Annotated in this window: 88 protein-coding genes (1 of these 88 running past the window's edge); 27 read left to right on the top strand and 61 right to left on the bottom strand. The window is 46.2% G+C overall.

Going from position 1 to position 115,343, the window contains the following annotated elements:
- The 3 genes from BLR32_RS20650 to BLR32_RS20640 form a co-directional block, all read right to left on the bottom strand.
- Positions 1–1,413, bottom strand: the 5' portion of a protein-coding gene (locus BLR32_RS20650) for a SusC/RagA family TonB-linked outer membrane protein (RefSeq protein WP_089835069.1). 2,007 nt of this gene lie to the left of the window's left edge; only the first 1,413 of its 3,420 coding nucleotides appear in the window; the start codon lies at positions 1,411–1,413; its stop codon lies off the left edge, out of view.
- A 12-nt stretch (positions 1,414–1,425) separates the two neighbouring features.
- Positions 1,426–2,433 (bottom strand): FecR family protein, encoded by a 1,008-nt coding sequence (locus BLR32_RS20645; protein WP_089834759.1) that lies wholly within the window; start codon positions 2,431–2,433, stop codon positions 1,426–1,428.
- 64 nt (positions 2,434–2,497) lie between these two features.
- Positions 2,498–3,061, bottom strand: a complete 564-nt coding sequence (locus BLR32_RS20640) for an RNA polymerase sigma-70 factor (protein WP_089834758.1) — start codon at positions 3,059–3,061, stop codon at positions 2,498–2,500.
- A gap of 204 nt (positions 3,062–3,265) precedes the next feature.
- Between BLR32_RS20640 and BLR32_RS20635 the strand changes: the two genes are divergently transcribed.
- Entirely contained in the window at positions 3,266–4,207 is a 942-nt protein-coding gene (locus BLR32_RS20635) for a hypothetical protein (RefSeq protein ID WP_143011532.1), read from the top strand.
- A gap of 4 nt (positions 4,208–4,211) precedes the next feature.
- On the opposite strand, the gene BLR32_RS20630 is transcribed toward BLR32_RS20635, so the two are convergent.
- The 18 genes from BLR32_RS20630 to BLR32_RS20545 form a co-directional block, all read right to left on the bottom strand.
- Positions 4,212–5,213, bottom strand: coding sequence for an IPT/TIG domain-containing protein (locus BLR32_RS20630; protein WP_089834756.1), 1,002 nt, complete (start codon positions 5,211–5,213; stop codon positions 4,212–4,214).
- Between the two features lie 36 nt (positions 5,214–5,249).
- On the bottom strand, positions 5,250–6,140 hold the full coding sequence (locus BLR32_RS20625) for a hypothetical protein (protein ID WP_089834755.1): 891 nt from the start codon (positions 6,138–6,140) through the stop codon (positions 5,250–5,252).
- Positions 6,141–6,249: 109 nt separating this feature from the next.
- Positions 6,250–7,116, bottom strand: coding sequence for a hypothetical protein (locus BLR32_RS20620; protein ID WP_089834754.1), 867 nt, complete (start codon positions 7,114–7,116; stop codon positions 6,250–6,252).
- A gap of 499 nt (positions 7,117–7,615) precedes the next feature.
- Positions 7,616–10,600 (bottom strand): DUF5060 domain-containing protein, encoded by a 2,985-nt coding sequence (locus BLR32_RS20615; RefSeq protein ID WP_089834753.1) that lies wholly within the window; start codon positions 10,598–10,600, stop codon positions 7,616–7,618.
- Positions 10,601–10,965: 365 nt separating this feature from the next.
- Positions 10,966–12,477 (bottom strand): RagB/SusD family nutrient uptake outer membrane protein, encoded by a 1,512-nt coding sequence (locus tag BLR32_RS20610; RefSeq protein WP_089834752.1) that lies wholly within the window; start codon positions 12,475–12,477, stop codon positions 10,966–10,968.
- Between the two features lie 17 nt (positions 12,478–12,494).
- A complete protein-coding gene (locus BLR32_RS20605) occupies positions 12,495–15,521 on the bottom strand; it encodes a SusC/RagA family TonB-linked outer membrane protein (RefSeq protein ID WP_089834751.1) in 3,027 nt (1,008 codons plus the stop codon).
- Positions 15,522–15,860: 339 nt separating this feature from the next.
- Entirely contained in the window at positions 15,861–16,253 is a 393-nt protein-coding gene (locus tag BLR32_RS20600) for a hypothetical protein (protein WP_143011531.1), read from the bottom strand.
- A gap of 43 nt (positions 16,254–16,296) precedes the next feature.
- Positions 16,297–16,737 carry a hypothetical protein gene (locus tag BLR32_RS20595; protein ID WP_089834749.1) on the bottom strand — a complete coding sequence of 147 codons (441 nt, stop codon included), beginning with the start codon at positions 16,735–16,737 and terminating at the stop codon, positions 16,297–16,299.
- 786 nt (positions 16,738–17,523) lie between these two features.
- Entirely contained in the window at positions 17,524–17,844 is a 321-nt protein-coding gene (locus tag BLR32_RS20590; RefSeq protein ID WP_089834748.1) for a hypothetical protein, read from the bottom strand.
- A 103-nt stretch (positions 17,845–17,947) separates the two neighbouring features.
- A complete protein-coding gene (locus tag BLR32_RS20585) occupies positions 17,948–18,415 on the bottom strand; it encodes a c-type cytochrome (RefSeq protein WP_089834747.1) in 468 nt (155 codons plus the stop codon).
- Positions 18,416–18,487: 72 nt separating this feature from the next.
- On the bottom strand, positions 18,488–19,510 hold the full coding sequence (locus BLR32_RS20580; protein WP_089834746.1) for a DUF4421 domain-containing protein: 1,023 nt from the start codon (positions 19,508–19,510) through the stop codon (positions 18,488–18,490).
- Positions 19,507–20,865 carry an alpha-L-fucosidase gene (locus BLR32_RS20575; RefSeq protein ID WP_089834745.1) on the bottom strand — a complete coding sequence of 453 codons (1,359 nt, stop codon included), beginning with the start codon at positions 20,863–20,865 and terminating at the stop codon, positions 19,507–19,509. Before BLR32_RS20575 ends, BLR32_RS20580 begins: the two co-directional genes overlap by 4 nt.
- A gap of 175 nt (positions 20,866–21,040) precedes the next feature.
- Positions 21,041–22,330, bottom strand: coding sequence for a RagB/SusD family nutrient uptake outer membrane protein (locus tag BLR32_RS20570; RefSeq protein ID WP_089834744.1), 1,290 nt, complete (start codon positions 22,328–22,330; stop codon positions 21,041–21,043).
- A gap of 18 nt (positions 22,331–22,348) precedes the next feature.
- Positions 22,349–25,465 (bottom strand): SusC/RagA family TonB-linked outer membrane protein, encoded by a 3,117-nt coding sequence (locus BLR32_RS20565; protein WP_089834743.1) that lies wholly within the window; start codon positions 25,463–25,465, stop codon positions 22,349–22,351.
- Positions 25,466–25,790: 325 nt separating this feature from the next.
- Positions 25,791–26,537 carry a DeoR/GlpR family DNA-binding transcription regulator gene (locus tag BLR32_RS20560; protein ID WP_089834742.1) on the bottom strand — a complete coding sequence of 249 codons (747 nt, stop codon included), beginning with the start codon at positions 26,535–26,537 and terminating at the stop codon, positions 25,791–25,793.
- A 117-nt stretch (positions 26,538–26,654) separates the two neighbouring features.
- Positions 26,655–27,848, bottom strand: coding sequence for an anhydro-N-acetylmuramic acid kinase (locus BLR32_RS20555; RefSeq protein ID WP_089834741.1), 1,194 nt, complete (start codon positions 27,846–27,848; stop codon positions 26,655–26,657).
- On the bottom strand, positions 27,845–28,648 hold the full coding sequence (murQ, locus tag BLR32_RS20550; RefSeq protein WP_089834740.1) for an N-acetylmuramic acid 6-phosphate etherase: 804 nt from the start codon (positions 28,646–28,648) through the stop codon (positions 27,845–27,847). The genes BLR32_RS20555 and murQ overlap by 4 nt, the downstream gene beginning before the upstream one ends.
- 24 nt (positions 28,649–28,672) lie before the next feature.
- Entirely contained in the window at positions 28,673–30,154 is a 1,482-nt protein-coding gene (locus BLR32_RS20545) for a sodium:solute symporter (RefSeq protein ID WP_089834739.1), read from the bottom strand.
- 145 nt (positions 30,155–30,299) lie between these two features.
- Between BLR32_RS20545 and BLR32_RS20540 the strand changes: the two genes are divergently transcribed.
- Positions 30,300–32,747 carry a bifunctional glycoside hydrolase family 9 protein/polysaccharide deacetylase gene (locus BLR32_RS20540; protein ID WP_089834738.1) on the top strand — a complete coding sequence of 816 codons (2,448 nt, stop codon included), beginning with the start codon at positions 30,300–30,302 and terminating at the stop codon, positions 32,745–32,747.
- Here the strand turns inward: BLR32_RS20540 and BLR32_RS20535 are convergent.
- On the bottom strand, positions 32,740–33,987 hold the full coding sequence (locus BLR32_RS20535; RefSeq protein ID WP_089834737.1) for a glutamate-5-semialdehyde dehydrogenase: 1,248 nt from the start codon (positions 33,985–33,987) through the stop codon (positions 32,740–32,742). The genes BLR32_RS20540 and BLR32_RS20535 overlap by 8 nt on opposite strands.
- 23 nt (positions 33,988–34,010) lie before the next feature.
- Positions 34,011–35,045 carry a glutamate 5-kinase gene (proB, locus tag BLR32_RS20530; RefSeq protein ID WP_089834736.1) on the bottom strand — a complete coding sequence of 345 codons (1,035 nt, stop codon included), beginning with the start codon at positions 35,043–35,045 and terminating at the stop codon, positions 34,011–34,013.
- Positions 35,046–35,196: 151 nt separating this feature from the next.
- Between proB and BLR32_RS20525 the strand changes: the two genes are divergently transcribed.
- From BLR32_RS20525 to BLR32_RS20500, 6 genes are all read left to right on the top strand, one after another.
- Positions 35,197–37,506 (top strand): GH92 family glycosyl hydrolase, encoded by a 2,310-nt coding sequence (locus BLR32_RS20525; protein WP_089834735.1) that lies wholly within the window; start codon positions 35,197–35,199, stop codon positions 37,504–37,506.
- A 98-nt stretch (positions 37,507–37,604) separates the two neighbouring features.
- The gene (locus BLR32_RS20520) at positions 37,605–38,108 is read left to right on the top strand and encodes a hypothetical protein (protein WP_089834734.1); all 504 of its coding nucleotides are present in this window, start codon (positions 37,605–37,607) and stop codon (positions 38,106–38,108) included.
- 757 nt (positions 38,109–38,865) lie between these two features.
- Positions 38,866–39,327, top strand: coding sequence for a hypothetical protein (locus tag BLR32_RS20515; RefSeq protein ID WP_089834733.1), 462 nt, complete (start codon positions 38,866–38,868; stop codon positions 39,325–39,327).
- 216 nt (positions 39,328–39,543) lie between these two features.
- Entirely contained in the window at positions 39,544–40,176 is a 633-nt protein-coding gene (locus BLR32_RS20510; protein ID WP_089834732.1) for a hypothetical protein, read from the top strand.
- Between the two features lie 53 nt (positions 40,177–40,229).
- Positions 40,230–40,982, top strand: a complete 753-nt coding sequence (locus BLR32_RS20505) for a sensor histidine kinase (RefSeq protein ID WP_176842369.1) — start codon at positions 40,230–40,232, stop codon at positions 40,980–40,982.
- Entirely contained in the window at positions 40,954–41,631 is a 678-nt protein-coding gene (locus BLR32_RS20500; protein ID WP_089834730.1) for a response regulator transcription factor, read from the top strand. The genes BLR32_RS20505 and BLR32_RS20500 overlap by 29 nt, the downstream gene beginning before the upstream one ends.
- Here the strand turns inward: BLR32_RS20500 and BLR32_RS20495 are convergent.
- From BLR32_RS20495 to kduI, 6 genes are all read right to left on the bottom strand, one after another.
- Positions 41,628–42,884, bottom strand: coding sequence for a DUF2264 domain-containing protein (locus tag BLR32_RS20495; protein ID WP_089834729.1), 1,257 nt, complete (start codon positions 42,882–42,884; stop codon positions 41,628–41,630). The two genes, BLR32_RS20500 and BLR32_RS20495, sit on opposite strands and share 4 nt — an antisense overlap.
- Positions 42,884–44,083, bottom strand: coding sequence for an AGE family epimerase/isomerase (locus tag BLR32_RS20490; RefSeq protein ID WP_089834728.1), 1,200 nt, complete (start codon positions 44,081–44,083; stop codon positions 42,884–42,886). The genes BLR32_RS20495 and BLR32_RS20490 overlap by 1 nt, the downstream gene beginning before the upstream one ends.
- Before the next feature lie 119 nt (positions 44,084–44,202).
- Positions 44,203–45,270 carry a LacI family DNA-binding transcriptional regulator gene (locus BLR32_RS20485; RefSeq protein ID WP_089834727.1) on the bottom strand — a complete coding sequence of 356 codons (1,068 nt, stop codon included), beginning with the start codon at positions 45,268–45,270 and terminating at the stop codon, positions 44,203–44,205.
- A gap of 21 nt (positions 45,271–45,291) precedes the next feature.
- Positions 45,292–46,056: an SDR family oxidoreductase gene (locus tag BLR32_RS20480; protein WP_176842390.1), complete on the bottom strand. Its 765-nt coding sequence runs from the start codon at positions 46,054–46,056 to the stop codon at positions 45,292–45,294.
- A 21-nt stretch (positions 46,057–46,077) separates the two neighbouring features.
- A complete protein-coding gene (locus BLR32_RS20475) occupies positions 46,078–47,220 on the bottom strand; it encodes a DUF4861 family protein (RefSeq protein ID WP_089834725.1) in 1,143 nt (380 codons plus the stop codon).
- Positions 47,221–47,225: 5 nt separating this feature from the next.
- A complete protein-coding gene (gene kduI, locus BLR32_RS20470) occupies positions 47,226–48,062 on the bottom strand; it encodes a 5-dehydro-4-deoxy-D-glucuronate isomerase (protein ID WP_089834724.1) in 837 nt (278 codons plus the stop codon).
- A 277-nt stretch (positions 48,063–48,339) separates the two neighbouring features.
- Here kduI and BLR32_RS20465 point away from each other — a divergent pair, with 277 nt between their 5' ends.
- Complete coding sequence (locus BLR32_RS20465) at positions 48,340–49,986, top strand: UxaA family hydrolase (protein ID WP_089834723.1); 1,647 nt, start codon at positions 48,340–48,342, stop codon at positions 49,984–49,986.
- Between the two features lie 76 nt (positions 49,987–50,062).
- On the opposite strand, the gene BLR32_RS20460 is transcribed toward BLR32_RS20465, so the two are convergent.
- The 5 genes from BLR32_RS20460 to BLR32_RS20440 form a co-directional block, all read right to left on the bottom strand.
- The gene (locus BLR32_RS20460; protein WP_176842368.1) at positions 50,063–51,418 is read right to left on the bottom strand and encodes an MFS transporter; all 1,356 of its coding nucleotides are present in this window, start codon (positions 51,416–51,418) and stop codon (positions 50,063–50,065) included.
- A gap of 176 nt (positions 51,419–51,594) precedes the next feature.
- Positions 51,595–52,260, bottom strand: a complete 666-nt coding sequence (locus BLR32_RS20455; RefSeq protein WP_089834721.1) for a bifunctional 4-hydroxy-2-oxoglutarate aldolase/2-dehydro-3-deoxy-phosphogluconate aldolase — start codon at positions 52,258–52,260, stop codon at positions 51,595–51,597.
- A gap of 2 nt (positions 52,261–52,262) precedes the next feature.
- Positions 52,263–53,261: a sugar kinase gene (locus BLR32_RS20450; RefSeq protein ID WP_089834720.1), complete on the bottom strand. Its 999-nt coding sequence runs from the start codon at positions 53,259–53,261 to the stop codon at positions 52,263–52,265.
- A 17-nt stretch (positions 53,262–53,278) separates the two neighbouring features.
- Entirely contained in the window at positions 53,279–54,673 is a 1,395-nt protein-coding gene (gene uxaC / locus BLR32_RS20445) for a glucuronate isomerase (RefSeq protein WP_089834719.1), read from the bottom strand.
- A gap of 15 nt (positions 54,674–54,688) precedes the next feature.
- Positions 54,689–56,194 carry a tagaturonate reductase gene (locus tag BLR32_RS20440; protein WP_089834718.1) on the bottom strand — a complete coding sequence of 502 codons (1,506 nt, stop codon included), beginning with the start codon at positions 56,192–56,194 and terminating at the stop codon, positions 54,689–54,691.
- Positions 56,195–56,374: 180 nt separating this feature from the next.
- Here BLR32_RS20440 and mnmA point away from each other — a divergent pair, with 180 nt between their 5' ends.
- The gene (mnmA, locus tag BLR32_RS20435) at positions 56,375–57,475 is read left to right on the top strand and encodes a tRNA 2-thiouridine(34) synthase MnmA (protein ID WP_089834717.1); all 1,101 of its coding nucleotides are present in this window, start codon (positions 56,375–56,377) and stop codon (positions 57,473–57,475) included.
- A gap of 99 nt (positions 57,476–57,574) precedes the next feature.
- Here mnmA and BLR32_RS20430 read toward each other — a convergent pair whose 3' ends face one another.
- The 4 genes from BLR32_RS20430 to BLR32_RS20415 form a co-directional block, all read right to left on the bottom strand.
- Positions 57,575–58,456: a hypothetical protein gene (locus BLR32_RS20430; RefSeq protein WP_089834716.1), complete on the bottom strand. Its 882-nt coding sequence runs from the start codon at positions 58,454–58,456 to the stop codon at positions 57,575–57,577.
- A 15-nt stretch (positions 58,457–58,471) separates the two neighbouring features.
- Positions 58,472–59,632, bottom strand: coding sequence for an RsmB/NOP family class I SAM-dependent RNA methyltransferase (locus BLR32_RS20425; protein ID WP_143011530.1), 1,161 nt, complete (start codon positions 59,630–59,632; stop codon positions 58,472–58,474).
- A gap of 111 nt (positions 59,633–59,743) precedes the next feature.
- Entirely contained in the window at positions 59,744–61,312 is a 1,569-nt protein-coding gene (odhB, locus tag BLR32_RS20420; protein WP_089834714.1) for a 2-oxoglutarate dehydrogenase complex dihydrolipoyllysine-residue succinyltransferase, read from the bottom strand.
- A 67-nt stretch (positions 61,313–61,379) separates the two neighbouring features.
- The gene (locus tag BLR32_RS20415) at positions 61,380–64,130 is read right to left on the bottom strand and encodes a 2-oxoglutarate dehydrogenase E1 component (RefSeq protein ID WP_089834713.1); all 2,751 of its coding nucleotides are present in this window, start codon (positions 64,128–64,130) and stop codon (positions 61,380–61,382) included.
- 315 nt (positions 64,131–64,445) lie between these two features.
- Here BLR32_RS20415 and rpsT point away from each other — a divergent pair, with 315 nt between their 5' ends.
- The gene (gene rpsT, locus BLR32_RS20410) at positions 64,446–64,700 is read left to right on the top strand and encodes a 30S ribosomal protein S20 (protein WP_089834712.1); all 255 of its coding nucleotides are present in this window, start codon (positions 64,446–64,448) and stop codon (positions 64,698–64,700) included.
- A 527-nt stretch (positions 64,701–65,227) separates the two neighbouring features.
- Entirely contained in the window at positions 65,228–66,967 is a 1,740-nt protein-coding gene (locus BLR32_RS20405; RefSeq protein WP_089834711.1) for a M14 family metallopeptidase, read from the top strand.
- Between the two features lie 66 nt (positions 66,968–67,033).
- Here BLR32_RS20405 and BLR32_RS20400 read toward each other — a convergent pair whose 3' ends face one another.
- The 11 genes from BLR32_RS20400 to BLR32_RS20350 all read right to left on the bottom strand — a co-directional run bounded on the left by BLR32_RS20400 (position 67,034) and on the right by BLR32_RS20350 (position 78,086).
- Positions 67,034–68,065 (bottom strand): beta-ketoacyl synthase chain length factor, encoded by a 1,032-nt coding sequence (locus BLR32_RS20400; protein ID WP_218124228.1) that lies wholly within the window; start codon positions 68,063–68,065, stop codon positions 67,034–67,036.
- A gap of 16 nt (positions 68,066–68,081) precedes the next feature.
- The gene (locus BLR32_RS20395) at positions 68,082–69,296 is read right to left on the bottom strand and encodes a beta-ketoacyl-[acyl-carrier-protein] synthase family protein (RefSeq protein WP_089834709.1); all 1,215 of its coding nucleotides are present in this window, start codon (positions 69,294–69,296) and stop codon (positions 68,082–68,084) included.
- A gap of 14 nt (positions 69,297–69,310) precedes the next feature.
- The gene (locus BLR32_RS20390) at positions 69,311–69,571 is read right to left on the bottom strand and encodes a phosphopantetheine-binding protein (protein ID WP_089834708.1); all 261 of its coding nucleotides are present in this window, start codon (positions 69,569–69,571) and stop codon (positions 69,311–69,313) included.
- A gap of 137 nt (positions 69,572–69,708) precedes the next feature.
- Positions 69,709–70,995: an ABC transporter permease gene (locus tag BLR32_RS20385; protein WP_089834707.1), complete on the bottom strand. Its 1,287-nt coding sequence runs from the start codon at positions 70,993–70,995 to the stop codon at positions 69,709–69,711.
- Positions 70,996–71,005: 10 nt separating this feature from the next.
- Positions 71,006–71,752 carry an ABC transporter ATP-binding protein gene (locus BLR32_RS20380; RefSeq protein WP_176842367.1) on the bottom strand — a complete coding sequence of 249 codons (747 nt, stop codon included), beginning with the start codon at positions 71,750–71,752 and terminating at the stop codon, positions 71,006–71,008.
- Positions 71,752–72,777, bottom strand: coding sequence for a BtrH-related acyltransferase DarH (locus BLR32_RS20375; protein WP_089834706.1), 1,026 nt, complete (start codon positions 72,775–72,777; stop codon positions 71,752–71,754). Before BLR32_RS20375 ends, BLR32_RS20380 begins: the two co-directional genes overlap by 1 nt.
- A 62-nt stretch (positions 72,778–72,839) precedes the next feature.
- Complete coding sequence (locus BLR32_RS20370; protein ID WP_089834705.1) at positions 72,840–73,238, bottom strand: flexirubin biosynthesis protein DarG; 399 nt, start codon at positions 73,236–73,238, stop codon at positions 72,840–72,842.
- A gap of 146 nt (positions 73,239–73,384) precedes the next feature.
- Positions 73,385–74,521 (bottom strand): dialkylresorcinol biosynthesis protein DarB, encoded by a 1,137-nt coding sequence (locus tag BLR32_RS20365; RefSeq protein WP_089834704.1) that lies wholly within the window; start codon positions 74,519–74,521, stop codon positions 73,385–73,387.
- A gap of 355 nt (positions 74,522–74,876) precedes the next feature.
- Entirely contained in the window at positions 74,877–75,803 is a 927-nt protein-coding gene (locus tag BLR32_RS20360) for a hypothetical protein (protein WP_089834703.1), read from the bottom strand.
- 829 nt (positions 75,804–76,632) lie between these two features.
- Positions 76,633–77,301 (bottom strand): class I SAM-dependent methyltransferase, encoded by a 669-nt coding sequence (locus BLR32_RS20355; protein ID WP_089834702.1) that lies wholly within the window; start codon positions 77,299–77,301, stop codon positions 76,633–76,635.
- 68 nt (positions 77,302–77,369) lie between these two features.
- The gene (locus BLR32_RS20350; RefSeq protein WP_089834701.1) at positions 77,370–78,086 is read right to left on the bottom strand and encodes a head GIN domain-containing protein; all 717 of its coding nucleotides are present in this window, start codon (positions 78,084–78,086) and stop codon (positions 77,370–77,372) included.
- 133 nt (positions 78,087–78,219) lie between these two features.
- On the opposite strand from BLR32_RS20350, the gene guaA reads away from it, so the two are divergent.
- From guaA to BLR32_RS20325, 5 genes are all read left to right on the top strand, one after another.
- The gene (gene guaA, locus BLR32_RS20345; protein ID WP_089834700.1) at positions 78,220–79,758 is read left to right on the top strand and encodes a glutamine-hydrolyzing GMP synthase; all 1,539 of its coding nucleotides are present in this window, start codon (positions 78,220–78,222) and stop codon (positions 79,756–79,758) included.
- 114 nt (positions 79,759–79,872) lie between these two features.
- Complete coding sequence (locus BLR32_RS20340; protein WP_089834699.1) at positions 79,873–81,198, top strand: ABC transporter substrate-binding protein; 1,326 nt, start codon at positions 79,873–79,875, stop codon at positions 81,196–81,198.
- Between the two features lie 633 nt (positions 81,199–81,831).
- A complete protein-coding gene (locus tag BLR32_RS20335; protein WP_089834698.1) occupies positions 81,832–82,857 on the top strand; it encodes a ligase-associated DNA damage response exonuclease in 1,026 nt (341 codons plus the stop codon).
- A gap of 9 nt (positions 82,858–82,866) precedes the next feature.
- Positions 82,867–84,456 (top strand): ATP-dependent DNA ligase, encoded by a 1,590-nt coding sequence (locus BLR32_RS20330; RefSeq protein ID WP_089834697.1) that lies wholly within the window; start codon positions 82,867–82,869, stop codon positions 84,454–84,456.
- 84 nt (positions 84,457–84,540) lie between these two features.
- Positions 84,541–85,044 (top strand): Lrp/AsnC family transcriptional regulator, encoded by a 504-nt coding sequence (locus tag BLR32_RS20325; protein WP_089834696.1) that lies wholly within the window; start codon positions 84,541–84,543, stop codon positions 85,042–85,044.
- 4 nt (positions 85,045–85,048) lie between these two features.
- On the opposite strand, the gene BLR32_RS20320 is transcribed toward BLR32_RS20325, so the two are convergent.
- Positions 85,049–85,636, bottom strand: coding sequence for a hypothetical protein (locus BLR32_RS20320; RefSeq protein ID WP_089834695.1), 588 nt, complete (start codon positions 85,634–85,636; stop codon positions 85,049–85,051).
- Positions 85,637–85,707: 71 nt separating this feature from the next.
- Between BLR32_RS20320 and BLR32_RS20315 the strand changes: the two genes are divergently transcribed.
- The 3 genes from BLR32_RS20315 to BLR32_RS20305 all read left to right on the top strand — a co-directional run bounded on the left by BLR32_RS20315 (position 85,708) and on the right by BLR32_RS20305 (position 88,716).
- Positions 85,708–86,754, top strand: coding sequence for a S66 peptidase family protein (locus BLR32_RS20315; protein WP_089834694.1), 1,047 nt, complete (start codon positions 85,708–85,710; stop codon positions 86,752–86,754).
- Positions 86,755–87,292: 538 nt separating this feature from the next.
- Complete coding sequence (locus BLR32_RS20310; RefSeq protein WP_089834693.1) at positions 87,293–88,003, top strand: hypothetical protein; 711 nt, start codon at positions 87,293–87,295, stop codon at positions 88,001–88,003.
- Positions 88,004–88,014: 11 nt separating this feature from the next.
- Positions 88,015–88,716: a hypothetical protein gene (locus tag BLR32_RS20305; protein ID WP_089834692.1), complete on the top strand. Its 702-nt coding sequence runs from the start codon at positions 88,015–88,017 to the stop codon at positions 88,714–88,716.
- Positions 88,717–88,723: 7 nt separating this feature from the next.
- Here BLR32_RS20305 and BLR32_RS34110 read toward each other — a convergent pair whose 3' ends face one another.
- Positions 88,724–88,879, bottom strand: coding sequence for a hypothetical protein (locus BLR32_RS34110; RefSeq protein ID WP_176842366.1), 156 nt, complete (start codon positions 88,877–88,879; stop codon positions 88,724–88,726).
- Positions 88,880–88,954: 75 nt separating this feature from the next.
- On the opposite strand from BLR32_RS34110, the gene BLR32_RS20300 reads away from it, so the two are divergent.
- Genes BLR32_RS20300 through BLR32_RS20290 form a run of 3 tightly spaced genes read left to right on the top strand, consistent with a single transcriptional unit; the run spans position 88,955 to position 92,997 of the window.
- Complete coding sequence (locus BLR32_RS20300; protein WP_089834691.1) at positions 88,955–91,417, top strand: ligase-associated DNA damage response DEXH box helicase; 2,463 nt, start codon at positions 88,955–88,957, stop codon at positions 91,415–91,417.
- Between the two features lie 33 nt (positions 91,418–91,450).
- Positions 91,451–92,098: a ligase-associated DNA damage response endonuclease PdeM gene (gene pdeM, locus BLR32_RS20295; RefSeq protein WP_089834690.1), complete on the top strand. Its 648-nt coding sequence runs from the start codon at positions 91,451–91,453 to the stop codon at positions 92,096–92,098.
- Positions 92,098–92,997 carry a histone deacetylase family protein gene (locus tag BLR32_RS20290; protein ID WP_089834689.1) on the top strand — a complete coding sequence of 300 codons (900 nt, stop codon included), beginning with the start codon at positions 92,098–92,100 and terminating at the stop codon, positions 92,995–92,997. Before pdeM ends, BLR32_RS20290 begins: the two co-directional genes overlap by 1 nt.
- 559 nt (positions 92,998–93,556) lie before the next feature.
- Here BLR32_RS20290 and BLR32_RS20285 read toward each other — a convergent pair.
- Positions 93,557–94,309, bottom strand: a complete 753-nt coding sequence (locus BLR32_RS20285) for an XRE family transcriptional regulator (protein WP_089834688.1) — start codon at positions 94,307–94,309, stop codon at positions 93,557–93,559.
- 111 nt (positions 94,310–94,420) lie between these two features.
- On the opposite strand from BLR32_RS20285, the gene BLR32_RS20280 reads away from it, so the two are divergent.
- On the top strand, positions 94,421–94,870 hold the full coding sequence (locus BLR32_RS20280) for a hypothetical protein (RefSeq protein WP_089834687.1): 450 nt from the start codon (positions 94,421–94,423) through the stop codon (positions 94,868–94,870).
- An 88-nt stretch (positions 94,871–94,958) separates the two neighbouring features.
- Here the strand turns inward: BLR32_RS20280 and BLR32_RS20275 are convergent, their stop codons facing one another.
- Positions 94,959–95,633, bottom strand: coding sequence for an SdpI family protein (locus BLR32_RS20275; RefSeq protein ID WP_089834686.1), 675 nt, complete (start codon positions 95,631–95,633; stop codon positions 94,959–94,961).
- 280 nt (positions 95,634–95,913) lie between these two features.
- On the opposite strand from BLR32_RS20275, the gene dinB reads away from it, so the two are divergent.
- Together dinB and BLR32_RS20265 are read left to right on the top strand one after the other, a co-directional pair.
- A complete protein-coding gene (gene dinB, locus BLR32_RS20270; protein ID WP_089834685.1) occupies positions 95,914–97,128 on the top strand; it encodes a DNA polymerase IV in 1,215 nt (404 codons plus the stop codon).
- Positions 97,129–97,142: 14 nt separating this feature from the next.
- Positions 97,143–100,088, top strand: a complete 2,946-nt coding sequence (locus tag BLR32_RS20265; protein ID WP_089834684.1) for a DNA polymerase III subunit alpha — start codon at positions 97,143–97,145, stop codon at positions 100,086–100,088.
- 117 nt (positions 100,089–100,205) lie between these two features.
- On the opposite strand, the gene BLR32_RS20260 is transcribed toward BLR32_RS20265, so the two are convergent.
- The 7 genes from BLR32_RS20260 to BLR32_RS20230 all read right to left on the bottom strand — a co-directional run bounded on the left by BLR32_RS20260 (position 100,206) and on the right by BLR32_RS20230 (position 112,690).
- The gene (locus BLR32_RS20260) at positions 100,206–101,528 is read right to left on the bottom strand and encodes an aspartate kinase (RefSeq protein WP_089834683.1); all 1,323 of its coding nucleotides are present in this window, start codon (positions 101,526–101,528) and stop codon (positions 100,206–100,208) included.
- Positions 101,529–101,606: 78 nt separating this feature from the next.
- On the bottom strand, positions 101,607–102,680 hold the full coding sequence (locus BLR32_RS20255) for an Ldh family oxidoreductase (protein WP_089835067.1): 1,074 nt from the start codon (positions 102,678–102,680) through the stop codon (positions 101,607–101,609).
- Between the two features lie 59 nt (positions 102,681–102,739).
- On the bottom strand, positions 102,740–103,054 hold the full coding sequence (locus BLR32_RS20250; protein ID WP_089834682.1) for a DUF3467 domain-containing protein: 315 nt from the start codon (positions 103,052–103,054) through the stop codon (positions 102,740–102,742).
- Between the two features lie 90 nt (positions 103,055–103,144).
- Positions 103,145–104,485 (bottom strand): SusD/RagB family nutrient-binding outer membrane lipoprotein, encoded by a 1,341-nt coding sequence (locus BLR32_RS20245; protein ID WP_176842365.1) that lies wholly within the window; start codon positions 104,483–104,485, stop codon positions 103,145–103,147.
- Between the two features lie 19 nt (positions 104,486–104,504).
- On the bottom strand, positions 104,505–107,699 hold the full coding sequence (locus tag BLR32_RS20240; protein WP_176842364.1) for a SusC/RagA family TonB-linked outer membrane protein: 3,195 nt from the start codon (positions 107,697–107,699) through the stop codon (positions 104,505–104,507).
- A 327-nt stretch (positions 107,700–108,026) separates the two neighbouring features.
- The gene (locus tag BLR32_RS20235) at positions 108,027–109,463 is read right to left on the bottom strand and encodes a SusD/RagB family nutrient-binding outer membrane lipoprotein (protein WP_089834679.1); all 1,437 of its coding nucleotides are present in this window, start codon (positions 109,461–109,463) and stop codon (positions 108,027–108,029) included.
- Between the two features lie 35 nt (positions 109,464–109,498).
- Positions 109,499–112,690 carry a SusC/RagA family TonB-linked outer membrane protein gene (locus BLR32_RS20230; RefSeq protein ID WP_089834678.1) on the bottom strand — a complete coding sequence of 1,064 codons (3,192 nt, stop codon included), beginning with the start codon at positions 112,688–112,690 and terminating at the stop codon, positions 109,499–109,501.
- A 107-nt stretch (positions 112,691–112,797) separates the two neighbouring features.
- Here BLR32_RS20230 and BLR32_RS34495 point away from each other — a divergent pair, with 107 nt between their 5' ends.
- Positions 112,798–112,932: a hypothetical protein gene (locus BLR32_RS34495; protein WP_262487426.1), complete on the top strand. Its 135-nt coding sequence runs from the start codon at positions 112,798–112,800 to the stop codon at positions 112,930–112,932.
- A gap of 213 nt (positions 112,933–113,145) precedes the next feature.
- Here BLR32_RS34495 and BLR32_RS20225 read toward each other — a convergent pair whose 3' ends face one another.
- Positions 113,146–115,269 carry a ComEA family DNA-binding protein gene (locus BLR32_RS20225; protein ID WP_176842363.1) on the bottom strand — a complete coding sequence of 708 codons (2,124 nt, stop codon included), beginning with the start codon at positions 115,267–115,269 and terminating at the stop codon, positions 113,146–113,148.
- Positions 115,270–115,343 lie beyond the last annotated feature (74 nt).

Genomic DNA, 115,343 nt, shown 5'->3' with positions numbered 1-115,343 from the left:
CAGGTCTGTATTAGGTACGATACCCTGCTGATAGATATGTGATGCAGAAGCCCTGAAGCTACCGTTCTCACCCGATTTGGTGAAGCTTATATTATTGCTGGTGATGACACCTGTACGGAAGAAGTTCTTTACGTTATCCTTACCGCGCGACAGGAACGGCAATGGCACCAGTTTACCTGTATTAGGATCAACAGGACTGTTGAACTGTGGCGTTTCCCAATACCCACTCGGTGTAGACGGATCACGTTGATCCAGCTTAGGTCCCCAGATCCAGCCGAAGCCTTCAGGACCGCTACCGGAACCGTCTATATATTCATATTCACCTTTGAAACCATTACCATAAGTAGTCTGTATTTTAGGAATGCGGATAAAGCTGGTTTGGAACTGTGTAGAAGAGTTGAAGTCAACACTCAGATCTTTGGAGCCACCTCTTTTTGTGGTGATCATGATGGCACCGTTTGTACCGATAGAACCATACAATGCAGATGCGGAAGAACCTTTCAGCACGGTCATGCTCTCGATATCATCGGCATTGATCTTATACAGATCGGCTGTCTGGTCAGGAATACCATCAATTACGATCAATGGCTTAGCACCGCGCAACGAGATACCCGGGTCCTGGAACAGGTCTGTTGTATTCCTGATAGTCAGACCAGCTACACGACCTGTTAGAGAGCTGATCACGTTTGATTCACGGGCTTTTACCAGGTCAGCACCCTTTACTTCCTGGGCGGCATAGCCTACCTTTGCTTTTTCCTTTTTGATACCCAAAGCGGTTACCAGTACCTCTGATAATTTCTTTTCATCGTCCTGCAGTGTTACCTGATAACTTGTACTCTTATCTACAGTCAACAAGAATGGCTGGTAGCCTGTAAAGAAGAACTGTAATACTTCTCCTTCATTCGCTTTGATCTGAAAGTCGCCGTTCTCATTTGATATTGTACCGCGCTTTGTACCTTTCACCATGATAGATACACCAGGCAGTGGCTGTTTCTTTACATCAGTCACTTTACCGGAGATGGTCCTTTCCACCGGATCTTCAACTGCTACAGGCGCTGCTCCTGCTTTTACAATAATATTGTTGTCCAGGCATTTATAGTTAAACACTGCCTGACTAGCCAGTTGCTGTAATACATTTTCCAATGTGGTATTACGTGCATTCAGATTCACTTTCCTGGACATCAGTCCGGATTGATCCATACAGATAATAGCATAATGTGTTTGCTGTTCGATCATCTCGAACACTTCTTCTAATGACTTATTCTGTACGGTCAGCGAACAGGGCACCTTATGCAGGTCTACCCTTGCTCCTGCCTGTACGGAAGCGAATGGAAAGGATAATACACAGCAAAGCAACATACATAGGATTGCTTTACTGCGTGAGATACTCAGATGTTGGTAAAAACGAAACATAATTTCAGGCATTTAGCGTGAGTGATAGGCGTTGTGTGTGGTGAAACGGATCTGTCTTCCGTTGATGGTATAATCAAGATTATCTGTTGCTTTGACTACATCCAGTATATACTTCAGCGGTTTATCATTGAACCGGGCGAAGAGTTTATAACCGGCCATAGACGGGTCAGCGAAGGTGATCTCGACATCGTATAATTGCTCCAGTTTTTGTGCTACAACCGACAGCGGTTCATTGCGGAATACCAGCAGGCGGGAAGTCCATCCTGTAATAGCTTCCACATCATAATTCCGGGTATAAGCATGTTGTTCATGGCTATCATAATATAATTCCTGTCCTGGCTGCAGTTCATACTGCTTTTGCTGTGCAGGCACATTTACCTGTACCTTTCCATCCACCAATGATACGGCAGCACTGTCCACTCCTTTATAATATGTTACATTGAACCGGGTACCCAATACCTGCACAGACAGATCTCCTGCCTGCACTGTAAAAGGCTGATGTGCATCTTTGGTCACTTCAAAGAAAGCCTGTCCTTCCAGGATGATGTTCCTGTCATGTTTTCCAAACTCCTGTGTATACCGGATAACACTCTTCGGCGCCAGATGTACAATCGTACCATCCGGCATCGTGTCTTTCAGCAGCTGCCCTGGCAGTGTCTTTTTCTCTATATAAGCGAGTGCCTGCCGGTGTGATGACTGTCTTAAAAAGAGAATGCTACTTATAATAATACCTGCAACAGCAGCGGCAACACCCGTCTGCCAGCGGTATCTGCTTATAATAGTCAGTAATCCCTTATGCTGACGGCCATGGATGCGTTGTTTTACATCCTGTAAAGCGGTAGCAACCAATGCTTCATCATGCGGTTGCTGGCTGGCCAGCCATATATCCTTCAGGACGCGATAGATTTGTCTGTTTTCTTCCGCACTTTCCAGCCATTCAGCCAGGAAATCTTCTTCCCATGGAACGGTCTGTTCATTAAAATGTCGGGTGATCAGTAAGTAAAGTTCCTTTTGTTCCAATCCTTTTTCTGTTTACAAGAGAAGGACGAAAAGAATGACTAGGCTCGTGACAGGAAAAACGGAGTTAACATATTGGTAATATTGGGTAGGCTGTCTTGAGGATTTTCAACGCGCGGAACATATGTGTCTTTACGGAGTTAACAGATATATTTAACAGATCTGCAATTTCATCATAACTAAATCCTTCATAACGGTGCATCTTAAATACCAGCTGCATCTGAGGAGGTAACTGGGTGATCAGCTGCTGTATCTGTGAGGTAACGTCTTTATACATCAGCTGACGGTCAGGCTGCTGATGGTCTTCACCAGGTGTTTCCACCAATACATCTTCGGAGAGATTAAAAATAGTTTTCCGCTTGCGGTAATAGTCAAACACCCTGTTCCTGACAGAGACATATAAATAGGCACTTAAAGTAGTAGAAATAGCTATCTGGCGGCGGCTATGCCACAGCGTACAGAACATCTCCGCGACGATGTCTTCAGCTTCGTCGGTGGGGTAAGGCAGGAGCACTTTTGCAAACTGCAACAATCCTTCATAGTAACGTTTAAAGATAGCGTCAAACGCATCTTCGCTACCAGAGATGAAGAGTTGCAGGTATTTTTCGTCGTCAAAGGAATGGCGTGCCATTAGCACAAATCTAAGGGGTGGGAATGGGTTTCAATGTTAGGTTTTTATTAAGTCTGCCAACCAGCAGGTAAAGATCTGAATTGCAGGAATAAAAAATATCAGCAGAATTACTATCCAAAAAATTAAGTAAATTTACTCACAATTCCCCACTCCCAGCATCTCTATCCCCCAATCAGATTGTCACATCATTTAACTCCAATGATTATGAAAACGTGTATACTCATCATTTTCATGTTATATATTACTCATTCCATACTCGCCCAGGAAAAGGACACTACCAGTCACTACCAGCAACTGGAAGAAAAGTACCAGCGGCTAAAAGACTCTACATCCCGCTTGTCTCCTTTCATTCCTGCTGTATCATCTGTACTCATCAATTACAAACAGGTAGAATTAAACTTCTTTGCTTCGATGATATCTGCCAATAATTACAGAGATGACGACGGACACCTCGGCGATCTTAATGCCCGTCAAACATACCTCTACCGCACCATACAGGCAACATACGGCGTATCAAAACATGCGCGGTTCAATGCAGGAATAGATGTGAATATTGTGATGGGAAGAATAGACCAGGACAGAACCAGTTCTATGTTTAAGGTATTTGACTCCGGTGTGGAAGGCAACAGCAGATTTGCAAGAGCTATTACATCTATAGCAGCAAGGATAAGATGGAGGCCTTTAAGAAGGAATTATAATTTTACTATACAAAGCAGTGTCATCTTCCCGACTGGTATCGATCGTGAGAAGCAGTATGTGTTAGGGTACAACCAGATCTTTCTCATGTCTCAGTTCCTGTACAACCAGCCATTGAGTGAACGTCTCTTCCTCTTTTCCCAACTTGGTTTGCAATATGGATTTGAAAGAGAGAATGTGCCGGCAGCATTCTACTCTCCCTTATCCCTGTACTTAAGTTATTTAATCCCCAGGAAAACGATCCCTTTTATATTGTTTAATTATATTCCTATGTTCAGCAAGAATAACAGCTGGTCTTACAGCCGCTATACGATGCAGGTTGGCGGCGGAGTACAATACCAGATCACCCGCCGCTTACTCATCAATGGCTATTACGCCAATGACATAAAAGGAAAGAACTATCCCGACTTTAACACCTACAGTCTCAGCTTACGGTATGTATTACACTAATGATTCACTGATCACACTGCAGGTTAGAATCATTTGACCTCCTGTCAAACGTACATGTTGAAATCGTCCCTGTCTTCGAAGATATCAGCACCATCTTCAACACACACGGATTAGCTGATGAAGAGGAGAATTGTCCTGCGAAAGTTTCTCCTGTCTTCTTGTTGGTAAACTCAATGTAGTTAAGGTCGTTATAATCTTTCACTGTATTGAAATGATATTCATAAGTGCCGGTCACATCATAATTGAATGTGCCGTCATCTGTATTAAGATCAACGAAGTTGTTGCCATCTTGTTGCGAGAATAGGCCGCAACTCCAGTTGTTGGAAATAGTAGGTACATAGGCGGGAGGAGGAATAGCAATGATAGAGAAGTTCACACTGGCAGGACCTGCAGGTGGCGCTCCTGATACCTGGAAGTTGATCGTAGATGTTCCCTTGACAGTCGTCACCTTTACAGTCACCGCACCGGCAGACAGATCTTTCGGCACTGTTGCGGTGATCACCTTTTTATTGTTTGTATAAACAACCGCCTCTTTATCATTGAAGGTAACATGAATAGCACCGGAGAGATTATCCCCATAGATCAGCACCGGATATTCTGTAAAGTTGGCCGCAGGAATGATCTTACTGAGTGTCGGCGGCTGGGGATCTACATTATCCGGTTCTTTTACTACTTCAAATGACAGCTCATTTGATTTACCTCCGCTGGTGGTCACAGCTACCTTATTGGCACCTACAGTAGCACCCGCAGGCACCACCGTGGTGATGGTTGTACTGGTATTCGACACAATGGTAGAAGCAATACTATTGAACGTTACCTTGTCGGCATTGCCAATATTCTGACCACTCACCGTTACAGGTTCTCCTACAATACCTTTTACCGGAGACACCGAACTAAGCGAGGGAACCGGTATTACCTCCTTCTTTGACTTGCCGCACTGCGGACCGGTAAACAGTATGATCAGCAACAGCAGGTATAGCTGGTTGATCCTTAGCAACTGTTTCATAAGCGTTATTTTGTAGTACTGTTAATAAGCTGTCTGTTACATCGCCAGTCTGCTTAAGAGGATCTGCGCCCTGTTGTCCAGTTCCTGCAACCTTCTTTCCAGCTGCAGTTGCGAGGCTTCTATCTCCCGCATAACGGTATCTTTAAAGTCCTTTTTCCGCCCACCTTTGATCTCTCCCCTGTTATATTCATTGATGTCTCTTATCTTTAAATTCAATGTGAAGATATTGGCGCTATGCAGCTCACCCAATGCATAATTGAACCATTCCCTTACTTCAGTGGCCTTCGCTTCACTCTCCCATAAGTCTGCCACCATTTTCTCATATCCGCTGTGTTTCCTGTTGATATCTTCGAATGCTTCATTATAACTGTTCACCGCATCTATCAATACCTGCATGGCCTGTGGATCCTCAAATGCATGCCGTGCGGTGAACTTAAAAGCATCCTTCAGGTCTTTTGCCTCGTTCGTATAATTATTGATAGCAGCCGCCAGCTGAGGATAAAATTCTTTTCTTCTTCTGTCGAGGTCTATCTGGTCTTTCAGATCTTCCAGTTTGATATTGGTCATCTTCTGGATCTCCTCCCTGAAGGCAACCAGCGACTGCTCTATACCGTCCTGCTTCACACCCAGTTGCAGCAATCCGTTTTTAATCTCGTTATTACTTCTGGCAACTGCACGGGTAAGGATATCCTTGGGTGAATCTCCGACAATGAATACAATAGCAACACTACTATCTTTGGGTACTGCTACATTGCCTCCCGGCGGATACAGGATGCTCTGATCACTATCTACCAGTTCCAGTGTAACCGTACTGACATTGTTGTTAATAGGGATGATGAACTGCCCGTCTGTACCGGTAGTTCCCCTTCCCTGGTCCACCAGCCTCACAGATATATTGTTCAGTGCTTTGCTTCCATCGAAAAGCATTATTCTTCCTTTAAACCGTCTGACGTTCTGGCTGAAACAAACATGAGTAAGCAATAGCAGGCATATTGCAAGGCAGCATATCAAACATCCTTTTGGCATATATATCAGATTAAGGGGTCTTATCTATTCTCAGATCAATTGGTATTGTTGATGAAATAGTTACTACTTCGTTGAACCTTGTGATCCCATCCGTGACAATCTTCAGCTGTGTCTTCTCTCCTGAGGGCAATGGTACTGTGAGGGAGAAGTTGCCATTAGGATCTGTATAACAGGTGGCCAGTCCGCTGGAGAAATCAAGCAATGCATGTGCCACAGCCATATTCTTCTGATCAAGCACAGAGCCTCTGACCAATGTGGACGTTGATTCCCGGGTCCTGGTAACATGAATATCCACATAGTCTTCATTTTTAGAGATCAGCACTTCGTTGGAATCTGCCAGCTGATAGTTCATAATGGAAGGCACTATCCTGACTTTCCTGTTGTGATACTTTTCAGGTATGTTATAAAACGCCACCTCTCCTTCATGGATATTCACTGTCTTAGGTTCTTTTCCTATATACAACGTCACCGTGCCTTCATTCAAGGTATTCATGGGCTGACCATTGCTGATAATACGCATCTTCAGGTCAAAGGCTTCCTTCTTATTGTAATTGGGCATAATAAATCCACCGCCTACAACAAGGGCAAATATCACGATAGGCCCTGTCAACTGTAACTTCCCGTAGGTAACGCTTTCATTTGATGTAAAGGAAGCATACGACTTCATAGCGCCTGCGAGAAAAGCTGCACTGCTGAATCCAAGGGGAATAAGAATGATGTAATAAATATTTCCCGTGATCCCAAGGTCTGCTAACTGTTTGCCAAAGAAGATCATTATACCTGCGGCCAGTAAGGACAGCAGGAAAGCCACTCCACTGATCCATATCCAGTTCATACGGCGCCTTGGGGCTGGACGTCCGTTTCCAACATTCTTCATGATATCATTCACATGAACTTATAAACAAGCTTTAAGAAATAACTCTATTAGTGATCAGGCATACTCTATCGCCCGGCTATATACTGGATTATTACTTTTAATGACGAATGAAATATTGTAGCCTCACATGTATTTCATCTTCGTGTTACGCGTTTTAACCATCATCTTATTCGCGTAGAGGAAATTGGGGTGAGGGATCTTATACAACGTATTTGCTTATGTTAAGTTATAAATATTTTTTCAAATTGCTATCAGTATTTTTTGCTACTGTATGAATTTGGTTAATAGGTGAAACGCAATACAGGTAATGATTATAGGAGATTATTATAATTTATTTATTTTAATTATCGATCGCCAGTAATGATATTGGTAAAGAGTAAATAGGCCGTCAAAATTAATTAACGGCCTACTTACATCATACCAGAAAAGAGAATGTACAACACGCCTTGGTCAGAGCTTTGTATCATTCTTTACACGAAACAAGTCCGTGCAGCTATAACTACAAAACATCAAATACTAATGTGCCAGACAAATACCAGTCGCCACCAAGATTATCGACAGTGATGTTGTGCGTGCCGGCTTTAAGGGCTACCACATAGGAAAGATTGGCGATTGCCACCTGGTCGGTCACCAGCACAGCATCTGCATAAATACTTACCCGCGCGCCGTTCTGTGAAACAGAAGCGACTGTCAGCTTAAAATATCCATCCTGGGAAAGATTTACATTGATGCTGGCAGGATTATAGTACTCCGGATGAGCAGGTTCGCCATATACGTACATGGCCAGGTTGGAAGCATCCGGCGTTAATGAGCCATCTTCGAGAAGAGTAAACGTGTTTACCGGAGGTTTGCTTCCCCACGGATACCCTGGCACAAGCGTTCTGGCGCCCACTGTCTGGCCAGGCGCGGGAAGGCCTGAAGCAAGCGATGGCACAAAGGAATAATGATCCACCTGTGTCCAGTCGCCACCAAGATTATCTACCTTGATCCGGTGCAGTCCCGGCGTGATAACGACAACATAAGAAGTGTTAACAACAGCATCCTGGTCAAGTACTTTAACGTCGTCCACATATATCGTTAAACGAGGGGAACCAACTGATATGGTGGCAGCAGTACGCACTTCAAAATATCCCGCCTGTGCGTAGTTAACAACAAACGTAGCTGGATTGCGGTATTGCGTATTGGCCTGGCTACCATAAACAAACATGCCCAGGCTGGCAGCACCTGGCGTTATGCCGTTATTGTCTACTGTAAAGACGGATGCGGTCGTTGCCCCCCAACCTAGTGTAGGTGTTACTGATACAGGTGTGCTAAGCGCAGCCGAGGTGCTAAGGGTAGCGGTAAATGCAATATCCCAGGACACTTCTGGTAGGTCGAAGGTTAACACACCATTGGTCACAGTGGCAGTACGGGTGCCAATGGGTTGTGCAGGAGCTGTAGTGCCAGCAGGTGCACAACTGTAAAAATTGACAGTATACGTACCGTTGTTCATACCAGGTACATTTACAATTGCACCTGCAGGTACTGGCGGTGGAGGCGTGGTAGTGTTGTTATCGATAAAATACTGATGGTTGTACAACCTGTATTGTATGTAACCTGCCGCCTGGCTGTTATCAGCGCTCTTCAGGGCATATAGATTGTAAGGCCCTACTGCGTTGATAAACCTGAATTGAGACACCAGTATCCAGTCAGTCCCGAGATTATCAACTTTAATAGAATGTTGCCCTGCGCTGACAGGCACCGTATAGGTAAAGCCATTCTGCGCTACCTGGTCAAGCAGCAGCACACCGTCTACATAAATGTTGACGTTACCACCCCATTGACTGACTTCTGCAACCACTACTGAAAAGGTTCCTGCCTGCAGGTAATTGACGAGGAAGGTGGGCGGTCTGCGCAAAGTGCTGTTATTTGTAGCGCCCCAGACAAACTGAGGAAGCTCGCTTAGCCCGGGCGTCAGTTCGCCTTCATTGTCCAGTGTAAAGTCCACCACAGGTGGAGGAGGATTACTGGGATCTACAGGCCACATCCCTTCAGGGATAATGGTCAGGTCGGCCGGATTCGTATTAGAATAAGTCGGGAACGCCTTCTGATAATTGCCACTCACAAAGGGCACTATGTCTTTAAAAGCCGCCAGCCGTGAAAAGTGCGGATACAGGTGCTGTTCGTGCACCCAATGTTCCCACCAGGGAATGGCGGCGCCCATGGAGCCGCTCAGCAGCGTTGCCCACATTACATTGTGCATGCTGACGCCATTGGGATCAACATCTTTCTCCTGGGTAGCAGTGACAATCATGCCAAACTCACCGTCCAACACAGGTTTGGAATAGGTACTGAGGCGTTGCTGATTCAGGTTAGCGAGCAGACGTGGCATGCGCGGATCATTCTTGTACTTGTGTACCTGTGTAAAATCGATGCTGGCACTATCCCAGGTGCCGTCTCCATATTTCTCATCACCAAAGGAAGTTGTCACCAGGTGATTAGGATCGATTGATTTCAGATAGGCTGCCATTTCATTGTGCCATTGATCGATCACAGCCGAGTTGTCAAACTGTGGCGTGTCGCCAGGCTTGCTCTTATAATACGGCGTGTTGTCCACTTCATTGAACAATTCCCAGCTTTGCAGGGTACCTGCATATCCCCATCGTGCTACCAGATAGCGTAGCCGGTTTTTGAAGATATCTTTTGCGGTACTGTTGCTGAAAAAGTCAAGCGGTGTACTACACGGGCCTCCCTTTTCGGTGTTGTAGGGATTGTTTTGCCACTCGTCACCTACTACAAACTGGTTGTGATAGTTGATGCAAAGCATGATGGCATAACCGTTGGTTTGTCCGCGACCGAGCAGGTAATCAATTTGTTTCGCTGCTGTTTGCTTGTATCGCTTCAGGTTATCAAATCCGTTGACGCCTCCTTCAACGTTGGACCATTCCAGCGCCACTCCCCAGGTAGCCATCCAAATGCGGACAAAGTTGACACCTGTGGGCTCCAGCTGACCGAGCAGACCATTATAATAAACAATAACATCGCCATCGGGGAAGGCTATATTTTCCCCTACAGGAATGTATTGCGCACCGTCATCCCATTTGAGATAATTGGTGTTAGTTTTCCGGATATACCCCTTGCCTGTTGCAGAGACGCCGGAGCAGGTAAAGGAATACGTAGCACTCGTCGCAGGAGCTCCACCCTGCAGGCTGCCCGACAGTATATACGACCACTGGCCCTCCTCATCGGGCGTAAATCTGAAACGAAAACCTGACCCGCTAGGTGTCATGCCGCCGGTAGATGTATTGAGGTTGTAATCATCCATCCAGAAAGCATCCACCGTTCGTTGCACACCTGTCGGGGAAGTAAGGATAGCCTGCACGGCGACGTCTGAATAATCGTACTGGTTCGTGTAAGTAGCAGTGAGGTCAATAGTGACTTCATACAAATCCCATTTGGCCACGGTGGCCTGGGCGGGGTTAACGCCATTGAATGTAATTGGCAACGTGTGAAATTAAAATGTGATCAATAATAAATATGGTACCTGGTTAATGCAGGAGGTCTCGTCATGACGGGTTACACTTAGTGAGATCCTGAATTGTTTTGTAAATGTGAACGTTCAACAATGGCTTAATAATGGTGTGGTATATATAGCATTTCGATCATCTCTGTTTCAGGGTTATGAGATTCGAACTGCATAAAAATACTAACTTTTTTAGTACCAAAAAATTTTCTGACAGAAAATATAACGAAGCTGCCTCAACTTTGTTGAGACAGCTTCGTTCTGTTCAACTTTTATATTACGTTCATGCGTAATGCCTAACGCGTCAGCGCTTTTGACGCTCGTTATTCTTGCATAATCAGCGTGTGTCAATAATCATCATTCTGTTCGAGCGACAAATAACTATCCACTTCTGTTTGTGGAAAAGGAAATACATAATTCTTCGGAAAGAATTTCCTGTTCACACCACCGGGATTTACAACAGCAGGCAACACCGTTTCTGCCGTCTTCCATCTCAACAGATCAAAGTATCGCAATCCTTCCAATGCAAACTCTACTCTCCGCTCCTGCCTGATACGCAGCCGCATTTCATCTGCAGATAAACCGGCTGGCAAGGGAGGCTGTTGTACACTCTTACGGCCACGCACTGCATTCACGGCATCATATATACTCTGATCAGGTCCGCTCACTTCATTCTTTGCCTCAGCATACATCAGTAGTATATCTGCATAACGGATCAATACAAAGTCCTGATCACTACGTGTGGAATAATCTGTCGGAGCCCTTGTAGTATCAAGATATTTCTTCACCAGAAATCCTGTTCTGTTATTCCCGTCTTTCGCCGGATTGAAGATACCTTCTGCACTGTACTTCCAGGGATCACCCGGTACATAGATCGTTTTACGCAAACGCGCATCACGGTTTTCATAAGGACGCACAGGATCATACAAGGGAGATTCAGTGATCTTCTTTCCATCCTTACATTCGAAAGCATCCGCCAGTCCTTTCAGTGGTTGTATACGTTCCCACTGGTCCCATCCCATCTGGTAATCTATCGTATTGATCAGGTTAGGCAATTGATAACGCGCCGAGAAGATGATCTCAGGATTATTGTTCTGTCCTGGCTTTACGAACAAACCATAGAATTCATCTGCAATACGGAACTTTCCACCATCTATGATCTGCTTTGCAGCAGCTGCCGCTTCTGCCCAACGCTCATTATACAGCAATACTCTTGCTTTGAGGCCAAGCGCAGTTGCCTTCACGATCTTACCACTATACACTTCATCCGGCAATGAAAGCAATGCAGTGTCAATATCTTTCAATACCTGTTCCACCACCTGCGCTTTCGTACTCTTCTTCATATCCTTTGCGTAGTTCAGGTCCTCAGGCTTTAAGGTGATGATCACACCGCCATACGTCTTACATAACTGCGAATAATAGTAAGCCCGCAGAAAATATACCTGCGCTTTATACTGTGCTGTTGTAGCAGCATTCATATTGGCTTTATCTACATTCGCCAGAAAATAATTACAGGTGGCGATCGCCTTGTAATTCATGGAATACATATCATTCACAATACCGCCTGTAGTTGGTTCCAGTTGTGAGGTAGCAATACTATTGAAAGATCCGGTACGTGGCCATGCATCATCAGAAATACCATCCCAGTACATGGTGAATGCACCAAAGCCTTCTGCTATCGTGTTATTGTCTGACTGTGCAGACAAGAGCGCATAACAGCCGGTGAGCGCCAGTTTCACATCTTCTTCCGATCGCCAGAAATTATCGACGGATACTTTATCAAGAGGATATTTATCGAGGAAATTGCTGCTGCAGGCCATCATGCCCGACAACAGTAAAAAGTATATAATGTTTTTCATGACGCGTTTTTTAATGATCAGAAAGTAACCCTTGCCCCGAAGGAATAAACTTTATTCTGTGGATAGTTCACAAAATTGCCACCGCCGCTCCGCTCAGGATCAAGCCCTGGGTAATGAGTGAATGTAAGCAGGTTGTCGCCCGCAAAGTATACTCTCAACGCAGAGATGCCCGCTCTTTTCAACAATGCCGCTTTCACATTATATCCCAGCTGTACATTCTTCAAACGGAAGAAGGACGCATCTTTTAGGAAGAAATCAGAGGAAGAGGAAGAGATAGGACCATAACCCTGTACATAGATATGTGGCAATGTAGCGCCTTTATTTTCAGGCGTCCATGCATCCCTCCATTCAGTGGTCGGTGGTGTGGACTGCCTGAAAGGTTCCAGTCCCCAGCCAGTCACATAAAACTTCTGCCCCTGTACGCCATAGAAGAATGCACTGAAGTCAAAATTCTTCCAGGCTGCATTGAGATTAAAGGAGTAGTTGAAATCGGGGAACGCACCGTCTATATAAGTTCTGTCGGATGCATTGATCTTCCCATCGTTGTTCACATCCCTGTATTTCAGGTCACCGGGTTTGGGAGTGTATTGCTGTTGCGGAGAATTTTTGATGTCATCATCCGACTGAAAAATGCCGGTTACCTGGTACACGTAAAAAGTCTCCCAGGGCAATCCTTCTTCCCTGATGGCGGTATTGGTTATCTCGCGTGCACCAAATTTCACCAGTTCGTTTTTATAGGTCTGGAAGTTTACGCCTATACCATATGAGAACTCTCCTATCCTGTTGTTGTAGTTAACCCCAAACTCCCAGCCGATATTCTGCATGGTACCCTGGTTCACGGTAGGAGCGCTTAATCCCAGCCATCCCGGCACCTGTGCAGCACGCAGGATGTTGAAAGTGCGTTTGTTGTACCAGTCGGCAGTTATACTGAGTTTATTATCCAACACAGCGAAGTCTACTCCTACATCAAACACCTGCGTCGTTTCCCAGCGAATGTTCTCATCTACAAGCGTATTACGCAATACACCCGCTGACAACACCGTATTATCCAGCGGATAGTTATAGCCTACTGTCAGGATATTCTGGTAAGGATAGTTGCCTATATTCTGATTGCCTAATCGTCCCCATGATGCACGTAGTTTCAGATCAGTGAGCCAGGATGATCCTTTCAGAAAAGGCTCCTGTCCTATGCGCCAGCCTGCAGAGAAAGAAGGGAATAATCCCCAGCGGGTATCTTTCTTAAAACGCGAAGAGCCGTCATAACGCAGGTTGGCTTCGAATAGATATTTATCCCGGTAATCATAATTCAGACGACCATAGTAAGAACGCAATGACCATTCGTAGGCCGTGCCTCCGGTAGTTTGTCCGTCAGCACCAGCGGCATTCAATTCAGGCAGATCATTACCCGGGAAATCCCGTCTGTAGCCATTCAGGCTTTCCTGTTTAAAATACTCTTCCTGTGCGCCTCCCAATACTTTGAAAGTATGATCACCGACCTTTTTGTTGTAGGTCAGCTGTGTGTAGACGATCGGATAAATGTTGTTATTGTCTGTAACGATCAGTCCTTTGGTACCAACATCCAGGTTAGTAGCGAATTGGCCGGTGAACCAATCATATTGCGGAATTACCGGACGGAAGTCTTTTACTTTATTGAAGCTGAAATTAAATCCACCTCTTGTTTCCCAGGTCAATCCATCCAGCACTTTTACATTCATAAAAAGATTGCTTTGCAGATAGTAGGCACGATCTGAGGCCTGTACATTTTCAGCAATGGCGACAGGGTTCTTGTTGTGATATACATAAGGATCTCCTCGGTAGGTGTAATGCCCGGTACCATCAGGAACAACAGGCCCGTACATGGGCGCTTGTGATAAAGCAGCGAGAAACTGATCCTGCGCACCCTGGCGGGGATATTTGCGATCGTTGTAATTGAAGTTTGTGTTGATCCCGAATGTGACTCTTTTATTCACTTCGGATGTCAGGTTGAATTGCAGCGTATATTTCTTATTTGCAAATCCCAGCATGGTGCCCGGTTCGTCTGTAAGGCCCATTCCCACTGTATAATTTGTACCTGCTCTGCCACCACTTACATTCAGGTAGTGGTTCTGTACATAAGTTGTACGAAAAAGCACATCCAGCCAGTTTACATCAGGATAGTGTGTTTTATCCGTAGCATTGCGGTACTGATCAATGAAGCTATCAGGATATGCAGCAGCCTGACCGGAGTGTACGAGTGCTTTATTATACAGCTCCATGTATTCAACAGAATTGGTGATCAGCTTCAACATACGCGTAGGTGAAGTGATGCCCATATTGTAGCTGTATTCAAGTTGCAGGCCGCTTTTAGTGCCTTGTTTTGTGGTGACCAGTATCACACCATTGGCGGCACGGGTACCATATATCGAAGCAGATGCGGCATCTTTCAGTACCGTGACGGATTCAATATCATTAGGGTTGAGCGTTGTAAGGCTACCGGGTATGCCATTCACGATCACCAGCGGATCATTACCGGCGCCACTGTAGGTGCCTTGTCCGCGTACACGCAGACTGACGCCTTGGTTACCCGGTTCACCGGAGTTCTCTACCACCGTCAGACCGGGTAGTTTTCCCTGTAACATAGTGGCGGGGTTAGTTACAACGCGTTTGTTCAGTTCAGCAGAATTTACCGTTACGACAGCGCCTGTCAGGTTTACTTTCTTCTGGGTGCCATATCCAACCACAATCACGTCGCTGAGGGCTGTAGCGGCTTCTGTGAGGCTGACGGTTAATTCTTTCTGTCCGGCAACAGGAACACTTTCTTCCTTATAACCGATAAAGCTGAACTTCAATATTCCCGAGGCAGCAACGCTAATCCTGAACCGGCCTGTGTTGTCGGTCTGCGTACCGGTTTTGTCATTGCCGGCAACGGTGATTGTTACACCGGGTAGTGGGTTTCCATGACTGTCTTTTACAGTACCGGTAACGAGGGTTGGAGGGCTTGATTGACCCCAGAGCATAAGGGGGACGATCAATAGGAGTGTTAACAGGTTCTTGATCTTTTTCATACGTGAATTTTTGGTTGAGGGTTGATTGACTACAGTAGTGGAGATGAGGGTTTTTCGTGGAATTTAGCTGTACTGAAATTAAGTATTATGCAAACGTTTTCATAAGTCAATGCGCGAAACAGGAATATTATATCATAGATTGTTAAAAAACAATCACAGACATGAAGAGGCCGGTAATGCGGAGTTATTGGGGACGAAGGTGATAAGGTATGAAGTAATGATGCGGCGCGCTATGAAGAGACAGTTAGTCGTCCGCAATTCATGCTAATTCTTTGATGAGATATTCCAGGTAGTTGAATGGTCCGAAGGGTTCCCATTTCCCTCTCTTGATAAATTCTTTTAGTAAAGAAATAAACTCATTCCGTTTGTCCCATTTGTATTATTATTCCTGTTCAGGATGATAAAGTTGAACTCAACCAAAGGTTCATGCAGATCGGATGTCAACATACCAGTGGTCAGATAGTCGTCAGGGTAAGTAATCAATTTTCCATCTACAATACATACGGCATTAGCTGCGTCCCTTGTCTCATCACTCTGTTGCATTTGATAGAGCAGGCTTTCTTTCTGAGGATGCCCATTCAGGCAGGTAACATGTATACCGGCATCACTGAATATAAACAGCGCATCCTTTGTATTACTTGTTAATGGCGGCGTCATTATAAACTCATTACTCCTGTCAAGCACTTGTCCGCATAGTGGACATTGGCTTAATCCTTCCAATACGATTGCCATTGGGAAACTGTATTAAAGACTTTGGAATTTCTCCGAAGCCTTACTAGTTAAAATAAATATCAATGTAATCTGTCACATTATTCCCTTCACAATTTTCCATCTCCTGCAGTCGCCAGTATTTTCTCGCACCTTTCGCAAGGAAATGATAGGTACCGGTCCTTTCACAAACATTCCCTTCGTTAATACTTTCATACAGGCTCTTAATAGTACCGGTAAATACCAGTTCACTGCTTGAAACAACCTTCAAGGTTCCGTCAATAGTAACAAAGCTCTTGCTTTGCGCATCACGTTGTTCCCCTTTGATGGTATAAGTACTCTTGTTCTTTTTGCGGATCTGTACCTTACCAGGTTTGTCCCAGCTAATCCATTGAAGGGTGAAATTATGAGTGCCTTCTCGGAAAGTCGGGGTAGTCTTCTTCTGGGCATAGGCGCTGTAAGTACAGGTCAGGATAAAAACCAGCAACAGGGAGGATATTCTTTTCATGTTCAAATGAGTGATTTGCAGGGCTAAATTTAGACAAATTAATGAATGGAATAATATTTGCTTAATTTCCGTCAAACAATTCCCCGCTCCCTATGCATACATAACGGAGTATTTTGTTCGCTTCGAATATACCCGATGTACTATCTCCACCGAACCTCAACCGGATCAAAAGTGCATTTGCTTGTCTCAATTAACCCCATAAGGATGGTGTTCCGCCAATTATTTTCCTTTAGACAAAACAGGTTTTATCTTGGGCCAAGTACCGCTTTTAATCCGTCTTGATACCGCTTTGATACCGCTAATCCTGCGTTGATCTTACGTTCATGAACGTAAGATCAACGCAGGATTAGCGGTATCAAAGCGGTATCAAAGCGGACTAAAACAAGCATAATGCCTTATCGGAAATATGAGATCCGGATGCGCTCCGTTATCCGAGTCAAAAATGGAATTCGCTCGAAACAGCTTTATCGGCTTTTTAGCCCAAACAACTTTCAATATCATGAAAATCAATTCATTAAATCACATCAAGAAGTAATGAAAATGCGTATTTTCCGCATCAATTTTCTACTTAGCTTTGTGATGTAATCATAACCATTCCCGCTAATCTTCCCGAGTTAGTTTCGCATCGTTTATAAAAATCCGCGTTATCAACGTGTCCAGATAAATATGCATTTCCTTCGTAAGGAGGAGCCAGTAGCTGCTGTATCAAGCAAAGTTCTTTGACATAAAAAAGTAAAAAGCCGCCTCAATGTGAGACGGCCTTTCCAAAAAATTTCCTAACGTGTGTTACTTCTTATCCAGCTGAAATTTCGGTATCACCAGGAAACGTACGATCGTGTGAGCTGTTAAAGACAGCACTACCACAATGGCCGGGATCAGCAATTGCTTGCCCGCCGTATCAAATACATCCAATACGGCTGATTCATTTTTACCGGCATACAACACGGCCAGTAAGAACAATAGCCCGCCGCAGATCCATAAGGTGAGATGGGAATAAAAATATCTCAGCTTCTGATAGCCGCTCTTTCCAAATGAGGTGAACAGCAGAAAAACGTGGGCAATAAAGAACAACAGTGCCAGGGCAAGGAGGGAGTTAAAAGCAGTCATAAGCGTCTTTTGAAAGTTGTGAGGTTTGTAATAGTTAATACGACAAATAGGTAGATGTATCTATCTAAAGATATCATTTTTAACTATCTCTTCCAAACACTAATTAATGCTGCTGAGGCGCTTCCTGCGGTACTGGCGGAGCTGGTGGTGGTGGAGGCGTTGCCGATGCTGGTGGCTTAGACGCTGGCTCCTTTTGCCCGTTATGACAGGTATAACAGGTTACTGTCATCATTTGCTGGCCTTGCTCATCTTTACCGGATTTGAAATATTTCTTATTGATGCGCATAGTCATTCGCATCATATCACGGGCTGTTTCTTTTTCTTCTTTGTCGTCACTGGCAAAATCCAGTTTCTTCGGATTGTCCGTTTGTCTGGCATGACAAAAGTCGCATTTTACGCCCAGCGCCTTATTGAAACTACGCATCTCTTTCTCAAGTTCTTCATGGCTGATGTTTTTAGGCAATACTTTCAGATTTTTTGCTCTTTCTTCCTGCTGCGGCAATGATAGTGAGCAGAGTGTAGCCGCCAGCAAGAGGGACAGTGGTACCAGGTAAGACCTTTTCAATTTCATAACAATTATAATATTAAGCTCCTTAAATCAGGCTAGGAACTTACAAAAAAGTATTTATACTGTCACAAATTATTATATGACTCCCAGGATTTTATGTTTAAGAGCCGAAAAACGATATCCGAACGTGATGGAGAAGTCGCTGTTCTGCAGGTGAAGATGAGCCGCTGGCAGGTGATTGCGGGTATAGTCATGGCTGGCACTGAGATAACTGAAAAAGTGCTCACCATTGTATCCACAGTTTACACGTCCCAACGCACTGTATACAAGCGTGATCTGTTTAGGATTGAAACGGCTGTCGTACAGCGGGTATTGGCCGCCTGCGCCGAGCAGTAAAGTAGGACTGATACTCCAGTGTCCGTCATCCATGACGAGGTTATAGGAATAACCTACGTAGCCGATCGTGGAAACCCAGGTAGGCTGGGGTTTTACGAGCTCATATACCATAGAGTCCTTGGCCTGATCACCTATCAGGTTGGCCTGGCTAAAACTGAATTGCTGGTATTCAGGACTGACCATAAACATCCAGCTGCCGGCCGACTGCTGCTGCAACTTGCTGTAATAATTAGCAGCGGTATAAGAGAAATGCCTGGGGTTAGCGAAGAGATAGAGATTTAATGCATATTTCCGGTAACGGATATCTTCAAATGTAACAGGCGGTTCAGTCCGTCGGCGGCGCACTTCAAACAACATCCCGTTGACATGCTGATAACTGGCTTCTATACCGAACCGGCTACCGAACTGCGATAACTCCAGGTTACGGCTGCGCAGGCCCGTCTTACGGTCTGCCAGGCTTGTATAAGGCAATGTAAATTCGTAAAAGAGCGAGAGAAATTTGTAGTTGACATTTATCCCGGTATAGCCACTGTTATTGGCCAGCAAGTGCAGATAATCCCGGGGTGTTTTCTTCGTCTGGAAAATGAAGCTGCTGCCGGCATAGCCACCGTAAATCTGTATGTTATTGTCTTTCTGAAAAGGCTTTACCCATGCTGAATCACTTGCGTGCTGGGCGTACAAACAGCCTGCTCCCGAAAATTGTAAAAGAAGGAACAGGCTGATGTTCAGTTGTAGGTTTAAAAGAAAATATTTCAATCTCATCTCAAAGTCAACTCTATCACAGGTATTTCTACCAAAGGCTTTTTAACAGGCAGTGTAAGCACAAGATCGTTACTTCCCTGATTTTCCCTTCCAAGATACTTTATTTCTGAATTATCGTGCAGGAATTGAACATATTTAACTTTTTGATTAAACCCTGGAAGCACCAGTTTACCAAATGGCCATACCAGTACATGCACATACAGCTTCCTGGTTGCAGGGTTGTAAGTCAGCATGGTGCCGGGAGGCGCTTTGAACTCATCCGGCGCCTGTGTACAGCCATAAATAGACCTGCTGTTCAGCTGCATCCATTCGCCCATCGCACCTAATGCATCCTTTGCACGGTAGTCAAACAGACCGCGGGCAGTGGGTCCCACATTAAGCAGCAGATTACCGCCCTTGCTGACCGACCCTATTAACAGCTGTAATAGCTGATTGGGGCTTTTCCAGCTATCTTCGTCCCGGTGATAACCCCAGGAGCCGGAAAAGGTCTGACAGGTCTCCCAGGCTACCTTTTTGCCATTTACAGTGGGCCAGTCTGATACCACCACCTGTTCCGGCGTTACAAAGTCAAATCCGTCTTCATAATCGTCCAGATCTAAACGATTATCCACAATGATGCCTGGCTGCAGTTTATGCATCATTTTCATCAGTTCTTCAGAACCCCAGTCATCATGGCCCTTACCATTCTTACCGGGATAGGAGAAGTCCAGCCACATAATATCGATCTTGCCGTAGTTAGTCAGCAGCTCCCTCACCTGGTTGTGCAGGTATTCACGGTATTTGCTCATATCCTTGCCCTGATTCAATCGCGCATAGGCAGTATCGCTGTTATTTGCCGGCTGCTGCGGATGATGTTTATCCACAGTGAAATCAGGATGGTGCCAGTCCAGCAGGGAATAATAGAAGCCGACCTTCAGGCCCTCGGCACGGAAAGCTTCCACCCATTCCTTGATCAGGTCCCGCTTTGCAGGTGTATTGGTCGCTTTATAGTCAGTGAATTTCGAATCGAACATGCAGAAGCCTTCGTGATGCTTGGTAGTGATCACTGCATACTTCATACCGGCTGCTTTCGCAGCTTTGGCCCATTCCTTCGGATTATACAGGTCAGGATTGAATTGCTCAAAATATTTCTGATAATCCTCATTAGTCAATTTCTCGTACTTCTTCACCCATTCATGACGGGCAGGTAGGGCGTATAATCCCCAGTGAATGAACATTCCAAAGCGGTCATTCGTCCACCAGGCAAGCCTTTTTTCCTGGTCACCCGGCTTTTCATATCCGATTCGTTTCTGTGAAAATGCAAAAGAAGTACAGCATAGGATTGCTATCGACAGCAATAGGTAGCGCTTTATCATAACGGAATCCGATGGTTTTAAGAGTAATCCTGTAATATATCCCAGAGGTTAAAATAAAAATCCGGGATTCCTAAAATAACAAACTATTCCTGAATACACAAAAGCTACTTAAAAAGAGAAGGCCGGTCGCTGTATAAACAGGACCGGCCCAGGTTGAAGTGTTCAATAGTTAAAGTTAAAATGTGGGGTCATCCGGTATGTTGGTATTATCATTTCTTTCCACGAATGGGAATGGCAGCCAGCTACGTTTACGCTCAGCCACTGGTCTGTCAAACCTCCGCTGGTCTTCCAGTTCAAGTCCGCTCATGAACAGTTCTATATGGCGATGCTTGTAGATCAATTGCAGCAGTCTGTCTTTTGTGGCAGCCACTTCAGCAGTCAATCCAGCGCCTACACCAAACGGATCCTGAGACGATTGTTTGGTCACTACCTTGTTCAATTCTATCAAACCGTCTACCAGGTTATCTTTACGGGCATAACATTCTGCTTTGATCAAGGTGATCTCACCAGGCAGATACACAGGAATGCTCTGTGTTGTAGCAGTAAAGAACCCTTTCACACGAAAACGCGGATTAGCGCCGATGCCTACATAAAAGGGTACACGCTTATCTGCCAGATCAGGTTGTAGTCCTACCGGCAAGCCCATAGCAGAATCCACCACCTGGTAGATGTTGTTGGTAGCGGTTACCAGTGTGAAGATCGGGTTTGTGATCAGTGAATTATAGTTGAAAGTAGAATAAGCAGTTACCTGGTTGGCAGCCGCCAATGCAATATCATAATCGCCTGCGAATAAAGAATAACGGGCCTTCAGCGCATACAGGGTATTCACAATATCTACGCCGGCAGGTATATTCGCTTTAAAGCTTGCACTTATATCATTGGCTCTCACGACAGCCAATGCATTATCAATCACACGCACGGCCTTCCTGTATCCCTCCTGGCTGGTGATGAAAGGCACATTGACCCCAGTAGTGTCAGGAACATGCGTCCAGAACATCGCAAGATTACCGAGCGCCAGCGCCTTATACATGGAAGCATAAGCGATTACGCCGCCTGCATAGCCAGGCTCCGTGATCACGCTATTCGCCGCATTCAGCACACGGTTGGCATCAAAAATGATTTTGTTGGATACCGCCCACATGCCAGTAACAACAGCATTGGTATTCTGCACAGCAGCTGCACCGGCATATAACTGGCCTTCATCCGCATTACCTGCGTTGACAACATAGGTGCCGCGAGTCAGCAAACTGGCGGTAGCAATAGAAGTATATAAGGTACTTGTCCTGTTGGCAGTATACCAGTTCTGCAGCCCCACAGCTACGTCTGTCAACGCATTCGGCGTACTAATAGCAGCATCCGAAGCTGGGCCTGAGGGATCTGTATATTCTTTTTTACAGGATGCCACCACTAACAGCAGCATGCCAGCCAGAAAAGAACGACTGTATTTATTGAGATACATTTTCATAAACTACTTTTTGATGATTTAGAATCTTGCGCGAAGCGCTACATTATATGTCCTGGGAGCAGGCACACTACCAAAATCAATACCACGCAATACAGTGCTCTGCCCTGCCGCATTTACCTCAGGATCATATCCTTTGTAGTTGTCCCATGAATACAGGTTTCGGCCGCCTACGCTGAGCGTCAGGTCACTCAGTCCTTTAATCTTACCAAAGTTGTAACTCAAAGACACTTCTCTCAGTTTCACAAAAGAGCCATCATCTATTCTCCATTCCTGGATATTGTAGTTACCTGCAATGAAGCCACGGGGCAGCTGGCCGAGATCTTCCTGTTCTGCTATCTTACCGTTGTCCACACCCTGTCTTGTTCTGAAATCAGCGTTGAATACATCTACACCCTGTACGATATCCAGCTGTGTATGCAGACTCAGTCTCTTGTAGCTGAAATCGTTGGTGAGGGTACCTGTCCAATCAGGATTAGGATCGCCGATTTTCTTCTGTAAGGCAGTCACACCGGTAGTTGGCGGCAAACCAGTATTCGGATCTCTTGCAGGCGTGTAGGAGAATGGTGAATTTTGCACACCGGCTTCTGTAACAGGAACACCGTTAGGTTTTGTCAGCTTGTTGCCACTGGCATCCCGGGCAAAGAAAGTACCATAGAAGAAGCCAATAGGCTCTCCGTTTGCAATAGCAACAGGTGCACCACTCACTGTTGAATACAGAAGAATGGACTGTCCGATGTCAAGTGCTTTGTTCCTATTACGGTTGAAGATCGCAGTCATGTCCCAGTTAAAGCTTTTGCTCTTCACAGGCGCTACATTCAGTACTACTTCAAAACCTTTGTTCTGCAATGAACCAATGTTGTCCAGGCGTGTGCTGTAACCCTGTGTTGGTGCAATAGCGCGGGCTATCAGCAGGTCTTCCACTTTCTTGCTGTAGTAGTTAACAGAGAGATTAATGCGGTTATCCCAAAAAGCCAGATCCGTACCAAACTCCAGTTCCTGCTGTCTTTCAGGCTTGATATCAGGATTGGTGTAAGTGGTCGGTGATGTGAAAGAGGCGGCGCCGATAAAGGCAACTGCCCTGTAGGTATTGAAACGGCCATAGGCAGGAATACCAGTCAGGTTACCCGACTGACCATAAGCAGCTCTGAGCTTGAAGAGGTTCCACCAGGACACATTCAGGTCCTTCCAGTAATCTGTACCTGATAATACATAACTACCACTCAGCTTTGTATACAGCTGATTACGTTCATCGTCACCAAATACAGAAGAGCCATCCATTCTCAATGCACCGGTGATGAACAGTTGATCACGGTATTTAAAGTTCTGTTGTATATACTGACCGGAAATAGATAAACGTGTACGCTCATCTGCACCGGTAATAGGCGTAGCAGCACCGCTTACTGTCTGCACAAAAGGAGGTAAGCCCCTGCCCTGTTGCAGGGAATAATGACCACGCTGGTATTGCAGGGAATATCCTATCTGTGTTACAGATGCAAGATTGGATGTAATCTGCGCATCATAGGTCACATTCACATCATGATTGATCAGGAAGGAATTGTTGATACCTGCACTTGCATAACCATTCTGCGTAGGATCAAGCGAAGCGCCACCACCAAAGAAACCAAGGCTTACATTGTATGCAAAAGGAGGAATGAAAGTGGTACCATCCTGGCTATAGTTGTCAATACCCATATGATAATCTATCGTCAGGTTCTTGAAAGGTGTGAGCTTAACACCAGCGCCTGCAATCAACCTGTTGGTCTGCTGTTGCTGCTGAAAATCCTCGATAACAGAAACAGGATTGACACGACCGCGTTCACCAACAGCCAGCAGGTTACCCAGTGAATTTCGTTGATGAATATCATAATAGTTACCAATGATGGTTACTGAGTTGGTTGGAGAAAAGAAAGAGTTACCGTCGGGCTTTTCATTCGTCTTACTATAGATGTAGTTCATGGTCGCATTAAAGCTGATCCATTTATTGAGCTCCTGGTCCAGGTTCAGGCGGAAACTATAGCGGTTGAAATCCGTATTTCTTACGATACCCTGGTTATACAGATAGCTGGCAGATGCATAGTACCTTGTTTTGTTCTGACCGCCTGTTACAGATACGTTGTTATCAGTACCTATACCTGTACGGAAGATATAATCCTGGTAGTCGTAACGTTTCACCGGAGTAGTACGCACGATGGTATCTGTCAGGATCGTTTGTGTAGACACATCAGGTGTGCCACCAAACTTAACGGGTGCCTGGTTTACGTCTAGTTTCTTCCGCAGTTCATTTACGTTAAAGCTGGTTGAGAAACTCACTACGGGAGCACCGCCTTTACCTTTCTTTGTAAAGATCTGCACGACGCCTGCATTGGCACGTGAGCCGTAGATAGCAGCTGCAGCAGCGCCGTTCAGTACTTCTATGCTTTCAATATCAGCAGGGTTGATATCCACCATACGGTTCTGACCAACGTTACCCGCGAAGTTGCCACCAGCATAGGAAGCATCTGCATTCGTTACACGGGTAGTAGAGTTATCAATGATCACTCCGTCGATGATATACAGTGGTTCGGTGGAACCGCTGATCGTACTGATACCACGCAGCTTTACAGACATACCTCCTGCAGGATCGCCGGAGTTCTGTGTGATCTGTGCACCGGCAGTTTTACCCTGTAGTGCTGTCAATACGTTGCCGGTAGCGCCTTTGGAGAGCTCGTCCGATTTAACTGTACTGATATATGTACCTAACTGTTTACGTGTAGTTCCGAGGGACGCACCTGTTACCACTACTTCATCCAGTTTAGACACAGAAGTGGTTAACTGCTGATTGAGTGTATAAGAGGCAGCATTGCCAACTGTTACTACGTCTTCTTTCGGCGTGAAGCCGATCCCTGTAAATACCAGTGTGTAAGTACCGGGCTTCAGATCGGCATTGATAGTATAGATGCCATCTATTGATGTAGTAGCGCCCAGTTTGGTTCCTTTGATAGTCACGGTGATACCAGGCAGGGTAGCGCCCGTTTCATCCGTTACCTTGCCGGACAGCTTTACCTGAGCAAAAGCGAAGGCGGTAAAGCATTGCATGACCAGCAAAAGTAGCAGATACCTGCACCTGGCAAGCCGGAATAATTGATAGATTCTCATAACTAATTTTTAATAGTAAGCGATAAGTAATGGCATGGATATTTCACGTCATCCAGGAGCATTTGCCCTGAATAACTGATTGACCACACATGGTTGATAAACGCGTTTACATGTACAATGAATTCCCGGATATTACCGGGATGGTTAATAAGTTCTCATAACTGATTTTTAATAGTTAAAGCCATCAATATTAGCGATGGATATTCCTCCTCATCGGGGAATATCCGCAGTAAATAGCTGATTGATTACAGGCTGGTTGATAAGCATGCTTAGATATCACACTAGGTTCCCGTAATGTAGCGGGAATAAGTAATAGCTGTTTTATTTATAAAATCTGAATACCCTTTTTCTTATATGGCTGCAATTTTTTAGCATCAGGTGGCAGCTCAGTAATTAATATATCTATTTCGTCGACATCACAGATCTTCAACTGTTCGGATGTGTTCATTTTTTCTGAAATGGTCAATACCACTACTTTCTTAGCGGTGCTGATCATGGCTCTTTTTACCTGTACTACATCCCAGTCATTATCGGTTAACCCATCTTCCACATCAATAGCATTGTTTCCAAGGAAACACAGGTCAGCTTTGATCATTTTTATCTTTGAAATAGCCTCTCCACCTACTGTGATCTTTGATCCTTTGGATAGTTTGTCGCCGATTACGATCACTTCTATATTCGGGTGATTGGCATATTCAAAAGCAGCAGGGAGGCTTACGGTAATAAACGTGGCCTGCAGGTCTCGTGGCAGCACGCGGGCCAGTTCTGCAATCGTAGTCCCCCCTGTAGTTAATACAAACATACCGTCGTGTATTAGTTCGACGGCTTTTAAAGCTATGGTCTTTTTATCTTTTACCGCGTATACATCCTGTGATGTTATACCCTGATGAAATGAATTGGAAAGTGCGCCGCCGTGCACTTTTATGATCTTTCCCTCCTGCGCCAACTCTGCAAGGTCACGGCGGATAGTATCTTCCGATACCTGTATTTGTTCACTCAGATGGGAAGACAACACTTTGTTATGCAAGTTTACCTGATGAAGTATGTATGCGTGGCGTTCTTCCTTTAACATCTGACGATGATTAGCTTGGTTGAATATAAGGTCAATTTCTGCAAAAAAACGCAGAAAACAAAATATAACCCGCACTTTTTTGCTGCTTTTAGCAGGATTGAAGGTAAGAATGCGGGTTTATGCCGGAAATGATAGTTTTCCCATGGTAATAGCAGGCATACCGGGCTTACCGAAGTCAATGCCTTCTCCACAAAGTGCTTCATTGGCGAGTATGGCAAACAATACAGCTTCTTTTGCATCTCCCGCTATGCCTAATTCATCGGTAGTATGCAGTTCCAAACGTGGTAGCCTTTCCCTGATCAGACCTGTCAGCAAAGGATTATGTGCTCCTCCCCCACTTACGTATACTGCGTAGTCTTTATCTTCCTGCAAGACGCTTTTCAGCGCATCTGTGATGGTATCTGCACTGAAACGGGTCAGCGTAGCCATTATATCATAAGGGGAAAGATCAGTTGTATTACTATGCTCCTGCGCTGCTTTTACATATGCTTTACTGAACAGTTCAGGGCCCGTTGTACGGGGAAAAGGTGCATTGAAAAATGGATCATTCTTCAATGCAGCTAATAAACTTTCATTCATAGTTCCCTGCTTTGCAAACAAGGCATCTTTGTCATATTCCGCCTGGAAGAACTCTCTTGCAAAAGCATCGAGGAGTGTATTACCCGGGCCTGTATCTGTTACAAACACACCGGAAGCATTTAGATGACCGGGCAGGAAAGTGAAGTTGGCAATACCGCCCATATTCAGCATGATCCTATCCTCACCCCTTTTTGAAAAGAGGCAATAGTCTCCGTATAATGCCAGTGGTGCGCCTTCCCCTCCGGCTGCAATATGTTTCTGTCTGAAATCGCTCAGCGTGATGATGCTTGTTTTAACCGCAATATGATCACCATCTATGATCTGTAAAGTAGCATTGGGGAAATCAGGGAGGCGGTGTAATATCTTCGGACTGTGATAGACTGTTTGTCCGTGAGAAGCAATGATATCCACATCTTCCGCAGATATATCCCATTTTTGCAGGCAGTCCAGTATCCATTGTGCATGCAGGTTTGCCAGCCAGGGATTCAGCAGACAAAGCTGCTGAAAGGAGATCGTGTCTTTTGCGAACACCTTTCTTATCTCGTCCTTTACCGCTACAGGATAAGGGACGGTATCAAAATGTTCCAGTGTAACACGGGTATCCATTCCATTACCGCTAATAGCACATAGTGCTACGTCCAGTCCGTCTAGTGATGTACCCGACATCAGTCCGACAATACGCCTTACAGGCTTTTGTGCGATTGTAATTAAACGTTGGAGATTCCTGTTCATGATTTCCTGCTTTCAATAGCGGCCCTTACACTTCCTTTTTCTGCTACCAGCTGACGGGCAGTGTCTTCATCTACATTTAGTTCACTCATCACCATTCGTGTAGCACGATCCACCAGCTTATGATTACTCAACTGCATATCTACCATCTTATTCCCTTTCACTCTGCCCAATTGTATCATGATAGAAGTAGAGATCATATTCAGGATCAACTTCTGTGCTGTGCCTGATTTCATGCGTGTACTGCCGGTGAGGAACTCTGCGCCCACTTCCGCTTCTACAGGATATTCCACAGCAGCGGCCAGCGGACTACCTGTATTACAGGTCACACAGCCGGTTACGATACCCCGTTGCCGCATGGTTGTCACTCCACCGATCACATAAGGTGTAGTGCCTGATGCAGCGATACCTATTACCACATCTTTATCATTGATATTAAAACTATCGAGGTCTTTTGCGGCCTGCTGTTTGTCGTCTTCTGCAAACTCCACTGCTTTGCGGATGGCTTTGTCGCCTCCGGCGATAATACCCACTACCAATTCATGCGGTACACCAAATGTAGGCGGGCATTCTGATGCATCTACGATACCAAGTCTGCCGCTGGTACCCGCGCCGATATAGAACAGGCGGCCTCCTTCTTTCATTTTCTCTACTGCCGCCATCACCAGCTTTTCAATCTGGGGAATAGCTTTGGCTACTGCCTGGGGCACGGTAGCATCTTCGCTGTTGATCCCTTCCAGCAGGGCACGGACACTCATCTTCTCCAGGTCGTTAAAACGGGAAGACATTTCAGTTGTAAGCATAGTCTACACATTAAGTTTTACAGATCAGGATAGCATTCCTTTCTTCTGAAAGTTGCCGGAACTCAGCCATAAACCGATGAACATAAACAGTCCGTTGATGACAAGTAATTCCAGGCCTATTTTATAGTCTTTGAAAAGATATGTCTGCGTCATTTCCAGCACGTAACAGAGAATGGGCGCTGCTATGGCGATAAAGGGCACTGCATCGTCATTTACCGTACGTTTGGTCAGAATACCGAAGGCAAATAAACCCAGTAAAGGTCCGTATGTGTATGAGGCTACCTTGAGTATTACGGAGATCATACTCTGGCTATCGATATGTTTAAATACCAGTACTATCAGCAGGAATACCACCGTGAAGCCAAGATGTACAAATCGCCTGGTCTTCTTTTTCTCCTTCTCTGACAGATCACCTCTTCGCTGAATATTCAGGATATCGATACAGAAGGAGGAGGTCAGCGCTGTGATAGCACCATCGGCACTGGGGAATAATGCAGAGATCAGGGCGATGATAAAGATCACTGAAATAGCTGCCGGCATGCGTTGTGCATCAAGGGCCAGCGTAGGGAACAGTTTATCCGAAGCAGCTGTTACACCGATGGTATCAGCATACAGGTATAATAATCCACCGAGGAACAGGAACAATAGTATCACCACACCAAAGATCAGGCTTAGTGTCATCACGTTCTTCTGTGCATCTACAAGACGCTTAACAGAAATATTCTTCTGCATCATCTCCTGATCCATACCCGTCATGGTAATCGTAATAAAAGCTCCTCCCAGGATCTGTTTTAAGAAGAAGAGAGGACTGTTCGGATCTGTGAAGAAGATCTTCGACATGCCCTTGTCGCCCATTGCCTGCAGACTGCTGCCGATGTTCAGGTCAAGGCGGTTCAGGATATACACGATACAAATGACGAGGCCCGCCAGCATACAAGTGGTCTGCAGGGTGTCTGTATATACGATCGTCTTCACACCACCTTCAAAAGTATACAGGAGGATCATCAGCAGTATAATCAGTGTAGTCAGCCAGAAGGGCACCTGGAACTGGTCTTTAAATGCTTCCTCCAGCAAATTCTGCAGGATGTTTACCACGAGATAGAGTCTCGCAGTGGCGCCCAGTGTTCTTGATAATATAAAGAACGATGCGCCTGTTTTATACGATTTGACACCAAAGCGGGTGCTGAAATAATTATAGATAGAAGTCAGTTGCAGCCGGTAATATAAGGGCAGCAGCACAAATGCGATGACCACATACCCCATCATATTTCCCAAGGCTACCTGGAAGTAACCGAAAGCAGTCTTGCCGACATCACCGGGCACACTCACAAAAGTGACGCCACTGAGAGAGGTACCGATCATACCGAAGGCTACGAGCATCCAGTTACTGTTACGGTTGCCTATAAAGAAAGAGTCGTTGTTTGAATTACGGCCGGTATACCAGGCTACGATCAACAGGATAACGAAATACGCAATGACAATAGAAAACAAAAGGCCTGGTGTCATAAAGTAGAATTTCTTTGATTAAAGCCGCATAAAAACGCATATTCACATTTCAATATAAACACAAAAACGCAAAAAACGCAAAATTGTATGCAGAAAAACGAATAAATTTATAATTTCACCCTACTTCCACCAAAATCGCGCGTTTATGAAAAAGCTGCTCCTGCTGGTATTATCCGCATTTATCAGCCTTCCCCTTCTTGCAGACTGGATTCGCATTAACCAGCTTGGTTATGCGCCGCACAGCAGCAAGGTAGCAGTATGGTGCAGTAAAGAACAAGATACATTAAAATATTTTGAACTGGTCAATGCCTGCACAGGCAAGGTAGTGTTCAAACATGCCGCGGGCAAGGCTGCAGGGGCTTATGGGCCATTCCGGCAAACCAGCAGACTGGATTTCTCTTCGTTTACCACCGCGGGACAATATTATTTACAGGCAGGCGAGGCGAAGTCGCCTGTATTTTCTATCAGCGATACAGTATATAAAGGCGCTGCCGATTTCTGTTTGCGGTATATGCGCCAGCAAAGGAATGGCTTCAATCCTTTCCTGAAAGATTCCTGCCACACGCATGACGGCTTTCCCGTATACGGACCTGATAGCGTGTTTGTGCCGGTTTCCGGTGGCTGGCATGACGCCTCCGACTATCTGCAATATGTGACCACTTCTGCCAATGCTACCTGGCATCTGCTGGCAGCGTACCGCGACTTCCCAAAAGTATTTACAGACTCATTACAGGCCAATGGACTGTCAGGCAATAATGGTATCGCCGATGTACTGGATGAGGCAAAATGGGGCCTGGATTGGCTCATTAAAATGAATCCACAGGATGACAGAATGTACAACCAGGTGGGTGATGACCGCGACCACCAGGGCATGCGTATTCCCCGGCAGGACACCAATTTTTATGGCCGCGGACTGGAACGCCCTGTATACTTCTGTACGGGCGAGCCGCAGGGATTACTAAAGTATAAGAACCGCAGCACGGGTGTAGCCTCTACTGCAGGAAAATTCAGTAGTTGTTTTGCATTGGGCACAAAATTGTTTGACCGTTTGCAGCCGTCTTATGCAGACATCCTGCAACATAAAGCAACAGCTGCTTACGAACTGGGTATGCAAAAACCGGGTGTTTGTCAGACTGCTCCGGGACGCTCTCCTTATTTCTATGAAGAAGATAACTGGACAGATGATATGGAACTGGCGGCGGCCTCACTGGGTGGTTCCTATCTCAGTAATGCATGGAGTTTCGCACGACAGGAGCCTGTCACTCCCTGGCTGGGCCAGGATACTGCCCGCCACTATCAATGGTATCCATTCGTTAATCCCGGTCACGCGGAACTGGCCAGGTTATCAACAGGTGCTAAACGGGATACCTTGATCCGCTACTATAAGGAAGGTATTGGACGCGTATGGCGTAAGGCTTCACAGAATGCATTCTATAGAGGTATTCCTTTTATCTGGTGCAGTAATAATCTCACAGTAGCCTTTGCCATTCAATGTTACTGGTACAGGCAACTGAGTGGAGATGATACTTACATACAATTGGAACAGGCCTGCTTTGACTGGATATTCGGCTGCAATCCCTGGGGTACAGCAATGGTATATGGCTTGCCGCAACATGGTGATACCCCCATTGATCCTCACTCCTCCTTCACGCACCTGAAACAATATCCAATAGATGGCGGACTGGTAGACGGACCTGTATACACTAATATCTTCAAAAACCTGATCGGTATCCAATTGCAGGATACCGACGAATATGCAGCATTCCAGAGCGACCTCGCAGTATATCACGACGACTATGGCGATTACAGTACCAACGAGCCTACCATGGATGGTACAGCAGTATTGATATACCTGCTGGCTGCACAGGAAAACGCCGCCAGGCAAAAGGGATATACTGTTACACAAGGCGGCATCACAAGAATGGACAGCACCAAAAAGGAAATTGCGCTGGTGTTTACAGGGGATGAATTTGGTGAAGGTTTAGCGCATATCACGACTGTATTGGGACAACAGCAGGTAAAGGGTTCTTTTTTCTTTACGGGAAATTTCTACGGCAATACCCGCTTCCAACTGCATATTAAGAAGCTATCTACCAATGGACATTACTTAGGTCCGCACTCCGACAAGCATCTGTTATACTGTGACTGGCAGCAACGTGATAGTCTGCTCGTTTCACAACAGCAGTTTACCACTGATATGCAGGCCAATCTTTCGAAAATGCAGCAGCTGGGTATCGATACAGCAAATGTGCATACCTATATTCCACCTTATGAATGGTGGAATAATGCTATTGCTGAATGGTCTGAAAAAATAGGATTACAGATCGTTTGTTTTACACCAGGTACCGGCAGCAATGCTGATTATACTTATCCGGCGATGGGTGCTTCCTATAAAAGCAGCGAGACAATTCTCAAATCTATCAAAGCATTTGAAAAGAACAGACCGGGTAAACTGAATGGTGTTATACTATTGATACATGCAGGTACAGATGCCAGGAGAAAAGATAAGCTATACCTGCACTTAGATGCATTGATAAAGTATCTGAAACAACAGGGGTATCATTTTAAAAAGGTAGATGAGCTGGTTATCTAACCTGCCCATCTCCTCTTACAAACCATTTCTCAGTGACCAGTTTCTCTAATGCAAAAGGCCCTCTCGCATGTAATTTCTGCGTAGAGATGCCTATCTCGGCACCTAACCCGAATACGCCTCCATCAGTAAAGCGGGTGGAAGCATTCACATATACGGCGGCAGCATCCACTTCATTGAGGAAACGTTCACTGATTGCAGTATCTTTTGATATAATAGCTTCAGAATGTTTGGAAGAATACTCCTGGATATGTTGCAGTGCTTCATCTACTCCCTTCACTACTTTCACAGAGCATTTATAGTCCAGGAACTCACGTCCGAAATCGGCAGGAGTTGCACGTATCAGGTAAGGATATTCCAGCGCCTGCAGTAAGTTGTACGATAATTCATCTGCAAAGATCTCTACATCATAATCCTGCAGAGAATCCGCCAGCAGTCGCAGTAAACCGGGTGCAGCCTGTTCATCTACCAGTACTGTATCCAGTGCATTACATACAGATGGACGGGATACTTTTGCATTGGTGATCACTTTACCAGCCATTTCGAGATCCGCTGTCTTTTCCACATAAGTATGACAAACACCCGCGCCTGTTTCTATCACAGGCACTTTGGAATTGGCACGTACATAGTCGATCAGCTGCTGTGAACCACGGGGGATGATGATATCAATGTACTTTACTGCTGTGAGCATTTCGCCGATCAGTGCCCTGTCTACCGGCAATAACTGCACTGCATTTACATCAACCTTAAACGCTGCCAGTACTTCCTGGATCAGCTTCACAAGAATGATGTTTGTGTGGAAAGCATCTGTGCCACCACGCAGTACGGCTACATTACCAGACTTGATACAGAGGGCAGCAACATCCAGTGTCACATTCGGGCGTGATTCGTAAATCACACCTACCACTCCAAGGGGAGCAGTACGTTTCTGCACCTGTAAACCATTGTCCAGCGTTCTTTCCAGCAAGAGCTGATTTGCCGGGTCGGGTAACAGTGCTATATCTTTCAGACTGTCAGCCAGTTGCTGTATACGGCTGGCATTCAGTAATAACCTGTCTTTTTTCGGATCCTGGTCAGACATCTTATCCAGGTCCTTTTTGTTTTCCGCTACAATATCAGCGGTATGCTCTACTATCCGGTCGGCCAGTTGCAGCAGCAATTGTTGCTTCTGCTCATCAGGCAGCGTCTTCACAGAACGTGTGGCGGCCTGCGCCTGTACCAGTAAAGGTTGTATAGATTCCATTTTCCGCTTGTTTTATTGTTTGTTTATAACAACACAATGTCATCTGCGTGCGCAATCTCCAGGTTCTGCACCTTACTGTCCTCGGACAGCAGATCAGAAGATACCTTGGCGCGTGCTACCGCGATGACATTATGCTCTTCGTCCACGATCTCGAACACCTCACCTCCCTCAAATCTTTCCAGCACGGTCAACACACCCACCGCCAGCAAGCTACGTCTTTTCTGCAGAGCTGTCAGCGCACCCTCATCTACCAATACCCTGCCTGTTACCAGGCTACCGCTGGCCAGCCATTTCTTACGGGCCGGCATACTGCATGGCTGCGGCAGGCACAAGGTACCTGTTTCTCCGGCAATGGCATTCAGAATACCATCGGGAGTATGGATACCAAAGATAACTACTTTAATACCCATGCGGGTGGCCAGACGGGCGAAAGTCAGCTTGGACACCATTCCACCCAATCCCAGACTGGATTTTTTGGTATCTGCCAGCGATAGTATTGATTCATCGATCGCATCTATCTTGGGTACTACCTTGCCTTCTCTATCCAATACTCCGCCTACGGAAGTGCTGAACAGCAGCATGGAAGCGCCGAAGCCTACGGCTATCAGGGTGGCCAGTTCATCGTTGTCGGAGAATTTCAGCTCCAGGTCGCTCACCACATCATTCTCATTGGCTACGGGTATTACACCGCTGGCCCAGAGCTCTTCATATGTTTTCTTCAGTTGCAGGAACTGCGCCCTGTTGCTGAAATGCCTGCGTTCACAAAGGCTTTGCGCGATGGCAATGTCGTACGGGGAAAAATACCGGGCATATTTGCTGAGCAGCAAAGGATTCCCTATAGCCGCTGCTGCCTTACGTTCGCTCATGGTGCCACCGTATTGTTTCAGGTACTTCTTTCCTGCGGCAACCGCTCCTGATGATACCAATACTATATTATATTCTTCCTTAAGGTCTGCTACCTGCCTGGCTATGGAAGCTACTATCGTCTCATCCAGCTCTCCGTTTTCATGTGTGATGGAGGCTGTCCCAAATTTTATTACTAATATCGGTTTTGTCACTGCTCGCTGAATTTGCCGACAAAATATTGAAAATGCCTCATTTTTTCATTATTTACATTTCATTTAAAGTCTTTTACCCGTCTGTGACATCCCGTTTAGAGCGGGACTATTATTTTGCAAGGTTCTCTAATCGTTAAAACACTTATTGACAATGGGCTCACGCTTGGCTACCCGTCTTTCTTTATTCACCGCATTTTCTTTATGCACCCAGCTTTCCCTGCAGGCGCAGGACAAAAACCTGGTACAGTACGTAAAACCCATTATCGGTACGGAAAAAATGGGGCATACCTATCCCGGTGCTACCGTACCTTTTGGGATGGTGCAACTCAGCCCGGAAACAGATACGCTTCCTTATGAGATGAATGGACGTTACAATCCGGATGTCTACAAATACTGCGCAGGGTATCAATACGTTGATAAAACCATTACAGGTTTCAGTCATACGCATTTCAGCGGTACCGGTCACTCTGACCTTGGCGATTTCCTGATCATGCCTACTACCGGTAAACTGTACCTGAATCCCGGCACTGCCACCAATCCGGAAAGCGGGTACCGCTCCACTTTTTCGCACGATAACGAAGTAGCCGAAGCGGATTACTATAAAGTAAAACTCGATAAATACAACATCACTGCTGAACTAACCACTACTACCCGGGTGGGCTTTCATCAATATACTTTTGCAGAAGCGACAGACCAGGCACATATCATACTCGATCTGATGGCTGGCATTTATAACTATGGCAATAAGAATGTGTGGACATTCGTAAGAGTAGAGAATGATACACTGGTAACAGGTTATCGTCAGACTAACGGATGGGCGCGTACGAGGACAGAATATTTCGCGATGTCCTTTTCCAAACCTATTTCACACTACGGTCATCAGAACTATGCTAATGATGTGTACAAAGGCTTCTGGCGTAAATTTGATGTAGCACACGATTTCCCTGAAATGGCAGGCCGTAATATCAGGGCCTGGTTTGACTTCAAAGTACAGGCAGGCGAAAAGGTGAAGATCAAGTTTGCGCTGTCTTCTGTGAGTACAGATGGTGCACTGGCCAATCTGCGTGCTGAAGCACCGGGATGGGATTTCGACAAGGTAAAACAGGACGGACAGGCGCAGTGGAACAAAGAACTGCATAAGATCACTGCACAGCTGAACAGCAATGACGAGATGATCAACTTCTATACCGCTATGTACCATGCTTTCCTGAGCCCGACTACTTACATGGATGTTGATGGCAGCTACCGTGGCCTTGATCAGAACAATCACAAAGCAGCAGGTTTCACCAATTATACTACTTTCTCCCTGTGGGATACTTACAGGGCTTTGCATCCTTTATTCAACGTGATACAGCCTAAACGTAATGCGGATATGATCCAGTCAATGCTGGCGCACTACGATCAGAGCGTGCAGCACATGCTGCCGGTATGGTCACACTACGCCAATGAGAACTGGTGTATGACCGGCTATCACAGCGTATCCCTCATTGCAGATGCGATCATTAAAGGCAATGCGCCTTTTGATGCCGAGAAAGCGCTGGCAGCCTGCGTAACAACAGCAAAACACCGTACTTACGATGGTATCGGTTATTACATGGATAAAGGTTATGTACCTGAAGATAAAAGCGGTGCTTCGGTATCAAAGACACTGGAGTATGCCTATGATGACTGGTGTATTGCACAGATTGCAAAGAAACTGGGCAAACAGGATATCTATGATGAGTTCATCAAACGTTCCAGGAACTACAACAATGTGTACGATGCAAGTATCGGATATATGCGTCCACGTTTGAATGACGGTACTTTCCGTACAGCATTTGATCCGTTGAAGACAGATAACCAGGGTTTTATTGAAGGGAATGCCTGGAACTACAGCCTGTATGTGCCACAATATCCTGCGGAGCTGATAGCACTCAACGGCGGTAAGAAAAGGTTCTCCGGCCACCTGGACAGCCTGTTCACCATGCATCTGCCGGATGAATTCTTTGCTGAAACGGAAGATATTACCCGCGATGGTATCATCGGTAACTATGTACACGGGAATGAGCCTTCCCATCATGTGGCTTATCTCTACAACTGGACAGGTGAGCCATGGAAAACACAGGAAAGGGTACGTATGATCCTGAAGAAAATGTATCATCCGGGTGCAGACGGTCTGGGAGGTAATGATGACTGTGGTCAGATGAGCGCCTGGTATATATTCACCTCTCTTGGTTTTTATCCTGTATGTCCGGGCTCCGACCAGTATATACTGGGAAGTCCGGCAGTGAAGGAAGCCACTATCCAGCTGGAGAATGGCAAAACTTTCACTGTGGAAGCGCCTGGCCAAAGTGACAAGAATGTATATGTGCAGAAAGTAACGCTGAACGGACAGCCTGTGCTGACAAACAGCATCAGCCATGCAGACATCATGAAAGGGGGCCGTCTGGTGTTCCAGATGGGTGCCAAACCGAAGAAATAATCTGCTTACTCATAAAAAAAAGAGGGATGGATGAGAGGATTTACTCTTGTCCATCCCTCTTAGTTTTTACGTACTTTTATATATACTAACCCGTATATATGAAAGCGATCCCACATCAGCACAGCTTCAGGTTTCACAACCTGGGCATTGGTGATATACAGCTGGGCAAAAAGCCGGAACAGATACCCGGCATGTTACCTTTTCCCTCCTATGCCGGCAAGAACAATTTTCATGTTTATCCAGATGCTGCTCATTATCATGCGTTTAACGGAACAGCCAGGGGCACTATTGAGAAAGATGATCCTGGCATTGATCTGCAGCATCTGTTCACCGGCATCAATGAAAACGGGTTTATTAACCGCATATTTCTTTATCCGCAGGAGGCCAATGAGCAACTGGCATGGCGATTGAGTCAGTTATACGGCGAGCCGTTTATCGGGAAAGCGCAGGCAGGTGTACAAAACACCTGGATTACAGCGAGTGAAACAGAGGTGACGTTATTCAATCCCGCGGCTAACCAAACCGCTTACACTGTTATTTCATTCCGTTTCTTTTATGATTTTCCGGCATTGAAGGAATATATCATTGAAGGTAGAACGTAGTTAACTTATACAAAAGAAAAGGCCTGCTAAAAAGCAGGCCAGTTATGGTACTTTGGGGGGGACAATACAATTAGGGTTTTCAAAGGGTACAATATTTTAAATCAGCATTCAGGCTTAATTGCCTTCTCAATATTAGAGAAAATAAGTTTCCGGAAGTTGTCATTAAAAGCGTATACGCGACATGTGAATGCTCACTTTGAGATACCTGTTACAACACGAAAATGAATGCCAATAGCGCAAAATGCCTGTTAGTCATGCCGATAGAGCATTTCAAAGAGATAAATACCTGATAAACAGTAATTCCTATACGGGTAATTGGGGATAAAAAACCGGCAATGAATCAAGAGGAAATGTATAAGTACGTAAATACAATCTGCGTGAATCACGGTAAATAGGTAACCGGTATTTCACGGTATCCGGCAGACCGATTTTCAGGCTATATATAATACGTAAACGATTTTGGAGTGAATTGCCCTAAAAAAGCAGTCCTTGTATGTTATTTTTTCAGCCTACCGATATTATCCGGTAAATTTGCACCGTTATTTACGCAGAATTTTATTCATATTTATACAAAAAACGAGCATAAATACACGGTTTTTATATTATAGAATATTATATATAAATTGAACTGGAAGTAATTATAAATTTCCTATGATTGTAATGTTGTGATTATCACAAACTTACAATGATTTCTCTATGCTTTAAACCCTAGTTTTAGCTTGTAAATGAGATTGATAAACCTAAAATACAATATCTTATGTCAGCCGCTAAAACCATGAAAGTAGGTCAGTTCGTAGACAACAAGCACGTCACTATGCTGCGCGAAAATTATACAGAGAAGAGATGGAAAGCGAATTCTGAGCGTCTTGGCAAACCTGATTCTCTGAGCGTATGGTATAGCCTGGACGAACTGAAACAATACATTGCTACCGCAGAAGAAGCTGGAGCTGACGGCATCAGGGTTTATTTCGGGGTATACCCTTCTGTTTTTCCGGAAAACATTTTATTGCAGGATAAACAAACTATCGTTTTTGTGGCTACAAGACAGAAAATCAGTGAAACCGGTAAAACCGAAAACAAAGACATGTATGTTTCCACACCGAAAGGGCCAGAAATGGTGGCATTCAACTGGGGATTGCCCTGCCCTCCCGGCTGTGTAGGCGACCCGAGGAAGAAAAGCGTTTGTGAAACCGCAGACCTTCAGCTTGCGAACCGATAGCGTTTACCCATTCCTATAAATCGAGTTATAAGCTGGCGAATGGTTTTCGGCAGCTTTTTTTATAGTATCCGAATTTATTTTATCGCCACTTTTACTAATTTACCGGCCGCATCAAAGTCATTAATAACAGTTTAAAATATTTGCCACCAATATTCTATGTCATGTGCACATATATATATGCTCTTGATTTCTAAAGCAGTTCTATCACGAATACCTATGCATGTATTTATTATCATTATCTGCTTTATCATCGCATTGCTGGCTAAGCTTCAGAAAAACCCTCCACGGTACCTGAATACGTTTATCATATATATCCTGGTGACCATCGCTGTAGAAATGATGGCCTGGTGGTATAACATACATAATAAGCACAACCTGATCTTCTATAATTTTTATGGAATAATCAACTTCACTTACCTGATCTTTCTGCTACGTTCATTCATGGCCAATAAGAGAATGATCAATGTAATGGGAGTCCTTATGATCATTTATCCAGTATTGGCACTTATTAACCTGGTCTTTATACAAAAGCTGGACACTTTCAATACTTACACATTTCTATCGGGTTGCATCATAGTGGTAACAGCGAGCATCTGTTACTTTTATGAGCGTATCAAATATCCGGGGCCGCATAGCCTGCTGCACGAGCCCGCTTTCTGGGTATCCACCGGCCTGCTGTTCTTTTATACCTGCAGTCCGCCGCTAACGGGGGTACTGAATGCCATCTCACTAATGCCATTCTATAACTATAAAACGCTTTATATCATAAATCTTATGGTAAATATTATCCTATATTTATTGTTTAGCATTTCGTTCATATGCAATCTGATTTTCAGGAGGTATTCCTAGTCATTTTTACATCCCTCTTCCTACTTGTTTTACTGGTGGGCTTCATCGTTATTATGTTGATATTGAATCAGAAAAGCAGGCAGGCACAGGTGCAGGAACTCAGATTAATGAAAGAAAGATATGAACAGGAACTATTAAGATCACAACTTGAAATCCAGGAGAATGTGTTCGGACATCTGTCCCAGGAAATACACGACAATATCGGGCAATCCCTCACGTTCGTAGCATTATCCTTATTAACAGTACCGGTAGAAAACAACAGTGAAGCACAGGAATATATAGAAGAGAGCAGGAAGGCTTTGCAAAAAGCCATCACGGAACTAAGAGACCTTTCACGCAGTTTACATACGGACCGCGTTACCGAAGTAGGCCTTGCCAACTCTATTGATTTCGAACTGGAGCGACTGAAGAGGACCAATTTGTACGAAACTTCTTTTAATTTTGCCGACATACGGAACCTGCTTGACCATCAGACAGAGATCATACTTTTCCGCATCGTACAGGAAATGCTCAACAATATCGTGAAACATGCCAAAGCGAGTAGAGTAGAAGTCAGACTTTCCCATAACACAGATATCCTTGTGCTGGAGATCAAGGATAATGGCGTAGGATTTGATCCTGAAGCACTGTTTGCCAAACAGGAAAGGTTAAAGGGATTAGGACTGATGAACATTCGAAAAAGAGCATCCCTGATAGGAGGCACATTCCATATCAATAGTGCGAAAAATAGCGGCACCGCCATTCGTATCACTATACCCGTAAATAAACAATCATTTCATGAGCATAACCAGGAAAGCGAAATATAGTGTTGCTATTGCCGATGATCATGTGCTGGTAAGGAAAGCACTTGGCAGGCTGATTAATACCTTTACTGATTACTTCATACTTTTTGAAGCCAGTAACGGGGAAGAAGTGATCAAGATCATCAATAACCGTGAGTTACAATTACCGGATATACTGATACTGGACGTAAATATGCCCGGCATGAACGGTTACGAAACTGCTACCTGGATCAATAACCATTTCCCTCAGATTAAGGTACTTGCGCTCTCTATGCTGAACGACGAGTCCGTGATCATTAAGATGTTAAAATCCGGCGCAAAAGGCTACATTATGAAGAACGTTGAACCAGACGATCTGAAGGAAGCCTTTGATTCTATTATTAAGAAGGATTTCTATCTGCCGGATTACATCTCCGGAAAGGTAATATCCGGTTTACAGCGGGATGTATTATCACTTAGCGAAAAGATAGAACTGACACCAAAGGAAAAGACATTCCTGCAATTCCTCTGTACAGAATTATCGTACAAGGAAATTGCACAGAAGATGTTTGTAAGTCCCCGAACCATTGATGACTACAAAAGCAGTCTTTGCGACAAACTGAAAGTTAAAACCCGTGTGGGTCTTGTGATTTTCGGTATCAGGTATGGACTGATAGACATCAATACCGACTAAAGCGCATGGTCTTTCTTCACTGTTTTGCCCGCCCATGCTTTTTGCGCGGTCCACTCTCCGGGGGAAGCCGTCCAGAAAGCATTTTTTTCTGGCAGACCTAACGCCAGGAATCCTGTAGTACACAGGTATAAACTGCCGGTGGATGTATATACGTCTGCTATTTCCGGCTGGTGGCCACAGAAGCCTAATTGTAGCCAGCCGTCTTTGTCAAACGTGCCTGGCGTTTCAAAGATGTTCCTCATTACAGCCGTCAGGGCCGCCCGTACCTGGCCAGGCGTCAGCTCTTCCGGCAACTGCTCACGCAGCGCCAACTGTACCAGGGGCTGAAAAACAGCATTCCGGTAGGTCATGGAACGCCCCACTACGGGGAAAGTGCCTTCAGGAGAGATCAGCCTTTCCTGGATCACGCCATAGCGCTGCATCCTGGTGATGGTCTGCTCGTATTCTTTTGGGTTGATCTTACCTGCTTCCGACAGTACTTTCAGGATATCTGTCAGCATAGGCTGTATGACAAAACCATTGTAATAATCAAAATGGAAATCCGCTCCGTCGCCATACATACCGTCGCCCTTATACCACTCCTGGTGCTTTTTGACGGCATAATCTACCCGCATACCATCCCACTCCTCTCCAAACAGCAGTAGTGCAGCTTCAATAATGGCAGCAAACAGCAGCCAGTTATTATATCCCGGCCGGATACTGCGCAAACTCTTAAAGCCAGATACCACCTGTTGCTTAACGGCTGCAGGAAGGGGCTGCCATAACTGTTTAGGCGCCCTGATAAAGGCATGCGCCAGAAAAGCACCGTCCACCAGGGGCTGTCCGTCAAATTGCCCTGTAAAGTTCATATAATCTGGTCCGCCGGGTTGCACTGCCTGTGCAGCTGCCTTTAACGCATAATCGATAAAACGAGCCCTTATTTTGCCCTCAGGGGTGTTATCGGCACCTAGCTCAAGCCAGGAAGAGATCCCGGCCATAGTACGCCCAAAAGCCTCTAAATAGGTCACCTTTTCAACCGGCTTGTTATACCCGGGGGCTTTCTCGGTTGGCATCTTTTGCCGGAGCTGTCCCAGGCTCAGATTTTTCATCACCGGTTCTGCTATGCGAGTTAACAGTTGCACCCAGTATTCCCGGTCTGCCTGAAAAGCAGCACTTCCTGCAGGCTGTTGTGCCGCCTGCAGGAAGTTGCCTGATTTTACCGCTCCTGCCATACCGGCCAATGGAACAGCTTTTATGAAATGACGTCTGTGCATTATTTAGCCCATTGTTTGTATCGTAACAAAGCTTCTACAAAATAATAGTCTGCATATGTGAGCGGTACATCCACTTCAGAATTGTGCGGAAGAGAACCTACACTATGCATCAGGATGAAGTCATTATTCTCTCCTTCTTTTGCCAGGTAAGCGGGACTAGCCAGGCTTTCCAGCATCTTCTCCCCTGCTTTCCAGTACCGTGAAGATACTTCGCCTTTCGTATAACGACTCAGTTCCAACAGTGCAGATGCTGCCACAGCGCCTGCTGAAGCATCTCTCTTTGCGTTCGGGATACCAGGCGCATCATAATCCCAGTAAGGGATCAGATCTTCCGGCATACGTGGATGCCCCAGGATAAAATCAGCAATGTGCTTTGCCTGTTCCAGGTAGGCCTTGTCTTTTGTTTCGCGGTACATCATGGTGTAACCATACAAACCCCAGGCTTGTCCGCGGGACCATGCGGAAGTATCATTCGCTCCCTGGTGTGTATTCCTTGCCAATACAGCGCCTGTAGTGGTATCATACCCTATCACATGATAGGAACTATAGTCAGGTCTGAAATGGTTCTTCATGGTCGTATTGGCATGCGTACGGGCAATGTGATCAAAAGAAGGATTTTTACTTACCCTGGTAGCCCAGGTCAGTAATTCCAGGTTCATCATGTTGTCGATAATCACAGGGAACTCCCATTGGCCGTGATCCCACGACTTAATACATCCTACTTTCGGATTAAAGCGGGTAGACAGGGAACGTGCGCTTGTCAGCAGCACTTCTTTATACCTTGGATCTTTGGTGATACGGTAAGCGTTTCCGGCACTGCAGTACAGCATAAAACCCAGGTCATGGGTACCTTTGTTGTCCTTTTCCTTTTCCACCTGCGCAGTACGTTTCAGCGCTTCCTGCTTCAGCGTATTATCTTTAGAATATTCATACAGATACCAGAGTGTGCCCGGATAAAAACCTGCAGTCCACCAGCCTGTTTTAGCGGTAACAAGACTACCGTCTTTATTGCTGGTAGTACGTGGTAAGACACTGTCGGGTACATGTTGCATCATCAGCTTATACTGGCGTACAGCCAGGTCGAGGGTCTTATTCGCCAGCTCGGTCATTTGTTGTTTGCGGCTGCTTTGTTGGGCATATACAGTAGTGATGCTACCCGACAACAATAATCCACAGAAAAGGAGTTGTAGTTTTTTCATCTCGTGTAATTTTATTGACCGCATTACTCATTCTGCGGCTACTTACCAATTATATTTACGCAATCGTTTGCACTTAATCAGATATTAAAAGCAGGCTGCTGTAAACAGCATGCCTGCTTTTATTTTACTTTCTTTTTTACGGTTGTTTTAGGCTTTGCAACAGGCGCTGCTGAAGAAGCACGTTCTATCAATTGGATAGGCACGAGTTCTTCAGAATAACGTTGTGGCATTGCTCCGGGCTGTTGGAGCAAATCCAGCAGTGCGTTCGCTACCTTCTCTCCCATGATAGCCGGGAACTGATCAACAGAAGTGATCGAAGGTGTAATGATCTCTGCACGCGGGTCATTGGAGTATCCAACTATCTTGAGGTCTTCCGGCACCCGTACATTGATCTTACGGCAATACTCCAGGATGGTAATGGCAGTAGTATCATTGGCAGCAAAGATGCCATCAGGATAAGGCGTTTTAGAGAAGATCTTCTCACAGGCAGCCAAGGCATTTTCTTTGGTCAGCTCCTGGTAGAAAATCCTTGATTTCTTAAACGGGATCTTATGCTTGCGCAAAGCATCCTTATATCCTGCCACACGTTCTACATATAGATTACAGGTCAGCGGACCTGATATGTGTACAATGTCATTACAACCCTTTTCTATCAGGTGCTCTGTTACTTTATAACCACCCAGGTAATCATCTCCTTTTATCACTTTTACCTTATAATCTTTCGGCACACGGTCAAAGAAGACAAGGGGAATATGATTGTCCTTGAAGATATCAAAGTGTGAGAAATCAGTCGTATAGAGTGTACTGGAAACTGCCAGTGCATCGATCCTGGTAGAATACAGGGTCTCTGCCAGGGCTATCTCCTGTTCCAGGGAGTCGTTGGATTGACAGATCAGCACATGATACCCGTGCTCATGGAGCTTATTCTGAATAACGGTACTGATGGTAGCAGGGAAGAACATAGAGATACGTGGCACTACCAGTCCTATGGTACGGCTTTTATTGTTCCGCAGACCGGCTGCCATGGCATTGGGGCGGTATCCGAGCTTATTCGCCATCTTCTTTACCTTCTCCTTGGTACGGGTGCTGATATTCGGATGATTGTTCAGCGCGCGGGAAACGGTAGATACGGAAAGTTTCAGTTCTTCCGCAATGTCAACGATTGTCTTTTCTGTTCTTTTGCTCATAAATCAGTATTCAGGTGCTTTTTATCGCCCCATCCATCCTCCATCAACAGTAAGGATAGTACCATGCACATAGTTGGATGCCGCAGATGCCAGGAACACAACAGGTCCTTTGAAGTCAGCCGGTTCTCCCCAGCGACCCGCAGGTATACGCTCTAATATGGAAGCACTGCGTTTTTCATCTGCACGCAATGCAGCTGTATTATCAGTAGCAATATATCCCGGAGCGATCGCATTTACATTGACCCCCTTCCCGGCCCACTCATTGGCAAAGGCTTTTACCAGTGAACCTACCGCTCCTTTACTGGCGGCATAACCAGGTACATTGATGCCCCCCTGGAAGGTGAGCAGCGATGCTGTAAAGATAATCTTTCCACTGCCACGCGCTATCATTCCTTTACCGATTTCGCGGGTCAGGATAAATTGAGCATTCAGGTTGATATTGATCACTTCATCCCAGTATTCATCCGGATGTTCTGCCGCCGGTTTACGCAGGATGGTACCTGCATTGTTCACCAGGATATCTATTGCGGGATGCTGTGCTGTTACTTCTTTGATAAACGCATACAATGCCTCACGGTTCCCCAGATCGCACTGGTAACCGTAAAACTTCCGTCCTGTGGCCTTTACAGCCTTCTCTACTTCACTCCCCTCCTTCTCCAGCGATGCCGACATGCCTATTATGTCAGCACCTGCTTCTGCCAGCGCTACGGCCATCCCTAAGCCTATTCCTCTTTTACATCCTGTTACCAGTGCGGTTTTACCCGTCAGGTCAAATGATTGTAAGATCATATAAGTATCGATACTTTTTTACTGATTGATGTTTACTTCCAGTGGGGCTGCCAGCTTTTCGGCAAACGTCTGCAGATAGGCAAACCATTGCGCAGCACTGGTATAGCGGCCTGCCTTATTCCAGGCAGCACCAAAATAATATACAAAAGGCTGTTTACCACTGGCTTTAGCTTTGGCAAGTAAATGCTGCGCCGTTACCTGCATAGCTCCCTGATACACCGGCAATACCAGTCCAAGACCGGTGATGCCATCTGCTCCGTGTTCCGGCTCCCAGTAGCCTGCAATGCCTGTTTTCTCATCCAGCAGAATAGTTCCGGGAGCAGTGCGTTTCACAATGCCTGCTACTACAGGTAGACTATCCCCCTGTTGCAGTGTATACTGGACACTCATTTTATTAAGCTGGGAACCAGCGTCCAGTGACACTGTTTTCACAACAGACACCGTCGTGTTACCTACCTGGCAGGCTTCATAACCCAGCTGGAAGGTACAGCGTAAAGGGCCGCTGTCCAGTACTTTCCAGGTTCTGTAGTTGCGCGGATAATAGATAGAGTCATTCACATAAGGAGCAATATCGCCACCGCCCAGTGTCATTCCTACATGATAATAGTCAAGTCCCTGGCCATTATCATGGTGATAATCATTTGTTTTATACCACCTGTTCAGCACAAGATCACTGGTGCGTTTTGTCCATACGTCTATGCCATGGGCATTTTCAGCGGGGAAGTTTTCCAATGCTGCGCCATACATACGGAAGGCAATACGGTCGTTTTCCCAGGCAAAATCATCTTTACGCTCCGGTACATAGCGCGCATAAGTACGGGACGCTACGGTAGCCGGCTTGCCCGGTACTGCGGTAATCACAACATTGCCATGGGCAGGCACACTTACCTGTACCAGCAACAACTGAGGTTGCGGAGCGCCTTCGTATGCCAGCTGGTAGGGAATTTCCTTACCGGTCTGTTTGTTGATCAGCTTAAAAGATCCGGTTAGGGCTTTTAGTCTGGCATAAGGTATTTCCACAATTTCTTCATTGCGGGCAATAGCAGAAGGATTTTTGATTGTGATGCTTACCGGTGCAGCAACCGGCTCTTCCCTGGAACCGGCCATCAGGCTGGAACTCCATATGCCTGTGGCCATTAACAATAACAATATCCGCTTCATGGTTTTTATTTGAGATCAGGTATTGCGCAAACATCCATATCGCCATAATCCAGGTTCTCACCAGCCATTCCCCAGATGAAAGTATAGTTGCTGGTGCCTGCACCCGAGTGAATAGACCATGGCGGAGAAATTACCGCCTGCTCGTTCTGCATCCAGATATGCCTTGTTTCCTGTGGCTGCCCCCAGAAATGGCATACTGACTGACCCTGCGGTACTTCAAAATAAAAGTACACTTCCATACGTCTGTCGTGGGTATGCGCAGGCATTGTATTCCATACACTACCGGGTTTCAGCTCAGTCATCCCCATCTGCAGCTGACAGGTAGACAATACGGTGCTGACCAGCAGTTTATTGATTGTACGGTGATTGGCTGTTTCCATAGTTCCGAGCGTCACTATTTCCGCATCTTTACGGGTGACGTGGCGGGTAGGATATTCATGATGAGCCGGTGTTGAGTTCAGGTAAAACTTAGCCGGAGCAGCCGCGTCTTTGCTGCTGAACAGTATTTCCTTTTTGCCTTTCCCGATGTATAATGCCTCTTTAAAGCCGATCTCAAACGTTTCGCCATCCACTTTTACTACACCATCGCCACCTACGTTGATGATGCCAAGCTCTCTCCTTTCCAGGAAATAAGCTGCTTTGAACTGGTCTGGCGGCGTCAGTGCCAGGGTCTTACCTACCGGGAAGATGCCACCGGTTACAAAGCGGTCATAATGACTATACACCAGTTTAATCTCATCCTGTACAAAAAGCTGTTCTATCAAAAGTTCCTTCCTGGTCTGTGCGGTGTTCCAACTCAACACTTCTGCCGGGCTGGAGGCATACCTGGTTTCTGCAGTCATAAGTCTCGACATATTAAATTAAGAAATGATAATTCGTATTGGGGATGCTGTATCAGTTGCATCTTTTTTCATAACCTGAATGAAAGGTACTGCTTAAAGCCGAAAACTGCAAACGTTTGCATAAAATACCGGAAATAACAGGAGTGCTAATCTTGCAAGGCTAAAATGTTTTAGCTAAACACTTGTGCGGCCTTAAGTGTTCTAAAGGCAAAATCTTATCATGGATTAAGATTTTAGTATTAACAGTGGGTGTTGTTATTTTATACTTTAGCTTATTATGAATACGTTTCTACAAATACATCCTGACGACAATGTACTGGTAGCCCTGCAGGACCTGCAGCGTGGCACAGAAGTCAGGTTTAATGGTTCCACAATTACTCTGCTGAAAGATGTTCCCGCTAAACATAAATTCATGATCTCCGACATACAAACCGGCGATCCTATTACTATGTACGGTGTACTCGTTGGTAAAGCAAATACCGTCATTAACAAGGGTGAGATCATTACTACTGAGAATATTAAACATGATGCCAACGCTTTTCACGAAAAGGAAGGCACCATTGCATGGCAGAAACCTGATATCAGCAAATGGAAAGACCGCACCTTTATGGGCTTTCCACGTAAAGACGGACAGGTGGGCACCCGCAACTACTGGCTGGTAATACCGCTGGTGTTCTGCGAAAACCGTAATGTTAGTGTGATCAAAACAGCTTTTGAAAAAGGACTGGGATTCGCTCCGACGGAAGTGTACAATGAGCAGGTACAGGATCTCGTATCCCTGTACAAAAGCGGCGACCTGGATGCAATAAAAACATACAAGGCAGAAGCAGTAACGCTGACCAACAAACGTAATACTGTCTTCCCCAATATTGATGGTATCAAATTCCTGACACACGAAGGTGGTTGCGGTGGTACACGCCAGGATTCAGACGCACTCTGTGCCTTGCTGGCTGGTTATATCCACCATCCTAATGTGGCGGGTGCAACGGTACTAAGCCTGGGATGCCAGCATGCGCAGGTTTCCATACTGAAGGCAGCGCTGAATAAATTGAATCCGCAGTTTGACAAGCCTGTACTGGTGTTTGAACAACAGAAAAGCGCTTCAGAATTTGAGATGCTGTCAGACGCGATCAGGGAGACTTTCCTTGCATTGGTAGAAGCTGATAAGATTTCCCGCCAGCCGGCTCCTCTCTCCAAACTGACAATCGGCCTGGAATGCGGTGGTTCTGACGGGTTCTCCGGTATATCAGCCAACCCTGCTGTAGGTCATACATCTGACTTGCTGGTAGCTTTGGGCGGTAGTTCTATCCTTTCTGAGTTCCCTGAATTGTGTGGTGTTGAACAGGAACTGATCAACCGCTGTGTAGAGAAAAACACTGCTGATAAATTCATCCACATCATGCGGGCTTATGAAAGTCAGGCAGAGTCTGCAGGTTCAGGTTTCTATATGAACCCTTCGCCCGGTAATATCAAAGACGGTCTCATTACCGATGCTATTAAGTCGGCCGGAGCTGCTAAAAAAGGCGGTATTTCTCCTGTAGTGGATGTGCTGGATTATACAGAATATGTCACTAAACCAGGACTGAATCTTCTCTGTACACCCGGTAATGACGTTGAATCCACTTCTGCGGAAGTAGGTTCCGGTGCCAACATCGTATTGTTCACCACAGGTCTGGGTACGCCAACCGGCAACCCGATCGCTCCGGTATTAAAACTGGCTACCAACACCAAACTGGCTACCCGTATGCCCGATATCATCGATATCAATACCGGTACTATCATCAGTGGTGAAAAGACAATCGAGGAAATGGGTGAAGAGATCCTGGAATATGTGATCAAAACTGCCAGCGGCGAGCTGAAAACGAAAGCAGAACTGTTAAATCAGGATGATTTCATTCCATGGAAACGTGGGGTGAGCCTGTAATCTCATCATATTCAACTAAAAAAGGCGAGGGTCATTTTACAATGTAAAATGACCCTCGCCTTTTTTAGTATATCATTTAGAGCTTTACCTGCTCCATCTTCGGTGCGAATAAATGCATAATGAGCCAGGCCAGTAAATACATGCATCCACTGATCACGAATAGGATATTATATCCTGCGCCAATGTTGCCCTGTGCTTTATAATAATCCAGCAGATAGCCTACAAATATCGGGAACAGGCTACCTCCTATAGATCCGGCCATTCCACCGATACCCACTACTGAGCTCACAGCGTGTTTCGGGAACATGTCTGAAGCTGTTGTAAAGATATTGGCAGACCATGCCTGGTGTGCTGCAGCGGCAAGACTGATCAGACCTACCACTACCCATATATTGTTAGTGGCTTTGGCAAACATGATCGGTACTACACAAATAGCGAACAGCAACATAGATGTTTTACGGGCTTTGAACACAGGCCATCCTTTTTTGATCAGCCAGGAGGACAGGTATCCACCGCCTATACTTCCCACTGTAGTTGCCGTATAAATAACGAATAACTGCAGATTAGGCTTTTTGAAATCAAGGTTGAATGTAGTAGCAAAATAAGAAGGCAGCCAGAAGAGGAAGAACCACCAGATAGGGTCAGTGAGCAGTTTACCGAATACAAACGCCCATGTCTGCTTTACGCCGAGCAACTGTTTCCAGCTGATACTTTTATTTTCATGAGGGGCAGATGCTGAAGCAACAGCAGCGGCAGTTACCGGCTTAATTCCCGCAGGTATCTCTTCAGTAGCCGGCTTTTGATCGTCACTATGGATATAATCATATTCCGCCTGTGTCAGTTTTTTATGCCGGGCAGGAATTTCATAAATGACTGCCCAGAAGATTAACCAGACAAATCCTATCAATCCCGTCCAGATAAACGCATGTTGCCAGCCGTAATTACCTGCCAGCCAGGGAACTACAATGGGAGCAATTACAGCCCCGATATTGGCCCCTGAATTGAAAATACCGGTTGCCAGTGCCCTTTCTTTCTTTGGAAACCATTCTGCAACGGATTTAATTGCCACCGGAAAGTTACCAGATTCACCCAAGCCCAGGAAAACACGTGCCAGTCCGAATCCGAATGTTGTCTTAGCCAGCGCATGCGCCATTGCAGCGATACTCCATACAACAATAGACAGAATATAGCCCATCTTGGTACCTATCCTGTCTACCAGGCGACCAAACAACAGCAGGCCTACTGCATATGCTGCGGCAAATGCCGACATCATACCTCCAAAATCCTTCTCCGTCCAGTTGAACTGATCCGGAGCCATCAGGATGGGTTTCAGCAAACCTATCACCTGACGGTCTATATAGTTAATAGTAGTAGCAAAGAAGAGTAATGCACAAATGCGCCAGCGATATTTGCCAATTGTAGTGGAATCCATGCCTTTCATTTTGGAATTTATAAAGCGTTATCAATTTACAACACTCCGGTGAATAATGCAAACGTTTGCATCTATTACTGTTTTTTATGGGTAAACTTATCCTGTTAGCCGGTGGGATAGTTCCCGGCTCTAATTATCTGTTACGGACCTGTTTTCAGCAAAGCCGGCAATGGCGGTTATTTACTGATGCTTTTTACCAATTCTACAAGACCAGACATCTGCGTACGCAATGCTGCCCAATCTTTCTTATCTATCAATTCCTTATTCAACAGGTTTGAGCCCATTCCGACACATACTACGCCTGCATCCAGCCAGGATTTTACGCTTTCTTTAGTGGGTTCCACTCCTCCTGTTGGCATGAACTTCATTTTAGGGAATAGTGGCTTAATCGCTTTTACAAAACCAGGTCCCAATACGTTGCCGGGAAACAGTTTTGTCAATGGTGCTTCGTACCTTTCAGCCACTGCAATTTCGGAAGGCGTCATACAACCGGGTATCCATGTGATATTTTCTTTCCGGCAACTGTCTGCCACGGCGGCATCTATGATAGGGCTTACAATAAAATCAGCACCCATATCTGCAAATACCTTTACATCTTCTCCATTTTTTATGGTACCAATACCCAGGTACATATCAGGCATGGCCGCTTTCTTCTTTTCCTGCATTGCGGCAAAATTGCGCCGTGCTCCCTCTCCGCGATTAGTAAACTCAAACACACGGAGTCCCGCATCATAGCAGGCCTGTAATACTTCTATACATACTGCGGCATCATCATGATAGAATACGGGAATTACTTTACTGCGCTCAAATGCGGCAATGATCTCTGCTGCTGGTGCTGCCATGTCTATATCAGTTTTAAGATGTCTGCTTTGTCTGTTAAATTAAAATCTCCTTTGACGAACAACTTGGACCAGGCTGCTGCTGCTGCAAAGGAAATGGTCTGCTGCGCATCCATTCCGCTTACCTGTGCATGTATCAGGCCCGCCATAAAGCTGTCTCCACTACCAACGCGGTCTACCACTTCATTCGTCTCATACTGCTTTGATACTTTCAGTTCTCCTCCTTCATACCAGGTAGCATAATAGAGGTTGTGCGTAAATGCATTGGAAAAACGGAAAGTAAAAGCTACCTGTTTACAACGGGGATATTTCTCAGTGATTTCTTTGGCTACGGATGCTGCTTCTGCAAGGTATGTTTCCTTTGTAGCGGATTCCAGTGCTACTGTGTTTAAGGTCGTATCCAGCATCTGGTGTGCGGCCCAGATATTGCCCATCACTACATCACAATACTGCACCAGTTCCGGCATTACCGCAAATGGCTGCTTGCCGTATTGCCACAGCTTACTGCGATAGTTCAGATCTGTAGATATCTTCAGGCCTTTACGGCTCGCTGCTTCCAGTACTTCTTTACAAATAGCCGCTGTATCCTCATTCAGAGCAGGCGTCAGTGCGCTCCAGTGAAACCATTCTGCATCACCCAACAGGCTATCCCAATCTACTGAACCTCGTTGCATCTGGCTGAAGGATGAATATTTTCTGTCGTATACCACTCCCGCATTTTTCAGGTCAGTACCTTGTTCCAGGAAATAGATGCCGATACGGTCTCCTCCTTTCAGCATACGATCTGTCGCTACGCCCAGCGATTCCAGCTGTTCCAGTACCTGTGTGGCAATGCCATTATCAGGTACTTTACTGATATATGATACCGGTGTGCCCCAACGCGCCAGTGCTGCAGCTACATTGGCTTCTGCACCGCCCACAAAAAGGGCTGCGCTGTTTTTGTTCCACTCCGGTGATAAGCGTAATAATATCTCTCCAAACGAAATTACTTTAACTGGCTTCATGCGCTTGCTTGTAGGGTCTAAAATCCGAAATACGATTTGGCATTGTTGTAACTGATGTCCTGCACCATCTTGCCCAGCCACTTGATGTCTCCGGGCAGCTCTCCGTTCTCTACATCGTTACCTATGAGGTTACACAAAATACGGCGAAAATATTCATGCCGTGAGTAAGAGAGGAAACTTCTTGAATCTGTTAACATGCCCACAAAGCGGCTCAATAATCCCATATTGCTCAGGGTATTCATCTGTTTCTCCATACCATCTTTCTGATCGAGGAACCACCAGCCGGAACCAAACTGCATCTTCCCCGGTACTGTGCCATCCTGGAAATTACCTACCATCGTGGCAAATACCTCATTATATGCCGGGTTCAGGTTGTATACAACCGTCTTCGCCAGTTTATCTTTTTTATCCAGCCTATCCAGGAATACAGACATCGCCTGTGCAACCTGCCAATCTCCGATAGAATCCACACCAGCATCTGCACCTATCTTGCTCACTAAACGACTGTTATTATTACGGATAGCACCTACGTGGAATTGTTGTACCCAGCCACGCTCATGATTCCATTCGCAAATGGTATGCAGGGTACCTGCTTTAAAAGCATCCGCTTCTTCCGGTGTCAGCGCCTGACCTTTACGCAGTTTTGCATAAGATGCTGCCAGTCCTTCTGCTGTGAAGTGGCCTGCATAAAAAGTGCTGATACCATGATCTGATAAACGTCCGCCGTTCGCATGAAAATAATCATGGCGGCTGCGCAACGCATCTACGAACTGACTGTAGGTATCTGTATTGATACCTGCTGCTGTACCCAGTTTATCTGCATAAGCATTGAATGCCGCCACATCTTCCACACCTATTGCTTTGTCAGGTCTGAAGGTGGGCAATACACGTACTTTAAAAACCGATTTACTGATTGCCTGATGATACTCGAGTGAATCGCAGGGATCATCCGTGGTACACAATGTATCTACTCTAAAATGTTGTAGTAATGCCTGAGTGGTCCACTTTGGCAGCTGCTCATTACAATGCTGGTATACCCAATCTGCACTGTCCTTATCCAGCAGCTTCTTTACACCAAAAGGGTTCAGCAGTTCCATGTGCGTCCAGTGATACAGTGGGTTCCGCATGGTATACGGTACTGTTTCTGCCCAGCGTTTGAATTTTGTATAGTCATCCGTATCACCGGTAATATCCGCCTCTGCTACCCCGTTTGCACGCATCGCACGCCACTTATAGTGATCGCCCTTCAGCCACATAGTAGTCAGGTTATCATACTGACGATTAGCCGCTATTTCATCGGGAGGCAGGTGATTATGATAATCGATGATGGGCATCGCTTTTGCATAATCGTGGAATAACTCTTTAGCTGTTTCTGTTTGCAACAGAAAATCAGCATCTAAAAATTGTTTCATAAACGATCTGGTTCCTTATAATACTTTACTGTAGCTGTCTGCATATGTCTTTACGCCCTCCTGTAACATCCCCTGCAGATGTGCGGACACCGCATCCACAAAACCAGGGACCTGCGACAGATCGGCCTCCCATAAACGCTTATCAGCACTGATGGCCTGTACCATTTCTGCAATAGCAGCACCTCCCCTACCGATCACACCCGCCCAATAGGCTGCAAAGATGGCAATATTATCGTCTGTGATAGCATAATATTCCGTTCCCCGCAAACCAAAATACTGTCCGTTTTCCTGCTTTTCAGGCCGCAGGAACAGCAACATGGCCGCAAACCCGAGACACATGGAAGCCGGCAATGCCTTCTGCTGCTCATAGTAACGGGTAATGGTGCGCACATTCCTCGCATTCATCTTCATGCTTTCCTGGAAAGTAATACTCAACAGCTTATGCGCAATATTCGGATTAGCAAAACGGTCCAGCACATCTTCGGCAAATTCAGGCGCCTGCGGACAGATTTCCCTGATCGTAGGCAGGATCTCTTCGATGATCACCGTCCGGAAGAAGGAACGCATATAGGCATTCTCCATACATTCCACAACGGTGTTCAGTCCGCAGAGATACCCCAGCGGCACTGATATCGTATGACTTCCATTCAAAATCCTGAGTTTCTGTTCGCGGAAAGGGGTAATATCCGGCGCTATCAGCATCCGGGCATCCGTCTGATGGAATCCCAGGATCTCCCTGACACGCTCATCTCCTTCAATTGCCCAGAGCAGGTAAGGCTCTGCGTCAATCCATAAGTTATCACTATATCCTGCTTTTGCCTCCAGGGCGGCCAGATCTTTTGGTTTTCCCGGCACGATCCTGTCCACCAGGGAGCTGCAGAAATAATTATCAGTTTCTATCCATTGCAGGAAAGCGGATGGCAAGCCGTTGTATTTGGCCAGTTTCAGCACTATCTCCTTCAGTAAAAGCCCGTTATTCACCACCAGCTCTGTTGGTACGATCACAAAGCCGGTATGCGACGCTCCTTTAAAGTACTGAAAACGCTCCCACAGCACTGCCAGCAGCTTTCCCGGAAAGGATGCCGGTACGCCGTCAATTTTCTCCTCTACATACTGGATGCCTACCTCTGTAGTATTGGATATGATCGTTTGCAGGGCTGGTTGGTGTACTGCTTCCATGATCTGCTGCCAATCTGCATTCGATTGCAGAACACGGCTAAGAGAAGCATTGATTAGCACCTCATTCACCAGTTCCCCCTGGGAAACGCCCTTAATATTAGTTGTATATAAATTGTCCTGCTGGCTGAACTCTTTGGTATCGCCACCGGTGGATTTCACCACCACGATCCTTCCCTGGTATACTCCTTTTTTGTTGGCCTTATCCACCAGGTAATCCACCAGTCCTCTCAATAATACGCCTGTGCCGAACTGTAATATTTTCTCCGGATAGTTAAAATAGCTCTCAGACACCCCCAGTTCCGGATGCTTCAATACATGAGCTTTATTCAAAATAGGTAACATATTAAGTTTTTTATTAAACGCAGAACTCCGACCATTAAATATAAAACGAATACTTGACAGTCCATAATCCCTACTCAATTATAGGGATAGAATTACTCTTTCCCATTCATGTCATAAAATGACTCCCGGGGAGGTGTCTCGACTAATTTCCGTAATTTTGCGCACTTAATATTATTAACAATGAGCAGACATGGTAAGGTTCTGGTAGCGATGAGCGGCGGTATTGATAGTACCGTTACTGCCCTGATGCTCCATGAACAAGGGTATGAAGTGGTGGGAATCACCATGAAGACCTGGGATTATGCATCTGCCGGCTCCAGCAAAAAGGAAACCGGGTGCTGCAACCTGGATTCCTTCAATGATGCCCGCGCAGCAGCCGTACACCACGGTTTTCCTCACTTCGTACTGGATATCAGGGATGAATTCGGGGATTTTGTTATTAATAACTTTGTTGACGAATATATAGCAGGCCGCACGCCCAATCCTTGCGTTCTGTGCAATACCCATATAAAATGGCGCGCGCTGATGAAACGTGCTGATGCCATGGACTGTGCCTTTATTGCAACAGGACACTACGCTCAGATCAGGGAAGAAGACAGCCGCTTCGTACTCAGCAAAGGTATTGATGACCTGAAAGACCAGAGCTACGTATTATGGGGGCTCCAGCAGGATGTGCTGGCCCGTACTATACTCCCTTTGGGTAAATACCGTAAGACTGAAATCCGCCAGATGGCATTTGATTTCGGTTATCCGGAACTGGCAAAAAAAGCGGAGAGCTATGAGATCTGCTTCGTACCGGATAATGACTACCGCGGTTTCCTGAAACGTAAAGTAGATGGACTGGAAGAACAGGTAAATGGTGGCAATTTCGTGCTGAGAGATGGCACGATCGTCGGTCATCATAAGGGTTACCCCTTCTATACTATCGGACAGCGTAAAGGGCTGGATATCGCCCTGGGACGCCCTGTATTTGTAACCGAAATCATCCCGGAAACCAATACCGTAGTACTGGGTAATGAAGATGAACTGAACCGGAATGAAATGACCGTTGCAGGTCTGAACCTGATCAAGTACGACCACATTCCTGAAGGTATGGAAGCCATTACCAAGATCCGTTATAAAGATAAGGGCGCGCTGAGCAACCTGTATAACGTAGATGGTAAAGTGAAGGTGAACTTTTACGAGCATGTGAAAGGCATCGCTCCCGGACAGTCAGCTGTTTTCTATGAAGGAGACGATGTAATCGCGGGTGGTATTATACAGAGAAGTGTATTGCAGTAATGCTGTAATCCAGATATTGAAAAGGTGCTTCGATAATGAAGCACCTTTTTATTTTCACCTTAGCAAATCATTAAGCACAAATCGAACAAATTAGAAGTACTACCTGTAAGTGATCTTTCTCGTTGTCACTTCAGACCAGTTTTTATCCCCTGCCTGTTCTTTCTTAGACGTCCAGTTTCCCTTGTTATCGTACGTATATTCGACTGTATGACTTAACATTGCATCCATCCCACCAAAAGCGTCTTTCTTCGTACGATCGCTCCGGTGATATTCCCATTTAACAAGATTTCCACGACTGTCATATTTTTCGATCACTTTACTCTCAGCTCCCCCGCTAGAATAATAATATAAAGTAACAGGCCTGTTCTGCTCATCATATTCATATACGTATGATCCTCCTCTAAAACCCTCGGCCAGGAATTCGCGTGTCACTGTTACAACATCTCCCTTTTCTTTGATATAAATACGTTCTATATCATTACCATCCCCTCCCCTGATCATTAACGAATCTCCTGCTTTATTATACTCATACAGATGACGGGTTTCCGTACTGTAAATACGGTTCATTTTCTCAATACGCCGGCCGGCAGCATCGTACCTAAAACTATCAGTATTATACCTGCTACGGTCGTCTGAATTGATAAGTGCCAATATTCTGCCAGCAGTATCATATCGGATGGTGAGTGTGTCTTTCGACATTCTCACAGTAACAGCGGCAATCTGATGCAGACGATGGTCTTTAAACAAATATTCCTTCGAAGCAGTGTCCTTCCTTAGATAGCCATCTGCTGCCTTATCTTCCTTATAAATGACTTCTGAAATATGTTCAATTTCTCCTTCAAATATCTCCGGACGAAATGCCGTAGTGATATCGTCGTTCAACACTTTCTCTGTGATCAACGCAATCCTGTCTGCTTCTTTTTCTGACGATGATGATTTACATGCTACAACGAACATTAGCAGGTACAATACTTTCTTCATAAGGCTATAAGGTAATTACTTTTTTAACATCTTTACGGCAAACATACTATCTGCCCGCTGTTCATAGCCAGCTATCACCCCGCCTTCCTGTATCTTCAATCCACTACCCTCTTCCAGGAATTTCACCACTTCCTCATTCTCTTTCTTAAATACAGAACAGGTAATATAGATGAGTGATCCCCCTGGTTTTAGCAGCTTCACCACATTGGCAGCGATCTTCTTTTGCAGCTGCTGATATTCCGTGATCTGCTTTTCGCTGAAGAAAGACAGGTTCTCCGGTGTGCGTCCCCAGGTGCCTGAACCAGAACAGGGTGCATCCAGGATAATATGATCGAAACTGCGGTCTTTGATCACTGACGATGCTACGGGCGCAGTCAGGTCCATCACAACACTTTCGTAATGCCGTATTCCAGCCTCTTTAAAGCGCTGATGCAGGTTTTGAATGATAGAGGTCCGTATATCACTTGCCAATAGTTTTACGCCCGGTTGTTTGTCCAGCAACAGGATCGATTTTCCTCCGCTGGCTGCACAACTATCCCACCAGTGCTCTCCTGCCTGGGCATTGAATAAGGCGCCTGCTTTCTGTGAAGAAGCGTCCTGTATCTCATACCAGCTCTTATCGGTGATGATGGTATCTATTTTTGTGCTGTTAGGCAATGCGATAGTATCTTCTCCCAACACTTCACATGGAACAGCGGCCTTTTCCAGCAGGCGCAGTATAGAGAACTGTTTATTGTTACGTGTTCTGATAAACAGATGCGGCTGTACGAAGAAAGAGCGGCTGAAGGCAAGACTATCTATTCCATCAGATAATTCTTTCGTAAACGGGAATACATCTGTTACATCTTTATGCCCCAGCAATAACAGTTTCTCTTCAACAGGCATGGTGATCTTTTCATTCAGTTCCGGATGAAAGTGTCGCAATATTTCATTCCCTTCCTGTTCACATAAAAAGGTGCCCAGTAATATTCTTTCAGAAGTACTCTTCGCGCCCCTCCATAGGTTTCCCAGCCGGTAATACTGATATACCAGTTGAGAGATCTGTCGCCTGTCACGGCTCCCCATGTACGGATGCTGTTTAAAGAATCCCTTAAGGAAGTGATGTAATGGCAGTGAGCCATCGTAAGCGACTATGATCTTCTCGGCAGCAGCTAAATAATTTTCCCAACGGATCATATAGCGGTTGATGCGGCTGCTCAAAAATGCAAAACGCTTAACGCGATTGACAACAAGGCAATCAGGCGTTAAGCGTTTCCGCAATTATATGCGTTCCGCGTTTTGCGTTATTTATAATTTCAGTAATGCTTTCAGTGGGTCCTTACCGAACAGTAACTGCTCAGGACTCTCCAGCATTTCTTTCACACGCACCAGGAAGCTTACAGACTCACGGCCATCGATGATACGGTGGTCGTAGCTCAGCGCAACGTACATCATCGGACGGATCACTACCTGTCCGTTGACAGCCATCGGGCGTTCCTGGATCTTGTGCATACCTAAGATAGCAGATTGAGGAATGTTAATGATCGGAGTACTCATCAGTGAACCGAACACGCCTCCGTTGGTGATAGTGAAGGTACCACCGGTCATTTCATCCATGGTGAGTTTATTATCACGGGCTTTGGTAGCCAGTTCCACCACTTTTTTCTCGATCTGAGCCATATCCAGGCTTTCTGCATTGCGGATCACCGGTACCACCAGGCCTTTCGGTGCTGATACAGCGATAGATACATCGCAGAAGTCATGGTATACTAATTCTTCTCCATCGATATATGCATTCACAGAAGGGAATTCCTTCAGTGCAAAACAACATGCTTTTGTGAAGAAGCTCATAAAGCCCAGATTCACTTCATGCTGTTTCTTGAATACTTCTTTATACTTAGCGCGCAGCTCCATGATGGCAGTCATGTCCACTTCGTTGAAAGTGGTCAGCATCGCTGTTGTATTCTTAGCTTCCACCAGGCGGCGGGATACGGTCTTACGCAGATTGCTCATCTTCTCGCGACGTTCTGCGCGGGTGAACATTTCCTGACCGATAGCCACACCCGGATTCTGAAGTGCTGCAAATACATCATCTTTCATGATCTTGCCATGAGCACCGGAACCCTTGATAGAGGATGGATCCACGTGCTTGTCTGCAATCACCGCAGCTGCTACAGGACTAGCCTTCACATCATTCGGGATAGCAGTCACCGGCGCCTGTTGTACCTGTGGAGTTGCCTGTGGTTTTGCAGCTGGAGCAGCCGCAGTAGCTGGCTGTGCTTTACCGGCAGGACGACCTACACTGGTATCTATTTTAGCGATAGGATCACCTACCTTTAATACATCTCCTTCTTTACCCAGTGTCTGTAATGCACCGGCTTCTTCAGCGTTCAGTTCGAAAGTGGCTTTCTCTGATTCCAGTTCGCAGATCACTTCATCACGTTCTACGTACTCACCGTCTTTCTTCAGCCATTTTATCAGTGTTACTTCACTGATAGATTCGCCCACAGTAGGCACTTTCATCTCAATGGTTCCTTTATTTACCGCAGGTGCTGCAGGAGCAGCTTCGGCAACAGGAGCTGGTGCAGATGCAGCAGCAACAGGCGCAGCTGCCGGAGCGGCATTACCCGCAGGTGCAGCAGCATCCGTATCAATTGTACAAGCTACATCGCCTACTTTTAAAGTAGCGCCTTCAGGGGCTGCAATTTTTAATACCCCTGCCTTTTCTGCATTCAGTTCAAAGGTGGCTTTTTCAGATTCCATTTCACAGATCACCTCATCCTGCTGCACATAATCTCCGTCTTTCTTCAACCACTTTGCAATTGTTACCTCGCTAATAGATTCTCCTACCGTAGGAACTTTGATTTCGATAGCCATATTTCTAATTTCTGTGTGCAATCAATGTTTAAAAGTGAAATCATTCTTCACTTTATTCTCTATTCATCTAAATGTTAAATGCAGTCTCAATGATTTCGAGCTGCTCACGCGCATGTACCTTCGCGAATCCTGTCGCAGTGGCTGCACTTGGATTACGGCTGATCACACCATAGTTGATCTGTTTCAGGTTCATCTGCAGGTAGGAAGCTGCGCCCATGTTCAGCGGCTCTTCCTGTACCCAGAACCAGGTAGCTGCTTTGTACTTCTGGTTCAGTGCTTCCAGTTGTGTTACCGGCAGCGGATACAGTTGTTCCAGTCTTACAATAGCCACATCTTTCCTGTTCTCTTTCTGCTGTTTTTCGCTCAGATCAAAGTACATCTTACCGGTACACAGCAGCACTTTTTTCACTTTAGATGGATCATCAATAAATTCATCATCCAGTACTTCCCTGAATCCTCCTTCAGTGAAGGCTGATATTGGCGAGTAAGAACCTATGTGCCTTAAGTTGGCTTTCGGCGCAAAGTTCACCAGCGGCTTGCGGAACGGCCAGGTTAACTGACGGCGCAATGCGTGGAAGAAGTTGGCAGATGTTGTAATATTTGTAACGATGATATTGTATTCAGCACATGCCTGCAGGAATCTTTCCGGACGGGCATTGGAGTGGTCTGGTCCACCGCCTTCATAACCATGTGGCAATAACATTACCAGGCCATTCTGCGTTGTCCATTTCTGTTCTGCACTGCTTATATACTGGTCAATCACTGTCTGTGCACCGTTGGCAAAGTCGCCATATTGTGCTTCCCACAGTACCAGGCTATTAGGATTGGCCATTGCGTAACCATATTCAAAACCCAGTACGGCAAATTCACTCAGCAGGGAGTTATAGATGCGGAACTGGCCCTGCTTTTCCTGCAATGAGCCCAGCCTGTTATAAGTTGCGTTAGTGTTCTCATCAAACAGGATAGCGTGGCGGTGAGAGAAAGTACCTCTCTTCACGTCTTCACCGCTCATACGCACGTCCTTGCCTTCAGTCAGCAGGCTTGCATATGCCAGCAACTCACCGGTTGCCCAGTCCAGCTTTCCTTCTGTTTCGAACAGTTTTATTTTTTCCTGCAGCAGCTTCTCTACTTTACGTAATGGCACGAACTCTTTCGGCCATTCCATCAGTTTAGCTACCAGGCGTTTTACTTCTTCTTCTTTGATCGCGGTTACAGGCGATTTCTCAAAATCTTCTGCTGATGACTTGCGCAAAGCCGCCCACCACTGTTCCGGTTTCTGGTAAGTGTAAGGCAGTGGATTCTGTCTTACCTCATCCAGGCGTTCCTGCAGGTCAGCCCAGAAGCTCTTCTCCATTTCCTTCGCCAGTTCCTGTACTTCCACTTCACCTGCCTGTAGCAGTTTCTGTGTGTACACTTCTCTTGGGTTCGGGTGTTTATCGATCAGGGCATACAGGCTTGGCTGGGTGAACTTAGGCTCGTCGCCCTCGTTGTGCCCATGCTTGCGGTAGCACAGTAAGTCGATAAAGATATCTGAATTGAACTCCTGCCTGTAACGGGCTGCTATCTCTGCTACTTTCACCACTGCTTCCGCATCGTCGCCATTCACATGGAATACAGGCGCCTGTACGGTTGAAGCGATACTGGTACAGTAGTCGGAGGAACGGGCATCGTCAAAGTCAGTAGTGAACCCGATCTGGTTGTTGATCACCAGGTGCATGGTACCACCGGTGTAATAACCTTTCAGGTTGCTCATCTGGATGAGCTCATATATTACGCCCTGTCCTGCTACGGCGGCATCGCCGTGGATCAGGATCGGGAGGATCTTATCGTAGTCGCTGTTGTAGATCACATCGGCTTTACTGCGGGCATACCCGTTTACCAGCGGGTCTACCACTTCCAGGTGGGAAGGGTTAGGGAGCAGCTGGAGGTTTACCTTGTTGCCGGCTGGTGTTTCCACGATGGAACGGAAGCCCAGGTGATATTTCACGTCACCGCTACCCATCGTCAGGTCTGGTACGGCATGTCCTTCAAATTCATTGAAGATCTGCTCATACGTTTTACCGAGAATATTTGCCAATACGCTCAGACGGCCGCGGTGCGCCATACCGATCACCGCTTCCTGCACGCCTTCGGCAGCAGCGGTGTTGATGATAGCGTCCAGAGCTGGGATGGTATTTTCACCACCTTCCAGGCCGAAACGTTTCTGACCAATATATTTGGTGTGGAGGAATTTTTCGAACATTACACCCTGGTTCAGTTTCAGCAGGATGCGCTTTTTCTTTTCCAGGGATACAGGTTGCTGCAGGGTGTTTTCCATTTCACGCTGTAGCCACTCTACTTTCTTTGCATCGTTGACATATGTAAATTCCAGCCCTACTGCCGCAGCATATACCTGCTTCAGTCGGTTCACGATATTTTCCAGGCTTGTTTTACCGAGGCCCAGTACCTGACCGGCATAGAATTCTGTTTTCAGATCTGCATCACCCAGGCCATAAAAAGAAATATCCAGGTTGGCTTGTCTGTCCTTTCTTTCGCGGATCGGATTTGTTTTTGAGATCAGATGACCTTTTTTGCGATAGGCCTGTATCAGTCTGTAAACATTGAGTTCCTTTGTTAACTGGTCACTGCTTACCGGAAGACCGGCGCCCGCCGCTCCCGGCGCTCCTGCTTTTCCATTAACGTTACTTACCGCAAAGTCAAATCCTTCAAAAAACTTGCTCCATTCCGGGTCTACTGCGCCAGGGTCTTTACGGTAATCCTGGTATAAAGATTCTATGTAGGCAGGATGTGAGTTGGTAACAAATGAGAAGTCCTTCATTTACAACGAGTTTTGCTAAAGCTTCGATTCAAATTGCTATTCTGTTGAATGCCCCGTATATAATATATGGGATTGCAAATATCGTAGCTTTTTTGTGAAAGAAAAACGGAAAAATCCTGAAGGTCTAAAGCTTAATCAGGAACACTTAATCTGCTTTTCTTATATTAACCGGTTTTCACTTGATTTTATTCAGTTTTAACTAATTTTGTGTCTATAGTACGGTAATCTGGTCAAATATTCCTGGGAATTTCGTTTTTATTTGTTTTCTATTGAAGTAATACATACCTTTGCCGTCCGAAACTTGAAATAAGAAAAATGGCAAACCATAAAGCAACGAAAAAAGACGTACGTCAGAGCAGAAAACGGAATGAGCGTAACCGTTACTACGGTAAAACTACCCGTAATGCTATCCGTGATCTGAAGAAATTGACTGAAAAGGCGGCTGCTGACGATAAGTTGTCTGATGTGATCTCAATGATCGACAAGTTGGCTAAACGTAATGTTATTCATAAAAATAAAGCAGCCAACCTGAAGAGCAAACTTAGCAAGAAAGTAAACGCTCTCGCGTAATAGGCGCTTTAGTCTAAATAATTTAGCTCTTCCTGTATGCAGGAAGGGCTTTTTGTTTTGCCGGTTGTTACGGTTTAATGTTCCGTCACCTGGGAATACAAACACACCCGGAATTGCGCCCCACCCGGGATTGCATCTTACCCGGGGTTGGCACCCCACGCTATAAACAACACGGCTCCTATGAAGCCGATTGAAGCGAATGATCCCATTATGCCGCCCTCTGTTATCACCCACCACACAAATATACAGCTCATATGAAGCTGCTCCACGCAACTTTTCACCTCTTCGTTCACCACATTCTTATCAACTTACTGCCCTTCATGCCTTTTTCGGCACTCCTCTATTGCGACTTCATTCTGTCCTCTCTACTGCCGTCCATATAATTTAGCCTCTCGTACGCAGAACTGCCTTATAAAAACCAAAGATATTCCACTATTTTGTTGCCCCGGTATTAATATTCCGAATATTCGAATACCGGCTCAATACAACAAAATCAACCAGGACCATACAAACGTCGCTTTTTATACATGAAGAACATTATCAGAACCGCTACCCTCCTGGCGCTATGTTATTCCTGCCTGACCGTGTCAGCACAGGACCTGACTACCCGCTTTGAAAAGACCAAAGGACAGGAAACAGCTACTTATGACGAATGCATCGCTTATTACCAGCAACTGGGCAAGCGCTTTCCACAGATCTCCATGAGAGAAATGGGTCCGACAGACGCCGGCTTCCCATTGCACCTGGTGGTTTACTCACCCTCCGGCGATTTCAACTTTGCCAGCCTGCGCAAAAAGAATAAACGCATCATCCTCATCAATAATGGTATCCACTCCGGTGAACCCGATGGCATTGACGCATCTATGATGTTGCTGCGTGACCTCGCATTGGGTAAAAAGAAATTGCCTGATAACATCATACTGGCTGTCATCCCTGTTTATAATATCGGCGGTGCACTTAACCGCAGTACCAACTACCGGGTTGATCAGAATGGTCCCGAAGCCTTCGGTTCCCGTGGCAATGCCAGGAATTACGACCTGAACCGTGACTTCATCAAAACCGATTCCCGCAATGCCCGCTCCTTCCAGCAGATTTATCAGCTAACCGATCCGGATGTCTTTGTGGATAACCACGTCAGCAATGGCGCTGATTATCAGCACGTCATGACCTTGTTATCTACAGAACATAATAAAATGGGCGGAGCCATGGGCAGCTTCCTCCATAAAGAGTTCGAACCCGGCCTTTACCAGCTCATGAAGGAGAAAGGCTATGACCTTGTTCCTTACGTCAATCACTTCGGTGAGACACCAGAAAACGGCTGGATCACTTATGCTGACGGCCCCCGCTATTCCAGCGGATATACCACTCTCTTCCATACTTTCGGATTTGTGCCTGAAACGCATATGCTGAAACCCTATCCACAAAGGGTACAGGCTACTTATGCACTCATGGAATCATTTATCAGCTTCGTCAGCACACATAGCGAGCAGATTAAAACCCTGCGCGCTCAAACTAAAGAACAGGAAAAGACACAAGCCTCCTTCCCCCTGGAATGGAATGTAGATACTACGCATTATAGCTACATCAACTTTAAAGGATATGCTGCCGGTCATAAGCCCAGCGAGATTTCCGGACAGCCGCGCCTGTATTACGACCGTACAAAACCCTTCGAAAAACAGGTGAAGTTCTATGATAACGTAGTAGCAGCGAACTATATACAGAAACCACTGGCCTACGTCATTCCTCAGGGTTGGTGGAACGTGCTGGATCTTCTGAAGAATAATAATGTCCAGATGAGACGTCTTACACAGGATACGGTCATCTATGTCGATACTTACCATATCGATGATTATAAAACCGCTCAGCGCCCCTATGAAGGGCATTACATCCACAGTGAGGTGAAGGTATCTGTTACCAAAGACAGCATCAGTTTTAGAAAAGGAGACTATTACATTCCGATGAACCAGGTCGCCAACCGCTACCTTATAGAAACCCTCGAACCAACCGGTGGTGATTCCTTCTTTGCATGGAACTTCTTCGATCCTATCCTCGCAAGGAAAGAGGGATATTCACATTATGTATTTGAGGATATTGCGGCGGATTATCTGAAATCCAATCCGGCTCTACAACAGCAATTAAAGCAGAAAAGAGCGGCCGACAGCACTTTTGCGAAGAGTGGTGAAGCCCAGCTGCGCTTTGTCTATGAGCATTCGCCTTATTCAGAACCTGGATATATGAGGTATCCGGTGTTCAGGATCGTTAAATAGAAGCCTACAATAAATGGTCTTTTTAACGCGCCCTGGTAGTGGTAGAGATAGTATACCGGTCAGCACTTATATCGCCTGCACCAGCATAAACGTATGTTGCTCGCCAAAGAAGTGATTGTAGATAAGAATATTCCGCAATTTTACAGGTGGCTGCTGCAACATCGGGAACCACTGTGAAGGGATCTGCTGTTGTTTCAGTATCTGCGCCGCCAGCCAGAGGGCAAAGGCGCCAACAGTTTCGTAATCGCCGCTCAGGTGTTTGAATGGCAATTGCGGACAATGGGTATAATCGTTCAATACCTGGTAATAATGATCATGATTGCTGTCTGCATTCGCTCCTGTCAGTACCAGGTCTATATCTGTGGCTTGCAGACCATGTTGCTGCAGGAATTGGGGTAAGGCAGTTTTTAGTTTTTCGGAGGATGGTTTATATAACATTTCCAGCCCTCCGATCTGTGCATAACTCTGTGCTGTAGCTGATGGCGCCAGTAAAAAGAAGATGGCTCCTTCTCCGGAGATCGTTCCGGGTGAGACATGCTCATACAGCTTATCATTGGACACGGTTTCCTTCTTCCAAAGACCGATGCGGCTTTTTATAAAAAAGTGTTCCGGCGTGATCTCGTCAAATGCGCCGGCCAGTACATCAGCCGTTCCTTCATGCAACAATAGCATGCTGTCCAGCAGGGCATGTTCAAATGAAAAACCCCGATGTACAAAGGTGTTGTTGTATTGCGTACATTTCTGCTGTAAGGCAATCAGGCCGTTTACGGCATTATAGGTAGATTGAATGAAGGGCGTAGGATTCAGGGCCTTCTCCTCATAATCACGGATCTCTTTGATAAAGCGTTCCGTATCCTGCAAACTGCCCTTGCCCGTACCGGTCACAATAGCGCCGGGAATGGCAATTCCACTGTCCTGCAGGCATTTCAGAGAAGCTGCCAGTCCCATTTTGAGCACGCGCGTCATGCGGCGCAGGCTGTTGGGAGCAATAAAGGAACGATAATCGGGTTCTACACAGGAAAGCATATTTCCATGGGTCATCGCCATCGGCTGCGTCAGGTCTCCCTCAAACGTGTGCTGGGGGGTAATGGCGGCCATTCCCTGTATGTAACACTTACCCTTCATATTTGCTGATCAGCAGGGAGGCATTGTTGCCGCCAAAACCAAATGAATTTGACAGCACATGACGCACGGGATATTGCTCCAGTAACTGAGTCTCCGGCGTAATGTTCAATTCCTGCATTTTTTCTTTGAAGTGAAGATTAGGAAATATTATCTGATGAGAGATAGCTAATACGGCATAGATAGCTTCTATCCCTCCTGCTGCAGCTAAAGCGTGACCAGTAAATGGTTTTGTACTGCTGAACTTCGGCACATTTTCGCCAAACAGACGCTGTAAGGCCATGCCCTCCGCCACATCATTACTGAGCGTAGCAGTGCCGTGTACATTCACATACTGGATATCAGCAGGTGTACAACCGCCCATTTCCATCGCTGTTTTCATTGCGGCATAGGCGCCGTCTCCATCAGGAGAAGGTGCTGTGGGATGGAACGCTTCGTTAGTGTTGGCATAACCATCCAATGTGGCCAGTACGGTGGCATTCCGCTCTTTTACAAGCGATTCGCTTTCCAGTACCAGGTAAGCCGCGCCCTCTCCCAGATTCAGTCCGTTACGGTCATTATCAAAAGGACGGCAGGGGCGTTTATCTATATTCTTAAGTGAGTTAAAACCATTCAGGGTAAAGCGGGTCAGGGCTTCTGTGCCTCCGCAGATCACACGTCGTACCAAACCGGCTTTGATCAGTCTTGCGCCATACATCAACGCATTGGCAGAAGACGAACAGGCCGTGCTGATAGTAGTCATAGGCCCGTTAATGCCGACTACATCAGCAATCTGCTGTGTACAGTCAGCGCAGTCCAGGGTATCGATGTACTTGATGAAATCCCCCCTTTTGGCCGGGTCAGCAATGTCGAAATAAACATTCTCCGTATCACACATCCCTCCTACGGTAGAGGCATTGATAAAGCCGGTAGATTCATCTTCCAGGCTGCTGAGACCTGCATGCTGTAACGCTTCCTGCATGGCGATCAGACCCAGTAAGGTGGTACGGGTATATCCCTCTTTACCGGCTACACCAGCCATTTCACTGAGTGCAGGCGTAGTATGCTTTACTTCAGCTACCGGTAAAACCTCTTTGTAAATAGTATCCAGCTGCCTGGTAAAATCCAGACCACTCTTCTGCGCGCGCAGGCTCAGGAGATTGTCTGCGACGTTATCACCAATGGCGGTGATCATGCCTAAGCCTGTTATAAACACTCGTTCCGCCATGCCTGGATTGCTACTTACGCAGGTTGTTGTTTGGATTGAATAAATTCTGCCATAGACTGAACAGACTGTAAGATTTTTCTTCCTTCACGAGGGTCTTCTACTTTGATCTGATATTGTCTTTCAAGTAATACCATCAGCTCGAGAGAGTCAATGCTGTCAAGACCCAGACCTTCACCAAACAAAGGTGCGTTGTCATCAATGTCTTCAGGACGTGTGTCCTGCAAATTCAACGCTTCAATAATCTGAACTTTCAATTTCTGTTTTAATTCTTCCATAGTATTGTTGCAGGTTTATATCTCCCTTTTATTATCCCGGGAACCTGGCCACCATTCGCAATTTTCCTGCCAGGTGAGCCGTAAAAATACAGTTTTACATTCAATAGTCAATGCACGCCATACTCAGCAACATTTCTCTAGCTGAGCCTCCTCTTTTCTATCACTGCTGCGGTACACAATAGTACCACTGCAAATAATACCAGTTTTCCCACATGCCCCCAGATATGCCCCGTGCCTGCATTCCGCAGATAAATATCGTTGATGGCATCCAGTCCCCAGCTGAGCGGCGACAGGTGACCGATAAACTGCATATGCGAAGGCATGATCTCTAAAGGTATCCAGATACCGCCAATGGCAGACAGGATTACAATGGAAATGGCGCCAAAATTCAGTGCCTGATTGGGTGTTTTAAACACCGTACCCACCAGTATACCATAAGAGGTAGACGCCAGCCCGATACCTACCGCTACAATAAATGCCGCCAGCAGGCTCTGTCCCAGCATCAGCTTAGGCAATCCCAGCAGTGGAAGCAGGTAAATACCTACCTGCATCATCAGGTAGAACTGCGCCACACATACCGCTACAAAGAACAACATCTTACCTGTCAGGATAGCCAGGTAAGAACCCGGTATCAGCTTCATTCTCAGCAAACTGCCATCTTCCCTTTCCCTGATCATATTACCCGCAATGGGAATTACGATAAAGAACATGGCGAAAATGCTCCATGCCGGCACGTTATGCTGCACAGAATTGGAGATCACATCTATTTCCTGTGAAGGCCCTGTCAGCTGCTCTTTCAGCCCTACAGCCTTGAGCTGTATCACCATAGAATCAGTTTCCTGGACGTCTTTCCTTTTTAGTTGCTGCTTGATCCTTTCCAGCAGCAGGTCTGTTTCCACCTGCGTCAGGAAATTATCCAATGCCTGATGAATAGCGCTTTTAAAGGCTTTCTTCGAAGCAGGATCAAAATAGACAGTCACATTCAGTGAATCTTTACGACTGCCCACAGGCAACACACCAGGCATGCCCATCCGCTTCGAAATATCATTAACGATCTTATTCGCGTTGCTCACGATAGCGCCCGTAGCACCAGGGGGAATGATGATACAGATCTTGTATTCACCTTCATTCACCAGGTCCCTGGCCTGCTGTTCCGTTACGGGCAGCCCTTTCACCGAATCTATCACCTGGAACTGCTCGCTGTATTCCAATCCTTCCCTGATATATTTTCCCAGGCGGCCATGATCATTATCTACAGTCAGGATGTCAAATCTCAACTCCTGGTAGTCACGGAAAGGCGCATCCTCTATCATCGCCATTACGGTGATCAATACCACCGGCATGGCAAATAACAATGTCAGTCCCGTCCTGTCGCGCAACAGTAATAACCATTCTTTTCGTATAGTAGCCAGTAGTCGTAACATCCGGTTTTTATTAATCTCTCAATGCATGTCCCGTATAATGCAGGAACACGTCTTCCAGGTTGCGGCATTCAGGATGCCTTGCTATCAGCTCAGTGGTGTCGCCCTGTACTACTGCCCTTCCCTCATCTATGATGGCTACTTCCTGGCAGATGGTCTGTGCTTCATCCAGCAGGTGTGAAGTATATACGATACTTACTCCCTGCTGGTTATAGTCACGGAGAAATTGTAGTATCATACTGCGTGATTGCACATCCACACCGGCTGTAGGCTCGTCCAGCACCAGCAGCTGCGGCTGATGTAAGATAGCTGCGATGATATTGGTACGGCGTTTCATTCCGCCTGAAAAATGATGTACCTGTTTATGGCCGTTCTTTTCCAACCCGAATACCTGCAGGTACTCATCTATGCGACTACGCAAAGATTTCCCTTTCAGCCCATACAGGTTACCGAAATATTCCAGGTTTTCAACCGCAGTAAGATGAGGAAATAATGCGATCTGCTGGGGCACAATACCTATCAGTCCTTTAATGGCTTCCCGGTTCGTGGCATTCTGTGGCAGATCGAAGATCTGTACCTCGCCTGTATCAGCTTTTATTAAACCACACAAGATGGAAATAGTGGTGGTCTTACCAGCGCCATTAGGTCCCAGCAGGCCCACGATGGCCCCTTTCGGGAAACTAAAGCTCAGGCCTTTCAATGATGGTTCCAGCGCTCCTTTATATGTTTTGTGCAGATCCTGCACCAGAATGCTGGTCATTATAATTTTACTTTCGACAATTTACGGAATAGTACTTCCTCCTCTGCGGCACATTGCATCAGCATTTCACTCAGTTCCGTATAAGATACATTATTCACGCTCCTGCTCTTACATACCCTGCCTGCATTGAAGGCGAAGTTGCGCCAGGTGTCTCCGATCTTAGTCAGCTCTGCCGAAAGTGCTGACAGCTCCTCCCGTTTCAGAATACCTGCTGCCTCCTGTAAAAAGGCTGCATACATAAAGCGGAACCCTGCACCACCGGTACCGATCTCCTCCTGCATACGGATGATATTCCCCAGGTATAACACGGCTTTCCGGTCGCCCACCTTCTCAGGATAATGCTTCAGACGTTTTGCCAGGAAGCGCATCCCTTTTACACCAAAGAATGGCAGCGGAATATTCAGCATATCACTGCATGCCTGTTTGATACCTTCACGTATAGGCTGTTCGAACGATACCTTCTTAGGCACTTCTACCGGATAATACATTTTTCCTTTCGGAGCAGGGAATCCCTTCGCAAAGCGGGCTTCTGCCAGGCTCTTAGGGTCTATCTCCGTAACAGTCTCCATGATCGGATCGCTGATACGATAGTTGTCGCCATCCTTTCCGAATGCCACCAGGTTATGCGCATTGAAATGGAAACGGTATGCCGGCGGGAAATAAGGCAGGTAATATACACTGGACAGCAATCCTACAGGTCGGCCTGTTTCCAGCACACGATCCAGCGCTTCCATGCCTTTCTCCGGACTGGAAAAAGTCTGTGATTCCATTTTAACGCCCAGCCGTTTGCACACTCTTTTGAAGATAGCGCCCGGCACCACGCGGTAAGTCGTTCCCGGTACCCCGTTCACCTTCACAAAAGGCAGGTGTCCGAAGAAAATACCGGCTCCTATACCAAACGCCATTGGTTCACTGATGTGTAAACCATAATGACGGAAGATATTTGAAATAACCCCACTCTCACAATGTGCAGTCTGCTCGTGGTTAAACTGAATATCACTCATAACTTCCAGTACCTCATCCATTTGGATATAATTTATTGTATGTCCTTCAGGATTGGGTCCTGCAGGATCTATTTATGCTTGATTTATTTGATATTTTTCAATTCCTGAACACTGATCTTGAATGCTGCCGCATACTTGTACAACATTTTGTCGCTCAGCTTATTAAATACGGCTGGCTTCATATGGCGTTTTACCTGCCATTGAAACTTACCTACATAACTGGCCAGTAATGGCAGGTCCATGATGGTCTTCTCCATGTAGTATACTATCGGACTGACTTCACCAGCCACCACCTGCGCCCTGGCTTTTTCCACACGTTCATTGATCTCTTCCCACGCCTGCTGCATTGCTACATTCTCTGGCTCCCAGCCTACGCTGGTTACCGGTACGTATTGGCCTGCATTGTCGGTGGCATAAAACAACTGTTTGAAAGTACCTTCATGCATGTTATTACCATCCTGGGGAACTTCCTCTTTTTTCATGTGTATTATGTTTGAGCCAAATTTACATTTATTTATATACCAAAAAAGAAAGGAGCTTGCGCCCCCTCTTAATTATTTAAGGATCAGGAATCTGAGACTCCGGCCATTGCACCCCAGGCTACAAATCGCCTTCTGTTACAATTATCCTACACCACAGTAAGATGTGCATATGCATATGAGAATCTTGCACTCTCAGGCACCATCATCACTATAGTCTGTCCTTTTTTCAGCATGTTATTATTCATCAGCTCTTCCAGCATGAAATAAGGAGATGCTGTACCCACGTTACCTACTTTGGTAAGGTTGGTAAACCATTTTTCCTGCGGAATAGGTACTCCCAGGCGGGTGATCTCTTCATCTATTTTAAAACGGAAGAACTCAGAAGATAAGTGCGGCAGGAAATAATCCAGTTTATCGAGGTCTATATTGTAACGCTCTACCAGCTCTTTCCACATTTTTGCGCCGGACGGAACAATGTTCTTACCCAGCAGGCGGGTATCCTGTTTGAAAGAGAATACGCTATGCTGTGCCCACTCATCCGGTTTCATATCTATCCAGCCTTTGGTGGAACCATCTTCGTTCTTGATAGAACCTGCATACATACAGGTTTCCAGTTCATGCGCATAAGAGGCTATCTCTACCCAGTCTACACGCAGGGAAAGACCAGTTTCATTAGGTTTATCCTGGAACAAAGCTGCACTGGCGCCATCGGAGAGCATCCAACGGAGGAAGTCTTTTTCAAAAGCGATGATCGGATTATCTTCCAGATTTTTCAGATTCTCAGTTTCAGGCTCGAACTTCTCTGCCAGCATCCAGCTGGAGAATTTCTCGGAGCCGGTACTTACCGCATTGCTGGTATTACCACATTTAATAGACATCCAGGCATATTTGAAAGCCTGCATACCTGCGGCACAGGCGCCTGTGGCTGCTATCAATTCTACCGGCTGGCATTTCAGCAGGCCATGTACCATAGCGGCATGGTTAGGCAGCAGCTGATCTGGCGAGGTGGTACCACAAGCCAGCAGTTGCATTTTGCTGATAGGGAATTTATCATCAAACAGATTGTTTACAGCCGCGGCTGTCATTTCAGCGTTCGAATGAGTCGATCTTCCTTCTTTATCCAGCGAATAATAACGTGTTTTGATCTTGTTATTCCCCAGAATTCTCAGTCGGGCACGGGAAGGTTTTCCATCTACCATCCCCAAAATGCTTTCCATTTCATCATTCCCTACAGGCTCATTTGGCAAAAATTTAGATAGCCTTGTAATATAAACTTCCTTCATTTGAAATAGATTCCTGTTTTTTTAGTTGATGCCTATCCTCCTTTAAAGACTGGCTATTGATTTACAATGGTGTACTCTCAGTGCGACTCACGGCTTTCCTTCAGACAGGTCACCTCCCTGTTTACGTGTGATAACGTTAGTTTTATGAATGTCTGGCTGGCTTCCAATCTTACTGATCCAGGCAACTCTCCCCTGTTTGCATTCGTTACATGAAATGTCCGATTTGCCCCTCTTCAATCCTTTTAAACACACAAACGCCTGTAAATATAGAATACTCTACGGATATTACCGTAAAACAGTCGTTTACATGTTGTCCCCGATAATAATTACACATTAAGTATTACATGACCGGCGGCTAAGCCTGGCGCAGATGAATGCCTTTATAGTACGCTACGTCCTCCTGGAGCTGTTTCTTATTTAACGCCAGCTTTAAAACAGATGTTATTTTGGCTAGGGGCGATAATACAAAAATACCGATCAGTAACAATCCTCTGTACATCGTTACTCTTCCCTGGCGTTCCGGTGCTCCCGGACCTCCTTTAGCGCTGATAAATTTCGACCAGTAGCGGAAGGCCCTGATACCTCTGTCTTCCAACAGGATCAGGTTGGGCAACAGGTCAATGGCGCCCATTTCAAGCAGCTGTGGTTGCAATGTTTCCCACTGCCTGGTTTCCAGCGCTTTACCTATTGGTTCCGCGAAACGTACTGATTCAACTATATCCTTCTCCTGTACACCTGCTGGTGGTAACAGGGCTGTTGCTTCTTTCTTTCCTTTGAACTGCCATCTCAATACCGTGATCAGTGCCACGAGGTTCGGAGATGTATCTTTCAGCACAATGTTGCCTACCAGACGCGCTCCTGCTTTCTGCAGATATTCCTTCACTCTTTCCTGTGCATTCAGCCACATATTGCGGCATCCCATCAATGTAATAACAGGTTTGTCTTTCAGCAGACGGCCTGCTATTTCACTCTGCAAAAATGCTGCCGTAGGTTGGGATGGCGACAGGAACCAGGGTTGGTAAGCCAGGATTACGAGATCGAAATGCTCATCCGGGTTTACCTTCAGCGGTTGAATACCTCTCGGGCGTCCTAATACCGTTTCCGGCATTGTATCATAAAAAACCTGCTTTTTCCATGGGAACTCAAATGGTTGCAGTGGTTTCAATTCTTCATATACAATGGTTGCTTTATCCTGTAAAGGGCCAAGCACTGTATCGATAATTCTTTTCAGTTGTCCCGTTTGCGTATAGTATACAACCAGGATCTTAGGTCGTTCAATCATAAAAGGAATAGGAGGTTGAACAATATTGAAGCCGTAAACTTACGAAAAACAATATTAGGCAAAAGATATTTTTTTGTTATATGAATCAGGGTCGTTTGTAAACGCTTGTTCAAATATCGGGGGAATGCCGGGTTCCGGTTTGTTTCCCGGGTTGCGCCATATCACCCGGGGTTGCACCCCGCGCTATAAACATCACGGCACTTACGGAGCCGATCAACGCGGATAATATCGTTTTGTTTGCCTGGTTGCACCGTCCCGGGGTTGCACCCCGCGCTACAAACAATACGGCACCTACGGAGCCGATCGATGCGGATAATATCGTTTTGTTTCCTGGTTGCACCGTCCCGGAGTTGCACCCGCGCTATAAACAACACGGCACCTACGGAGCCGATCGATGCGGATAATATCGTTTTGTTTGCCTGGTTGCACCGTCCCGGGGTTGCACCCGCGCTACAAACAATACGGCACCTACGGAGCCGATCGATGCGGATAATATCGTTTTGTTTGCCTGGTTGCACCCCCGAAAATTCAATTTGCCCGCCCCCCCTGTTTTTCCCGGATTCATACCTAAGCACATTTCCAAAAGGAACGCCTGCGAGAAAGTGCTTCCTTTCCCGCAGGCGTTATATCTTTTAACTGTAACATGAGGCGATAACCTGACATTGACAGTAGTATGGTTCTCATCATCAGCTCTCATCTTGTGCCTTAGCCAGGTACTGCCATATCCTCTGCATTTGTTTACAGCAGTACCGTGGCCAAAGGACTTAATGAGTTGTTTAACAGGTACAAAGATGCTGCTTTGTACAATAACATAACTGTTAAAGAGAACTTAAAATTTTATTCCATGTAAACAAATGTTCTCTAACTCCACCATCGTACTGCCGTCAGTTGACATTCTGGGTGCCTCCATCGCAGTCCTCACCTCACTTACCCTGAATCCATTTGCTTCCAGCAGCGCTTTGGCCTCGTCTGCACTGTACAGGATAAAATTATGGGCGCTGAAAGGCAATTGCTGCATGGTTTCCCGGGAACGGATAGCCAGTACCAGCTCTCCACCGGTATCCAATACACGGTGTATTGCATTAAGGGCCAGGGTGGGTTGATCCCAGAAATACAGCACATTCACCGCAAACACCTTTGTGAAGGCTCCTGCGGCAAAAGGCATTTCTTCCGTTCTGCCCAGGTGCAGTTCCACGCTGCTGTCTGAAATGCGGGCCTGGTTCTCCCGGGTAGCTTCCGCAACCATGGTCTCAGACATATCGAGACCGGTGTACCGGATCGAGGTTTCTCTTTCAAAAAGGGTAGGAATGAAATACCCGTTTCCGAAACCAATCTCCAGTATCCTGTCGCGGGGCTTTATCCCCAGAAGGTCCACCACCATTTTATAAAGGGCTGCATTCGACTTATTCATCGCCGCGCTCACCCTTATTCCATCTTCACCTTCCGGCTGGCGTAGCTGACCGGCTATCTCGCTGGCAGTCATTACTGACTTTCCCATAAATTACCTGGTATCTGTTTACGTATCTTAAGCGTATCCTGAATGATTGAATGGAGCGTTCGGGGATCTTAACTCTTACGCACGGATCCTGAACCGGCGATCTTGGACACCACAGACGGCGTACCTTTATATCTCACATCACCGGAGCCAGCGATCTTCGCTTCCAGCTTCACACTGGCATGTACATCTACATTACCACTACCTGCAATGCTTATCTCGGCATTTTCGGAATGCAGGTCGCCACCCAGGAAGTTACCACTACCTGCCAGGCTGATTTCCAGGTCTTTGGTTTCGCCACTCAGGCTGATATTACCGGAGCCAGCTGAGGAAGCTTCTACATCCGGACTGTTCACTGCTCCGTCAATATTGCCGGAGCCAGACAGTTTCAAACGTATCCCGTCATTATTCTGTAGGGTATTGGTAATGTGTATGTTACCGGAACCGGCGAGTGCCAGGTAATTTACATCGGGAGCAGTCAGTTTTATCTTGATCCCTTTGTGTGTCTTTACTGAAATATGGTCTTTCAGGTCTACTACCAGCTCACTTCCATGCACTTCCAGACGTACATACTGCATAATATTGTCTTCCGCTTCGATCACTGCCGGCTGGGCGGGTCCCTGGGTAAATTCTATATCCATGGAGCCTTTCAGCACTACTTTCTCATAATCTCCCACTGTACGGGTTTCCGTGGTCATGTTACCACTGCCGTTAACACGCTGGCCGTCGCAACTGTATTGGGCAGCAATCAATAGAGTAAGAGCAGAAATACAAATGATTTTCTTCATAAGGGTAAAGTTGTTTGGGTTGTAAAATGGCGATTTATATACATGTATGTTACGAATATAAGAACAATCATCTACAGACTATTCCCATTTTCAAACTTGGGATTTCATATTTGGCCTTTATCTTTGCACCACCATGACAGAAAAGATACTTATACTAGACTTTGGCTCTCAATATACGCAGCTGATCGCACGCAGTATCAGGGAGTTGAATATTTATTGCGAAATCAAGCCTTGTCTCCAGCCGGTACAATGGGATGATACAGTAAAAGGCATTATTCTCTCCGGTAGTCCGTTCTCAGTGAACGATGCCGGTGCACCAACCGTTGACATAGCTGCCATGGCGGCAAAAGTTCCTGTACTGGGTGTTTGCTATGGCGCCCAGCTCACAGCAAAGGTATTTGGAGGAGAAGTAGCAAAAAGTTCCATCCGTGAATATGGCCGTGCCTTCATGGAGCATGAGAACAAGGAAGAAAAGCTCCTGTATGATATCTCTTCCCGCAGCCAGGTATGGATGAGCCACTCAGATACCATCGTACGTATGCCCGAAGGATTTGAGATCATCGCCCATACTGACAACATCCCGGTAGCGGCCTTCAAATCAGAAACCGCAGCCAAACATCCTATCCTGGGTCTGCAGTTCCATCCGGAAGTGACCCACTCCCTGGAAGGTAAACAACTGCTCCGCAACTTCCTGGTAAACATCTGCGGATGTAAACAGGACTGGACACCGGCAGCATTCGTTCAGGAAACTGTCGAAAAGATCAAAGCACAGGTAGGCAACAAAAAAGTAGTAATGGCCCTCAGCGGTGGCGTAGATTCTACCGTGGCAGCCGAACTGATACACAAAGCAATAGGAAGTAACCTGTATTGCGTATTCGTGGATAACGGCCTGCTCCGTAAGAACGAATTCGAGACCGTACTGGATTCCTATAAACACATGGGTCTGAACGTAAAGGGCGTGAACGCAAAAGATCTCTTCTACGGAGAACTGAAAGGCGTAACCGATCCTGAGAAAAAACGTAAGATCATTGGCCGTCTCTTTATCGAAGTATTCCAGCAGGAAGCAACCCAGCTGAAAGATATCTCCTTCCTCGGTCAGGGTACGATTTATCCCGATGTGATAGAATCCGTTTCTGTAAATGGTCCTTCTGTTACCATCAAATCCCATCACAACGTAGGTGGTCTGCCTGAAAAGATGAACATGGGACTGGTAGAGCCACTGCGTTTCCTCTTTAAAGACGAAGTAAGACGTGTAGGTCGTGAAATAGGCATCAGCGAAATCTTCCTGGGCCGTCATCCTTTCCCTGGTCCGGGTCTGGCTATCCGTATCCTGGGTGAGATCACTCCTGAGAAAGTAGCTATGCTGCAGGAAGCAGACGCCGTATACATCGACGGACTCCGTGAAGCAGAGCTATATGATAAAGTATGGCAGGCAGGTACCATCCTGTTGCCGGTACAGAGCGTAGGGGTAATGGGCGATGAAAGAACCTATGAATTCACCGTAGCCCTCCGTGCAGTAACTTCTGTTGACGGTATGACCGCCGACTGGGCACACCTGCCGTACGAGTTCCTGGCTAAGATGTCGAATGATATTATCAATAAAGTGAAAGGTATTAATCGTGTGGTATACGATATCAGCTCCAAACCACCGGCTACTATCGAATGGGAATAATTCTCTGAGCTATGAGTAGAAACGCTTAACACTGAGTACTTTATACATTGTACCCTCAGTGTTAAGCGTTTCTTGTTCAGCGCCTGGGAACGATTTTTGTAATTAATCATCGCTATGAGTAAATCCAAAATATGCAGTCTGATGGTCACGGCCTACGCACTGACCATTCTGCTGTCTGCCTGTTCGCTGTTCAAAAGCAGTAGCAGCAGCACCCCCACTGCTCCGCCAACAACTGTCACAAAACCTAAAGAGGAAGAAAAGAAAAACGAAGAGAAAAAGAATGATGTAAAAGCAGCCCCTTTCAACGTACCGGCATTTGCCCGTGAAGTGAAAAAAGGCGCTTACAACATTGCGCTCTTTGCCCCTCTCTATCTTGACTCCGTTTTTACCAATGGTACAGAAATTTCCGGTCGCACACTGCCCCGTTATGTATTGCCAGGCCTTGATTTTTACGAAGGCGCTCAGCTGGCGCTTGACAGCCTGCAACAGCAAGGTGTAAAGCTCAATGTTTACGTATACGACAGTAAATCCCGGGGAAACAGTATCAACAATCTTACAAGGAATAAATCACTGGATAGCCTGGACCTGATCATCGCTGCGGTTAGCTCTCCCGAGATACAGGAACTCAGTAATGTAGCCCGGCAAAAAGAAATCAACCTGGTATCTGCCACTTATCCCAATGATGGCGGTATCACGGCTAATCCTTTCCTGCTGATCACCAACAGCATGCTCCGGACGCATGGAGAAGCCCTGCATCGTTATCTGCAGGAAACATTCGCTACTAAGAATATCCTGCTGTTCCACCGTAACAGCGCCTTTGAAAAACGCATCGCTGCCGATTTCAAGGCCGACTACGAAAAAATGCAGAATCCAAAGAAATCACGTATCCGTGAAGTGATCTGGAGTGATGCTATGACCGATGCAGAACTGTCTCAGGTACTGCTCACAGACAGACCTAACCTCTGTATCATTACTGCCATGGATGAGGCCAATGCAAAAGCTATCCTGCGTAAACTGAGCGTACAGACCGCCACTTATCCTATCCAGGTTTATGGTATGCCTACCTGGGATATCATGAAATTCAAAGAACCTGAATTCAAGGATATGCAGATCTACTACACCTCTCCCTACTTCAACGATAAGACCAACGCTTACAGCCATTATATCACGGATTATTTCAAGCGCATCTACAAATCCCGCCCGTCAGATATGGCGTTCAAAGGATTTGAGCTGACCTGGTATTTCGTAAAACAGCTGAGCGATAAAGGGGTTTACTTCAACGGTAGCCTGAACGATCCTTCGAAAAAAGTGTTCAACAATCTCAATTATCAGCCGGTATACCTGAAAGAAGGCGCCACTATGCCTGATTATTTTGAGAATAAGAACATCAACATTATACAAAAGAACGATAGCAGTGATGTAAGGATGAATTTCCAGTAAACATTTAGGTTGTTCTTTAACGGAACGGAGGGTGTCGGGTTACAGCGGCACCCTCTTTTTTTTGATCGGATGAGCATCAAACGCCATTAACAAAACATAATAGGACTCCGCCAGGAGTCCCAGTGTTTGTAGCGCGGGGTGACAACCCTACGGCATCAAACGCCAATAACAAAACGTAATAGGACTCCGCTAGGAGTCCCAGTGTTTGTAGCGCGGGGTGATAACCCCGGGACCGTAACGTAACGGGGTGCGCCCAATCACGCCATGCCCCGCGGACGCAATAGATTACAAAAAAAGGATGCCCATGGAGACATCCCTTATCAAAAGTATGGCCGAGGGGTTAAATTGAGGATTCAAAACCGGGTAATAATGCAGATAATTCGTTTGTTGCTCTTTACTATATAGTCATCGCAATTGCTTAAACCTTCGCGTCATAATACAAATTTCTCTTTCTTTCATCCTTTTAGGTCCAACTCAAAGGCATGTATAAAGCATGTATACGGCATGCTTACGTCACATCTACAGCGGGTTTACAGGCATTTTAAAACTTTTTTTGAAAGATTTCACGCCAGATAGCAAAATAGTATCAGCCCTCTCCCCTGTTCCGCACAAAAATTGCATACTTTGCTTCATATGCAGGTATTACAGTTTACGGATAAGGGCATTTACTGCCCGGCAGGTGATTTTTACATAGATCCCTGGCAACCTGTGGAGCGGGCTGTCATTACCCATGCCCATTCCGACCATGCCCGATATGGCAATAAGCATTATCTCTGCCATCATGATAGTGTGCCTCTCTTACAGTTACGGCTGGGGCAGGATATCAGCGTACAGGGTGTCGCCTTCGGCGAAAATATCCGCTATAATGGTGTGACGATATCCTTGCATCCTGCGGGGCACATTATCGGATCGGCCCAGGTACGGGTACAACAGGAAAACGAGGTATGGGTGGTCAGTGGCGACTATAAAGTGGAAAATGACGGCATCTCCGGGCAGTTTGAGCCGGTGCCCTGTAATACATTCATTACGGAATGCACCTTCGGACTACCGATCTATAACTGGCAGCCACAGGGTGTCATCTTCAGCAATATCCGGCAGTGGATACAGGACAACCAGGCAGCTGGTAAGAACAGCGTGCTGCTGGGTTATAGCCTGGGAAAAGCCCAGCGACTGCTGCACAACCTGAGAGGCGTCACCGAACAGATCTGGGCACATGGGGCCATCTACATTACCCACCAGCTGCTAAGGGAAAAAGGCTGGGACCTGCCGGAGATCCATCGTATTACGCCAGATACACCTGCTTCAGTTTATAAGAACAATCTGATCATCGGACCGCCATCTGCAGCAGACAGTTCCTGGATGCGCCGTTTCAATCCATACGCCCTGGGTGTGTGCAGCGGATGGATGCAGGTACGGGGTCATATGCGCCGCCGTAATGCGGATGCTGGTTTTGCCCTGTCGGACCATGCCGACTGGATGGGTTTATTACAGGCAGTGAAAGCCACCGGGGCAGAGAAGGTATATACCACCCATGGCTTCAGTAGTGCCTTTGCCCGTTATCTGACAGAAAACGGGATACCGGCACAGGAAGTGAAAACAGAATTCGGTGATATGGATGAAGAAGCAGGTATGCCGGAAACCATCACCCATGACCAATAAGATGCCGTTATGAAAGAATTTGCCGCACTCATAAAAATACTGAGCAACAGCACCAAGACCAATGAAAAGCTGGATGCCCTGAGTCGCTACCTGGCTGCCGCGGATGCTCCTGACAGACTCTGGGTGCTGGCGCTATTCACCGGCCGGCGGCCCAAACGTACCGTCAACACCACGCAGCTGAGCACCTGGTGCCTGCAAATGACAGGTTTGCCTGCCTGGTTATACGAAGAGTGTTATCATACCGTGGGTGACCTCGGAGAAACCATCGCCCTCCTGCTCCCTCCGGGTAAAAGCCTCTCCGCCCATCCTTTGCATTACTGGATCGAACAACTCATACAACTGGAAAAAGCAGACGAAGCCACCAAGCAGACCTTCATCCTCCGGGCCTGGGAAGAACTGGATACCAGTGAAAGGTTCGTCTTCAACAAACTGATCACCGGCGGTTTCCGTATCGGCGTATCTCAACAAACAATGGTGAATGCCCTGGCCAGCACTTACAACATCCCTGCTGCTACCGTCTCCCATATGATCAGCGGGAATTGGGACCCACAGCAAACCACCATAGAAGCCCTGCTCAGCGAGAACATTACGGAAGCCGATGCCTCCAAGCCTTTCCCTTTCTATCTCGCTTATGCTCTGGAAGGCGATCCTGCGGAACTGGGTGTTCCCGAGCAGTGGCAGGCGGAATGGAAATGGGACGGCATCCGCGGACAGATCATCAAACGTAACGGGCAACTGTTTGTATGGTCGCGTGGTGAAGAATTGATCACCGAAAAGTTCCCGGAGTATCAGCCCTTACTTGACCTGCTACCTGAAGGCACCGTATTGGACGGTGAGATCCTCACCTTTGCCGATGGTGCACCGCTACCCTTTCAGACCCTGCAGACGCGTATAGGACGGAAAAATGTGACCCGCAAACAATTGCAGGAGGCTCCCGTGGCCTTCCTCAGTTATGACCTGCTGGAATGGGAGGGGCAGGATATACGTACAAGCGCACTGCAGGAACGTCGCTTACTTTTGGAGAAGGTAGTGGAACAGATCAATCACCCTACCCTTCGCCTGTCGCCCACTATTACTTTCCACGACTGGGATGAACTGGCCCGCTTCCGGCTGCAGGCCAGGGAAAAAGGCAGCGAGGGACTGATGTTGAAGAAACTGGATTCCACCTACCAGGTGGGCCGTAAACGTGGCGACTGGTGGAAATGGAAGATAGACCCGCTCACCATTGATGCAGTCATGATCTATGCCCAGAAAGGACATGGACGCCGTTCTAACCTGTATACTGACTATACTTTCGCTGTCAGGGATGGAGATCAGCTGGTATCATTTACCAAGGCCTATTCCGGTCTGACAGACAAAGAGATCAGCGAGGTAGATAGCTGGGTGAAGAAGAATTCACTTGAAAAATTTGGTCCGGTCAGGACGGTAAAACCGGAGCTGGTATTTGAGATCGGCTTTGAAGGTATTGCAGCCTCTAACAGGCATAAATCCGGCGTGGCATTGCGTTTCCCCCGTATACTCCGCTGGCGGAAAGACAAACCACTTACAGAGATCAATACACTGGAAGATCTACAGCAACTACTGCGAACACATAAGTAATAAGGATTTCTGAAGGAATATTGAAGCAAATTAGTATATTGTACTTAATTTTGCTTTTGAAACGGAACATTATTCTATACTGATATGAATAACCTGGGAAATACTAAAAAAGATAACGCAACTGAAAACATTGCGCTGGATGAAAAAGATATCGCTATTCTCCAGTTACTGGAGGAAGATGCAAAGATGACCATCCGCGACCTGGCTGCAAAGTTGAATCTGAGCGCCACTCCCGTTTATGAGCGCATCCGTAAAATGGAACAGGCAGGCGTTATCAGGCAGTATGCTGCCATTGTTGATCCCAGCAAGATCGATAAGGCCCTGACCGTACTATGTTATATTTCTCTGAAGGAACATGGTAAAAAAGCCGGTGCGAAATTTATCAAAGAGATCACCTCTTTCCCTGAAGTGATGGAATGTCTCAACATCTCCGGCCAGTTTGATTTCATGCTGAAGGTACAGGTGAAAGACATGCTTGCCTATCATGAGTTCAATGTAAACAAACTGGGCGAACTGGATAATATCCGTCACATGGAAAGTGTGTTCGTGATGTCAGTGATCAAGGCTACGCACCGGGTGGTATATTAATCTGCTACAACTTTTTCAGGCCTTCATAGCCGGGAAAAAGGATATAGGTATTGATATCTTCTCCCTGGGAATGTACAGTAATGGCAGTACATACCTGTTTACGACCTCTCTCCGTCGTCATTTCAAATGCGATCCCTGCTTTGCGTACATCGTATAATACGATCTTCCTGCCTTTCAGTTTATCCTGGTACTCTGCCACGACTTTGATAGCGGGAAATAGCTTTTTTATCTCAATATAAGAGCTGCCTACTCTCAGTCCTTTTTCCGTTGTAAAGGAAGATGTGTTTACGCGGATCTGTTTCACCACCATCGCTTCCTTTCCGTTCGTTTCTTCTCTTACGGAATAAACCGCCAGATACCTGGAGGAATCGATACTCTTATCTTTCTTATGGCTATACCATATGCTCCATGCCTTTCCCATTGCAGCATCCCCGCCATCAGCAGGACCTAACATAGCAGCCATATCATCTGCGGTAGCTCCTATTTTTGTATTTCCGATGTATTTGCCAGGTTCTATTCTCCAGGCTGTCTGTCCCATTGCCGGTGCTATCATCAGCAGCAGTGCTGCCCCCAAAAAGTAAAGGTGTTTCATAGTTCTTCTTTTATACAAAGAAAGACAAAAAACACGCCATATCGCGTGTAAATTATGCTTACATTAATGTTATGAATCGTAAACACTTCCTGTCAGCACTGGCCACCACAGCAGGACTCACCACTATACCGGCGCTCACCCGTTTACAACAGGCCGCCGCAGCCCTGCAGCCACATGAAGAACGCTTATTGATCCCGCCTTACCTCAGGCCCGGCGATACTATTGGTATCACCTGCCCTGCCGGACACATTACTTTCGAAGAAATTAAACCAGCCATCAGTATCATGCAAAGCTGGGGTTTCAAGATACGTGTAGGCAATACCGTTGATAAGACTGATTTCAGCTTCGGAGGTACCGATCAGGAGCGCCGGCAGGATATGCAGGAAATGCTTGATGATCCCACTATCAAAGCGATCATGTGCGCCCGCGGTGGTTATGGAAGCGCACGTATTGTAGATCTGCTGGATTTCTCCCACTTTGCACAACAGCCAAAATGGATCATTGGTTTTAGTGATATTACCGTATTACATTGTCACATTAATCGTCTGTATGGTATTGCTACTTTACATTCAAAGATGTGCAACAGTTTTCCTGATGATTTCAACAAGGCAGAAGCCATCGTACAACAAACTATTTCTTCTATCAGAGATGCATTGTCTGGCCAGCAACTACACTATACTACTTTCTCCGATTCCCGCAACCGTACAGGCACCGCGAAGGGTGTACTTGTTGGTGGTAATCTTTCAATGATACAAAGCGTGCTTGCTACTAATTCCGAACTGAATACTATTGGCAAGATCCTTTTCCTGGAAGAAGTAGGTGAATACCTGTACAGCCTTGACCGCATGTTCAACAGTCTGCAACGCGCACACAAACTCGATAACCTTGCAGGGCTGATCATTGGCGGCTTTAACCGCATCAAACCTGATGATCCGGGAGAAGAATTTGGCAGGACGGTGTATGATATTGTGATGGAGAAAGTGAAGGAGTTTAAGTATCCTGTATGCTTCGGATTCCCTGTGGGGCATCAGAAGGATAACTATGCGTTGAAGTGTGGTGTTATGCATCAGTTGAGTGTAGGGCAAGCGGAGGTGACGCTGGAGGAGGTGAGAGATTAAGGGGTTTCACAATGATGAAAACATTTGTGGAGCTTATTCTTCCGATATAAATGAACAAGGGCTCAGATTTTCTGCGCCCTTGTTCGTTTACCTGATTACGTTTCCACGAAGGAAAGAGGCTTTATCAGGCCCGTATGAAATGAAGATAGTATTTTTTCCCGAATTGCTTTAATGAAAATAAAAATTTAAGAAACCGATATCTGGAGAAGATAAAGAACTACAGAAATCGTATGAACCACTGCGAACCTCTTTGCTTCAATGCAAATACTATAGATTGCACAAACGCTTTAGAGATAAGGTCCTTAATATATGAGCTCATAGAATGGATAGATCCTGATCTGAAAAGTTATTTTCAAAGTATAGATACTATCCAATCAAAAGAGCGCGTATTATGGGAATATAGAAACAATCATTTTTATTTAGATAAATCCAGTATAACCTATCGTTCGTATCAGATTGTCAGCCCCGCCCCATGTCACTTTTCCATATTTGCTTTTACTCCCCCGTATTCTTATCTTACACCAGCGAATCCCCTTCCATGAAAAAATACATCACAATAATGCTTTGCATTGCAACCCTGATATCCTGTAAAAAAGATGACAATACACATGTCATGCGGGAAGGTACTTACACAAATAAAAACCTCGCTACCGCCGGTCCAATTACCCTGTATGTAGGCAACAAAACCATCACTGAACAAACTTTTATCCACAACTTCCTGGTAAGAAGAATCAATAGCTGGCTGACGGATAGTACCTTCAGGGAACAAGCTGGTCTCAATACACCGTTCATCTTTACCTCGGTAACCATCCAGGGTGACATGGCCTACTATGCATTGGATCCGGGCAACACATACCAGGACACTTTCCATATCAATCCTCTTTCTACCAATACCAGGCTACTTGTAGCCAAAACGGAGTCTGTTATAAAACCCACAGTAATAGGAGAATTAAGTTGTGCGAATGTGGCAAAATATGTACGCAGTAATCCACCCACATATGCATGTAATTATTTCAATTATCCCGATAGCTATTGTACTGGTCGTAAACAGATGCAACTGAATATTGAAAGCGATTACCTGATGATACCTGTGCTGATATACTACTTCGCCCGTCCTATCGCATCCGGTGTTGTCTGCCATACTTATGAGCGCTATATCAGCGATGATTTTAATAAAGACATTCTCAGTAAACTACGCCCGGAAGATACATTGGCTGTTCAAACCTATTTTGTAAAACTCTATAAGTAATAATCCTTAATATGAAAACATCCTTGTTCCTTATCTGTGTCCTGCTATTTTGCTACGGCTGTGGAGATGATAACGCAGCACCCTATCCAACCGGCAATTATGAGAGCGCCAGCAATATTAAAAATGACCCGGTAGCACTGTATACAAAAGATAAGATCATTACAGATGTTAAATTCATTCAGGCATTTCTTGAGCGCAACCAGATATACGGAGTTTTTGACCTGACAGCTGGTACGGCGGAATCGCCCGTTCATGTTACATTTGACAACAGGATTGCAGATAGTGTCTATTTCAGGGCAACTTCAGGTGGCGATGCACTTGAATTGATCTTTAACCAGGTTTATTACGATAACAATACTGTTATATTATTGGGCCGCGACAGTTTGCCGGGATCACCAGCTGACGACGGTGAATTAAGTTGCTCCAATGTGAGTATACATATCCGCAAACATCCCCTGCTTACCTATTGCGCAACCTCACCTATCGGTTCATTGGTTTGCAAAACAAGATACCAGATGCCGGTAGCGATGGTGGGAGATCAGCTTTCCCTTCCTGTTATCAGCTATCGTTTCACTACGAAAAACTCAATGGCAGAATGTTATTCAGGAGAAAAGTTAGCGTATGGATATCTGAATACAGATGCGTTAAAAACAATACATACACAGGATACACTGGTGGTGCAGACAAGGACGTTAACATTGGAGAGGAAATAATCCGTCACTACCGGTAGTGATTAATCTCCCAGTTTTCCACCGATCTGGATATTTCATCGAGATGCCGGTTCTCTGTTTCGGAAAGCTTGTCAAATCCTTTCCGTAAATAAGATGCTATAACGATCATCGCGATAAAGTACTGGAAGTTCGTTTCGATTTTCATACAGCAATTTAATGTCCCGCAAATGTAAGTTGCCAGACATTGACATGTCTTTGTTTTTCCCTAATTTCATCACCAATGAAAAACAAAGCGCGCGGATGGCAAGTGATAACGGAATGGCTCGCTGCAAATGACAGAAAGCCTTTTGCTTTCCAGGAAGAAGCCTGGGAGCATTACCTGCAAGGCAGATCAGGCCTTGTAAACGCCCCTACCGGTTACGGTAAAACCTTCTCTCTCTTTCTCGCGGTGGTGATCGACTGGATCAATAAACACCCGAAGGATTATCAGCAAAAAACGAAGAATGGCCTGCAAATGATGTGGATCACTCCGCTACGGGCACTGGCCAAAGATATTGCACGGGCGATGGAGGAAGTCCTGCAGGAACTCAATATGTCCTGGCAGGTAGGTATCCGCAGCGGGGATACGCCTATTTCTACCCGCCAGCAGCAAAAGAAACAGATGCCGGAGATATTGATCATCACACCGGAAAGTCTGCACCTGCTGATGGGACAAAAAGAGTATGCGAAAGTCTTTACACACCTCACAACAGTAGTAGCAGATGAATGGCATGAGCTGCTGGGCAGCAAGCGCGGTGTGATGGTGGAACTGGGCCTCAGCAGGCTCCGGGGACTGGCAAAAAAAGCAGGACGTCCACCATTGAAAGTGTGGGGCATCTCGGCTACGATTGGTAACCTGGAAGAAGCCCTGGATGTATTACTAGGCGCACCAGACCCCGAAGCCGTGATCGTACGTGCCAAACTGGGTAAGAAGATCGAACTGCAAAGCATCCTGCCGGATGAGATCGAGAAATACCCCTGGGCAGGTCACCTCGGTACAAGGTTGCTGTATAAGGCACTGCCGGTGATCCTGAACAGTCAAACCACGCTCATATTTACGAACGTCCGTTCCCAGACAGAGATCTGGTACCAGGAAATATTACGGCAATGCCCTGAACTGGCGGGTGCTATTGCTCTTCACCATGGCTCTATTGATGCGGAGCTCCGTGTATGGGTGGAAGAAGCGCTGCATACCGGCGTACTGAAAGCGGTTGTCTGCACTTCCAGCCTTGACCTGGGCGTAGATTTCAGGCCTGTAGACACGGTGATCCAGGTGGGTAGTCCTAAGGGGGTAGCACGCTTCCTGCAGAGAGCCGGAAGAAGTGGTCACCAGCCCGGCGCTACCAGTAAGATCTGGTTCCTCCCCACACACAGCCTGGAACTGGTGGAAGCAGCAGCGCTCAAGGCTGCCATGGAAGAACAGCTGGTGGAAAGCCGTATGCCTGTTCTACTGGCCTTTGACGTACTCCTCCAATACCTAATGACACTCGGCATCTCCGATGGTTTTCATGCGCCGGAAATATGGGAGGAAGTGACCAATACTTTCTGCTTCCGCGATATGGCGGAAGATGAATGGGGCTGGATATTATCTTTCCTGTCGACCGGCGGAGAAGCGCTGTACAGTTACGACGAGTTCAAAAAACTGGAAAGGGAGGGCGACTTCTTCATCTGCCGTAGTCGCATGCTGGCCATGCGACACCGCCTGCACATCGGTACCATCGTCAGTGATGCCATGCTGAAAGTGAAATTCATGAGCGGAGGATTTATCGGTATGATTGAAGAATGGTTCGTTGCACGCCTGCAACCAGGCGATGCTTTCAGCCTGGGAGGCCGTACTTTGGAGTTTGTGATGATCAAGGACATGACTGTACTTGTGCGCAAATCAAACGCCAAACGGGCCATTGTACCCAGCTGGATGGGAGGACGACTCCCCCTTTCTGCCAATCTTGGAAAGATATTACGCCGCACCTATACCGAGGCTTTGTCCGGCAAGTCAGACATGCCAGAGATCCAGATACTGCAACCACTCTTTGACCTGCAGGAACAGTTGTCGCACATTCCGAAAGACAACGAACTACTGGTAGAAATGATCCATACCAAAGATGGGTACCACATGTTCGTCTATCCTTTTGAAGGAAGGCTTGTACATGAAGTGATGGCCGCCTTGCTGGCTTATCGTATCAGCAAACGGCAGCCCATTACTTTTTCCATGGCGATGAACGACTACGGCTTCGAGCTGCTTTCTGATCAGCCGATCCCTGTCAGTGATGGAGATGTGCACGACCTGTTCTCGCTTGAGAACCTGAGCAATGACTTGCAGGCCAGTGTGAACTCCACAGAAATGGCCCGCCGTAAGTTCAGGGATATTGCAGTTATCGCCGGACTTATTTTCCAGGGTTATCCCGGTAAGCATAAAGCCAGCCGTCACCTGCAATCGTCAGCGTCCCTGCTGTTTAACGTATTCAGGGATTACGATCCGCAGAACCTGCTGTTGCGGCAGGCATTCAATGAGGCATTCTTCTACCAGATGGAAGAGGCCCGTCTGCGGGAAAGCCTGGAGCGTATTTACAACAGCGATATTATCATTACAGAACCGGAAGCATTGACGCCATTCTGTTTTCCAATCAAGGTGGATAGCCTCAGAGAGGAGTTGACCAGTGAAAAACTGGAAGACAGGATCAAAAAAATGCGTCCGCAGATATAGTTTAGGAGAGATACAGTAGTTTTGCGGCAGATTATGGAGGAAGTGATTTACAGACACCAGGACCAGACCTGGCATTTATCAGCCCACAGGGCTATTTTCTGGCAGGAAGAACAGGCGCTGATCGTGTCAGACCTCCACCTGGGAAAATCAGCCCATTTCAGGAAAGCAGGAATAGCTGTTCCTGCCAATATCGGGCAGGACGACCTGTACCGCCTGCAGTTGCTTATTACTGCTTACAATCCCTCCCAGATCATCATTGTAGGAGATATGTTCCATAGTCGCGAGAACAATGATGTGCCTTACTTTAAGCTCTGGCGTCAGCAATTTGCACATATCCGCTTTAAACTGGTAAAAGGCAATCATGATATACTACCTGCCGCGACTTATGAAGCATTAAATCTGGAAGTATTTGATACGTTGACCATCCGGGATATTCATTTCATACATGAACCCTGTTCAGAAGAAGATGCAGCAGGTTATACCTTCTCGGGGCATTTGCATCCCGGGATCGTTGTTGCCGGCGCCGGAAGGCAACGCTTACGCCTGCCCTGTTTCTACTTCGGAAAACATTGTAGTATTTTGCCCGCTTTCGGGCGTTTTACGGGCCTCGCTATGCTGGAGCCAGCTGTTGACGAGGCAGTATTCGTTATCGCTGAAAATAGCGTCTTAAAAGTCAATTAATGCTGGTTGCCTACGATCCTATATATGCGCACCCGTTGCCGGAAGGTCACCGGTTCCCGATGGTGAAGTATGAACTGATCCCGGCGCAGTTACTCCGGGAAGGCGTGATCACCGATAAACAGGTACATACACCCGCTCCATTGGATGAAGCAACTATCCTGCTCACGCATACTCCGGGATACTGGTATAAGCTACAGCATCAGACATTGTCAGATAAGGAACAACGCCGTATCGGCCTGCCCCAATCGCCGGCACTAACACTGCGTGAGATCGTGATCTGCCAGGGAACAATAGATTGTGCGTTGCATGCACTGAATTATGGCGTAGGACTGAACGTTGCAGGCGGCACACATCATGCCTTTGCTGATCATGGGGAAGGTTTCTGCCTGCTGAATGATTTCGCCATTGCTTCGAATTATCTGCTACAGCAAAAGCTGGTGAAACAGGTGCTGGTCATCGACCTGGATGTACATCAGGGAAATGGTACTGCTGCCTTGTTTGCCGGCAGACCGGATGTGTATACTTTCAGCATGCATGGGGCACATAACTATCCTTTTCACAAAGAGATCTCTGACTGGGACGTACCGCTGCCTGATGGGATGAATGACAGCGATTATCTCCGCACACTAAGGGATTGCCTGCCTGTGCTGATCAATAAAGTAAAACCTGATTTTGTGTTTTATCTGTCAGGCGTAGATATTCTGCAAACTGACCGTTATGGTAAGCTGAAGGTCACGCCACAGGGTTGCAGAGAGCGGGATGAACTGGTGTTTCAGACATTGAAGCAACATAGTATTCCCTGTGCCGTGGCAATGGGCGGAGGGTATTCAACACATATCAGGGATATTGTGAATGCACATTGTAATACGTTCAGAGCAGCGGCAGAGATATTGGGGTAATGTTAATTGCTATGATCAGCAGCGGGGATATTTGGGTAAATCAATCGCTTTGATAAGCTAAGGAGAAGCGACGTGTTTGAAGTCCGTGGCCTCGGGAGGGAGGATATTTAAAACAAACATCATTAACAAAACATAATAGGACTCCGCTAGGAGTCCCAGTGTTTGTAGCGCGGGGTGCAACCCCGGGAATTGATGTTTGCATCGCGGGATGCAACCCGGGGGAATTGATGTTTGTAGCGCGGGATGCAACCCGGGGAATTCGTGTTTGCATCACAGGGTGCAACCCCGGGGAATTGGTGTTTGCATCGCGGGTTTGCAACACCGGGGTTTGATGTTTGCATTGCGGGTGCACCCCCCGGAATTGGCGTTTGCATCGCGGAATGATTCCGGGGCGGGGAACGCGGTGAATCCGGAATCCGGAATCCATAATCACAATACAATGATTTCATTCACCCCGACAATTCAACAAAACAATTTACAATACACAACAATGCAACAATACTATCCTTGCCAGGATATACCGCACTCTTAATACAACAACAATATCTATGTCTTATTCCTAATCCTTGATCCTCTTCTTCAGCATGCTCACCTGATCCTGCAGATGGCTCACCATATCAGCCAGGTGATTTACGCTCAGACGGCTTTGCTGACCTGTCTTACTGATAACAGCATCAGACTGCCAGATCTCCAGCACGTCCTCCATACCAACAGCATAAGGTTCGTATTGCGGATTGTCTGATACCAACGTGATCTTTCCTTTAGTGCGGTTACTTTTAAGCACACGTTTATAAACAATGCCCTCGCGGCTGGTCACGACTATGTGTGCCTCATTGTTGCGGATCTCGTCCCAGCCATCTACTTTATGGCAGACGATCACCGAGCCGGAAGGAGTAGGTAACATAGAATCTCCCGCGATCTCGAATGCCCTGTAGCTACCTGCACCCATCATGGGGAGCGTGAAAGTGTTCAGTTCTTCAATAAATTCATCATCATTATAGCCTGCCAGGTATCCTGCCGCAGCTTTTACAGGTACGAACTCTATCTGCTGACGGTCATTCGCCATCTTCTGCTGTCTGCGTTTTTCCAGGAAACTCTCTTTCTGGGAACCTACATCGCGGCGTAATAAGTCGTCAATGGATATACGGAACATATCACTGACCAGTTCGAGCACTTCTGTGCGGGGTTCTGCACGTTCTTCTTCGTAAGCGCCCAACAGGGAACGTTTGATCCCTAATTTATCAGCAAACTCCTGCTGCGTCCAGCCTTTCTGCTTGCGCAGGAATTTTAAATTGCGGCATACTACTGACATAATCTAAATAATTTAGTACGTTACTAACAAAATTAGCATATAATTTTTATAATTACCAAATATATTCCGGTCAGCTTAACTTATTTTTGCCCGTAAATCCAACTCAATATTATGCATAACACGTTGTTAATTATTCACTCGCTGTTAAGGTGGGCAATCGTACTGACAGGATTATGGGCCGTGATCCGTGCATTGAAAGGCGTTAGCAGTAAAACACCTTATACCGCCGCAGATAAAAAAGCAGGTCTTTTCTTTATGATCTTCCTGGATACACAATTACTGATAGGCCTACTGCTTTACTTCGTAACCAGTGCCTTCGGATTGAAAGCATTCCAGGAGTATGGAAAAGAAGTAATGCATAACGGCGGGCTTCGTTATTATGCAGTTGAACACGTATTTGTAGCCATCGTAGCTATTGCGCTGGTACACATCGGACGTGCCAAAGTAAAAAAGACAACACTGGATGCACAGAAACACAAAACATCCCTGATCTTCTTTGCGCTTGCCCTGATCATACTGGCAACACGCATTCCATGGGAAAGAGGTTTACTGGGTTATTAATATAACATTCATTACACTGTATAAAAGTGAAGGCTGTCCATCTCAGATGAACAGCCTTTATTTTTATATAGTGACCACTAATAGAACCTTATCCCTTATCAGTATTGAACAAGCGGTAAGAATAAATATAAGGCAGTGCTGCCAGGATACCTCCAATAAAGATCAACAGGAACGTACCCGTCACTACCGGCAGGAAGAATCCTGCAATAATCATAACAATGCCTGTACATAACCAGAGCATTCCGGCAAAAGCATGCGTCTCCCGCCAGATGTCATCACTCTTCAGCGTCCAGGGCGTTCGCACTCCTATGAAATAGTTAGGCTCAAGCCGTCTCAGGTAAATACCTATCACACCTATCAGCAATCCCACTCCTGTAAACACCCAGCGCTCTATCACAAACGGATGGCCCTGACTGGCCATAAAAATGATAGCCGCAGTAAAAATAGCCAGGTAGATATGGATCATGAAACGGATCTGATAGTATTTCCTGTGAAATACCGCCATGTCCTTGTGGTTAATATCCGGCTCATCCACATGTGGGATATACCGGAACAGAAAATATAACAAGAGGTTAGTAAAGAACAGGAACGTCATTAAGAGAAGAAAGTCACTTTTAGCCCCCACCCGCTCGGCAACACCACTGACGCTGAAATTTGTCGGCATAACGTCTGGCAAAGAGGGCCAGATAATTCCCAGATAGACCATGGGTACTATCAATAACAACAATAACAACAGTTCCTGGCCAATATCAGGCTTTTTCATGAGAAAGTGTTTTGTTTGAAAGTAAGTTGACAAATACTGTACCCGCTTACGGCACTCTTATAATTAACCACTAACCCCGGTAATTTGTTATCGGCTGGTTATTCGTACTAATATTATTAGTACTAACTAAAAATATTAGTAAATTTGTTTCAGATCTATAGTACATGGGCGACAACCGGTGGACAGGCAATGCCCTCATAACCTATGTCACGCACATTCCGCCTGTCTGTAGGCTGTTTCCCGTGTACTATTCATCGTTCATGAACCATTATCATAACTTATGATTTCTTTGCAGCACAGGTCCATCGCTCATTTTGACATGGACAGCTTCTTCGTATCGGTAGAATGCAGGGATGACAACAGCCTGAAGGGGAAACCTCTGCTGATAGGAGGCATAAGCGATCGTGGCGTTGTAGCCTCCTGTAGCTACGAGGCCCGCCGCTATGGCATCCACTCCGCCATGCCCATGAAAATGGCGCTCAAACTATGCCCACACGCTATTGTCAGGAGAGGAGATATGGAGAAATACAGCCAGCTTTCCAGGGAAGTTACCGAACTCATAGCCGATAAGGCGCCACTTTACGAGAAGTCATCCATAGATGAATTTTACCTGGACCTGACAGGCATGGATAAATACTTCGGGTCCATGAAATGGACAGCAGAACTACGCCAGCATATCATGAAGGAAACACAATTGCCTGTCTCCTTCGGACTGGCCTCCAACAAAATGATCTCTAAAGTAGCTACCAACGAGGCCAAACCCAACGGACAAATGGAGATCATTTTTGGAGAAGAAAAAGCTTTCCTCGCTCCTATGCCGGTGGAAAAACTACCCATGGTGGGTAAAGAAACAGCCGGTCAGCTAAGACGCCGTGGAGTGGAAACAGTAAAAACGCTGAGCGAAATACCTGTTAACCTCCTCGAAGCATGGTTGGGGAAGAATGGCATCTCCCTGTGGAACAAAGCCAATGGTATCGATGAATCGCCCGTTGTTCCGTACCATGAACAGAAATCCATCTCTACAGAAAATACCTTCTCCTCCGATACGATCGACATGCAGTTCATACACGCAGAACTGGTACGCATGACGGAAAAGATCGCTTTTGAACTACGTCAGCAAAACAAACTCACCGGTTGTGTTACAGTTAAGATCCGCTATTCCGACTTTGAAACAGTGACCAAACAAATGACGATCCCTTATTCAGGCAGCGATCATATACTACTTGAAAAAGTAAAAGAACTCTTTCATAAACTCTATGACCGGAGATTGCTTATCCGCCTGATAGGCGTACGTTTCAGTCACCTGGTACAGGGTAATTACCAGATCAGTTTGTTCGATGATACACAGGAAATGATCGCGCTCTACCAGGCTATCGACAACATCAAAAACCGTTTCGGATGGCAATACCTGATGAAGGGAACCAATGCAGTACCTCCTGCCAAAAGAGGCACTGTAAGAAAACCGGATGTCATGCCTTATCCTAAAGTGAGATAAAACACCGGCCTTATATGTATCTCAACTGCAAATCTTTCTTCAGCCTGCGCTATGGCACCATCGATACAAAAGACCTGGTCAGGATGGCCCGTGAAACAGGCGTTACCTCACTGGCGCTGACCAATATCAACATCACATCCGATACCTGGAACTTTGTGAAGGAATGCCAGGAACAAGGCATCAAACCTATCATCGGACTGGAATGCAGGAACGGACACAATCTGAAATATATCCTCCTCGCACGCGACATGGAAGGATGGTTTTACATCAACCGTTTCCTCTCCGATCATCTGCACAAGGATATACCTTTCCCCGACCGCGCACCTGCCTTTCCCGGCATATTTGCTATCTATACCTGGGGCACAATACCATTGGACGATCTGCGGGCACATGAACTGATAGGCATCCGACGTCGTGAGATCAATAAGCTGTTCCGTGTAGACATTTTCTCGTACCCGGATAAACTGGTCATTCTGCAACCCGTTACCTTCCAGGATGCAGATCATTATGAGCTGCATCGCGTATTGCGTGCGATAGATCAGAACATCCTCATCAGCCAGCTGCAGACATATACCACTGCTCAGGCAGATGAACAGTTCCTTCCGCCTGCGGTATTGTTTGATGCTTTTGAACAATATCCTCATATCATCAGCAATACGGTGCGGGTAATGAATGCCTGCCAGATCGACTTTAACTTTAAAACACCCCGTAATAAAAAACATTTTACGAACAGTGAAACGGAAGACCATGCCCTGCTCCGGCAATTAGCTTATGATGGTATGCTGCAACGCTATGGTCCTGATAATGCAGAAGCTAAGGCGCGCATTGAAAAGGAGCTCGGCGTTGTACGGGAGCAACATTTCGATTGTTATTTTCTCATCACCTGGGACATCATCCGCTATGCACAGGAACGGGGCTTCTTCTATGTAGGCAGGGGCAGCGGTGCTAACTCTATTATCGCGTATTGCCTGAAGATCACCGATGTTGATCCCATAGAACTGAATCTTTATTTCGAGAGATTCCTTAATCCTTATCGTAGCTCTCCTCCTGATTTTGATATCGACTTTTCATGGAAGGACAGAGACGAGATCATCGACTATGTGTTCAAAAAATATGGTAATGTGCACACGGCCTTATTAGGCACTGTCACTACGTTTCAACAGAATGCCACCATCCGTGAACTGGGTAAAGTGTATGGCCTTCCCAAACATGAAATAGATAAAATACTCGATACGCCTTTCAGACCTGATCTCACGGGTGATAGTGTACAACGGAATATACTCCGCTATAGTCAGCTGATGTCGGGAGCGAAAGCATTCCCCAATCACCTCAGCATTCATGCCGGCGGTATCCTGATCAGTGAAGCACCTATTCATCAGCACTGTGCAACCTATATGCCGCCTAAAGGTTTCAGTACTGCACAACTGGATATGCACCAGGCGGAAGCGATCGGGCTGTTTAAATTCGATATACTTAGTCAGCGTGGTCTCGGACATATCAGGGATGCTATTGGCATTATCAAGGAAAATAAAGGCGTTGATATCGACATTCATGATGTGAAAACATTCATGCAGGATCCGCGTGTACAACATGAGCTGAAAACAGTGAACACCATCGGCTGCTTTTATATTGAGTCGCCCGCCATGCGGCAGCTGCTGCAGAAACTGCAATGTGAAGACTATCTCACGCTGGTAGCTGCCAGCTCTGTGATACGGCCAGGCGTGGCACAATCAGGTATGATGCGGCAATACGTGCACAACTATCGCAACCAGGATAAAGTGGTATACCTGCATGATATCATAAAAGAGGTGTTAAGCGAAACATTCGGTATCATGGTATACCAGGAAGATGTGATCAAGATAGTACATGAATATGCTGATATGGACCTCGCTGATGCAGATATCCTGCGCAGGGCCATGGCCGGTAAGTACCGCGGACAGGGAGACTTTCAGAAAATAGAACAACAGTTCTTCACGAACTGTAAACGGCTGGGAAGACCTGAGGATGTGACACATGAACTCTGGCGGCAAATAGCCAGCTTCTCCGGCTTCTCTTTTTCAAAGGCGCACTCTGCAAGTTTTGCGGTAGAGAGCTATCAGAGTCTTTTCCTGAAAACCTATTTCCCTGCGGAGTTTATGGTAGCTGTGATCAACAACTTCGGAGGATTTTACAACAGGGAATTATATTTCCGTGAATTACATAAAACAGGCGCCACCATTAAAGCGCCCTGTATTAATAACAGTGATTACTATACGAGAATAACAGGTGATACTGTATATACCGGCTTTATTCACATTGAAGGACTGGAAGAAAAATGGATGGAAGAGGTGCTGGAAGAACGCAGGCTGTATGGACCTTTCGGGAACCTCGAAGACTTCGTTGCACGTATTGCACCTCCGCCGGAACAGTTGGATATACTGATAAGAATAGGGGCTTTCAACTTTGATCCGCACACTAAAAAAGAATTGCTGTGGAAAAGCAGCCTGCTGCTAAGGAACAGAGCACCGCATGCGGAACATATACAACCATTATTCCGGGAGCAGGTGCCTGAGTGCGAGTTACCTATGTTGTCCTATCATGATCATGAACATGCATTCGAAGAAATTGCATTACTGGGTTTTCCATTATGCTCGCCGTTTGATATTCTGCAACATGACCAGCGTGCATATATCCCTGCAAGGGATTTTAAGGCCCATACAGGCAAGGTTATCTCCACGCTGGGATATCTTGTATGCACAAAGGGAATTCATACCAGCAAAGGCGTTCCTATGAGTTTTGGTACCTTCATGGATGTGAATGGAGATTTTGTTGATACGGTACATTTTCCTGATATTCTTAAGCAATACCCCTTCCAGAAAGGAGGGTTCTATATACTCCAGGGAAAGGTGACAGAGGAGTATGATGTATATTCAATAGAGGTGAGCTACATGCGGAAGATCGGCTACTTTGAGGATAATTAAACACCATAGATCTGTTTCACATACTAAATAATTGCCTGATCCCATCGGGCACCCGAATGAAAAGAGGCTGCTCAAATTGAGCAGCCTCTTTTCATTTATTCTATACTTTACCAGCGCCTATTCCAGGTTGAACAAACCTTTGTTCAGCAGCTGTAATGTTTTCTCTTTATGCTGACCACCTATCAGGATAGAAATATTATGACGGCTACCTCCGTAGGAGATCATACGCAGTGGTACTTCATTCAGCGCATCAAACAGTTTCTTCAGGATGGAAGGTGTAGCAGCTACCTCATTACCTACAATAGAAACGATGGTCTGGTGATGATCCAGTTCTACAGAACCGAAAGGCTGTAATTCTTTCAGCAGCTGGTCCAGGTTAGGCGTATTCTCTATTGTCAGTGATACCGCTACTTCAGAAGTAGTGATCATATCGATAGGTGTACGGTATTTCTCAAACACTTCGAAGATCTTACGGAGGAAACCGTAAGCCAGCAGCATGCGGCTGGATTTGATCTTGATAGCGATGATACCGTCTTTGGCAGCGATTGCTTTTACACCGTCCCCGCTAGGCAGTTCAGTGATGATAGTACCTTTTGCTTCCGGCTGCATGGTGTTCAGCAGTTTCACCGGGATGTTGAAGTGCTGTGCAGGCCAGATAGACGCAGGATGCAGGATCTTGGCGCCGAAGTAGGCCAGTTCCGCTGCTTCATCGAAAGACAGCTGCTCGATCGGGAAGGTTTTCTTTACTACCCTCGGATCGTTGTTGTGCATACCGTCGATATCTGTCCAGATCTGTACTTCACTTGCCTGGATGGCAGCGCCGATCAGGGAAGCAGAATAGTCGCTACCACCACGTTTCAGGTTATCTATTTCACCTTTCGCATTACGGCAGATGTAACCCTGGGTCACGAAGATGGTTTTACCCTTGTTCTTTTCCAGCAGGTTACCCAGCTTGATCTTGATCTTGGGGATCTCAGGCTCTTCGTATTCATCGATGCTCATGAAATCCAGCGCTGGCAGTAATACTGCGTCTACACCGGCTTCTTCCAGGTATATGCTGAACAGGCGGGTGGACAGCAGTTCACCTTGTGCCAGTATATCCTTGTTCAGGGCCTCGTTAAAAGATATCTTAAGAATGATGTTCAGGAACTCGAAATGTTCGTCAACAACAGCAGCGGCTTTAGCACGTGGTCCGTCCTGCTTGACCAGGGCCTCGCAAAAAGTTCTGTAATGTGCTTCCAGCTTGTCTATCTGGCCTTTTGCCTGTTCCTTTTTGCCCTCTGAAAGGGATTGCCCGATTTCTACCAACGCATTGGTAGTACCGGATAATGCAGATAACACTACTATTTTAGGAGCATTATCAGCAGTCACCAGACTGGCCACGGCATGCATACGTTCTGGTTTACCTACAGACGTACCACCAAATTTTAAGATCTTCATTACTGTTGAATTGTTATATGTTTGACGCTACAAGATATTGAGCTTAAAAAGCCGCAAGTTCGTGTGTTTAAAGCGACTTTAAAAATCCAATTTAAATTTTCCTGCTACTTCCTGCAGATCTTTCACCACAGGATCCAGTAAAGGAATGCCCGCAGTTCTTCTCTCCTTCTCCATTTCCCGTTCAGGATCGCCTGGTATCAGCACCTGTTCTCCCGCTACAGGCTTCGCCTCGCGGAAGCGGGTGATCCATTTATCCATATGCTCCCTGAACTCATCTGCCGGACGGAAGGCATCTACCCGCATGGCTCCCAGGAAATGTCCCAGGCCCTCTCCTACCGGATCGGGTGCCAGTGGCAGGAAGCTCACGAAAGGCGGTGCCCATGGACCGTAATTAGCGCCGGAGAGTACTGCGGAGAAGATATCCACGATGGCTCCCAGGCAATATCCCTTATGACTGCCGTGGTCACGATCGCCACCCAGTGGCAACAATGCTCCTCCGGATTTCAGTTCATGCGGGTTGGTGCTGGAATGACCGTCTTTGTCCTGGATCCAGCCGGTAGGCGCTTCTTCGCTTTTCCGCTGCAGGATCTCCAGCTTACCATTGGCAGCCGTGGTAGTTGCAAAGTCGGCCACGAAAGGCGGCTGTTCTTTGGCAGGTATGGCTACTGCAATGGGATTGGTGCCCAGCATACGCTCGGTAGCGAAAGTCGGAGCCACCAGGGGACTGGCATTTGTCATGGCCATCCCGATCATATCTCTTTCCAGGGCCATCATGGCATGCTGACCTGCTATTCCAAAGTGATTGGAGTTCTTAACGCTTACCCAGCCGCTGCCTACAGCTGCAGCCTTCTCAATAGCCACTTTCATGGCAAAGGGAGCGACTACCAGTCCCAGACCGGCATCGCCGTCTACAACGGCCGTACTGGGTGTTTCATGTACTACACGTACATTAGGTGTGGCATTGATCCTGCCGGCTTCCCACAGGCGTACATAACCGGTGAGGCGGGCTACACCGTGGGAGTCTATCCCCCGCAGATCCGCAGATAACAATACTTCACTGGCAGTGTCAGCATCCTGAGGAGGACACCCCATTTTTATAAATACTTCCCTGGTAAATTCCCGCAGATGGGGATAGGAGAATGTTTGACTCATTTGTTGCTTAAATCCTGTTTCCGGTATGGTTTCCATTCAGCGTTTCTCAGAACGAACAATTATGCCTGTGCAGTAGGTCCGCCAAAGTTCATGGGCAGGGAAACAGGGTCCTGGTCCTGAATAGCTCCATGCACAGATTCATATTTCTTGATATTGTCTACCAGGGCTCTCATGAAACGCTTGGCATGCTGAGGAGTCAGTATGATGCGGGATTTTACCTTTGCCTTTGGCAATCCGGGCATCACATTTACAAAATCCACTACAAATTCTGCGTTGGAATGGGTGATAATAGCCAGGTTGGCGTATACACCTTCCGCTATTTCCTCGCTCAACTCAATATTAAGCTGATTCTGTTCTTCCTGCTGATTTTCCATATTATTTTGCTTTTGCGGTACAAATGTAAAAAAGAGACCTTAAAATGAAAGGTCTCTTTTTCAAACGTCGGTACAAGGAAGTAATATGGTTTATTGCGCATCCCACCAGACGCGGCGTGTGAGCCTTGTATTGGCGGGCGTATTGGTATTGTAGCGTATCTCACTGCTGGGGTAGAACAGTGATCTTGGCAACTGGCCTCCCAGTACATTACCCGGAGTAGCTGTCAGCGCCGGTAAACCCGTTCTGCGCCAGTCTGTCCATACTTCAGGACTGAGGAACAGGGCTATGTATTTCTGCGTCATGATATCGTTGAGCGTAATATTAGCAGCTGTCCTGTCTACTTCAGTCAGATAGGTAGCATCGTTGATGGTCCTGACCAGGTTAGCCCTTACCGCCTCATTATAGGCTGCGGCTGCTGCGGTCATATCACCATTCCGGAATTGCAGCTCTGCTTCTATGAATTTCAGTTCATCGTAAGACATGAAGTAAACCGGAGAATTGGGAGAGCCGTACAATGGGCCCAGTGAACTTGGATCTGAAGGGTCAAAATACACGTCATACCGTGGATCGCCGGCAGCATCCATGATATCATTCAGGTGCCCGGTGAATATAATATCTGCGCGCTGGGTATTGAACTGGTACCAGGGCGCCTGGGTAGTGGTGGCGCTGCTACCTACAAATTTAACAAAGGCAGCTTCCCCGGTCTCAAAACCCTTATCAGCTTCCGCCAGCGCTTTGGCTAGTGCGGTATTATCAACCTTAATAGTATGCAGGTAGAACTTGGCCTTCAGTGAATGGGCAAATCTCACCCATTTTTCCAGATCACCTTCAAACAGCAGGTCGTCGTTGGAACCGGGCTGGAAGGGAGATCCATCATCCGCCTCAAGATCAGCAATCGCCTCGTCGAGCAGCCGGTGCAAATCGGCATAAATAGCCTGCTGATTATCATATTTCGGCTGCGTATTGCCCAGCCCCTTAAAGGCTTCTGTATAAGGTACATCTCCCCAGAAATCAGTCACCTGTCCAAGATCATTCGCCATCAGGATCTTGCCCACTGCAGCATAGTGCTTTTGTCCGGCGGCAGTAGCAATAGATATTAATGTATCAATATTCGTCATAATAGCGCCATAAAAGCCGGCGTACCACATATTGTCCACATCGTCTGGCGTGATGTTATACAAATCAGCACTGGCTGACTGGTTGGCGGCTCCTGTTACCTGTTGCATAAAGATAGACGGGAAGCGGGAGGCATCCCCACCCCAGGTATAAGCGCTCTGCAGGATCGTTCCCGGCAGCAGCGCCGTTGCTGTTGGATTCTTCAGCTGAGAGGGGTCATCATTGATACCGTTATAGAAATAGTCTTTTCTGCATCCCTGCGAGATGGCTAACAGGAGTAACAGCGGCAGTATATATTTAGTAATCCGTAACATGGTCATTCGTTTTAAAGGGTTAGAATTTAAACTTAAAGTTCAGGCCGTAGCTGGAGGTACCAGGTATATTGAAGTAGTCAATACCCTGTGCATTGGTAGCTCCCGTCAGGCTGGTTTCCGGGTCTATACCCTTATACGGTGTCCATATGATGATGTTACGGGCAAATCCGGTAACAGTAACGCCTTTGACAAACCTTGAGTTCTTGAATTTGTCTGTCGGAAAATCATAAGATAAAGTCACCTCACGCAATTTCACAAAAGAAGCATCATCAATAAATGTTTCTGTCTGTGCACCAAAACCGCCACCATTGCCGAGGTACCAGGCTTCATCCAGCGGTACTGAAGTTGTATTTACCGCACCACCACCTGGTTTCTCAGCTCCACCTTCATTATGCACTACCTCGCCTGCATCGTTCAGGTGTCCCATTACACCCGGGAATACATGCTGTTCGCCCCTGTTTATTGTATAATAGGAAGTACCGATGGCCTGCAGGGATCCCCGGGTACCATTCCACAGATCACCCTTGTGTTTCCAGTCTACCAGGGTATATAATGAGAATCCTTTGTAGCTGAAAGTGTTACCGATACCCATCAGGAATACCGGATTAGGGTTCCCTACCCTTTTCTGCACGGTAGATACAACGGGATAACCAAAGTCGTCCGCATTATCGCTCACGACAATACGGCCCTGAGAGTCTCTTTGCCAACCATAAGCGTAGATAATACCGGCGGGCTCATTCGGCAGGTGTGCTACCACTGTACCTGTAAAACCGTTCACGGTTACCTGGTTAATGCCGGGCGCCAGTGCCAGTACCTTACTACGGTTCATGCTGTAGTTCACAAACATATCCCAGGTAAAGGCTTTGCCAACGATCGGTTTGGCGCTCAGGGTAATTTCCAGACCATTGTTCCTGATAGCAGCAGCATTCAGATTTACATATTGGTATCCGGCAGACCCTGCTATCGGGGCTCTTACTAACAGGTCTGTTCCTTTGGTATGATAACCGGTCGCATCAATTCCAAAACGGTTGTCGAAGAACTGTAATTGTAAACCGGCTTCGTAGGAAAGCGTCTTTTCAGGCTTCAGGTTAGGGTTACCCAACACGTTGTCCAGTGAGAAACTACCTTTTCCGTCATACGGGAAGGAGATACCTGTGGTATAACCATCCGGATAAGTAGTAGGCACGGAGAAGGATTTAGTCACAAAAGCACCAGGGTCTTTACCCACCTGGGCAACTGATAACCTGAGCTTACCAAAGCTAAGTACCTTCCCTCCTTTCAGGGCGCCGAGTTCTGTAAATACAAAACCTAAGCTGGCTGAGGGATAGAAGAAGCTGTTACTACCGGGAGGCAGCGTAGATGACCAGTCATTACGCCCGGTCACTTCCAGGAACAACATTGACTGGAAATCGAAGTTCGCATCAAAATACAGCGATATCCTCCTGTAAGGTGTGACATAGTTGTATGATTTCTGTACGGTGGCATTACTGATGTTGTCATATCCCGGAGAGGTCAGACCGTCACCCTGTACATACAGCTCATCCAATTTGCGGGAGTACAAGTTGTTACCTACCCTGAGGTTTAACCTGAAATCTTTGGAGACTTGTTTGTTATAGGTCACGATCGCATCTGAGTTCACACTTTTATAGGTGTATCTGTCATCGAACAAACGACCACCATTGTAGGCGCCGGATTGTATTTCGTAGTACTGGTGACGGTTATCACTGTATACGTCAGTACCAATACGATAGGTCAGTGTGAAGTCTTTGATAAAATCATAGTCCACCTGCAGACTTCCAATAATACGGTTCACAGCAGTAGTGTACGGCGTTTTATTGATCGTCCAGTAAGGGTTGTCGTATATACCATTACGGTAAGAACGCTGTAACCCATTAGAGAACAGATACGTGCGGGGATCGTCTGCAGCCAGTCCACCGTTAGAGTTATCAAAAGATACAGGCGTCCTGGTTAAGCCCAGCATGATACCAGACAGGTTACTACCATTTTGTGGCATACTACCGTTGGTGACATTGAAATTGAGGTTAGCGGATGTCCTGATCTTTTCAGAAATTTTCAACTGGCCGGCTAATGCAATAGCAGTGCGTTGCTGGTACTGTAGCGGCACAATGGAATTCTGGTAATTGTGGGAAACAGACATGCGGTAAGTGGCCGCCTCGGTTCCTCCGGTGAAAGACAAGCTGTTATTATAAGTAACTGCTGTTTTCCAGAAATCTTTGGTATTATCGTAAGGAACGAACTTGATATTGGCATTAGGGTCTGAAGCACCTACGACATTCCCATGGAAGTCATATTCGTTGGGAGTACCTGTCCAGAAGAGGGTATCTACGTTAGGTCCCCAGGAATAACGGTTAGAAGACGTGAATGGCGCCAGTACACCTCCCGATCCTTTCGCAAATTGTTTCTGGATCTTTGGTAACCTGTTCACCACATCGAAGGATATACCGGTACTGAAATCTACAGCAACCTTACCAGCTTTACCTTTTTTAGTAGTAATGATAATGGCGCCGTTGGCAGCGTCAATACCATAAAGCGCGGCGGCGGCGGGACCTTTCAGTACTGAAATACTTTCAATATCATCCGGGTTGATATCCGCACCACGGTTTGTGTTGGTAGCCCCCTGCAGCAGATTGTTGTCTGCATCGGCAGGGTCGCCGGAGTAGTTCTGTGAATTATCTACCGGAATACCATCAATGACGAAGAGTGGCTGGTTATTACCGGTCAGGGAGTTTGTACCCCTGAGTTTGATAAAGGTAGAGGCCCCTGGAGTACCTCCGGAACCAACTACCTGCATGCCGGCCACTTTTCCTGACAGGGCCCTGAGTGCGTCACCCTGGCTGGCCCTTACAAGATCATCGCCTTTTACGTCCTGCACGGCATATCCCAACGCTTTTTTCTCACGTTTGATACCGATACCAGTGACTACGACTTCCTGCAGATTTTTGTTGTCCTGTGTCAGCGTAACGTCAAAAGTGGTGCCTGAGCCCACAGGAATTTCTTTAAGCGTAAAACCCACACTTCTGACCTGAAGGATGGGGTTATTGCCTTCTACCACTAAACGGAAATTACCATTCTGGTCGGCAGTGGTACCCTTGTTGGTGCCTTTAATCTGCACAGTGGCATAAGGTACAGGCACCCCATCGGTTCCAGTCACCTTACCAGTCACTTCACGTTGTTGCGCGTAAAGCCCTGTCATTAAACAAGTAAGAATTAACAAGCACAGTAAATGTTTTAACATAACGGTTCAGATTTATTTTATACACCGGAGAGGGTGCGTGAATAAAACAATGCCTGAGGAGTAAACCGGGTTTCTCGTTATACGAATTTTGCGTTTAGTTAAAATCCAATCTTACGGTTTCTGTTGATTGATTTACAATGGGTTCTCCTGTATTAACAAAAATGCGGGGGTAGGGTTCAGTGGATTAACAAAAAAGGTCCTCCTCAACGTAATTGAGGAGGACTTTTGTTTTCAATTCTAAATCTTATGCAGTTACTATTTTAAGTATCTTCCCGGATATTGATATTATTTATCCCAGAAGATCTTAGTAGTTACTTTATCACCGTCACCACCCAGATCTTTAGCCGCTTTATCGTAATTAGCTTTGTTCAGATTCTGTTCGGAAACCGGATAAGTGAAGCGTACAGGCCATGCACTTCTGGCAGTAGGACCAGGTACGAATACCGGATAATCCAGCCTTCTTGCTTCTACCCACGCATCAAAACCGCGATTGTACAGTGCAAGCCATTTCTGTAAACCGATCTTCTGTTTGTAAGTACCGGTTGCTGTTGCATAGGCAACAGAAGGCTGAGCCAGGTAAGTGGTTGCTTCAGCTACTGTACCACCCCAGAAAACGATAGAGTTAGTGACAGCGTTGTTGTAGTGTTCTGCAGCAACACCTGTGATCAGGCCTCTTTCGATAGCTTCCGCACGTAAGAACTCTATTTCGGAATAATCGATAAATACGCCTGGCAGATCTTTCCTTTCCAGTTTATCGCCCGGATGAGAGTAAGCAACGTAGGAACCTTTAGTGCCATATTTCAATCCTACAAACTGACCTCCAACGGTAGTGAAGAACTGACCGATCCTTGGATCGTTCAGGGCCTTCAGCTGATCGATCATCAGCGTAGTAGCGTTAAAGTCATGACGGCCGCTCTGTACCAGATCTTCCCACAGTGGGTTAGTGTTTGGCGGAACGGTTGAATATGGGAATCTTGCGTATTCACCCATGGTGTTGAATGCCTTAGGCTCTGCCGCGGTAACAGCTGCTGCTGCCTTGTCAGGCGCTACGTCTACCAGGGTCATACCTAATCTGAACTTCAGGGAGTTGCCGAATTTAATCCAGCTGTTGATCTCATCACCAGGAAACAGCATATTAGCTCCACCAAATCCTTCTGCACTTGCATCGAAAGATGTCAGCGCAGCATCGAGGCGGGTCAGCAGGTCGTTGTAGATAGTCAGACCATCTTCGTATACCGGGAACAGGTTTTCATCATCCAGCGCTTTGCTGTAAGGTATATTGCCAAATGTATTTACTGCAACTGATGTAGCGAAAATTGACATGATCTCGATCTGCGCCAGCTGATTCTTTTTAGTAGCAGCGCTGATAGATGCATCGCCTTCCACTACTTTCCTTGCTTCCTTCAGATCTTTCAGTACATCTGTATAGAGTGCACTCCACACCGCGTCAGGAATACTCCTTTTGATCAGGTTGTAGTTGGATTCATCCAGGTAGGTGTTCTCTGTCCACTGTTGTACGATCAATCTGTAAACGTTCAGATTCACACTTGTACTGGTCAACAGATCAGCCAGTTCTTTGGTTGCACTCGCATACAGTGCAGAAGCAGCTACTACCTCTGGTTTTTTCACATCATTGTTAAGTGAAGTGAGGTCTTTGGTGCAGGATACTGTCGAAACCATACCTGCTATAGAGAGTGATGCGTATAAGAATATCTTTTTCATTTTACTTTTTTTGAGTTTAATTCACCTACTACCTACTAGAATCTGAATCTTACGTTAGCACCAAAAGTTCTTGTAGAAGGATAGCTACCACCGATATAACCCTGGTAGTTACCGGAGCTGATAGCATCATCAGGATCTGCATAAGGCAGGTTCTTGTGGATGATCCAGAGGTTTCTACCGATCAGGGAGAAGTCGATACCTTTGAAAGGCGCCATACGTTTGGTGATAGATGCAGGCAGTGAATAGGTCAATGATACCTCACGCAGTTTCACATAGCTTGCATCGTATACGAATGCTTTATCAGGATTAGATACGTAACCGTATGTTCCGTATTCGTTTGCGATCCTTGTAGTGTTAGGTTTACCATCAGCAGTTACACCAGGTACGATGATACCACCGGACTTGCTATCGTTTGTCAGAGGAGCTCTTGACTCGTTACCCAGGTCGTTTTTACCAACTGTTTCAGGCAGTATACCAGTTGCCAGGCCATAGTACATATCCAGGGAGAAGAGGTCTCCACCATGACGTACATCAACCAGGAAGCTCAGGGATACATCTTTATATTTCAGTGTGTTGGTGATACCGCCGATCCAGTCAGGATTTGCGTTACCGATGATGTTGTTGGAAGTAGGAGAAATCTGATAGTATCCATCTTCAACCAGCTTTTGACCTTTTTCATTGTATACGTAGTCTGTACCAATGATAGTACCGTAAGGCTGACCTACAGAAGCATTGATGGTGATGTTACCAGGGAAGCTTGCGAGCTGCAGTGTGCTGATGCCAGGTAAAGATTTAACCTTGTTACGGTTGCGGGACCAGTTCACATTAACATTCCAGGAGAAGTCTTTGGTTCTTACCGGCGTACCGAAAACTGACAACTCAATACCCTGGTTCTGGATATCACCAGCGTTGATCACTTTGTAGTCGAAACCAGTAGCAGTAGATACCGGCAGTGGCACGATCTGGTCTACAGTGTTCAGTCTGTAGTAGGTCGCATCAAAACCCAGGCGGTTCTGCAGGAAGGACATTTCCAGACCTGCTTCAAAGCTCTTCGTACGCTCTGACTTCAGGTTTGGATTGTATTTGGTACCGTCAACAGATGCCAGCGGATTGCCGTCGATACCTGTTAACACCTGATAGTAATTTTTGGTGTATAATGCGGGAGCGGAGTTACCTACCTGAGCGTAGTTCACCCTTACTTTACCGTTTGACAGCCATGTAGCCTGAGGCATCAGTTTTGAGAATACAAAACCTAATGAAGCTGCAGGATAGTAATAGCTGTTATTACCTTTAGGCAAGGTAGAAGACTGGTCTCTTCTCAAAGAGAGATCCAGGAATAATAATTCCTTGTAACCCAGGTTAGCAGAACCGAAGATACCGTCTACTTCTTCAAGTGTAGCGATCTCAGTTGGTGCTTCCATTGGGTTTGCAGTGTTCAGCAGTGCATACAGACGAGGAATCAGCAAGCCACCATTTGTTTTAGAAAGGATGGAGTTGTTCTTCGTTCTTCTCACGTTACCACCGAGAATACCTTTGAAAGTCAGATTCTCAGAGATATTCTTATTGAAATTCAGCATCAGGTCGTAGTTATACTCGCTGAAAGTATGTTCATATCTCTGGTACTGAGACACATCGATTGAACCTACAGCGATCCTTTCTTCCTGCATTTCATTATAAGTATCCAGTGATACACGGCCCAGTACATTCAACCAGTCGGTCACATTGTAGTTCAATGCGATGTTACCGAAGTTACGTGTACGATGATCGTTCTCATAGTTCTCGTATCTTGTCCAGTATGGGTTATCCCAATAAGCCGGAGCAAGGCTACCAGGGTACTGCTGGTTCCAGGTGATGTTCTTCATCTCCTTTTTGTAAGCAGCTTCCTGATCTTTCACGTCAATGTTGGTTTCCCACCACTGCCTGAAGTTAGTCATCAGGTTTTTGGAATCATAACCAGTACCGTAACGGCCCTGGCCTTTGATCAGGGAAGTATTTACTGATGCACTGGCAGTCAGTTTGGAAGTCAGGTTGTAAGCAGAGCTAAAGTTGATCAGGTCTTTACCAATGCGGCTGTTAGGCATAATACCCTGGTCAACGCTCTTGGTGTATCCCAGCTTGAAGTTACCCTTATCGCTGCTACCATCGATCACAGCACTGTTGTTGGTACCGATTGCAGTTTTGAAGAATTTGGTAGCATCATTTGCTGCTGCCACATAGGGCCTTTTCTTACCGTAGTTTGGAGAACCCTCATAGAAGGAATCCCAATGATACACCAGCAGGTTTGGATCGAATTTAGGACCGTAAGAAGCGTCATCTACGGTATTCACGATCTTGTCTACAGTGCCATCGCCGTCGATATCTTCTTCAGACCAGTAGTCGCCATAACCAGCACCATAGTCTTTCTGATATTTAACGAAAGTGCTCTTATCTACTTTACCGATGTTAACGCCGCTGTTCACAGTAACGTTCAGACCACGGTTACCTTTCTTTGTAGTGATCATCACAACACCGTTAGCAGCACGTGAACCGTACAACGCAGTAGCAGCTGCACCTTTCAGTACGCTCACAGATGCGATATCATCAGGGTTGATATCCGCAGCAGCGTTACCGTAGTCATAACCTACACGACCGGTACGCTGGTCTTTACTGTTGGTGTTTGAGTTATCCACGGGCACACCATCCACAACGAATAATGCCTGGTTGTTACCAGTCAGTGATTTGGCGCCACGTAGTACGATATTGGTAGAACCACCCAGGGTATTGTTTTTGCGGATTTCCAGACCGGATACTTTACCGGACAGGGAAGTTACCACGTTCGCATCTCTGGTCCTGTTCAGCTCTTCTGCGGCTACTATCTGCGCTGAATAAGGAAGTTCGTTTTTATTTCTTTTTACGTTCAGAGCGGTTACTACAACCTCCTGAAGGTTCTGATCGTCATTTTTTAGTGATATAGTCAGGCTTGCATTTCCACCTACAGCAATATCCTGCGCTACATAGCCCACACTTCTAACAATCAGCACTGCATTGCTGCCATTTACATTCAGTTTGAAATTTCCATCCTGGTCTGAAGTGGTTCCGGTATTTGTCCCTTTGACTTGAATTGTGGCGAATGGTATAGGTAACCCATCTGCTCCGGTGACTTTCCCCGAAACCTGACGTTGTTGAGCATACGTCAGCGTAGCGCTCACCATAAGCACGTTGAGAAAGAGTAATGCTCTTTTCTTCATAAACGATTTAGATTTAATTGACAATAAAAAAAATAATCAGTCCCAAGGCCTGTAATCAATTGGCATAGCTCAACCAATACAAGCCCCTAACTTGCAAAAACCACTTTATGTTTACTAAAAAAAATGTTGTTGAAATAACCATCCGGGATGAAGGCGGCAAGAACCTGGATGGTTGTTTGCGGCGCGGAAAAGAGCTTCTCCATCTTACCAACGGAAATAGGATACCGTCGAGCACAGGTTGACATTGTTGTATATCTTGCAGTAAGACAGGACAAAGAGATTCCGACCTCTTTCATATTACGATTTAGATTTTGGTTGAGACCCACAATTTAGAGATTTTTTTCTCTTCGCACCAAGAAAAATTTAACCTTTTTTTAAGAGAGAAAAAAAATAGTATATGTACATCTATATTTTACAGCTTTCTATCGAATAAAATTTAACATTGATTTCGTCTCCTAGAATAAGTATTGCAATTGACAATGCAGGACACCTATTCTATTACCTGCTACTTCATCCCAACCGTTTCCGATGCTGGTGACCCGCTCATACACCGTTTGCTGATAGCGTATCCAGCATGTCAGTCCTTTCTTAAATTTCCAGCGTATGCGGCACTGGTATTGCCTTCCCTTCCCTGACAGGCGGGAAACACCATACTCATACAACATACCTGAGGTGATGGTGTACATGCTCTCTCCCTCTCCCGCGGTAAACAGGGTATAACGCACATATAATTGCAGCGGCCAGCGGGCATGCTGGTAAAGCATTTCCTGGAAGAGCAGGAAACCGCATTGTTCCCTTCCATCTTCCCGGCGCCGGCTTAACTCTATCCTGTTTTTTACCGTCACGCTTCCTTTCGCTGCCAGTTTTACCTGCAGGCGCCAGCTTTGATGCGCTACCTGTACCGATGGCGACAAAAAGGATACATTCTCTTTTCCATCCTGTTGTTTAACAGTATAGTTGTACCTGAGAAAGACTTCCGTCTGTTTGTCGGGCGTATAGGTCAGTGCTGCCAGTACATCCCTTCCCCCGCCTGGTGCCGATGAACGGTATTGCAACCAGGGAAAGCGGAACTGATCTGCATAGGCGTCTATTTTCAGATGCGTATTTACTTTCAGACTGATACCTGTATAAATACCATTTTCATTGACAGGCTTGTAAAACTCGCCCCAGGCATCGGCATACAGCGACTGGTAAGCTTTGTTGTAATTGCGGTAAAGCAGCACCATATCCACATTTGCAGTGACGCTGGCCAGCAGTCCGCTGATCCAGGCTGTTTTTCCATTGCCACTCATCGCCCCTTCCCCAAAGAGATGCAGGCCATTCCAGCTTACTTCATAGTCTGCGCTTACGCCTGTCAGTGTTCTCCCTTCAAACGCAAAAAGCTGGTAAGGAGCAGCACCTTTTTCCACTGGTTGTGAGAATTGATGTTGTATCATATTCAATCCAAGTTTCCAGTCGCGGCCTGTTATTGTCAGGTTGCCGCCTGTAGTAAATTGTGCCAGTGTGTGCCGCTTAGCCAGTTCAGACAAAGACCGGTGATAGCCGCTGTTCGTAGTAATACTCCCATCGAGCATCCTGGAGGATATAAAAGCAGTGCCCTCCCATTTTCCATGTGACAGGGTGATGCCTGCACCGCGGTAAAAGTTGTATTCTCCCGCTGAGGCATATGGCTTTAACAGCTCTCCTTCCCTTTTTACCTGCATAACAGCAGCGCCTTTTCCGAATGCCAGGGATTGCCAGTTCAGCAATCCCTGCCCCATGTTCACGGTAAAGTCGCCCAGGGCCAGCGCCCGGATCCATTTATATTTTTTCACAAATAAGTGTACACTGTAGAAGTCAACACTTCGGTTTTCTTTGAAAAAAACTTCTCCCGCATCTTTCTCCATGACAACTCCCCAGCTCATATACCGGGGGAAATTGTACCGGTAGCGTAACAACAGCTTGTCGGGACTACCAAGGTAGTGTGCAGGTGTACTGTCTGTATGCTGGTATCCTCTGCTGTTTTCCAGTTGCCGGCCATACCTGAACAACAGAATATGATCTCCCCTTTTCAGATAGTCTTTCAGGGTATACTGTGGCTCCAGATCATTGCCTGCACGTACATAAGGCAGCACACTGCGGATCAGTTGTTCATCCCAGCCTGGTATGGCCTGCAATTCATAGATGCTGACCAGCTTACCCATTTGCTGACGGTATGCCAGGAACTGGCGGATCTGTATTGGAGATAACAATCCCAGTGATTGCAGTACGCTTGCATCTGCGGTATTCAGGTCAATCTTACGGCGTGCATATCCCTGTAACTGTTGCCAGTGACCGTCGTCTTCCGGTATATTATCCGTACTGGCGTTATATGTTTCCAACTGACTTTCTGTTACCGCATTCAGATCGGGCTCCGACTGCTGTGCGCTACTGTTTTTGTAAAGAAGCAATAGTAGGATCAGTGTGACGGCTTTAATGATTACACCATTGCGGTTACTGCTATGATGCATGATTGCAGACAATAACAGCACTGCCGCTTTTTTAATTGCCGTACGATCGCGGCTACTGTTATGATGCAGGATTACAGATAATAACCTCATTGCCGCTGCTTTAATTGCCAAACAATCGCGGCTACTATTATGATGCATGATTACAGATAATAACCTCATTGCCG

This window comes from Chitinophaga filiformis (assembly GCF_900102545.1).
Taxonomy (GTDB): Bacteria; Bacteroidota; Bacteroidia; order Chitinophagales; family Chitinophagaceae; genus Chitinophaga; species Chitinophaga filiformis.
Note: the sequence above shows the minus strand (reverse complement) of the source record. Positions and strands in the feature narration are given on the sequence as shown.

What these genes read in the sequence shown, in the direction of transcription:
- BLR32_RS20300 (WP_089834691.1), top strand. Translation starts at nt 88,955, where the DNA reads ATGAAAAACAAAGCGCGCGGATGGCAAGTGATAACGGAATGGCTCGCT.
- BLR32_RS20575 (WP_089834745.1), bottom strand. Translation starts at nt 20,865, where the DNA reads ATGATAAAGCGCTACCTATTGCTGTCGATAGCAATCCTATGCTGTACT.
- BLR32_RS20255 (WP_089835067.1), bottom strand. Translation starts at nt 102,680, where the DNA reads ATGAGTCAAACATTCTCCTATCCCCATCTGCGGGAATTTACCAGGGAA.
- BLR32_RS20620 (WP_089834754.1), bottom strand. Translation starts at nt 7,116, where the DNA reads ATGAAGAATGTTGGAAACGGACGTCCAGCCCCAAGGCGCCGTATGAAC.
- BLR32_RS20590 (WP_089834748.1), bottom strand. Translation starts at nt 17,844, where the DNA reads ATGACTGCTTTTAACTCCCTCCTTGCCCTGGCACTGTTGTTCTTTATT.
- BLR32_RS20560 (WP_089834742.1), bottom strand. Translation starts at nt 26,537, where the DNA reads ATGTTAAAGGAAGAACGCCACGCATACATACTTCATCAGGTAAACTTG.
- BLR32_RS20245 (WP_176842365.1), bottom strand. Translation starts at nt 104,485, where the DNA reads ATGTTACGGATTACTAAATATATACTGCCGCTGTTACTCCTGTTAGCC.
- BLR32_RS20315 (WP_089834694.1), top strand. Translation starts at nt 85,708, where the DNA reads ATGAATCGTAAACACTTCCTGTCAGCACTGGCCACCACAGCAGGACTC.
- kduI (WP_089834724.1), bottom strand. Translation starts at nt 48,062, where the DNA reads ATGACTGCAGAAACCAGGTATGCCTCCAGCCCGGCAGAAGTGTTGAGT.
- BLR32_RS20415 (WP_089834713.1), bottom strand. Translation starts at nt 64,130, where the DNA reads ATGAAGGACTTCTCATTTGTTACCAACTCACATCCTGCCTACATAGAA.
- BLR32_RS20330 (WP_089834697.1), top strand. Translation starts at nt 82,867, where the DNA reads ATGAAAGAATTTGCCGCACTCATAAAAATACTGAGCAACAGCACCAAG.
- BLR32_RS20260 (WP_089834683.1), bottom strand. Translation starts at nt 101,528, where the DNA reads ATGAAGATCTTAAAATTTGGTGGTACGTCTGTAGGTAAACCAGAACGT.
- BLR32_RS20285 (WP_089834688.1), bottom strand. Translation starts at nt 94,309, where the DNA reads ATGTCAGTAGTATGCCGCAATTTAAAATTCCTGCGCAAGCAGAAAGGC.
- BLR32_RS20225 (WP_176842363.1), bottom strand. Translation starts at nt 115,269, where the DNA reads ATGAGGTTATTATCTGTAATCCTGCATCATAACAGTAGCCGCGATCGT.
- BLR32_RS20375 (WP_089834706.1), bottom strand. Translation starts at nt 72,777, where the DNA reads ATGGATGAGGTACTGGAAGTTATGAGTGATATTCAGTTTAACCACGAG.
- BLR32_RS20465 (WP_089834723.1), top strand. Translation starts at nt 48,340, where the DNA reads ATGAATACGTTTCTACAAATACATCCTGACGACAATGTACTGGTAGCC.
- BLR32_RS20250 (WP_089834682.1), bottom strand. Translation starts at nt 103,054, where the DNA reads ATGGAAAATCAGCAGGAAGAACAGAATCAGCTTAATATTGAGTTGAGC.
- BLR32_RS20585 (WP_089834747.1), bottom strand. Translation starts at nt 18,415, where the DNA reads ATGAAATTGAAAAGGTCTTACCTGGTACCACTGTCCCTCTTGCTGGCG.
- BLR32_RS20475 (WP_089834725.1), bottom strand. Translation starts at nt 47,220, where the DNA reads ATGAAGCGGATATTGTTATTGTTAATGGCCACAGGCATATGGAGTTCC.
- BLR32_RS20535 (WP_089834737.1), bottom strand. Translation starts at nt 33,987, where the DNA reads ATGGAATCTATACAACCTTTACTGGTACAGGCGCAGGCCGCCACACGT.
- BLR32_RS20290 (WP_089834689.1), top strand. Translation starts at nt 92,098, where the DNA reads ATGCTGGTTGCCTACGATCCTATATATGCGCACCCGTTGCCGGAAGGT.
- BLR32_RS20495 (WP_089834729.1), bottom strand. Translation starts at nt 42,884, where the DNA reads ATGCACAGACGTCATTTCATAAAAGCTGTTCCATTGGCCGGTATGGCA.
- BLR32_RS20335 (WP_089834698.1), top strand. Translation starts at nt 81,832, where the DNA reads ATGCAGGTATTACAGTTTACGGATAAGGGCATTTACTGCCCGGCAGGT.
- BLR32_RS20385 (WP_089834707.1), bottom strand. Translation starts at nt 70,995, where the DNA reads ATGTTACGACTACTGGCTACTATACGAAAAGAATGGTTATTACTGTTG.
- BLR32_RS20625 (WP_089834755.1), bottom strand. Translation starts at nt 6,140, where the DNA reads ATGCTTTTCGATGGAAGCAAAGCACTGAACAATATATCTGTGAGGCTG.
- BLR32_RS20595 (WP_089834749.1), bottom strand. Translation starts at nt 16,737, where the DNA reads ATGAAAAGAATATCCTCCCTGTTGCTGGTTTTTATCCTGACCTGTACT.
- BLR32_RS20460 (WP_176842368.1), bottom strand. Translation starts at nt 51,418, where the DNA reads ATGGATTCCACTACAATTGGCAAATATCGCTGGCGCATTTGTGCATTA.
- uxaC (WP_089834719.1), bottom strand. Translation starts at nt 54,673, where the DNA reads ATGAAACAATTTTTAGATGCTGATTTTCTGTTGCAAACAGAAACAGCT.
- rpsT (WP_089834712.1), top strand. Translation starts at nt 64,446, where the DNA reads ATGGCAAACCATAAAGCAACGAAAAAAGACGTACGTCAGAGCAGAAAA.
- BLR32_RS20455 (WP_089834721.1), bottom strand. Translation starts at nt 52,260, where the DNA reads ATGGCAGCACCAGCAGCAGAGATCATTGCCGCATTTGAGCGCAGTAAA.
- BLR32_RS20405 (WP_089834711.1), top strand. Translation starts at nt 65,228, where the DNA reads ATGAAGAACATTATCAGAACCGCTACCCTCCTGGCGCTATGTTATTCC.
- BLR32_RS20630 (WP_089834756.1), bottom strand. Translation starts at nt 5,213, where the DNA reads ATGAAACAGTTGCTAAGGATCAACCAGCTATACCTGCTGTTGCTGATC.
- BLR32_RS20500 (WP_089834730.1), top strand. Translation starts at nt 40,954, where the DNA reads ATGAGCATAACCAGGAAAGCGAAATATAGTGTTGCTATTGCCGATGAT.
- BLR32_RS20240 (WP_176842364.1), bottom strand. Translation starts at nt 107,699, where the DNA reads ATGACAGGGCTTTACGCGCAACAACGTGAAGTGACTGGTAAGGTGACT.
- BLR32_RS20600 (WP_143011531.1), bottom strand. Translation starts at nt 16,253, where the DNA reads ATGGCAATCGTATTGGAAGGATTAAGCCAATGTCCACTATGCGGACAA.
- BLR32_RS20365 (WP_089834704.1), bottom strand. Translation starts at nt 74,521, where the DNA reads ATGAAGGAAGTTTATATTACAAGGCTATCTAAATTTTTGCCAAATGAG.
- BLR32_RS20570 (WP_089834744.1), bottom strand. Translation starts at nt 22,330, where the DNA reads ATGAAAATGTATCTCAATAAATACAGTCGTTCTTTTCTGGCTGGCATG.
- dinB (WP_089834685.1), top strand. Translation starts at nt 95,914, where the DNA reads ATGATTTCTTTGCAGCACAGGTCCATCGCTCATTTTGACATGGACAGC.
- BLR32_RS20555 (WP_089834741.1), bottom strand. Translation starts at nt 27,848, where the DNA reads ATGAACAGGAATCTCCAACGTTTAATTACAATCGCACAAAAGCCTGTA.
- BLR32_RS20545 (WP_089834739.1), bottom strand. Translation starts at nt 30,154, where the DNA reads ATGACACCAGGCCTTTTGTTTTCTATTGTCATTGCGTATTTCGTTATC.
- BLR32_RS34110 (WP_176842366.1), bottom strand. Translation starts at nt 88,879, where the DNA reads ATGAAAATCGAAACGAACTTCCAGTACTTTATCGCGATGATCGTTATA.
- odhB (WP_089834714.1), bottom strand. Translation starts at nt 61,312, where the DNA reads ATGGCTATCGAAATCAAAGTTCCTACGGTAGGAGAATCTATTAGCGAG.
- mnmA (WP_089834717.1), top strand. Translation starts at nt 56,375, where the DNA reads ATGAGCAGACATGGTAAGGTTCTGGTAGCGATGAGCGGCGGTATTGAT.
- murQ (WP_089834740.1), bottom strand. Translation starts at nt 28,648, where the DNA reads ATGCTTACAACTGAAATGTCTTCCCGTTTTAACGACCTGGAGAAGATG.
- BLR32_RS20505 (WP_176842369.1), top strand. Translation starts at nt 40,230, where the DNA reads ATGTTGATATTGAATCAGAAAAGCAGGCAGGCACAGGTGCAGGAACTC.
- BLR32_RS20235 (WP_089834679.1), bottom strand. Translation starts at nt 109,463, where the DNA reads ATGAAAAAGATATTCTTATACGCATCACTCTCTATAGCAGGTATGGTT.
- guaA (WP_089834700.1), top strand. Translation starts at nt 78,220, where the DNA reads ATGACAGAAAAGATACTTATACTAGACTTTGGCTCTCAATATACGCAG.
- BLR32_RS20525 (WP_089834735.1), top strand. Translation starts at nt 35,197, where the DNA reads ATGGGCTCACGCTTGGCTACCCGTCTTTCTTTATTCACCGCATTTTCT.
- BLR32_RS20390 (WP_089834708.1), bottom strand. Translation starts at nt 69,571, where the DNA reads ATGGAAGAATTAAAACAGAAATTGAAAGTTCAGATTATTGAAGCGTTG.
- BLR32_RS20400 (WP_218124228.1), bottom strand. Translation starts at nt 68,065, where the DNA reads ATGGCCGCCATTACCCCCCAGCACACGTTTGAGGGAGACCTGACGCAG.
- BLR32_RS20395 (WP_089834709.1), bottom strand. Translation starts at nt 69,296, where the DNA reads ATGGCGGAACGAGTGTTTATAACAGGCTTAGGCATGATCACCGCCATT.
- BLR32_RS20380 (WP_176842367.1), bottom strand. Translation starts at nt 71,752, where the DNA reads ATGACCAGCATTCTGGTGCAGGATCTGCACAAAACATATAAAGGAGCG.
- BLR32_RS20310 (WP_089834693.1), top strand. Translation starts at nt 87,293, where the DNA reads ATGAAAAAATACATCACAATAATGCTTTGCATTGCAACCCTGATATCC.
- BLR32_RS20540 (WP_089834738.1), top strand. Translation starts at nt 30,300, where the DNA reads ATGAAAAAGCTGCTCCTGCTGGTATTATCCGCATTTATCAGCCTTCCC.
- BLR32_RS20635 (WP_143011532.1), top strand. Translation starts at nt 3,266, where the DNA reads ATGAAAACGTGTATACTCATCATTTTCATGTTATATATTACTCATTCC.
- BLR32_RS20565 (WP_089834743.1), bottom strand. Translation starts at nt 25,465, where the DNA reads ATGAGAATCTATCAATTATTCCGGCTTGCCAGGTGCAGGTATCTGCTA.
- BLR32_RS20265 (WP_089834684.1), top strand. Translation starts at nt 97,143, where the DNA reads ATGTATCTCAACTGCAAATCTTTCTTCAGCCTGCGCTATGGCACCATC.
- BLR32_RS20350 (WP_089834701.1), bottom strand. Translation starts at nt 78,086, where the DNA reads ATGAAGAAAATCATTTGTATTTCTGCTCTTACTCTATTGATTGCTGCC.
- BLR32_RS20305 (WP_089834692.1), top strand. Translation starts at nt 88,015, where the DNA reads ATGAAAACATCCTTGTTCCTTATCTGTGTCCTGCTATTTTGCTACGGC.
- BLR32_RS20425 (WP_143011530.1), bottom strand. Translation starts at nt 59,632, where the DNA reads ATGATCCGTTGGGAAAATTATTTAGCTGCTGCCGAGAAGATCATAGTC.
- BLR32_RS20610 (WP_089834752.1), bottom strand. Translation starts at nt 12,477, where the DNA reads ATGAAAAACATTATATACTTTTTACTGTTGTCGGGCATGATGGCCTGC.
- BLR32_RS20320 (WP_089834695.1), bottom strand. Translation starts at nt 85,636, where the DNA reads ATGAAACACCTTTACTTTTTGGGGGCAGCACTGCTGCTGATGATAGCA.
- BLR32_RS20440 (WP_089834718.1), bottom strand. Translation starts at nt 56,194, where the DNA reads ATGTTACCTATTTTGAATAAAGCTCATGTATTGAAGCATCCGGAACTG.
- BLR32_RS20485 (WP_089834727.1), bottom strand. Translation starts at nt 45,270, where the DNA reads ATGAGCAAAAGAACAGAAAAGACAATCGTTGACATTGCGGAAGAACTG.
- BLR32_RS20355 (WP_089834702.1), bottom strand. Translation starts at nt 77,301, where the DNA reads ATGGGAAAGTCAGTAATGACTGCCAGCGAGATAGCCGGTCAGCTACGC.
- BLR32_RS20275 (WP_089834686.1), bottom strand. Translation starts at nt 95,633, where the DNA reads ATGAAAAAGCCTGATATTGGCCAGGAACTGTTGTTATTGTTGTTATTG.
- BLR32_RS20325 (WP_089834696.1), top strand. Translation starts at nt 84,541, where the DNA reads ATGAATAACCTGGGAAATACTAAAAAAGATAACGCAACTGAAAACATT.
- BLR32_RS20510 (WP_089834732.1), top strand. Translation starts at nt 39,544, where the DNA reads ATGCATGTATTTATTATCATTATCTGCTTTATCATCGCATTGCTGGCT.
- BLR32_RS20360 (WP_089834703.1), bottom strand. Translation starts at nt 75,803, where the DNA reads ATGATTGAACGACCTAAGATCCTGGTTGTATACTATACGCAAACGGGA.
- BLR32_RS20340 (WP_089834699.1), top strand. Translation starts at nt 79,873, where the DNA reads ATGAGTAAATCCAAAATATGCAGTCTGATGGTCACGGCCTACGCACTG.
- BLR32_RS20640 (WP_089834758.1), bottom strand. Translation starts at nt 3,061, where the DNA reads ATGGCACGCCATTCCTTTGACGACGAAAAATACCTGCAACTCTTCATC.
- BLR32_RS34495 (WP_262487426.1), top strand. Translation starts at nt 112,798, where the DNA reads ATGTTTACTAAAAAAAATGTTGTTGAAATAACCATCCGGGATGAAGGC.
- BLR32_RS20490 (WP_089834728.1), bottom strand. Translation starts at nt 44,083, where the DNA reads ATGAAAAAACTACAACTCCTTTTCTGTGGATTATTGTTGTCGGGTAGC.
- BLR32_RS20430 (WP_089834716.1), bottom strand. Translation starts at nt 58,456, where the DNA reads ATGAAGAAAGTATTGTACCTGCTAATGTTCGTTGTAGCATGTAAATCA.
- BLR32_RS20520 (WP_089834734.1), top strand. Translation starts at nt 37,605, where the DNA reads ATGAAAGCGATCCCACATCAGCACAGCTTCAGGTTTCACAACCTGGGC.
- BLR32_RS20515 (WP_089834733.1), top strand. Translation starts at nt 38,866, where the DNA reads ATGTCAGCCGCTAAAACCATGAAAGTAGGTCAGTTCGTAGACAACAAG.
- BLR32_RS20580 (WP_089834746.1), bottom strand. Translation starts at nt 19,510, where the DNA reads ATGAGATTGAAATATTTTCTTTTAAACCTACAACTGAACATCAGCCTG.
- BLR32_RS20280 (WP_089834687.1), top strand. Translation starts at nt 94,421, where the DNA reads ATGCATAACACGTTGTTAATTATTCACTCGCTGTTAAGGTGGGCAATC.
- BLR32_RS20230 (WP_089834678.1), bottom strand. Translation starts at nt 112,690, where the DNA reads ATGAAGAAAAGAGCATTACTCTTTCTCAACGTGCTTATGGTGAGCGCT.
- BLR32_RS20450 (WP_089834720.1), bottom strand. Translation starts at nt 53,261, where the DNA reads ATGAAGCCAGTTAAAGTAATTTCGTTTGGAGAGATATTATTACGCTTA.
- pdeM (WP_089834690.1), top strand. Translation starts at nt 91,451, where the DNA reads ATGGAGGAAGTGATTTACAGACACCAGGACCAGACCTGGCATTTATCA.
- BLR32_RS20370 (WP_089834705.1), bottom strand. Translation starts at nt 73,238, where the DNA reads ATGAAAAAAGAGGAAGTTCCCCAGGATGGTAATAACATGCATGAAGGT.
- BLR32_RS20605 (WP_089834751.1), bottom strand. Translation starts at nt 15,521, where the DNA reads ATGAAAAAGATCAAGAACCTGTTAACACTCCTATTGATCGTCCCCCTT.